This is a genomic window from Leyella lascolaii, from assembly GCF_900079775.1.
Classification (GTDB): Bacteria; Bacteroidota; Bacteroidia; order Bacteroidales; family Bacteroidaceae; genus Prevotella; species Prevotella lascolaii.
Map to the genome: position 1 here is coordinate 71,664 of NZ_LT556036.1, position 115,343 is coordinate 187,006.

The following is a 115,343-nucleotide window of genomic DNA, read 5'->3' on the forward strand; positions in this document are numbered from 1 at the left end:
GCCATTATTACGGATGGGACCGTATGCGCATGCAGGCGGTGATAGTCATACAGCCGTATATGAGGAAAAATCTTACACCGCGCACCCTTCTGCCGTTTCCATGGGATGCGGAGAGTACAGCTGCATACGGAGAGAAAGTCGAGTATATCAGCAGGGAATACGCCTTGCAGAGGTTTGAGCAGATGTTGGAAAAGTAGGCGAAGGCTAAAGCACGCCGTAATACCATGTGATTGTGTCCATTGTGTCTTCGGGGTCAATATCTGAAGATTTGGTTGATGAAAAGACCCATACGGCGGTGCTTATAACAAGAGTGTAGAATGAATATATATTCACATCCACAAGTGTGAAGAGTAACGCGGAAATGACAAAGGCAACAAAAGACCACATGGCAACTACCACCCAACGCTCACGGTGTTTGTCGTACTTCGTCGGTCCATTCTCACCCGTCACCTCAATGCTGATTTCTGCTGTGATTGCGTGTTCGGGCTTCTTTGCTTCATCACCGCCCGTCACTTCCAGGATGTTGCCCGTGTTCTGATAGTCCTTATCCATAGCGCATATCTTATAAAGAATGTATGTGCCTAAGGATACAAAAAAGTTTTGATTGCTTAGATACATGTAGATCGAAATTATGCAAAAGAAATAGGATATAATGCTAAATTGCGATTATCTGCATTACGTTTGGAGCTGTTATGATTTTTGAGTTTTAGCGGACACTAACGATACTTAACAACAAAAACATCGCCATACACTAAAATTGGGTAGGCGATGTTATGCAGATTCGATTTTGTAAGAAAATTGAGTGATGGTAAAATTTGACTGCTTATATCTGTTATTGTTTTCTTATGGTAAACTCCAATTTCTGGATACCGTTCTTATATACATTTGCAAGGATTAGAGCATAGCGTATTTCTTCGCCTGATTGCATTGATTGGGTAATATGTGAAAACTCATTTTCAGGTACAACATCTTTGAACATTGGTCCGGATGAACCGTTTCGTACCAAACGAATCTCATCGGTGAGCGGAGACAGTACAAACGAATATGTTGCCATGTAAGGCACTGACTCAAATTTCACCCAATTTGGATCTTCTTTGTCAAGGATGTCTTCCAGCCAGATACGGGCATTAGCATATGAAGGAAGAGATGAACCGTAATCGTCGTCATAGATTATTTTACCATTCTCATCTACAATATATCCATTGGCGGATGCATATTTATTAATAGGGCATAAATCATAGTATTTGATATCTTCTTCAGATGTTATCGGTGTTTCTGTTGGTATTTCATGCTCTGTGACGTATCTGTCATCAAGAATACGGATGAGTGAATATGTACGGTCAGAACCATCCGCAGATGGATTTGCAAGTTTTCTGCGCTTTACCGAAAGATAATATTCATGTCCTTTCTCGTATGTAAAACCCTCTATGCCATTTAATCTGAGAGGCTCCCATACTCCTGGATTATCTTCCGACATGACGAGCATGCACTCTACGAGCTGTTCACTGCCGTTAACATAACTGTATGTTGTTTCTGACGAAACGGACATCTTTATTTCCTTGATTGCGTCTTTAGGCTCATCATCACTACAAGCCGATGCCAGAATAACAGCTATGAGCGCAAATGCTGTGATAATTTTGTTCATATTCATATTTTCATATTCCAGATTGCCCCTATCAGGATTTTAACTATATATTGAAAGCGTGAGCCAACTATGCCATACTTTTAACTTGAATATAGCAGAAAATATAAGATTCAGAAGTAACAATAATACCCCACGCTGCATGCGTGAGAATCGTTATACTATCCTTGTAGCCGATTTTAAAATTTCCTGTGTTATTAAGTTATAAGACAAGCATTACGCTTTTTTTATTTTTATATTATACCATTGGAGGAAGTCTCCTCTGTTCGTTTTTTGACATTCTGTAAAGCATAAACTCCCGATTTCGCTTGGAAATCAGGAGTTTTGCTGCTATTTGATTTTCTTTAAAGTGGTGCCAACGGGAATCGAACCAGTGACACAAGGATTTTCAGTCCTTTGCTCTACCAACTGAGCTATGGCACCATCTTCAGTGCTTATTTGCGGTTGCAAAGGTACGGAAAATAATCCGTAATGCAAAATTTTTTATTGCATTTTTTATAAAACAGGCTGCGCTTGGCAATATGTGAGCAAGCTCCCATTGCGCTCACTGGCACTGTTTTTTTTTAAAAAGCAGTGCGAAAGAGTCGGAAATGCAATATAACACCGGTTGATGTATGATATTGTATCACGTTTTTTATTTTCCGGAAATATACCGTTATCAGACTCTTTTTGCTTGTATCTGACGTTGTATTTATGTTGCGTATGACGTTGTATTTGCGTTATGTTATACGCAATATGGTTATCTCAACGGATTCCATCCTTGTGCCTTCAGTTCAAATTCGTTGTTGTCGAATGTTACGAGCATCTGTCCGAGTTCCGGGCGCGTGATGTGTCCGATAAGTTTCACACCATCCATTGCCTCTATTTTCTCATGGTCGCCTATCGGAACGGTGAACAGCAATTCATAGTCTTCGCCTCCGTTCAGCGCACATGTCGTCACATTCATGTTCAGTTCTTCAGCCATTACAGCCGTCTGATAGTCTATCGGTATGTTTTTCTCGTATATTCTGCATCCGCAGTTACTTTGCTTGCATATATGCATAAGTTCACTGCTCAGTCCGTCGCTTATGTCCATCATGGCAGTAGGGCGTATATTGTTCTCGCGCAGTTTGGCAAGAACATCTCCCCGTGCTTCCGGTTGCAGCTGTCGTTGCAGCAAGTATTCCTTACCGGCGAAGTCAGGCTGGAAGTGCGCCAGTTCCTCCAGCGCGCGTTTGTCATCTTTTTTTCTTGCCTCATTCACCTGCTGGTAATACACCGATTTTTCCCGTTCCAGAAGCTGAAGTCCCATATAAGCCGCACCGAGATCGCCGCTTACGCATATCAGGTCAGTCTCTTTTGCACCGTTGCGGTATACTATCTTGTCCTTTTCAGCTTCGCCTATGCATGTTATGCTTATAGCCAGTCCGGTGTAGGATGATGTCGTGTCTCCGCCCACAACGTCGACTCCCCATTTGTCGCACGCCATCCGCAGTCCGCTGTAGAACTGTTCAACGTCCTCTATCGAGAATCGTTTGCTCAGTGCGAGACTCACTACCATCTGCCGCGGTGTGCCGTTCATGGCGAAGATGTCGCTTATGTTCACCATTGCCGATTTATATCCCAGATGCTGCATGTCGATATATGTCAGGTCGAAATGCACGCCCTCCATCAGCATGTCTGTTGTTATGAGCACTTCGGAATGCGGATAATGAAGTACGGCGCAGTCGTCTCCCACGCCGTACTTTGTAGATTCGTTTTTTATCTTTATGTCTTTAGTGAGATGCTCTATCAGTCCGAACTCACCCAGTCTTGAAATCTCAGTCATGTCTGTTATGCCCTGTTTATCATCTCCCTCATTATCTCTGTCATCAGCGGCTGCGCCTTATTTGCTGCCACCTGCACCTCTTCATGGCTCACTTCCACCGGTGTGTCCTCAAGTCCGAGGTCGGTTATGATGCTTATTCCGAACGTTCTTATTCCGCAATGATGCGCCACTATTACCTCGGGGACGGTGCTCATGCCTACAGCGTCGGCACCCATGCGATGATACATCTTATATTCTGCCGGTGTCTCGAATGTAGGTCCCTGCACGCCCATATACACACCGTGTACCAGACGTATGCCTTTCTCCACGGCTATAGCCTCTGCCTTTGCTATCAGTTCGCGGTCATATGTCTCGTGCATGTCCGGAAAACGTGGTCCGGTGGGGAAGTTCTTTCCTCTCAGAGGATGTTCGGGGAAGAAGTTTATGTGGTCTGTGATAATCATCAGATCGCCTATCTTGAACTCAGGGTTCATTCCTCCGGAAGCGTTCGATACGAAAAGAGTCTTGATGCCAAGCTCATACATCACTCTTATAGGGAATGTCACCTCCTTCATCGAGTATCCCTCATAATAATGGAATCGTCCTTCCATTGCCATGATGTCCTTGTCCCCGAGTTTTCCGAATATAAGTTTACCTGCGTGTCCTTCTACTGTAGAAACCGGGAAATTAGGTATATCCTGATAAGGAAATTCGTAACTGTCAGTTATTTCTGAAGCTAATTGTCCCAGACCTGTGCCCAGGATGATGGCTGTCTGCGGAGCTGTTGTCATTCTCTCTTTCAGCCATTGTGCTGTTTCTTGTATTTTTCCGTACATAGCTTATTATTTTATTGTTGAATGTCTTTTCTCCGTCCGACATGAATCTCACTCTTATCGGCAGGACGAAAATATTGTCTTTTGTCTCTTTTTCCAGTCCGTCGGCGTCTTCCAGTCTTGCTCCGTCCTTTTCCGTAGTCACAATCATACGCGGTTGCGGCAAGCTGTTGAATCTGCGGTTTATCTCCTTTATGTCTTCCGCTGTGAACTGATGGTGGTCGGCAAACGTCATCGGATGAATGTTCTTCGAATAAGGCTTGATGTCCATCACAATCTGCTGTGGAGAGGCTATTCCGGTCAGCAGCAGTATGTTTGTGTCCTTTCTTATTTCAGAAAGCGCCATTTCCCTGTTTCCGAAGAGAGCTTTCAGTCCGCAGTACTCTATCGACGTGAAGAACAGCTTCTGATAAGGATAAAGCCCCATAGCCCTTTGCAGTACACGGTATTCCATCGGTTTGAGGTCCTTGGGACACTTTGTCACTATTACGATGTCGGCTCTCGACTTGCCCGACTGAGGCTCTCGCAGGCGTCCGGCAGGCAGCAGTCTGTCGTATATTATCAGCCTGTGATAGTCCACGAGCAGTATGCTTATGCCTGCTTTTACATATCTGTGCTGGTAGGCGTCGTCGAGCAGAATCACCTCAGTGTCCTTTGTCTCCCTGTCTGATGTGAGCCGTTCTATGCCGTGCCGTCTGTCTTTGTCCACGGCTATGTGTATGTTTCCGAATTTCTTCTTCATCTGATACGGCTCGTCACCTATGTCGCGCATTGCCGTGTCTTCCTTCGCGAGCACATATCCGCGGCTCTTTCTCTTGTAGCCCCGGCTCAGCACAGCCACTTTCGCTCTTTTTTCAAGCAGCGAAATTAGATATTCCACGTGCGGAGTCTTGCCCGATCCGCCCACAGTTATGTTGCCTACAGATATTATGGGGATGTCATACCGTCTGCTTTTCAGAATACCGATGTCGAACATCATGTTTCTGAATCTCACTCCGATGCCGTAGAGCCAGCTCAGCGGCAGCAGCCATTCGTTTATTTTTATGAAATCCCCTTCTGTCCTCATTTTATGTTCAGTACAAACGGAATACGAGCCTGTAGCACCTCCCTCTCGTTCATGCTTCTCAGCATGACAAACGGTTCGTACAGGTCGCCCAGTGTCAGTCTGAGCTGTTCGTCAAGATAATTATTGCGTCCTGCTGACGCCATCAGCTGTTCGGTCCAGCTTGGCACGGCAGGATAGTTCTTCGTGTGATACTCTTTCAGTTTAGCGAGCGACGCCGCCTTTGCCACAGCCTGATTGAGTCCTCCGAGCTCGTCGACAAGCTTTATCTTCAATGCGTCGCTGCCGAGCCACACTCTTCCTTGCGCCACTTTCTCTATGTCGGCGGTCTTCTGGCGTCTGCCGTCAGCCACGCGCTGGCGGAACAGCTGGTAGCCACGGTTCACGTAAGCCTGCAGGTAGTCCAGTTCCTCATCGTTGAACGGACGTGCCATGACGTTGCCGAACGTACTGTTACGGTTTGTCTTCACCTCGTCGAACTTCACTCCCAGCTTCTGTGTTATCAGTCCGCTCATGTCCGGTATGGCTGCGAATATACCGATGCTTCCGGTGAGCGTGTTAGGCTGCGCCACAATCCAGTTTGCCGGACAGCTCATGTAGTAGGCTCCTGATGCGGCATAGTCGCCCATCGACACTACCACCGGTTTCTTCTTTTTCAGTTCCACCATCTGGTGCCACAGCTGTTCTGACGCATAAGCGTCTCCTCCGCCTGAATTTATGCGCACCACCACTGCCTTGACGTCATCGTCGTTCATCAGGTCCTCAAGGTCCTTGCACACCTCCGGACCCACGATGCTGTGCTCTTGTGAGAGCACCGATGCCGCCCCCGACTGCACGATGCTGCCATATGCGTAGTACACGGCAATCTCATCGCCCTTAGCTTTCTTGTCTTTGATGTTCGCCATTTCGGAAAGTCCTATCTGTTTTATCTTTTTGTCCTTTCCTATTTTGAGCATTTTCTTTATCTCATCCTTCACCTGGTCGGCATATATCAGTCCGTCCACCATCTTGTATTTCAGTATGTTCTCCGCCGGCTCGAACGTTATTAGTCTGTCAGCGTAGGCGTTGAGCGAGTCGGTGCTTATCTTTCTGCTTTCAGACACAGCCTTGCATATGTTGTTCCACGTGCCGTTGATGTATGCCGACACTTGCGTGCGGTTGGCGTCGCTCATCTTGTCTTCGGTGTAGGTCTCGGTGAAACTCTTGTATGTTCCCACCTTTACAACCTGATATCTCACCCCGAACTTAGCCATAAGGTCTTTATAGAACTGTGGCTGTGCGCCCAGTCCGTGCCAGTCTATCATACCTTTCGGATTAAGGTACACCTTGTCGGCTGCGCTGGCTATGTAGTAAGTGCCCTGAGTGTAAGTGTCTCCGTATGCTACAATCCACTTTCCTTTCTTCTTGAAGTCGAGCAGGGCGTTGCGTATCTCCTGCATTGTGGCGTATCCTGCCTGCAATATTCCCGCCTCTATGTATATGCCTTTTATCTTGTCGTTGTCTTTAGCCTTCTTTATGGCAGACAGCATATTGTCGAGCCCGAGGTTGCTCATCGTGTTTCCTGTGAGTGTTCCGAGGAAGTCCTCCTGTCCCTGCTCGTCTATCACGCCGGACAGATTGAGCACCATTACGGAGTTATTGCTCACTTCAGGAGTGCTGTCGCCTGAGGCAATCATTCCCACTATGCTTATTATTCCCATGAAGGTTACGATAGCTCCGAAGGCTATCAGTCCGACAACTGTCGCAAGGACTTGTTTAAAGAAATTTTTCATACGAATTCAGGATTATAGTATAAGTAAAATAATGCTTTTTCTTCAATAAAGCGCAAACGGACTGAAACAGAGCCTGCTCTTACATTGCCGGATGCTGCTATATCATGCAAAGATGATGAAAGGTGAGTGCAGGAACAAGTAAGGGAAACGGAGTTTTTACTTAACTTGGTACTGCCGAACCGCATCTTATCTTATGCAAAGATGATGAAAGGTGAGTGCAGAGACAAGTAAGGGAAACGTAGTTTTACTTAACTTGGTACTGCCGAACCGCATCTTATCTTATGCAAAGATAATGAAAGGTGAGCGCAGGAACAAGTAAGAGAAACGGAGTTTTACTTAACTTGGTACTGCCGAACCGCATCTTATCTTATGCAAAGATAGTGTATTTTAATTAAAATAGCCTTTCATTGACGTCATATTTTTCGAGTATTCAGTTTTTATCATTTATGTAATATCCATTCAATTCGTTTCATGACAGTTTTATGGAAGTATTGCCGTTATGACTGTCATGAAGGAAAAACACACAGAATGCCATTTTTGTGTGGTCATAATGGATGCTATTTGAAACATAAGGAGTACCTTTGCATAAGATAAGATGCGGTTCGGCAGTACCAAGCTAAGTAAAACTACGTTTTCCTTCCTTGTTTCTGCACTCACCTTTCATTATCTTTGTATAAGATAAGCTGCACTCGGGAAATTAAGAGCCAGCTCTCTTTCCGCTCGTTTGCGTTATCTTTGTATAAGATAAACTGCACTCGGGAAATTAAGAGCCAGCTCTCTTTCCGCTCGTTTGCATTATCTTTGTATAAGATAAGCTGCACTCGGGAATCAAAGAACTGACTCACGTCGCGTCAGCTTTCAATGCCTTGACGGTGATATTTCCTGAATCTGCGAATAAGATGGAACAACCCAAATTCATAATTACAGACAAAGGCTTCTTCCGTTTTGGAAGGGTGTGCCTGCACAAACATCTGTTGCAGCCGGGCGAGAAATGTCTGGGAGGCGGCTATTATGAGTTCGACTTAGTGTCTTTGAGGATAGTGCTCACAGGCAGGTCCTACGATTACGGACCGCCTTGCTGGCTTGCCCTCGACACCATTAAGATTCCGTCCTCATGCCGTGGCATGCGCATCATATACGTTCCGGAGAATCCGGCGGATGATGATTTTGTGGTGACAGACGAACTGAAAATAGAATACGTATGAACCGTAAAGAAGTATACAGACGGCAGAACGAGAGTTTCATGGCACGGATGGCAGACGGGGAAGGGGTGCGTGAGCTTGAAGGGGGAGTGCTGTATAAGGTCCTGGCTGAAGGCTCCGGCTCGGTCGTGGCAGGTCCCCGCAGCATTGTCACCGTGCACTACACCGGAACGCTTGTCTCCGGAACGGTGTTCGACGACTCGCGTGTGCGCTCCTGTCCGGAAGCGTTTCGTGTGGACACACTCATTGAGGGATTGCGCACCGCGTTGTGCCACATGCGCTCGGGAGACCGCTGGCAGGTGTTTGTCCCATGGCAGAAAGGGTACGGACGCAAGGCGTCGGGTGACATTCTGGGCTGCTCCGCGCTTGTCTTCGACATCGAGCTTATAAACGTGGAGTGAGACATGGTGTAAGGGAAAATACTGAACGCGAATTGTCATCAGACCAGCCAAAGTGCGCTTCTCACTTGATTTATATGCTCTTAATCCCTCTTCCTCACTGTTGGCACCATCCATCTTCCCGCTCCTGCTTGGTGTGGCACTCCGCATCTTCGGCAAAAGCGGAAGGCAACATGTCTGACAGTAGTACGGAAAAAGGATGAAGTCTGATAACAATCCGGGTTAAAATGAAAATAAACTGACATATGAATACACATCTATTATATATCCTCCTGACTTATCTTGCCGCCGTCAATCTGGCGGCTTTCATCGCTTTCGGAATAGACAAGTGGAATGCCGCGCACAGGCGCAGGCGCATTTCCGAGGCATCGCTGCTCATGTATGCCGCCGTGGGAGGAAGCGTCGGGGCGTGGGCGGGCATGAAGGTATGGCGTCATAAGACGCTCCACCGCAAGTTCAGATATGGCGTTCCTGCCATTCTTGTCACTCATGCAGTCCTTGCGTTCTATCTGTTTTATTTCATATAAACCATCATAATGCAAATAAGATATCAGCACATCACCTGTTTTCCACCATCTCTTTTCCGCACAACAGCCGGGAGTCCGCGTCACGCTTTTTATCTGTCTGTCAGCCCGCATCTCCGGCATGAGCCGAATATCTCATGTCCGTCAACTGCACAATATATAAATTATGAATAGCCTGATGTCGGATATTTCTTCGGCATACCGCATTTTTTGTTCGGTGTCATGACGTATGTGCGGTGTCTGTCTGTTTGCGTATTGTCATCCGGTGGGCTTCTGTTTATGCATAAAAATTCATTTCCGGAAGTAAAAAATATTTACATCCGTAATCTTCAAAACAGAATGCCGTAGGGCAGGAAAACACCTTCAGAAACACGTTGCGGGCATCTCCGCGAAGCGATTTCCGTCATTCCGGCATGCCAAACGGTGCTTTCCGTCTCACCGCAGACACTGTCTTGTCTCTCCGCAAAGCCTTTCCTGTATGACGGAACGGGCTTTTCCGTGTGTCGGAAAAGGCTTTTCCGCACCTCCGTTTTTTCTCTCTCATCGCGTGCTTTACGGCAAACAGTTGGTAGACAACGTGTTACGTGTAAGTCTTAAGAATCGCGTTTTCACGACAAAAACACATTGCCGCTGCGAATAATCGCGCCATGACGCGATATGACGGAATCTTTTCCGCAGTTTATGCATAAATATACAATCGTACTGAATATATATTCACCCGTTCCGAACAAGCATATCGTAAGACATCTTCATTATTCCGCGCTGCTGTCATGACAGGCGGTTCGCGCTTTTGCCGGAGATGTCGCAAGACATGTCTGCCGGAATCCGGGCGCGTTATGGGGTCTGCTCCGCGTCAGGGGAACAGATGTCTGACAGCGCGTCATACATTTGTCATTGGTGTCCTGACTGCCTCCTGCCGGTCAGGCTGGCATGTTTCAGAGGCTCCTCGGCAGCTGTCCGGCATGCCGTCAGAATGTGACAGAATTGTCAGTATGCTGATGACAAATCTGTCAGTCATCCTTTTTTGGCATGGTTTTGGCTGTTAGCAAGGTGAAAGCGTCCGAAGAGGGCGCGCCCGGAAAGTAAATTCAGATTAAACTTTAAACATATAACCATTATGAACATTAAACCGTTAGCAGACAGAGTGCTGGTACTTCCGGCACAAGCTGAAGAAAAAGTGGGAGGAATAATCATTCCTGATACAGCCAAAGAAAAGCCGCAGCACGGCAAGGTGGTAGCCGCCGGAAATGGTACAAAGGACGAACCTATGGTATTGAAAGAGGGCGACGAAGTGCTTTATGGCAAATATTCGGGAACCGAGCTCGAGTATGAGGGTGTGAAATATCTCATCATGCGCCAGAGCGATGTGCTCGCTGTCGTGGGCTGATCAACCGCATGCAAACATTTAAAAAACAACAGATAAAAAAATAAGACAATTATGGCTAAGGAAATAAAATATAACATAGAATCGCGCGATCTGCTCAAAAGAGGTGTGGATCAGCTCGCAAACGCTGTCAAGGTGACACTCGGTCCTAAAGGACGCAACGTTGTAATAGAGAAGAAGTTCGGCGCTCCGCAGATAACAAAGGACGGCGTTACCGTGGCAAAGGAGATTGAGCTTGAGGACCGCTTCGAGAACACCGGAGCACAGCTCGTGAAGAGCGTCGCAAGCAAGACAGGCGACGACGCCGGCGACGGTACCACTACCGCAACCATTCTGACACAGGCTATCGTTACCGAAGGTCTGAAGAACGTCACTGCCGGAGCTAATCCTATGGATCTGAAGCGCGGTATAGACAAGGCTGTAGACGCTGTCGTAGGTTTCATCAAGGACAACGCTGAGGTTGTGGGCGACAACTATGACAAGATAGAGCAGGTGGCTACAGTGTCTGCCAACAACGACCCCGAGATAGGCAAGCTGCTCGCCGACGCTATGCGCAAGGTTTCCAAAGACGGTGTCATCACCATCGAGGAAAGCAAGAGCCGCGACACAAGCATCGGTGTTGTTGAGGGTATGCAGTTCGACCGCGGCTATCTGAGCGGATATTTCGTTACAGACGCCGACAAGATGGAGTGTGTGATGGACAATCCGTATATTCTCATCTACGACAAGAAAATCAGCAACCTGAAGGACTTCCTGCCCATTCTCCAGCCGGCGGCAGAAAGCGGACGCCCGATGCTCGTCATCGCTGAGGACGTTGACTCTGAGGCTCTCACCACACTGGTTGTCAACCGTCTGCGTGGCGGACTGAAGATATGCGCTGTCAAGGCTCCCGGATTCGGCGACCGCCGCAAGGCTATGCTCGAGGACATCGCGGTTCTTACAGGCGGTGTTGTCGTGAGCGAGGAGAAGGGTCTGACACTCGACAAGGCTACTCTCGACATGTGCGGAACATGCGACAAGGTGACTGTCAACAAGGACACCACTACCATCGTGAACGGTGCAGGTGACAAACAGCTCATCGCAGACCGCATAGCACAGATAAAGAACGAGATTTCCAACACCACAAGCTCTTACGACAAGGAGAAGCTGCAGGAGCGTCTTGCCAAGCTCTCAGGCGGTGTCGCAGTGCTCTATGTGGGCGCCAACAGCGAGGTGGAGATGAAAGAAAAGAAGGACCGCGTGGACGACGCGCTCTGCGCTACACGTGCAGCCATAGAGGAAGGTGTGGTAGTCGGCGGCGGTACTACATACATCCGCGCACAGGAAGCTCTCAAAGACCTCAAGGGAGACAACGCTGACGAGCAGACCGGTATCAACATCGTGGCTCGCGCAATAGAGGAGCCGCTGCGCCAGATTGTGACAAACGCCGGAGGTGAGGGTGCTGTCGTAGTGCAGAAAGTGCGCGAGGGCGAAGGCGACTTCGGTTACAACGCACGCACAGACTGCTATGAGGATCTGCGCCATAAGGGTGTTATCGACCCGGCTAAGGTGGCACGTGTGGCTCTTGAGAACGCCGCTTCGATAGCTGGCATGTTCCTTACCACAGAGTGTCTCATTGTTGACAAGCCCGAGGAGAAGCCGGCAATGCCTATGGCACAGCCTGGAATGGGCGGCATGATGTAATACTGAAACATCAGAGACAAGTATATTCAGGGGGTGGCTTTTTATGAAGCCATCCCCTGTTTTTTGTTTTTCGGTATAAGTTTTTTGATACTGCCAGTCAGTTTTTTGGCAGTCTTTGTGTACTGTATGTCCGTTATCATCTTCTCTTTTTTGCATTGCATACATATTATTATTACATTTGTGCCATACAGAATGTCAAATGCCTGATACGCCGCAGTTGCAGACGGCGTGTCTCGCTTTTTTAAAGATCTAACCTATTTTTTATCATTATGATTGGAAGAAACTTATTATTTGTGTCGTTGCTCCTGATGTGTGCCAATGCGTACGGTGCGCTGGGGGTGACCGGACTGCGCGTGATGACGCAGAAGAATCCGCAGGGCATTGACGACACCGAACCTTGTTTCAGCTGGAAACTGGAGTCGGACGAAAGGTCTGTCTTGCAGACTTCCTACCGCATTGTCGTCACTGAAGGCGCGAGTGACGGCAGCGTCGTGTGGGATTCCGGTGTCATCGAGTCGTCTGAATCGTCCAACGTGCCGGCGGAGGGCATATCCCTGCAGCCGTCCACACGCTATTTCTGGAGCGTCACTGTGAGAGACAACAAAGGCAATGAGGCTCGTTCTGACGAACAGGCTTATTTCGACACCGGACTCATGGGGTCGGGATGGAGCGGCGCCAAATGGATAAAGGCGTCCGATGAGGCTTATGGCACGTCTGTCGGGAGTGTGAGCGACTATACTGTGGAGATGGATTTCGAGATTGAGCACACGGCTGCTGGCATATGCTTCGCAAAGACAGGAGAGGGCAATTTCTATATGTGGCAGTTCAACACTACCGATACGGGCAATCCCAAGTTCCGCCCGCATGTGTGGAACAACGGCAATCCGGCTTTGCTCGGAGAGAAAGAGCTCAACGGCATTGTCAGTCTGCGGAACGGTGAGACTTACCGTCTGCGCATAGAGGTGACTGACGGCGGACACCGTGCCACAACCTTCCTCAATGATGTCATGATAGATGAGCGCGACGGCGATTTCCCTTATGGTGATGTAGGTATACGTCAGGATTACGGCGACTACGACATGCAGCCGGAGACGGCATACTTCGACAACGTGAGGGTTTCCACGTCTTCAGACAACGTTCTGTTCTCGGAGGATTTCTCCAAGACAAACGGCTTCACGGCTGGTGAGGTTGTCGGCGGCAGGCTCTATGTGGTAGGCTCCACGCAGCAGAGCGTGTACGCATGGCAGAAGAAGGTTGTCCCGAATCTGAGATATAGGGTGGAGACCGACATGACCCTTATAAGAGACAATGCCGCAGTTGTGTTCGGAGCTACCGCCCGTAACACTTATTTCATGTGGCAGATAAACACTGCCGACAGTGATGTGCCGCTCGTGCGCCGACATATTTACAACAACAGTACGACGCCGTGGCACGAGGACGTCAGGATTACGGCTTTCTCGAAGGATGACCTTCTTGGTCATGAGCGTCACATCACCATAGATGTGGACGGCAACGTGATAAAGACTTTTATTGACGGAGAACTGGTCGATACGTATACCGACAATTCTGGTGTACTGGCGAAAGGCGATCTCGGACTCCGGGTAGACAATACTTCCGCTACAGTAAAGGAGGAAGCATACTTTGACAATCTGAAAATGACCGTATTTGACGGTGACGGAGAGCCGGAGGTGGTGTTCTTTGAAGATTTTGAAAGCGAAAACTCCGAATATTTCTACAGTCCGGACATCGTCGTGGTAGACGGCAACCGCAAGTGCCACATGCATGTCACCGGAACCGAAAACCGCATGATGCAGGATGCCACATACGGAGCTCCGATGTTCCGCAAGGACTTTACGGTGGAGAAGAAAGTAAGGTCAGCGAAACTCTACACGTCGGCTCTCGGTGTCTATGATGTGTTTGTCAACGGACGTAGGGTGGGACATCTTCAGCCTGACGGCACAACCGTATACGAGGAACTCAAGCCCGGCTGGACCGATTATCGCAAGCGTGTGTTCTATCAGTCGCACGATGTCACGTCACTGTTTGTGGAAGGCAGGAACACCATAGGGGCTGTCGTCACGCCGGGATGGTGGGCTGGAGCGATAGCCAAAGGCATATACGGCGCGCCTGAGACAGGGTTCATCGCCAAGCTGGTGATAACATATGACGACAACACTACTGGTGTCATCGTGACCGACGACACATGGGCGTCTTCAAGAAAAGGTGCCGTGAAGAGTGGTGATATATACGACGGAGAGGTGTATGACGCACGCATCGTGACCGACTGGAACGGAAGCGACATCAGTACATGGAATGCCGTGGCTGAGAATACTGGCTTCAACGGCGTGATAGAAGCGGAGAAAGGACCTTTCGTAAAGGTGCTTGACGACAACATACTGTCCGTAAAGACTGCCACGATATACGAGGGTACGACAGAAGGTTCGGGCGATTACGGCATGATAAATGTCGTGGACAAGGTGGACGGAGACGCTCCGGTGAAACTCAGGAAGGGGCAGTCTGTCATATTCGACTTCGGTCAGAACTTTGCAGGATGGGTCGAGTTCAAGGTCAACGGCAAGCGCAGCACTCGTCTGCATCTGCGTTTTGCGGAGATGCTGAACGACACCGGAGAGAAGAGCAGAGCCAACGACGGTCCCGGGGGAAGTCTCTATCTTGCCAATCTACGCACGGCTAAGGCGGAACTGTATTATACAATGTCGGGTGTGGAAAACGAGACTTACAGTCCTACAACGACATTCTACGGATTCCGTTATTGCGAGCTTACTCCGACTGAAGACGTGGAGGTGGTTTCAATAAAAGGCGTTCCCATAAGCTCGTCGCATGAGGATATAGGATATGTCACGACCGATAACGACATGGTGAACAGACTGTTCAGCAATATCATATGGGGGCAGCGCAGCAACCTTATCTCTGTTCCGACAGACTGTCCGCAGCGTGACGAGCGGTTGGGATGGACTGCCGACACGCAGGTTTTCACAAATACCGCGATGTATAATTCGAATGTCTCCGCATTCTATGAGAAGTGGATGACAGACGTACGCGACGGTCAGCGTGAGGACGGGGCTTACTATGACATCGCTCCTGTTAGCTGGACGGAATTCGGAAACGGCGCGTGGGCGGACGCAGGCATCATCGTGCCGTGGAACGTTTACCTCATGTCGGGAGACAAGAGCATAATAGAGGACAATTATGAGTCGATGGAGAGATACATGACATGGCTCTCGACGCAGCAGGGCGACGGCTATAAGTATCAGGGTGGAGGCACTGCTCACGGCGACTGGCTGTCGTTCGCAACGACAGATCCGCGCTATGTCAGTGTGGCATATTATGCTTATGACGCCCGCCTTATGGCTAAGATGTCAAGGGTGTTGAGCCAATCCGAGAACGACGAATACGCACGGAAGGCTGACATGTATGAGACTTTGTTCAATAATATAAAGGACGAGTTCCAGAGCCGTTTCTTCATTTCCTCGACAGGAGCATTGCGACGTCCTACACAGACAGCATGCCTTCTGGCTCTCAACTTCGGCTTGTACAAGGATCAGAACCAGTATGACTATCTCACGAAACGGCTTGAGAGCCTTATCACATCAAACGGTGAGAAACTTAATACTGGCTTTGTCGGTACGGCGGTCATCAATACCACACTGTCTGACAACGGACTTGCAGACAAGGCATACAACCTGTTGCAGCAGAGAGAATGTCCTTCATGGCTCTACAGCATAGACCAGGGAGCTACCACAATGTGGGAGAGATGGGATTCTTATACAAAGGAAAAAGGTTTCGGTGACGCTTCGATGAACTCGTTCAACCATTATGCTTATGGTGCGGTGGGCGAATGGATGTACCGCAATATGGCTGGTATCGCTGTAAGTGAGGATAATCCCGGATTCAGGCATATCATCCTTCGCCCGTGCATAGACAGCCGTTCCTCCATACCGGACGGACAGGAAAGGATAAACAAAGTGGACTGCGGCTACGACTGTAATTATGGAAAGATAGTCTCTTCATGGACTGCCGGTGATGGCGTATTGCATGATTATAAGGTCGTTGTTCCTGCAAATGCCACCGCAACGCTTTATCTTCCTGTGACAGGCGAGAACGCGGCGGTTTATGAAAACGGCGTGCCTGCATCGGAGGCGGAAGGAGTCGAGTTCGTGAAATATGAGGATGGAATGATGGTTTACAGCCTCGGCTCAGGCTCATACCATTTCACTGCAGAGGTCGCAGACAACATCTCGGAAGTGGAGAAAAACGGCAGAATGTCGGTATATCCTAATCCGGTGAAGGACAGACTCAATCTGTCATGTGACGGGAATGTGTCAAAAGTCAGTCTGTGCTCAGTGTCCGGCAGTGTTGCAAAGGTCTTGGACGGCAACTGTTCGAGCATTGACATGACGGATTTGACGGCTGGAGTATATCTCCTCAAGGCTTGGTGTGATGATAAGGTCTATACGGCGAAAATAATAAAACAGTGATTCCGCAGTCTTACTGACTGACGACTTTGACCGCACTTGCGCTTTTTAATGCTGCAAGTGCGGTTTTCTGATGTTTTTTTTTTAATTTCGCGATGTGATAGGACTGCGATGCCTGCACTACGGACGGTTCTTACAGACTGCGCATTTTAGAGACGGGTGATTTGGCGGAGGTATGTTTTTGTTTAAAAAAAACAGTGCCGGTGAGAGCAATGAGAGCTTGCTCACAGATTGCCGGGCGCAGCCTGTTCTCTTTAAAAAAACAGTGTCTGGCATCGTTTGTCAGTCCTTGTGTGTGAATAAAAAGTTTGACATAATATAATAGGAACGTTTTGGAGAAGTTGATAAACCTGTACAGACAATGGCGTGGAGAGTCTCCTGTACACATTGAGAAACTGCAGATGGCTGGAAGCAACCGTGAGTATTACCGTATGGCGGATGCTGACGGCGCGACTGTCATAGGTGTGATAGGAACCAGCCGCGATGAGAATCACGCATTCATTTATTTGTCCGGACATTTCACAAGACGCCGGTTGCCTGTGCCGCAGATTCTTGCCGCAAGCGAGGATGAGTTGTGTTATTTGCAGACTGACCTCGGTACGGTGTCTCTGTTCGACGCTTTGAGCGGCGGCAGACAGGCAGGCGGGAGGTATAATCAGCGTGAGAAGGCTCTGCTGACTGAGACAATCCGGCAGCTGCCAAACATTCAGATACGCGGCGCGCGCGGTCTGGAGTGGGAGAATTGTTACCCGCAGCCTGAGTTTGATGAGGCAAGTGTGCTGTTCGATCTCAATTATTTCAAATATTGTTTTCTCAAACCTTCGGAGCTCGATTTCCATGAGCTGAAGCTTGAGGCAAACTTCAGGCTGTTCGCAAAAGACCTCACCGCCGAGACTTCAGACTGTTTTCTTTACCGTGACTTTCAGGCGCGCAACGTGATGCTTGATGCCGGAGGGCATCCGTATTTCATAGACTTCCAGGGCGGACGCAAAGGTCCTTACTACTATGATCTTGCTTCTTTCCTTTGGCAGGCGTCCGCAAGGTATCCCCATAAACTGAGACGTGAGCTTGTGGCTGTATATTATAATTCGCTGAAAGACTATGTCGAAGTTCCTTCTGTGCGTTATTTCGTGGAGCGGTTGGGACTGTTCGTGCTCTTCCGTACGCTTCAGGTGTTGGGCGCGTATGGCTTCAGAGGTTATTTTGAACGTAAGAGACATTTCCTCGACTCCATACCTTTGGCTATGGAGAACCTGCGCGAGTTGCTCGCCATGCAGCGGTCTTTCCCTTATCCCTATATGATGGACATGTTGCGGAGGCTGACAGAACTGCCGCAGTATGCGAGGATAGAGCAGCCTGCGCTTAACCGTTCCGACGGATTTAAAACAACGGACGACAATGTGTTCAGTGCTCATCCGCAGGACGGACCTGCCACTTTCTCCAAGTATGACGGCAAGGGTCCGCTTGTGGTCCGCGTGTTCAGCTTCTCTTACAGAAAGGGAATACCAGCCGATGATTCTGGAAACGGCGGCGGATATGTGTTCGATTGCAGGTCGACTCATAATCCGGGACGTTATGAACCATACAAAAAGCTGACGGGACTTGACGAACCTGTCATCCGCTTTCTGGAGGATGACGGTGAGATTCTTACCTTTCTCGACAGCGTGTACTCACTTGCGGACAGGCACGTGGAGCGTTACATCCAGCGCGGCTTTACCGATCTGATGTTCTCGTTCGGCTGTACCGGCGGTCAGCATCGAAGCGTTTATTCAGCCCAGCATCTTGCCGAGCACCTCAATTCGAAGTATGGTATCGAGGTGAGAATCGTACATCGTGAGCAGAATATAGAGCAGGTATTGAAGGCGAGAGATTCAAACGCAGGGTGAAAACCTTTGCCGTTTAAAATAAAATAAGTAATTTTGCACGTGTAAAAAATCCTTTTTTACTTGAAGATGATGCAGGCAATGATATTTGCTGCCGGGCTCGGCACACGTTTGAAGCCAATCACCGACACCATTCCGAAAGCTCTGGTGGAAGTCGGAGGCGAGACTCTGCTGCATCGCGTGATAATGAATCTGAAAAACGCAGGTGCTTCCAGAATAGTCATAAATGTGCATCATTTCGCCGGGCAGATACTCGATTATCTTCGTGCGAACGACAATTTCGGCATCGATATAAAGGTGTCGGACGAGTCGGACAGGCTTCTTGATACCGGAGGTGGAATAAAGAAAGCCTCCCGTTTCTTCTCCGGCGACTCTCCGGTTCTTATCCATAATGTAGACATTATCAGCAATGTGAACCTCAGAAAATTCTATGACTGCGGCAGGACGGCGGACGCCACGCTTCTTGTGAGCAGCCGTGAGACAAACCGATATTTGCTTTTTGACGATGACATGCGTCTGAAAGGATGGACCAACCTTCAGACCGGCGAGGTGAAATCTCCGTATAAAGACATCGACGTTCAGACTTGTCGCATGCTTGCTTTTTCCGGAATACATGTCATATCTCCATCGTTGCTAAGGATGATGGACGCTTTCCCGGAGAAGTTCGGAATAATGGATTTCTATCTGAAAGAATGTGCCGGAGCTGACATCCGTGGATGGTGCAAGAGCGACTTGCGGCTTATGGATGTCGGAAAGCTGTCGGTTCTGCACGACGCGGATGCTTTTGTCAGAAATCTGAATAAAGAATGAACACACTAATAATTAATATATAATGCAACAGAAGATAATAATACTCGATTTCGGTTCGCAGACCACACAGCTCATTGGTCGCAGAGTACGCGAGCTGGATACCTTCTGTGAGATTCTTCCTTACAACAAGTTCCCTGATGATGAAGAGGGAATCATCGGCGTGATACTGAGTGGCTCGCCATATTCCGTGCACGACGAGCAGGCTTTCAAGGTTGATCTTTCCAGATTTGTCGGCAAATATCCGGTGCTGGGTATATGCTACGGAGCTCAGTTCATATCCTATGCAAACGGCGGAAAGGTGGAGCGCACCGAGACGCGGGAGTACGGACGTGCCCATCTTCAGTACATTGACACTGCCGACCCGCTGTTCCGTGGCTTCGAAGACAAGTCGCAGGTGTGGATGAGCCACGGCGACACAATCACCGCAATACCGTCAGACTGCCGTGTGATAGCGTCGACCGAAGATGTCAAGTTTGCGGCATATGCGTCTTCCGAAAAGCCTGTATGGGCTGTCCAGTTCCATCCTGAGGTGTTCCATACTCTTCAAGGCTCGCTTCTGTTAAAGAACTTCGTGGTCGGCATTTGCGGCAGCCGTCAGGAGTGGAGTGCCGCCTCTTTCGTCGAAAGTACGGTTGCGGAGCTAAAGGAACAGCTCGGAGACGACCGCGTGATTCTCGGACTTTCCGGAGGCGTCGACTCTTCGGTGTGTGCCGTCTTGCTGCATAAGGCGATAGGTAAGAACCTTACATGCATATTCGTAGACCACGGAATGTTGCGCAAGAACGAGTTCGCTCAGGTGATGAAGGATTATGAAGGTCTCGGACTTAATGTAATAGGAGTCGACGCGAGCAGCAAGTTCTTCAAGGATTTGGAAGGGATTGACGACCCGGAAAAGAAGCGCAAGATAATCGGACGCGATTTTGTGGAGGTGTTCAACGCCGAGGCAAAGAAGATAACAGACGCCAAATGGCTCGCTCAGGGCACCATATATCCTGACCGTATAGAAAGCCTCAACATCACCGGAAAGGTGATAAAAAGCCATCACAATGTGGGCGGACTGCCGGAAGAGATGCATCTGCAGCTTTGCGAACCGCTGAAATGGCTTTTCAAGGATGAGGTGCGCCGCATAGGATATCAGCTCGGCATGCCCGAACGTCTTATCAAACGCCACCCGTTCCCAGGTCCCGGACTCGCCGTGAGAATACTTGGTGACATCACACCGGAGAAGGTACGCATACTCCAGGATGCCGATGACATATATATAACGAACATGCAGAACTACATCTGCGAGGACGGAGAGCGTCTTTATGACAAAGTCTGGCAGGCGGGAACCGTGCTGCTGTCGACAGTCAGAAGCGTGGGAGTAATGGGCGACGAGCGCACATACGAGCATCCTGTCGCACTCAGAGCGGTGACGTCCACAGACGCCATGACAGCCGACTGGGCGCATCTTCCTTACGACTTCATGGCAAAGGTGTCGAATGAGATTATCAATAAGGTAAAGGGAGTAAACCGTGTATGCTATGACATTTCCTCAAAACCACCTTCGACAATAGAGTGGGAATGATGACAGCATCACTTCCGTATTCGGATAATGATAAAATGTAAGAAGGGTAGGAGGGACAATGAAACATTCCTCCTACCTTTATTTTATCCGTATGCGGTTCCGTTGCGACGGCTTGTTGTGTAGCGGAGCGTTTACTGATATGACGGGCGATTGAAGGCTGTATGGAGGAGTATTCAATCCGGAACCGATTCCCGTCACGTCTGCCTTTCGCGTTCCCGCTACGTATGATGATGGCTGACACAACTCAGACCGAAGACTTGCAGACGATTGAGCCGTCCGTTCCGGCTTTTTTCAGCTTTTGCAAGGTTTGTTTTTCCCATTTGTTCTACGGACGAAAAGAAAAACATTAGTTTTGCAATTACAACTGTTTTTTTACTTTATATTTATGGATGGAAATGTCGAATTGCTTGATTTTCCGATACCGGAAGATTTGTCCAAGAGAAAGATAATAAAGGTAGTGGGTGTAGGCGGAGGAGGATGCAACGCTGCCAGCAACATGTTCAGGGAGGGAATAGACGGCGTGAGCTTCTGCGTGTGCGACACAAACACATCCTCGCTCAATTCGTCGCCCGTGCCACACAAGGTGCTGTTGGGAAAGACCGGTCTTGGAGCCGGAGCCGACCCGGAGCGCGGACGTAAGGAGGCAGAGCTGAACACAGAGGAGCTGAAGAGGCTTTTCAGCGACGGGACACAGATGGCTTTCATAACCGCAGGCATGGGAAGCGGCACCGGAACAGGCGCCGCGCCTTTTGTGGCAGGTGTGGCAAGGCAGATGGGAATACTCACAATAGGAATCGTGACACTGCCTTTCTACTTCGAGAAACGCAGAAAGATACTGAAGGCTTTGAAAGGACTGGAGGAGATGCGCAAGAATGTGGACGCGCTGCTGATAATAAACAACCAGCAGATATGCAATGTGTACAACAGCGAGCACATACCGGTGACGGAAGCGTTCAGGCGTGCCGACCAGGTGTTGTGCAACGCCACAAGGAGCATCTCTGAGCTTATCACCATCACCGGAAACATCGACACCGACTTCCGCGATGTGGAGACCACCATGCGTAATGGCGGCGGAGCTATTATGGCAATGGGAAGGGCGTCAGGGCAACACCGCGTGGAAAAGGCGTTTGAGGACGCTCTCAACTCTCCGCTTCTTTACGGAAGCGACATTGACAAGGCACAGAGGATTCTGTTCAACATATATACCAGTTCGGAGGCGGAGCTGTATGTGGATGAGATGGATGAGATTGACGCGTTCACCGATTCGCTCAATCCAGACATCGACGTCATATGGGGAATAGCCCGGGACGACTCTCTCGGACAGGATGTGAAGCTCACCATTCTCGCGACAGGATTCGAGAACAGGCTTTGGGATGAGGAGAAGATGAAGGAACTCGACCTTACCGACGGGGAATATCTGAACATGATAATAGAGAAACTCTATGGCAAGGGACGCAGACAGACTAAGAGAAACACCGTAGAAACCACACCGGCGGACATCTGTGAGGCGGCGGCTGATATGGAAAACAGTGACGGGCAGGAATGCGGTGATGCACGTAATGACGAGGACAACGTAATGAAAGACGAACTTCCGTCGTCCAGACACATCGTGGAAAAGATGAAGGAATACTGGAGGAAATTCTCCACTACAATCTTTGAAGACCACGACGAGTAATTCATGACACACGTATGAGCAACGACGAAAAAGTGGAAATGCTTCGCAGAATATGCACGGAGCTTCAGGCTGAGGGACGCTACGACCTTATGCTGCAAGGCATAGGCGGTGTCAATCTTGAGCGGCTGTGCGTGGAGGCGGCGCGCGACAGCCTGAGTGTACTGCGTATTACGCCAGACTATCGTTTCATACTCGCCAAATGGAACAAGGAGGTTGAGCTGTCGCCTCTGCACAAGGCTCTATACATCCTTTTTCTCAATCATGTTGAGGGAATAGAGTTCAAGCGACTCCGTGACTATGCCGACGAGCTTGCGGAAATATATACTCCGATGTGCAACAGGGTGAGCCGGCAGGTGATAAGAGAGAGTGTCGGGCGGCTTACCAATCCGCTCAACAATGCCGTGAACGAGAAATGCTCGCGCATAAAAGCGGCTTTTGCCGAACATATGGACGCCTACGCCTTGCGTTATTACATCATATCGGGACACACCGTGAGGCATATCAGCGGCAGCAACAGACTCTGGTTTGAGCGCAAGAAGACCATTGAGCTGCCAAGAGAGCTGGTGGTGTTCGGATGAGCGGCGGTCGGGTGTGTGGTCATGATGAGGCTTCGGGACGTGTGAGAGGACCGGTATATGCAGGCAGAAAGGCGGAAACATGCTACGGTTTCCGCCTTTCTGCCTCTTTTCAGTTAATGTCTGTCCTATGTTCAGCGGACTGTATGCTGCCTCACACTGCCGTTTTCCACAATTTCCTTTGCCTTTGCCAGTGCGATGTCGATGTGGCTGCATATGTTCTCTTCGCCAATCATGTCGTAGAATCCGGCATGTCCGAGCACCTTGTGCACCTTCGGATTCACGCCCGAGAGCACAATCCTTATTCCTTCTTTCTGGCTCATCAGGCACATGTTCGACAGATTGTGTATGCCGGTGGAGTCTACAAACGGCACCTTTCTCATTCTTATTATGCGCACTTTCGGCCTCTCGCCCATATTAGCCATTATTTCCTCGAACCTGTTTCCGGCACCGAAGAAGTAAGGACCGTTTATCTCATACACCTCCACACCCTTGGGTATGGCGAGGTGTTCGTTGTTCTCGTGTTCGAGGTCGGTGTCCTCGTAGGGGTCAATCTCGTCGAGCACCACCTTCACGTCTGTCGTCTCCGCCATTCGTCTCATGAAGAGCAGGCATGCTATTATCAGTCCCACTTCTATCGCGATGGTCAGGTCGAAGATGATGGTCAGCAGGAATGTTATTACAAGTACGGTTATGTCGCTCTTCGGATTCTTCAGAAGCGTCACGAACGAACGCCATCCGCACATGCCGTATGCCACCACCACGAGCACTCCGGCAAGGCATGCCATCGGTATGTATCTTGCCAGCGGCATAAGGAAAAGGAATATGAGCAGCAGCACCACAGCGTGTACTATTCCGGCTACCGGCGTCTTTCCTCCGTTGTTGATGTTGGTCATGGTGCGTGCTATGGCTCCCGTTGCAGGTATGCCTCCGAAAAGTGGAGATACGAGGTTGGCTATTCCCTGACCCATAAGTTCGGTGTTGGAGTCGTGACGGTCGCCCGTCACACCGTCTGCTACCGTAGCCGAGAGCAGGCTCTCTATGGCTCCGAGTATGGCGATGGTGAATGCCGGAGACACGAGAGCCTTCACTGTCGCCCACGTCATTTCAGGCAGTTGCGCGTCGGGAAGCCCTGAGTTAATGGAGAAACGGTCGCCAATGGTCTCTACGGACATCACTCCGAACCGGTTTTTAAGTACTGCGGCAAACAGTGTCATCAGTATTATGGCGATGAGCGAACCGGGAATCTTCTTGCTGAATCTCGGTGTGGCGGATATTATGACGATGCTCATCACACCTATTAAAACACTCCACATGTCGGCGGTGTGGAAATTCCGGAAATAGGCTATCCACTTTTCGGTGAAGTCTGACGGCATGTCGCTTATTGTCATTCCGAACAGGTCCTTTATCTGTGTGGTGAAAATCGTGACGGCAATACCGCTGGTGAATCCCACAATTATGGGATAGGGAATGAACTTTATGATGGTGCCCAGCTGCAGAAGTCCGAAGAGCAGCAGGAACACTCCAGCCATGAGCGTGGCTATGGTGAGCCCTTGCATGCCGTATTGCTGTATTATACCATATATTATTACGATGAAAGCTCCGGTGGGTCCGCCTATCTGCACCTTGCTGCCTCCTGCCATTGAGATGATGAAGCCTGCCACTATGGCGGTGATGATGCCTTTCTCCGGTGTCACTCCCGAGGCTATGCCGAAGGCTATGGCAAGCGGCAGAGCCACGATGCCCACTATCACTCCTGCCATGACATCAGCCATGAAAGTCTTCCGGTTGTAGTTTCTGAGCGTTGAAATAAGTTTCGGTCTGAATGTCAGTACTCTCATTTTTCCTCTTGTCTTTAGTTTTCCTTGAATATCCTGAAAGATAAAACAACTGTAAATTTTTATTAATTTATATTGCAAAGGTAATACTTTTACGGATAGAAACAAAACCATTTGTCGTATTTTTACCGCAAATTGCAAACACGACATGACAAAATGCAGGGGAAGACAACCGCGAAGCCGGTGCTTGTGTCATTATGTTCCGGTGTTCGGGAGCGTCTTTATATATGTAAGGAGGATATACTGCATGGATGCGGAGGCCATTAGTCTGAGATATGCGAAATAAGACAATTAAAACCGGCAATCACCGGATGCGTATGTCCGCAATACTCGCGTATTTCCAGCCGGATTCTTTTTTGCCGCGTATGGCTCGGAAATGAGCGGTTTGCGCAATGCGTTGTCAGTCAGTAGATTGTGAAATAATGTGCTCCGGAAGTCTTATTGTTGTTGTGCGGAACGGTGCTTTCGGACTTGCGAAACAGGCTTTCCTGTAGTGCCAAACGTGCTGTCTGGTGTCGTCAGAGAGCCTTCCACGCATTGCGGAACGGGCTTTTCGGGAGTGAAGAACGCCTGCGTACTGTTGGCGGAATATATTTTTCATGACTTCCGGAAGGCTTTTCCTGCTGTTACGCATTCTGTAAGCAGGAAAATCGGAGTGTTAAAATAATCTCGGATTTAAGTTAATTCCATCTCTGTGCGGCAGGGGAGTCATTAAGGGAGAGCCATGCCGTGTCCTTCCGGTGCGTTATATATAAATGTGAAATGCCGCCTCATGCTGCACATACAGCCATTGCCCGCTGTCAGGACGTCTTTGCCCTTTCATGACGGTTTTCACATATGGCGCAATGCGCATTACGCCTCATTGCCGCCATCATTCCTGTCGTTCCGACATGCGTAGTGGAAGGAGTGTGGACATAATTGCTGTTCGGCTGTCGTGGAGGGGGACGGACGTGTGTTATATGCCATGACACCGGGAACGCGCCATGACGGTCTTGCGGAAAAGATTGTATGCTTGGATGTAAATGAAAAAGTCCGGTCCCGAAAGACCGGACTTAAACCCTAATCGGTCATTTTGTTCTATCAGCACTTCGTTCTGCCTACATGCTGTTTTTATCGCTCTTTTGTATGGATGTGATGGGCATCAACGTGCAAAAATCGGAAAACAGGATGGCGGCATCAGCGCGGAAAAAATAAAGAAAGTCGACAATAGATTATAAAACAGCCATAACTGTATTAAGACCGGGTCGGGCTGAATTGGCTGTACGCATCACGCGCGAGCCTTATTTCTTCTCTTTCAGGATGTCGCGTATCTCCGTAAGCAGAACCTCTTCCTTGGAAGGTGCCGGAGCTGCGGGCTTTTCCTTCTCCTCAGCTTTCTTTTTCATCATCTTGTTGATGAGCTTTATCATGAGGAAAACACAGAAAGCGATGATGGTGAAGTCGATGACAGTCTGTATGAAACTGCCGTAGTTGATTGTCGCCGGTGCCACGCCCTCTGCTGCATCATGGATGGACGGCAGGGTCACTTTCAGGTCGTTGAAGTTCACTCCACCTATCAGCCAGCCTATCGGAGGCATTATTATGTCATTCACTATGGACGACACAATCTTCCCGAAAGCGCCTCCGATGATTACACCCACAGCCATGTCGACAACGTTGCCCCTAATGGCGAAATCCTTAAACTCTTTAAAGAAACTTTTCATACTTGAATTTTATATTATTTAATACTGTAATTCTATGCAAATATAGAATTTATTTTGTAACTTTGCACACGTCAGACGAATAAAAGTGAATTTATTTGCGATATTCGCTGCGGGGCGTGCCGGCAACCCCGGATTCTGACTGTCGGCAGCCACCCCGTATTTAAGGATAATATATTTTAACCCTTTATAAAACATAAAGTAAAATGATAAAAATTGGTATTAACGGATTTGGTCGTATCGGCCGTTTCGTTTTTCGCGCTGCACAGAACCGCGATGACATTCAGGTAGTAGGTATCAACGATCTTTGCCCGGTTGACTACTTGGCATACATGCTCAAGTATGACACAATGCACGGTGCTTTCAACGGTACTATCGATGTAGACGTTGAGAACAGCAAGCTCATTGTCAACGGCAAGGAAATCCGCGTTACAGCAGAGCGCAACCCCGCTGACCTGAAGTGGAACGAAGTAGAGGCTGAATATGTAGTTGAATCTACAGGTCTGTTCCTTACAAAGGAGAAGGCTCAGGCTCACATCGAGGCTGGTGCTAAATATGTTGTTATGTCTGCTCCTTCAAAGGACGATACTCCAATGTTCGTTTGCGGTGTTAACTTCGACAAGTATGTAAAGGGCACACAGTTCGTATCAAACGCATCTTGCACAACAAACTGTCTGGCTCCTATAGCCAAGGTTCTGAACGACAAGTTCGGCATCACAGACGGTCTTATGACAACCGTACACTCTACAACAGCTACACAGAAGACTGTTGACGGTCCGTCTATGAAGGACTGGCGTGGCGGCCGCGCTGCTTCAGGCAACATCATCCCGTCTTCTACAGGTGCTGCAAAGGCTGTAGGTAAGGTTATTCCTGAACTGAACGGCAAGCTGACAGGTATGTCTATGCGTGTTCCTACTCTTGACGTTTCTGTAGTAGACCTGACTGTAAACCTCGCAAAACCGGCTACATATGCTGAGATATGCGCTGCTATGAAAGAGGCTTCTGAGGGCGAGCTCAAGGGTGTACTGGGATACACAGAGGACGCTGTGGTTTCTTCAGACTTCCTGGGCGACACACGCACTTCTATCTTCGACGCTAAAGCAGGTATCGCTCTGACAGACACATTCGTAAAGGTTGTTTCTTGGTATGACAATGAGATCGGTTACTCTAACAAGGTTCTCGAACTCATCGCTCACATGAAGAAGGTTAACGGATAAGTAACGCAAAGGAGCGGAGCTGTCTTTGACGGAGACCTATGGTTTCTGCCCTGAGATGGCAAAACTTCGCTTATACCGATAAAAACAGAGCCGTCCGGTATTGCCGGACGGCTTTTTTTTATTATTTTTGTCGGCGGATGTCAAAATTGATTACCATATTGGGACCGACGGCAAGCGGAAAGACCGCGCTTGCGGCAGCTCTGGCTTATGAGACCGGAGCGGAGATAATCAGTGCCGACTCGCGCCAGGTGTATCGCGGGATGACCATCGGTACAGGCAAGGATCTTGACGATTATGTGGTGAACGGGACACAGATAAAATACCATCTTATAGACATCGTTGACCCGGGATACAAATATAACATATACGAATACCAGCACGACTTCCATAAAATATATTCGGAGATAAGGCAAAGAGGCGTCATGCCGATACTCTGCGGAGGCTCCGGGCTTTACATAGAAAGTGTGCTGAAGGGATACTCGCTGTCCACCGTGCCGCAGAACGCGGAACTGCGGCGGAGCCTTTCGGGCAAGACGCTTGAGGAACTGACGGCTATTCTCACAGAGATGAAGGCGCGCAATCGTTCGTGTATGCACAACCGCTCTGATGTGGACACGGCTCAGAGAGCGGTGAGGGCAATAGAGATAGAGGAGTATAACCTGAGTCATCCGTCGTCGAACAGGGATTTTCCTCCGGTGGAGTCGGTTATAATAGGTGTGGACATCGACCGTGAAAGCCGGCGCGCGAGAATAACAGAGCGGCTCAGACAACGTCTTGGGCACGGTCTTGTGGAGGAGGTGGAAGGGCTGCTCGGCAGCGGCTTGTCTGCGGAGGACCTTATCTATTATGGTCTGGAATATAAATATGTGACGGAATACGTGACGGGCAGAATCACCCGCGACGAAATGTTCAGGAGTCTCGAGATAGCCATACACCAGTTCGCAAAGCGTCAGATGACGTGGTTCAGAGGCATGGAGCGGCGCGGATTCACCATAAACTGGATAGACTGGCACATGCCGCTGGCTGACAAGCTGGAACATATAAGGAAACTAATTGTTACACAATCATAGCATCGATATGGATAATGACAAGCGATGGGGCATTCTTTACTGTCCCAAACACGACGACAAAAGACACAAAAGCAAACGCTGGAACAAGATAGAGAAGTGTTTGCGGGACAACGGCATTGACTTCGATTACGTGCAGAGCGAGAGCATGGCGGGTGTGGAAAGGCTTGTCAGGATGATGATAAACAACGGCTATAAGACAATAGTCATTGTGGGCGGCGATTCCGCTCTCAACGATGCTGTGAACTGTCTTATGCAGATGGAGGCGAAAGTGCGCGACGGGATATCGCTCGGAGTGATACCAAACGGCATCATCAACGACTTCGCGCATTTCTGGGGACTGCGTGAAAGCGAGCCGGAGAAGGCTGTGGAGTCGCTGAAGAACCATCGTGTGAGGAAGATAGATCTCGGATGTGTGAGATACACAAACCGCAAGGGAGAGGCTTGCAGACGATATTTCCTCAACTGTGTAAATATAGGTTTCATAGCTTCGGTGATGAACATACGCCGCCGGACGCGCCGATTTTTCGGATCGCGCACGCTTTCATACGTCTCTTCTTTCATACTTATGATATTCCAGCGTATGGAATACAGAATGCATCTGAAGATAAATACGGATGTCGTGAAGCGCAATGTCATGACGGTTTGTGTGGGAAACGCATCGGGCTACGGACAGACTCCGAATGCCGTTCCGTATAATGGTTTGCTCGATGTCTCGGTGGTTTATCATCCGGAAATGACACAGCTGTTTGAAGGAATATACTTGTTTCTTAAAGGAAAGTTCCTCAATCATAAGAGCGTGCATCCTTACCGCACCCAGAAAGTGGAAGTGGTGGAGGCGCACAAGGCACCTGTCGGCATAGACGGACGGATGATGAACGCTCCCGTCGGACCGTTTAATATAACGGTGGAGCAGGAGGTCGTCAATTTCATAATACCGCAGTGATATCCGCGTGCGTGCATAAGGCTGTTCAGTTCAGGCTTCCGGCGTGCGCACTGTTTCCTCCTCCGCTATGCGGAAAAGCCTTTCCTGAACGGCTTCCCGCACATTATTCCGAAGCAAAACCATGACTTATACATATCTGTAACCTTTCCTTGACAGCCGTCTCCGTACATTGCACTGTGTCTCTTGTCATTATATGTCGCAATGATACGACATTTTGTTAATGTCATTTCATGATATACGAATTTACGGAAAATACTTTGGAGAAATGTAAAAATGTGCCTGTTATCAAAAATATGCATGTATTTTCTTTGCGATTATATTAAAAATTATTACCTTTGGAAGTGTTAATGTAGAATCTATAAAGATAGCTAACCATAATAATTACTTAATATAAAACCTTAAAACTATGGGTTATTTGCGATTTGAAAAAGCTCTGATGACAAATCTCGAAGAGTCTCTCTCAAGAGAATTGCTTAGGACCAATCGCTCGGGCGCTTATTCCTGTTCGACAATAGTTGACTGTAATACACGCAAGTATCATGGTCTGCTTGTCGTTCCTGTCCCTGAGCTGGATGATGAAAATCATGTGTTGTTGTCCTCTCTTGATACAACTGTTATACAGCATGGAGCAGAGTTTAATCTCGGACTTCATAAGTATAACGGGGAGAATTTCAATCCGAAAGGACACAAATACATTCGTGAGTTTGATTGTGACAAGGTTCCTACAACCTTATACCGTGTCGGAGGAGTGCTGCTGAAGAAAGAAGTGGTGTTCCAGCATTATGAGGACAGGATTCTCATACGCTACACACTGGTGGACGCGCATTCGGAGACAAAGCTGCGTTTCAAGCCGTTTCTGGCATTCCGGAGCGTAAGGCAGTTCACCCATGAGAATTCTGTGGCTTCACGTGATTACTCCAATGTGGAGAACGGAATATCCACATGCATGTATGCCGGATACCCGGATCTTTACATGCAGTTCAGTAAGGGCAACACGTTCGTGTTCCAGCCGGACTGGTATCGCAACGTGGAATATCCCAAAGAACAGGAACGCGGATATGCCTCAAACGAAGACCTGTATGTTCCGGGATATTTTGAGATGGATATAAAGAAGGGAGAGAGTGTCGTTTTTGCGGCGTCCACGTCTGCCAGCAACACCGGAGAGCTTCAGCAACTGTTTGACAAAGAGGTGAGCGAGCGCAGTCCGAGAGACAACTTCTTCCACTGTCTTGTGAACGCGGCTCACCAGTTCCATAACAGGGCAAGCAATGACGACCGGTATATTCTTGCCGGATATCCGTGGTTCAAGAGCCGTGCGCGCGATACGTTCATCGCTCTTCCGGGTCTTACTCTCTCTATAGAGGAGCAGGATTATTTCGAACTTGTGATGAAGACAGCGGAGCGCGGACTGCGCGAGTTTATGGAAGGCAAACCGCTGTCGGTGAAGATTTACGAGATTGAACAGCCTGACGTACTGCTATGGGCGGTATGGGCAATACAGCAGTATGAGAAGCATGTGGGAAGCGAGAAGTGCTTCCAGATGTATGGCGCATTGCTCAAGGATATCGTATATTATATCATTGACGGCAAGCATCCGAACCTTATATTGAAAGAAAACGGTCTTTTGTATAGCAACGGACGCGAAAAAGCCGTCACGTGGATGAACTCGACAGTGAACGGCAGACCTGTCGTTCCGAGAACAGGATATATTGTAGAGTTCAACGCATTGTGGTATAACGCGCTGTGTTTCTGCTCTTCGGTGGCGACAACCGGTGGAGACCTCGAGGCTGCGTCGCGTCTGGAGAAGATGTCGGAACTTTGTATGCACTCTTTTGTAAGCACGTTCTTCAATGAGCATGGCTATCTGTTTGATTATGTCGACGGCGACAATGTTGACTGGAGCGTACGCCCGAATATGATATTTGCCGTCGCTCTGGAATACTCTCCATTGGATAAGGCTCAGAAAAAGAGTGTTCTTGATATGTGCACAAGGGAACTTCTTACTCAGAAGGGACTCCGTTCGCTGTCACCGAAAAGCGGAGAATACAACCCGATGTATGTCGGTCCGCAGACTCAAAGAGACCATGCCTATCATCAGGGAACGGCATGGCCGTGGCTCGGCGGATTCTATATGGAGGCATGCCTCAGGCTTTACAAGCGCACAAGACTGAGCTTTATAGAGCGCCAGATGGTGGGATATGAAGACGAGATGACACGCCATTGTGTCGGAACAATCCCCGAGTTGTTTGACGGAAATCCGCCTTTCAACGGCAGAGGAGCCATTTCCTTTGCCATAAATGTGGCGGAAATACTGCGTACATTGGAGTTTCTTGAAAAGTATAAATATTAATGTAAAGGAGGATTTTAGTTATGAAAGTCTTGATGTTCGGATGGGAGTATCCTCCTCATGTATATGGTGGACTGGCTACTGCGAATTATGGTATATCGGAAGGACTGCATGCTCAGGGTGACGTCAGCATAACCTTATGTCTTCCGAAACCTTGGGGAGATGAGAGCAAGCACGCTGCCGACATTCTGGCAATGAACGCGGTGCCTATCGCGTGGCGCGATGTCAGTTATGATTATGTGCAGAGCAGGATAGGCAATATTATGTCTCCTGACTTGTATTACAAGCTTCGTGACCATATATATGCTGATTTCAACTATATGCATGTCAATGATCTCGGATGCATGGAGTTTGCCGGAGGATATCCGTCAAACCTGCATGAAGAAATCAACAATTATTCGATTATTGCCGGAGTTGTGGCGCGGCAGCAGGAGTTTGATATTATTCATGCCCACGACTGGCTCACTTTCCCGGCGGGAATAAATGCAAAATATGTAAGCGGAAAGCCTTTGTGCATACACGTTCATGCAACCGACTTTGACCGTTCTCGCGGAAAGGTCAATCCAACGGTGTATTCCATAGAGAAAGACGGAATGGACAACGCGGACTGTATAATGTGTGTTTCTGAGCTGACACGTCAGACTGTGATAAACCAGTACCATCAGGATCCGCGTAAATGTTTCACCGTTCATAATGCCGTTTATCCTTTGAGGCAGGAGCTTCAGGACATTCCACGCCCGGACCATACGGGAAAGGACAAGGTCGTGACGTTCCTCGGACGCATCACTATGCAGAAAGGTCCGGAGTATTTCGTTGAGGCTGCCAATATGGTATTGCACCGTACAAGGAACGTGCGCTTCTGTATGGCAGGCAGCGGAGACATGATGAACGCAATGATATACCTTGCCGCTGAACGCGGAATAGCAGACCGCTTCCATTTCCCGGGCTTCATGCGCGGTAAGGAAGTGTACGAATGTCTTAAAGACTCGGACGTTTACGTAATGCCGTCGGTGAGCGAGCCGTTCGGAATATCGCCTCTTGAGGCTATGCAATGCGGCACTCCTACCATAATATCCAAGCAGAGCGGATGCGCGGAGATACTCAATAATTGTATAAAAGTGGATTATTGGGACATCCACGCGCTTGCCGACGCTATCTATTCGATATGCAGTAACGACAGCCTTTTCAAGTATCTGCAGAGCGAAGGAAGGAAAGAGGTCGACCAGATTACATGGGAGAAGGTTGGCGCATGGATAAGAGAGCTATATGAACGTACAATAAACCATCAACTATAAACTATAAATCAGGGAATCTATGAAAACGATTTGCTTATATTTCGAGATACATCAGATGATACAATTGAAACGTTATCGTTTCTTTGACATCGGTACAGATCATTATTATTATGATGATTATGAGAATGAGTTCAGAATAAACAACATTGCGGAACGGTCTTACATGCCCGCCCTGAACACCTTGCTGGAAATGATAAAGGCGCACAACGGCTACTTCAAAGTGGCTTTCTCGCTTTCCGGCGTAGGCATGGAGCAGCTTGAAATACACGCGCCGCAGGTGATAGAAAAGCTTCAGGAACTTAACGAGACGGGCTGTGTGGAGTTTCTCGCAGAGCCATATTCACACGGACTTGCATCACTTGTCAACCATGAGAATTTCGCCGCTGAGGTGAAGAGACAGTGTGAGAAGATGAATGGATATTTCGGACAGACGCCCAAAGTGTTGCGTAATTCATCCCTTATATACAGCGATGACATCGGTCAGCAGGTAGCAGACATGGGCTTCAAGGGTATGCTTACCGAAGGTGCGAAGCATGTTCTCGGCTGGAAATCTCCTCATTATGTATATTCGTGTGCCACGGCTCCTAAGCTGAAACTGTTGCTTCGCGATGTCAATCTGAGTGATGACATATCTCTGCGCTTCAACAACAGCGAATGGGAAGAGTTCCCGTTGTTCGCAGACAGGTATGTGGACAAAATCGCAAACCTGAATGAAGACGAGAAGATAATAAACCTCTTCATGGAACTTTCGGCTCTTGGCATCGCACAGCCTTTGTCGAGCAACATCCTGGAATTCCTTAAAGCGATACCCGCATGTGCCAAAGAACGCAACATAGGATTTGCCACTCCGTCAGAGATATGTGAGACTGTGAACAGCGTGGGGACGCTTGATGTACCCGACACTTTGAGCTGGACTGATGAGGAGCGTGACGTAAGCAGCTGGCTCGGAAACCCCATGCAGCGTGAGGCTTTCGACAAACTTTATGGCGTGGCAGACCGTGTGCGCATCGCGAACGACCCGCGTATAAATCAGGACTGGGATTATCTGCAGGCATCAAACAATTTCCGTCTGATGACGACAAAGCCTTCCAACGTCGGGCTTGACCGCGGAATATACAGCAGTCCGTTTGACGCTTTCACCAACTACATGAACATCCTGGGCGACTTCATCAGCCGGGTGAACTCTCTTTATCCTGATGAGATAGACAACGATGAGCTCAGTTCGCTTCTTACGACAATAAAGAATCAGGACGAGGAGATTGAGATGAAGAACAAGGAGATAGTGCGTTTGCAGACCAAAATAGAGAAGATTGAGGCTGCCGAGACAAAGCTCCGTGCCGAGATGGAGGCTATGGCGGCTCCTGCCGCAAAACCTGCGCCTGCCAAACCTGCCGTTAAAAAGAAAACAGTTTCAGCGACAAAAAGCAAGAGCAAGACGTCTGACGCAACAGAGAAATAACCGTCAGAAAATGTAGTCCCGACCTTGTCGGGGACTCAAATATAATAATAAAGGTTCCGGAAAAAGCATGATGTTTTCCGGAACCTTTTTTGTTTCCAGTTGTTAATCTTTCATTCAGTTTGATGTCATGCGATGAATCGTCATATACGGAAAATGCTGTTGTGGAAGTGTAAACAAAAAACAGACAGCCGAAAGACACGGCTGTCTGTTTTTATTTGAAGTCAGTAAGTTTCTTATCTGTTGATATACTTCTTACCGTTCTTGATTACTATGCCTTTGTAAGAGTCGTTCACGCGCTGTCCGGAGAGGTTGTATACAGGAGCATTTGCGTCTTCTGTGTCTGTCTCAACCTTGTTGATGCCAGTTGCCAAGCCTGTTATTGAAATGTTTTTGATTTCCCATGTGCCGGCAGCCTCTTCTGTACTTGTATATTTGAAACCGATTTTGATTTTCTTGCCTGCATAAGGTGTGAGGTCAACAGTCTGTGTTTCAAAGTCCGACCAGTTGCCTGATTCCGGAAGAGTAGGATAGGTTATTGTAATCTGATTCCACTCACCGCCTTCTTCTTTTACCCAAAGTGTCGCTTCGTCCTCTACTGTTCCGAAGAATTTGTTTATGCACTGGTCAAAAGCGAGAGTAGCTTCTGCGATTTCTGTCATATTGATGGTGGGAGAAACAAGCCAGCTTTCAGCAGCCTTGTTTGAGCCTGCGTATGCCGATGCTTTCATGTAACCGTATTTGCTATCATGTTTCCACACGTATGTCAGATCAGACAGATTAACGTCTTCGATGACAAACGAGCCCTGGTCGTCCTTGAATGACTCTGAGTACGGAAGAGTTACTTCTGTGAGAACGGGGTTCTTAACCGTTATGGTGTATGATGCAGAACCAGATGCAAATTCGTCATTCTCTTCAGCCTGAGCGGTTATCTTGGCAGTTCCGACAGCAACGATTGTAACCGCACCTGTCTGAGCGTCAACAGTAGCTACTTCCTCATTGTCTGACGAATATGTCACGTCTGCGGTTGTCTCTTTTGTAAGAGTAGGAGCTGTGAAAGCCTCACCCATGGTTGCTGTTACTTCAGTCTCGCTGAACGCAAGCTGCGGATCCTTCTTTACAGGTACCTCAGAGCTTTGATATGTAACCTCGATGTCGTATATCGGAGTGTTCTTCTTTTCGATGGTGCACTGTATGTCAACACTTGTCGCATTGCCTGTCCATGTGCCGTCGCTGTATGTGCCGGATGTGGAGGAAAAGTTTGCCGGTGCACTTGCATTGAGCACAACCTTTGTTATAGTCTTTCCTGCGGGAACACTGATGGTCATGCTTGATTCTTTATAAAAACGCAGCTCGTTTCCTTTTGAGGCTGCCCACCAACGTGTACCACCGTTTAATGTAAGAGTCACTTCTCCTTCTTTGCACTCATATGGGTCAGGGTTATACTCATTTGTGGTTCCGCTCAGGAGTGTCATACCATAAGCCTCGTCGCCTGTAAAGACGAATTTTTCAGTCTCGGCAAACATTGTGCTTGACAGCATTGCCAGCAGACTGAATAGTGAAAAACGTAAAATTTTGTTCATAGTGATAATGTTTATTGGTTATTAAAATAAGTTTTACAAGAGCAAAGATAGGCAATATAACTCAAAGTTGCAACACATATAATATTAATTTTCGGTTAAATAAATTGCAGTTGCAGGCTTTCTGTGAGACTCTCATGCGTCATAATGTAGACAAAAAGCGTTATGCAGTGACGATAATGTTAAAAAAGATGCAATTATGTATGAAATATTTGGAATTGTCAAAGTAAAAGTTTATATTTGCGACATGATTTTTATGATTTCGAGATTTACGAAATCGTCCCTCGAGGTTGGTAGCATCCTGCGCCAACCTCTTTTTTGTTAAATAATTTGGTGTTTACGTTGAAAGTCTTTACCTTTGTAAACATTAAACCCCACTATTGTTCATCTTATATACGAACTAAAAAATATTTGCCTATCGATACAGTCTCTACTTAGGAATCAGAAAATATCAATAAAGATGAAAACAATTCACGATATGACCGACGAGGAGTTGGCGTTGTCATATATCGATGGGAACAACAGGGCGTTTGATTTGCTTCTGTCGCGCAATCAGTCGAAGCTTTTCTCGTATATTCTGTTTGTTGTGCGTGACCGCAACACTGCCGATGACATTTTTCAGGAGACTTTCGTGAAAGTCATATCCAAGCTTCAGCAGCGCAAATACACCACGAGCGGCAAGTTCGGGGCATGGATAATGCGCATTGCCCACAACGTGATAATGGACTGGTATCGTGAGCAGCGTCTTGGCAGGATAGTGGAGCCGACGCTCGACAACGACCTTTCCAACATGTGCGGCAACGAGTTCCTGGTGGGCAACATAGAGAACTACTTTGTCAACGAACAGGTGATGCGTGATGTGCGCAAGCTGCTCAACACCCTTCCTGCGCCTCAGCGCGAGGTTGTCTTCATGCGTTTCTATCAGCAGATGTCGTTCAAGGAGATAGCCGAGACAACCAACGTGAGCATCAACACAGCCTTGGGTCGCATGCGTTATGCCATACTCAATCTGCGCCGTCTTGCCAAAGACAACAACATAGCCTTGCAGCTTGCCTGACGTTGTCAGCCGTGCTGCAAGGTGTGTTTCAGAGAGCTGATTGTGGCTATGGGGTCGGCTGCCTTGAATATGTAGCTTCCGCTCACCAGCACGTCGGCTCCGGCTCTTACAAGCATGGGGGCTGTCTCAGCCTGAACACCTCCGTCCACCTCAATGAGAGCCTTGCTCTGCGACCTGTCTATGAGTGCGCGCAGTCTCTCCACTTTGTTTAAGGTGTTGGCTATGAACTTCTGTCCGCCGAAACCGGGATTGACGCTCATGAGCAGCACCATCTCCACATCGTTTATTATATCCTCCAGGACGCACACCGGTGTGGCTGGGTTCAGAGTCACGGCAGCCTTCATTCCGGCGGCGTGAATCTCCTGCACCGTGCGGTGGAGATGCGTGCATGCCTCGTAGTGCACGTTCATTATCATGGCTCCGGTGGCTGCCACCTGCCTGATGTAGTTTTCCGGATGCACTATCATGAGGTGCACGTCGAGCGGTTTGGTGCATGCTTTCGCCACGGCGTCTATTACCGGAAATCCGAACGAAATGTTGGGTACGAACACTCCGTCCATCACATCGAGGTGTAGCCAGTCCGCCTCGCTGCGGTTTATCATCTCAATCTCGTCTTTCAGATTGAGGAAATCTGCCGAAAGAAGTGACGGTGATATCAATGTTTCCATGTCAGTCCGCTCTTTTCAGTTAAGGCAGTACACCTCGTTGTGTCCGTTTATTTTCATCACTCTGTAGGTGTATGCAATCTGTCGGATGATGTTAAGAGTCATTTCCGACGGTTTCAGATCTTCAGGGGTAAAATGTTTCATAGGCAATTGTTAGTTCTTGTTTATATTCAGATAACGGCATATAACTGGGTTTATTACATACCGGCAGTATATTTTTAAATATTATTCCAACTTTAACCGTTTACACTTCATCATACCGCCCGAACCACTGTTATGTTTTGACGCAGGCTCCGCGTATGCATTCCGTGCTGCCTCCGTCATTTTGTCACATGCTTTTGTCAGGTGCAAACAATTGCGCATTATGCAATAGAGTAATAAAAACCGCTTTACGGCAGTGCGGAACACGGATGATGCATAATGCCTGATTCGCTTCTAAAGCCGTATGGTCCGGTATGCCGCAGGATGTCTTCGCATTTTGATTTTTTAAGTTAAATCGGGCAGACATATTATGCCCCGGCATTTCCCATTCCGGCTTCCGCATAGCGTCTTTTTGCGTTCTGCATGTGCGTTTCATGCCAACTGCGGTCTCTTCCGGATGTGCCGGAGTTGCAGGAAAGGCTCTTCCGGCGTTCCGGACGGTGTGTTTCGTGTGTCCGGAAAGCGTGTTTCGCATTGCCGGAAAGCCTCTTCCGTAAGGCGGAAAAGCCTTTTCCGCAATGATGTGGAAATGCTGTCGCAACGGTGTACCGGCATAATGCCCTGATATGCAATGCTATGCGCGTGCCCATGAAAATGCGCGTTTTCGGACGCCATTCAGATGTCTGTCGTAAACAACCGCCTCCTGCGGCGGCTGATTTAACATATGCCATTATCATGATGTCTGTATTTTACATTTTTATGTGTTGTCCGTTCCGTGTCATGGCTATGCTTCCGACACTGCCGTCCACCCGTAACCTCCTCACCGTATGCTTACTTATGACGATGTAAACAATGTATATATATTAATGTGTGACATGATTACATTTACAAGAAATTACAAAAAAAACATGCAAAAAGTTTGTCAGTTTGATAAAAATGTGTAGTTTTGCAACATCAGAGTCATTCAGGCTGTCCGCTAATGTCGGGAATACCGTTTCCTGAAAAAGCGTGATGGCGCATGTTATGACAAGTATTAAACGAGACAATATGAAGAATGTAATGTTCACATCATGGTGGTGGCGTTTCTCAAGATTGAAAAAGTCGTGAGCAACACTGCCGTGTGAAAACTTGTAAAGATATTCATAGGAGGCCTGTTCTTGCGACAGGTCTCCTTTTTGTTATATATACGGTTTAATCCCGAAAACTTAATGTAATGTCATTATGAAAGAATTATTGGAAAGAATACTCAATCATGAAAGCCTCACAAGGAAGGAGACTTGCGACATCCTTGTGGGCATAACGCGCGGCATGTATTCCAACGAGCAGCTCACGGCTCTGCTCACCGGCATACAGATGCGCGGCATAACAGTGGACGAGCTGCTCGGTTTCCGCGACGGCATACTTGCTACCGGTGTGCCTGCCGTCCTCGACTGCGACCGCTACATCGATGTGGTAGGTACGGGAGGCGACCGTAAGAACACGTTCAACATCTCCACCACGGCATGCTTTGTCATAGCTGGCGCTGGCTACAAGGTGGCAAAGCACGGCAATTATGCCGCCACGTCGACAAGCGGAGCGTCCAATGTGATAGAATGCCATGGCGTGAAGTTCACCAGCGACACGGCTCAGCTCAACCGCTCCATAAACGAGTGCGGCATAGCCTATCTGCATGCCCAGCTTTTCGCCAGGGCTATGAAGTGTGTCGGTCCTTTGCGTAAGGCTTTGCAGTTTCCCACATGTTTCAACCTGCTCGGACCGATAGTGAATCCGTCGCGCCCCTCTTGCCAGATGCTCGGAGTGGCAACGCTCGACCAGATGCGCCTTTATGACAGCGTGTATCGTGAGATAGGCATCGACTACGCCATAGTAAACAGCATCGACGGATATGACGAAATATCGCTCACCGGAGACTTCAAGGTCACGACAAACGACTACGAGCGTGTGTTCAGTCCGTCAGAGCTGGGACTTCTTACGGCAGGTCCCGAGGAACTGTCGGCAGGCGCGGACGAGACGCAGGCAGCCGAGATATTCGACAGTGTGCTTGAGAACAGGGCATTGCCTGCACAGAAAGACATTGTGATAGCCAACGCCGCTTTCGGCATACAGGTATATGAAAAAGGACGCAAGAGCATAGATGAATGCATAGACATCGCGCGCGAGTCGATAGACAGCGGCAAGGCTCTTGCCACATTCCGTAAATTCGCAGAGATAAATTCATGATGGGAGATATACTTCAGGATATAGTAGCCTGCAAGAAGGAGGAGGTGAGGCGGTTCAGGCAGACGCTTCCTGACCGTGAGATTCATGCCATGGCAGAGCGTGACATGGAGTGCGGTGACGGGGCGGAGCGTCCGTCCATGAGGAAAGCCGTTATGGACTCGGCGACGGGCATCATAGCCGAGTTCAAGCGCAAGTCGCCTTCGGCAGGATGGATAAACCGTGACGCGCGTGCTGACAAGGTGCCACACGACTACGAGCACAACGGAGCCGCGGCGTTGAGCATACTGACAGACAGCCGCTTTTTCGGCGGTTGCGACGGCAATGTGGGCGAGGCACTTGCTTCAGGCGTCACTTTGCCCGTGCTGTATAAGAATTTCATAGTTGACGAGTATCAGCTTTTTCAGGCGCGTCTTAGCGGGGCTTCGGCTGTGTTGCTCATCGCTTCGGTGCTCACTGTGGACACGTGCCGCTCGTTTGCGCGTGTGGCACACGGTCTCGGACTGGAGGTCCTGCTTGAGATGCACACCGCCCGCGAGCTGGAACATGCCGACTGCGACCCTGACATGTTCGGAGTGAACAACCGCAATCTCGGTACGTTTGTTACCGATGTGGCAAATTCCTTCCGCTTTGTCTCCGACCTTCCGCATGGCGCGTGCCTTGTGAGCGAGAGCGGACTTTCTGACCCTTCCGTGGTGAGTCTTCTGCGTGATGCCGGATACAGAGGTTTTCTTGTCGGCGGACATTTCATGAGCAGTCCCGACCCCGGCAAGGCTTTGGCTGACTTTATTTCAAAAATTAAAATATAATATTATGATAGTAAAAGTATGCGGCATGCGCGATGCCGGAAACATTCGCGCTGTGAAGGAGGCGGGAGCCGACATGGCGGGGCTCGTGTTCTGCAAGGAAAGCCCGCGCTATGTGAGTATGGTGAATTCGCGTTCGGGACTCATTCCCGATTTCCCGGACAGGCGTTTCGCCGCCGGAAACGGCTGCGGGCGCAAGCCGGCTGATGGCATCACGCTCGTGGGAGTGTTTGCTGACGACATGCCTCAGAACATCATCACGAGAGTATACAACTACGGACTCGACTGCGTGCAGCTGCATGGGAACGAGAGCACGGTGATGATAGACAACCTGCGCCGCACGATTGACCCTGACATCCGGTCAGGACTGAAAATCATCAAGGCAATCCATGTTTCGGGAAGAGACGATTTCGGGAAATGTGCGGAGTATGAGGGACATGTTGACATGTTTCTTTTCGATACTGCGTGTGAGGAACGTGGAGGCAGCGGCAGGCAGTTCGACTGGGATATGCTTGACTCTTATTCATGCCAGACGCCTTTCTTGCTGAGCGGAGGCATCGGTCCTGAAGACGCTGACAGAATCAGGATGATATCGCATCCCATGTTTGCGGGCGTGGACATAAACTCGCGTTTCGAGACGGCTCCGGCAGTCAAGGACGCGGCGAAGGTCGCCGATTTTATAGAAAGGCTGCGTAGTTAGCGCAAAGGCAGATACCAGGAAGCCTGTCATTTTCATGTCGTTGGAACAAAAAATATCTATTATGAACAGAATAAACAGAATGTTCGCAGAACGCGGTGAGCGCAAGCTGTTGTCAGTATATTTCTGCGCGGGATGTCCGGTAGCCGGAAACACAGGCGAAGTGCTGAAGGCACTGCAGGGCAGAGGCGTGGATATGGTGGAGGTGGGTGTGCCGTTCAGCGCGCCTCTTGCCGACGGACCGGTGATTCAGCACGCGGCGTCTGTGTCGCTTAAAAACGGCACCACTCTCAACGGTATACTCTCAGAGCTTTACGAGGTGAGGGCGGAGATAACCGTTCCGGTAGTCATCATGTGCTATCTCAACGTGATATTGCGCCACGGTTTGGAGCGGTTCTTCATGAGGTGTGTCGACTGCGGGGTGTCCGGAGTCATCATCCCTGATTTGCCTCTTGCCGATTATCTTGCAAGTGTAAAGCCTCTTGCGGACAAATACGGAGTGAGCGTGATAATGATGATTACCCCGGAGACGGACGATGAACGCATACGTCTTATAGACAATAACACCGAAAGCTTCATATACATGGTGAGCTGTGCGGGCACGACAGGGGCAAGAGACAGTTTTGACGGCAGTGCCACGGAGTACTTCAGGCATGTGGAAAGTCTCGGACTTAAGAATCCGTGCATGACCGGTTTCGGCATAAGCAACAGGCAGACTCTCGACAGTGCCCGGCAGTATTCGGCGGGAGCGATAATAGGAAGCAGGTTTGTGACGCTGCTCAATGAATGCGGGGATGCCGAGAAGGCAGCCGACGCCTTGTACCAGACTCTCGGATTGTGATATGCGGCGAGTCATAATGTAAACACGATTAAAACGAAAAAGAATATGAGTGGAAACTGTATTGCTGACAGAAACGGGTATTACGGACGTTTCGGAGGCGCTTATGTGCCGGAGATTCTCCACAAGTGTGTGACCGATCTGCAGGACGCTTACCGCAGCATAATAGACAGTGAGGCGTTCAGGAAGGAATATCATGAGTTGCTCAGAGACTATGTGGGCAGACCGTCTCCGTTGTATCATGCAAGACGCATGAGCGCAAAATACGGATGCAGGCTTTATCTTAAACGTGAGGATCTGAACCATACCGGAGCGCATAAGATAAACAACACGGTGGGGCAGATACTGATGGCACGCAGGATGGGAAAGACACGCATCATAGCGGAGACAGGTGCCGGACAGCACGGAGTTGCTACGGCAACCGTGTGCGCGCTCATGGGCATGAGATGCGAGATTTTCATGGGCAAGACCGATGTGGAGCGTCAGCATACGAATGTGGAACGTATGAGGATGCTCGGCGCGGAGGTCCATCCGGTGACGACCGGCAACATGACGCTGAGCGACGCCTGCTCGGAAGCCATACGCGACTGGTGCTCGCACCCGAAGGACACATTCTATATCGTCGGCAGCACCATGGGACCGCACCCGTATCCTGATATTGTGGCAAGAATGCAAAGTGTCATTTCAGAGGAAATAAGATGGCAGCTGAAGGAAAAGACAGGACGCGACTATCCGGATTATCTCATAGCCTGTGTCGGAGGAGGAAGCAACTCTGCCGGAACGATGTATCATTATGCCGATGACATGCGTGTGAGGATGATACTTGCCGAGGCGGGAGGATGCGGCATCGGCTCGGGACGGACGGCGGCTACGGTGCATTGCGGAACGGAAGGCATCCTGCACGGCGCGCGTACGCTCGTGATGCAGACGCCGGACGGACAGATAGAAGAGGCGTTCAGCATATCTGCCGGACTCGACTATCCCGGTATAGGACCAATGCATGCGCATATGGTAAGTGAGGGTAGGGTGAAGGTGATGGCTGTAAACGATGACGAGGCGGTGAGAGCAGGATATGAGCTGACACGCCTCGAGGGCATCATCCCTGCACTCGAGAGCGCGCATGCCCTTGCCGTACTGCCGAAAATGAAGTTCTCGCCTGACGATGTTGTGGTGCTTACGGTAAGCGGACGTGGAGACAAGGACGTGTGTACGTATCTTGCCAACAGAAGCATGGCTGGCGAATACGGCGACTTCTGAAATGCGGCGGAATAAGAAGAGATGTAGAAAACAATATGTATGAATGATTCAGTAGCTGTTCAAAATTAACCGATATTATAAAAATACTTATATGTTATATATATCTTTGTCGTCATCCTGTGCGCTCTTCAGGGCTTCATTCCAAAGTCTCATCGGTCGTGTAGCCCGCTACACTCCCTCTTCGTCTTTGAAATGTAGCTCCTGAACAGCACACAATATGATAGCAATTAATTTAGAACATCTACTTTAAAATTTACGTGATATGGATAAGACTGTGTATGCCTATCATACTGAGACGCGCACAATGCTCGCTGACATAAATACTCCGGTGGCTGTGTATATGCGGCTGCGCGACCTTTACCCGCAAAGCGTGTTGATGGAAAGTTCTGATTATCATGACTCGTCGAACAGCAGGTCGTACATCGGAATAAATCCGATTGCAAGCATATCCGTATGCGACGGACTGGTGGAAATGAAATTCCCTGACGGCTCATCGGAGACGCGCAGTATAAGTGAGGATTTCGGTTGCGACGACGCCATAAACAGTTTTCTTGGCAGGTTCAAGGTTTCCGGCGACGGTGCCTGCAGTTGCGGGGTGTTCGGATATATGGCGTTCGACGCCGTGAGATATTTTGAGAATATCCCTGTAAGGAAAACTCCGGCTGAGGAAGGGGGCATCCCCGACATATTATATATAATGTATAAGGACATAATCGTGTTCGAGCATTATACCAGCAGAATGACAGTCACCGTGATGTGTGAGGAAAACTGTGGCGGGCATGCGGAAGACTGCGCCAATGACGAGCTTGACATGCTGGAGCATGACATAAACAGGATGACTGTAAGGGAGTATGGTTTCAGGGCTGTCGGCGGATGTGTCTCCACTCTGACAGATGATGAGCACAAGGCAAACATACGCCGGGGCATTCAGCATTGTCTGAAAGGAGACGTCTTTCAGATGGTTCTCTCACGGCGGTTCAAGCAAAAATATAAAGGCGATGACTTCAAACTGTACCGTACGTTAAGAAGCATCAATCCGAGTCCGTATCTGTTTTATTTTGATTTCGGGGGATTCCGCATCTTCGGTTCATCGCCAGAGACACATTGCCGTATAGAGAACGGCAAGGCGTATATAGACCCGATTGCCGGAACGACGGGACGCACCGGCTGTGAGGCACAGGACATCAAGGCGGCTGAGTATCTGCGGAACGACGCTAAGGAGAATGCCGAACACGTGATGCTCGTGGATCTTGCCCGTAATGATCTGAGCCGTAACTGCCACGGAGTGAAGCTTGATTTCTTTAAAGACATGCAGTTCTATTCGCATGTCATACATCTGGTAAGCCGTGTGAGCGGAACGCTTGACAAGGACTCCAACCCTGTCAGGACATTCATCGACACGTTTCCTGCCGGTACGCTGTCTGGTGCTCCGAAAGTGAGGGCGATGCAGCTGATAAGCGAATATGAGCCGCACAGCCGTGGCGCGTACGGAGGATGTATAGGCTATATAGGACTGGACGGCAGTCTGAATCAGGCGATAACGATACGCACGTTTATAAGCAGGAACAATGAACTGTGCTTTCAGGCAGGCGGAGGCATTGTCGCCGCAAGCGATGAGGACTACGAACTGCAGGAGGTGAACAATAAGCTTGCGGCATTGCGCAAGGCTGTTGAACTGGCTGAAAATATATGATGTTATGAAAAAAATACTGATAGTAGACAATTATGACTCCTTTACATACAATCTGTCACATATGGTAAAGGAACTCGGTGCCGATGTGACCGTTCTGCGTAACGACAGTTTTGATTTGGGCGGTCTGGGAGTGTTCGACGGCATCATTCTCAGTCCCGGTCCGGGAGTCCCCTCGGAGGCTGGCATGCTGATGGACGTTGTAAGAACGTATGGCAGCTCAAAGCCGTTGCTTGGAGTGTGTCTCGGTCATCAGGCAATAGGCGAGGTGTTCGGCGCGAGGCTCATGAACATGAAGTCGGTGTGCCACGGAATGCAGACCGAATGCCGTAAGCTGGTGGACGACTGTATTTTCGACGGTCTGTCCGAACGCTTTTATGTCGGACGTTATCACAGTTGGGTTATTGACAGAAGCGGTTTCCCGGACAGTCTGGAGGTGACGGCTGTCGCTGATGACGGACAGATAATGGCGGTAAGGCATAGGGAGTATGACGTGCGCGGAATACAGTTTCATCCGGAAAGCGTGCTTACGCCTCAGGGCAAGACCATCGTAGGCAACTGGCTCGGGATGTGTGTGCCGTAGGATGCGAATGTGCGCCACGTAGGATGGAAAACAGAAAAGCAGTGTATGACTGTGTCGCGGCAGATGAGCGTGAGCCCGTCACCTACAGTCATGCACTGCATATGTGAAAAACTTGCTTTGTGTTGTCAGAACTCTGATGTGAAGTGGAACCTGATGTGCTTGAAGTCCTGCTGCGCCATGCTGAGCACGTAGCCGGAGTCGGCAAGGAACACATCGCGCCCTTCGCGGTCTTTTGCCATATACTGGAACTTGCGTTTCTTGAACGACTCGAACTCCGCCTCGTCGTCGCTTTCTATCCAGCATGCCTTGTAGAGATGTACCGGTTCCCAACGGCATTTCGCGTTGTATTCGTTCTCAAGCCTGTACTGAATGACCTCAAACTGCAGTTGTCCGACAGTTCCGATAATCTTGCGTCCGTTGAACTGGTTGACAAACAGCTGTGCCACACCCTCGTCCATGAGCTGGCTGATGCCTTTCTCAAGCTGCTTTGACTTCATGGGGTCGTCATTCTCTATGTACTTGAACATTTCCGGCGAGAACGACGGCAGTCCGCGGAAGTGAAGCTGCTCTCCGTCTGTCAGCGTGTCGCCAATCTTGAATATGCCGTTGTCGGGCAGTCCTACGATGTCGCCAGGATAGGCCTCATCAATGGTGCTCTTGCGCTGTGCCATGAATTGTGTTGGCGAAGAGAAGCGCACCGTCTTGCCAAGACGCACGTGCAGATAAGGATGGTTGCGCTCGAACTTTCCGCTGCACACCTTGCAGTAGGCGATGCATGAGCGGTGGTTGGGGTCGATGTTGGCTGTTATCTTGAATATGAATCCAGTGAATCTCGGCTCCTCTGGGTCGATGTCGCGCTCCTCAGCCTTTGTGGGCTTTGGCGACGGAGCTATTTCTACAAAACAGTTGAGCAACTCCTGCACACCGAAGTTGTTGAGTGCGGAGCCGAAGAACACCGGAGCCACCTTTGCGGCGCGATATGACTCCACATCGAACTCAGGGTAGACACCGTCTATCAGTTCGATGTCATCGCGCAGTTGTCTGGCATCCTGCTCTCCGATGTGGCTTTCCAGCTCCTCGCTGTTGACGTCAATCTCTACTTTTTCGGTAACGCGCTGCTTGTCGGGCTTGAACAGGTCGAGCTTGTTCTCGTATATGTTGTATACGCCTTTGAACTTCGCTCCTATGTTGATGGGCCACGAGAGAGGGCGCACGCTTATGCTCAGCTCTTCCTCAAGTTCGTCGAGCAGGTCGAACGGGTCGCGTCCTTCGCGGTCCATCTTGTTGATGAATATGATGACAGGCGTGTTGCGCATGCGGCACACTTCCATTAGTTTGCGTGTCTGTGTCTCCACACCTTTGGCACCGTCCACTACGATTATCGCAGAGTCGACGGCTGTCAGTGTGCGGTAGGTGTCCTCAGCGAAGTCCTGGTGACCTGGCGTGTCGAGTATGTTTATCTTATATCCGTTGTAGTCGAACTCCATCACTGAGGTCGAGACCGATATTCCGCGCTGCTTCTCTATCTCCATCCAGTCGGATGTGGCGGTCTTGCGTATCTTGTTGTTTTTTACGGCTCCCGCCACCTGTATCTGTCCGCCAAACAGCAGGAACTTCTCAGTGAGTGTTGTCTTTCCGGCATCCGGGTGTGATATGATGGCAAATGTCCTTCTTCTTGAAATCTCCTGATTCATCGTCTATTTGTTTAGTATGGTAATACATTCGGCAAGGCTGTCCTCCCAATAAGGTATCTCGATATTGTAAGTCTGCTTGAATTTTGTCTTGTCGAGCACCGAGTAGTGCGGCCGCGACGCCGGTGTGGGGTATTCGGATGTGTGTATCGGGCGTACGTGGCATGTGCTTATGCCGCTCAGACGGTGTATGGCTTTTGTGAAATCATACCAGCTTATGACACCTTCGTTTGAGAAATGGTAGATTCCCGGTACGATGCCCTGCTCAACGGCAGTCATTATTGCTATGGCAAGGTCGCGCGCATAAGTCGGCGTGCCTATCTGGTCGAATATGACGTTGAGCTGCTCCTTTTCTTTGCCGAGGCGCATCATTGTCTTCACGAAGTTGTTTCCGAAAGAGCTGTAGAGCCACGCCGTGCGTATTATCATGGCGTCGGGGCAAGCCTGCATGACTGCTTTTTCACCGTCGAGCTTGGTCTTTCCGTATACGCTGTCGGGGCACGGAGTGTCTGTCTCAACGTATGGCGTGTGTTTTGTTCCGTCGAACACGTAGTCGGTGGAAACCTGTATCATGCGTCCGTTTCTCTTGGCGACAGCCTCGGCAAGATATGCCGGAGCCTCCGCGTTGAGCATCCTGCACAGCCCGCTGTTGCTCTCTGCCTTGTCTACAGCCGTGTATGCCGCGCAGTTGATGATGACATCGATACTGTTGGACGATACAAATCTGCCGATGGCTTCAGCGTCGGTGATGTCGAGCTCATTCACATCGGTGTTGAAAAAAGTATGTTGCGGATAGTTTTTTTCAATTAAGCGGAGTTCGTTTCCCAGCTGTCCGTTACAGCCTGTAATCAAGATGTTCATATTGTCTCAGTATTTTTAGTCTTCGTCAAAAATCAAACCTTCCTTTTTGTCTTTCATATAATAATCGTTCAGCATTCCGATGAATGTCGATATCTCCTTTATCGCATGCTCTGTGTCGGGGCTTATCTGCCTGTTCTGAAGCCGCAGCATCATTGTGCCGTACAGGGCGTTCATGCATGTTTCTATCTCATTGAGGTTTTTGTCACCTTTGTTTCTCAGTTCCACGATGAACGGCAACACCTTGTAGTATTCCGCATTGTAGAACGGGAAGCGGCTGCTTTGCAGCAGGCTGTTGTGCAGTTCGTTAAGCTGCTGTATTATTATTGTGTTTATCTGAAGGTGCCCACCCTGGCGTTTCCCTTCAATGTTCATCATCCGTATAAGGTTGCCATACCAGTCGGTCACCTCCTCTTTCTGTTCATCGGTATATCCGAATCTGGAAATGTATTCCTTGCTTATGCGTGATAGAGAGCATCCGTAGGCGCGTATCAAATCCTCTATCTGCCACATGTAAAGAACGTATTCGGCTATATTCTTTTCGTGCAATTCCTGTGCTATATACATTGTATGTGAAAAATTTTATAATAGGTGGGCGACGTGTGACGGTGTCTTCTGCATTGCCGTCAAGGCAACAGCCGTCAGTAATGGAATGTATAGAGATTGAAGACTGTGCCGATAAGTATAATCAGTGAAATGATTATGACGAGACACCCGATAATCTTGTTTATTATGATTATGCCCTTGTTGTCGAACTGTCCGCGTATCTTGTCGATGAGCCAGGTAAGTCCGAACCACCATAGAATGGCTCCGCATATGATGCTGAGATAGCCTATGGACATCTCCAGCGGATGGTCGGGAATCACGAAAGAGAACTGGGCGAAGAGCACCATGAACAGGAATATTATCAGCGGGTTGAGGAATGTCACCCAGAAAGCGGTCACACCGTTGTATATGAGCGTCCCTTTCTTGTTGCCGCTGATGTGCATGTTTTTCGTGGGGTTGCTCATGAAGCAGTATATACCGAACAGAAGAAGCAGTGTGCTTCCTGTTATTTTCAGAATGAAAAGGTTTTGGGGATTTGTAATAAGATCCATTACAAAGCTCATTCCAAAGCCTGTGATAAGCGCGTATATGATGTCGCTTATCGCGGCACCGACACCTGTTACGAATCCGTACCAGCGGCCCTTGTTGAGTGTTCTCTGAACACACAGAATCCCGACCGGCCCCATCGGCGCAGATACAAATATTCCGATTAATATTCCTTTGAATATTAAATCGAGTATGTCTATGTGAAACGGAAACGGCATATCATGTGCAAAATTGCGAATTTTATATGATATGGACAAATTTTTTATTGCAAACTTTGTGCGTTGTGAGTATTTTTTAATACCTTTGCCTATGAAAGTCAGTGCACCTGACGGGGTGTAGTGCCCTTGTGTTGTGTGGCGTTATTCAGCCATGATGGGGGGCGTTGCGATGTAGGTTTATTACTATTAATTAACTATAAAATAATAAAGACATGAATGCAGAACCAATAATGAAACCGTATGTAATCGGTTTGGACTTAGGTGGAACAAACTCTGTTTTCGGTATCGTGGACAGCAGAGGGGACATAAAGGCCACAACAGCCATCAAGACACAGGGTTATAATAATGTGGACGACTATGTTAAGGCGTCTGTAGACGCGCTCAAGATTATCATTGACCAGGTGGGTGGAATAGATAAGATCAAGGCAATGGGAATTGGCGCGCCCAATGGTAACTATTATAACGGAACAATTGAGTTCGCACCGAATCTTGAATGGGGACACGACGGAGTAGTTCCGTTGGCGGATATGTTCTCAAAGGCTCTCGGCATACCTGTGGCTCTTACCAATGACGCCAACGCAGCTGCAATCGGAGAGATGACTTATGGTGTTGCGCGCGGAATGAAAAACTTCATTGTTATTACGCTTGGAACAGGTGTGGGCTCGGGTATTGTCGTTAACGGACAGCTTGTTTACGGATGTGATGGTTTCGCCGGTGAGCTCGGTCATGTCATCGTGAAGGAGAACGGACGCTCGTGCGGATGCGGCCGTAACGGCTGTCTTGAGGCTTATTGCTCGGCAACCGGTGTGGCACGTACGGCGCGTGAGATACTCAACACGACGGATGAGCCGTCTTTGCTTCGTGATTTGAATCCAGATGAAATCACATCTTATGATGTGTCGATGGCTGCTGAGAAGGGCGACAAACTCGCACTCGGAGTATATGAGTTTACCGGAAAACTACTTGGTGAGGCTTGCGCGAACTTCGCCGCATTCTCTTCACCGGAGGCATTTATATTCTTCGGTGGTCTGACAAAGGCTGGTGATCTGATTATGAATCCTATCAAGAAGGCTTACGATGAGCGCGTGCTGAACATATTCAAGGGTAAGGCGAAGTTCCTCATCAGCGGTCTGGAGGGCTCTTCAGCTGCCGTGCTTGGAGCATCAGCTGTAGGATGGGATGTGACAGAATCTGCCAAATAAACACTAAATAAAATGTCAACAATTAGTGCTCATTTATTTTAGACAGACATATCTACGGCTTGTTGATGAAGCCATTCTGGCTGACATGTCATGACAGATAGCCCGGAACACAAGATAATGATGCTGCATTCTAAAACAAATGTGTACTAATTGTTGACACTTTTTTTATAAAACAATGCCTTGACATAAAGAAAAGTGATGCACCGAGGCTTTTATGCGGTGACGCTGAAGATTTTTTACCAGTTTGTGACATTGCAACGTTTGTCCCGAATATGACATTAAACTGACAACTCACCATTTTTACTTCATTGCAGGCTTTCCAGCATTCTTACTCTCTTATGCTGCCATCTTGTTTCCCGTCTTTATCTTTTGTACTTTTCAGGAATATTATACAAATGCGAAAATGATCAGACTGACAGCAGTACGAAACAGGGACGAGGTATGATGATTGAGTATGTTTCAAAATTCACATTTTGTTTTCACACACATTCGGTCATAAGACTCCATTTCTCTTCCGTATCTCTTTGCTCGTTTGGTTTCTTGCTTTTTCCGATGCAGTCAGATTTAATCTCGGCATAAACGAAACACAAATGATATGATGACGATATGTAAGCGGGCTTGAACAGAATGACGTGACGGTAATAAAACAATCATGTTCCAATGAAGTGAGGAGAGAGTTCATTTGCATGAAAATTGCTCAGGCGTGCGTTGACAGCGCAGACCTGAGCAATTCCTTAGAATTTTATATGTAGAAGAATTTGTGAATCTTCTCTGACAAGTCAGGCTTGTCCGGTTCTACAAGTTCCACCAGTGTTTCTTTCTTTTGGAAGTCTTTTCGGAGAAAGATGTATTGTGGCGCTCGGCTATGATGTCTTCATAGCTTTTCTTTTCGTGTATCATACGGTAAATCTCTCCCCATTCCGGCAATCCTCCTACGTTACGGTCGTCAATAAACATGTCGGCTTTGATTTTTCTGGAAAAATGTTTGTTGTTTTCCATCTTCTCCTCAGGATAGTCCTTGTTTATGGCGTAGAATTCGATGCCACGCTCGCGGCACCATGCGACGGCATCCTCAAGATACTTGCCTTCACGTACTGTCCATAATATTATCCTGTTTCTTTCAGAAATCAGCATACGGATTGTTTCTGTGGCAAACGGTATTTCTTCGCCTATTTCAGGATAGCGGTTCTCAACTATTGTTCCGTCAAAGTCAACAGCAATTATCATTTCTTACAGTTTTATTTTCTGATTATAATTTTACGGAAGTGTCGTTTTTATCACCATACTGGCTATTGTAATTACCATAATATCCATATTTGTGATATCCGTAATAGTATCCGTATTTTCTCTTCGACATGTCTATTCCGTTTATGACGATGCACATCTTAGGCAGTTTCTTCTCTTTGTCGAGATCGTTTATGGTCTTGAAATCGCTCTTCTGAGTGAAGTCTGCTCTGCAGACATACACCGTGATGTCGGCTACGCGTCCGATGTGGAGCGTATCAGTAACCAGTCCGACAGGTGCAGTATCTATAATCACATAGTCATAATTCTTTCTGAGTATTGCAAAAATCTTGTTGAGTGAGTCGCGTGACACAAGCTCTGTAGGATTCGGCGGAATAGGACCAGCCATGAGCAAGTCAAGTTTGTTGTTTATGCCGGAGCTTATAATCTGTGATTTCACATCTTCTTCTGTCGGATCGTTTTTGACGAGCAATGGTGTTATTCCACGATGATGGTCGTTGATGTTGAAGAGATCTGCGAGACGAGGCTTGCGTATGTCAAGACCGACAAAAATTACTTTTTTGTCAAGCAGAGCGAAACTCATCGCCAGATTGGCAGCGTTGAATGTCTTTCCTTCGCCTGAGTTGCACGATGTGAACATGATTGTCTTCTTTCCTTCTCCAAGCATGAACTGCAGGTTCGTACGCATAGAGCGGAATATCTCGACCATCTGGCTGTTCTGGTTCTCATGTACCACGATGCCTTCTTTGGTCTTTGTGCTGTCGCTTGCGATTGCCACATCAGCGATGATTGGCAGTGATGTGAGATTCTCTACATCATCGTGACCCTCAATCTTGTAGCGGAACAGTCTGATAAGGAACAGAATGAGCGAAGGTATGGCAAGTGCAAGGACAATGGCAGACAGGATTATCTCAGTTGATTTCGGGCTTACCTTACCTATGACAATCGGGTCGTCTATGAGCTTACCCTTATCTGCTGTCGCCGCGAGTGATATGGAGTTCTCCTCGCGTTTCTGTAGAAGTGTCAGATAAAGACCCGACTTTACATCCTGCTGACGTCCTATCTGTGTAAGGATGCGCTCCTGTTCGGGAGTTGCCGCAATCTGACTTGCGTATTTGCCATACTGTTGTGCTACGCTGTTGCGCTGAATCTCCATGCTTCTGCGAGCCTGGTTCATGGCGCGCCGTATGCTGTTTGACAGGTCGTCAAGCTGTGCTGTAAGTGGTGTGACAATAGGACTGTTCTCACTGGCACTGCGCAACAGCTCGTTACGTTTGAGCACAATGTCATTATATTTGTTTATAAGATCGGTCGCAGACTCATCTGTAAGTCCTACATTAGACGGCAGAGTCTGATATTTGTTTTCAGGCTCATTCATGTATTCGCTGATGCTTTGAAGAAGCGCAACCTGTGTGTTTGCCTCTGCAAGACGCTGACTGTATGCGTCCTGATTCATCACAGCCTGCTGCGCGTTTATTTTCAGCTCGACCATGTTGTTGCGCTTTTTGTAATCCTCAAGCGAGCCTTCAGTGTCTCCAAGCTCGGCGTTTATTTTCTCAAGACGTCCGTTTATGAATTCTTCTGTACGTATGGCAATCTCGTTTTTGTCTTCATTCGACTGACGATTGTAGCATATTGTGAGCTGTTTCAGGTAGTCCATCGCTCTGAGCGGGAGCTCATCGTTGAGGCTAAGCTGGGTGATTGTGGTGGTTTTTGAAATCTGTGATACAGACAGCTCTCCAATGTATTTGTATGCCGCAGCCTCCGGTGACATAATCTGCACTTTCAATGTCGTTCCGTCAGCCATGGGTGTCATGCTGTTGGATGTGACGGTGATGATTCCGCTGCGTGTGTTGATGCTTGTTGGAAGCTGGCTGAAACTTTTGTCAATATTGTATTGTTTGTTTTTTGACGGGTCTGTCTGTGATATGTAAAAATATGTACCCGTGATATGATAGTTGCTGCCCTCACGTGTTATTTCGAGCGAAATCGGTGCTTTAAGTTTTTCAAGACTGCCCGGGTCAAGGTCAACATTGATGGGCTGCGTCTTATACATCGGTGTGTCCTTAACCTTGCCTACATTCATGTAAGATACATACAACTTCAGTTCTCTTACTACTTGCTGGGCGATGGATCTTGATTTCAATATTTCAATCTCATTGTCAATTCCCATTGAGTTTGTAAGCGTACCGAGGTTTGCCGTTGCCATTATAGAGTTGCGGCTGCTCCTATGGTTGTTGTCATTGTCCATTATGAGGAACTTGGCATAAGCCTGATATTTCGGCGTTGTGTATCTTAGATATATGGCAGCTGCCGCAACACATATTATAATAGACAACACGAACCATTTCCAGTTTAATAAAAAAACTGTATATAACGTTTTGAAATCGAAAGAAGATTTTTCTTCCTGCTCTTGCTGGACGTTGTATAATCCGATGTTCTTGCTTTCTTCCATGTTTATAAGTAATACGGTATTTATTGTTAGTCTTTAATTAAATTCAGCAGATATTGCCCGTATGAATTTTTCGCCATGGGCTGTGCTGTGGCGTAGAGCGATTCTTTGCTTATCCACCCTTTCTTGAAAGCAATCTCTTCAAGGCATGCTATTTTCAGCCCCTGACGTTTTTCGATTACCTCAATGAAGGTGCTGGCTTCAGACAGGCTGTCGTGTGTGCCTGTGTCAAGCCACGCGAATCCTCTTTGCAGTGTCTGAACCATAAGGCGGTCCTGACTGAGATATTCCTGATTGACTGTAGTTATCTCAAGCTCGCCTCGTTTACTGGGCTTTATTCTCTTTGCGACGTCTACGACATCATTAGGATAAAAATAAAGTCCCACTACGGCGTAGTTGCTTTTGGGATGCTCCGGCTTCTCCTCGATGCTGAGGCATTTTCCGTTTGTGTCAAATTCCGCGACACCATATCTCTCGGGATCATTCACATAATATCCGAATACTGTCGCCATGTTTTTCTTTTCCGCGTTGTTAACGCTGTCATGCAATAGCGTGGTGAAACCTGCGCCATGAAAGATGTTGTCACCAAGGACAAGGCACACATCGTCTTTGCCGATGAATTCGTCTCCAATAATGAAAGCTTGCGCCAGTCCCCCCGGATACGGCTGCTCGGCATATTCAAAGTGTACTCCAATTTCGCTGCCGTCGCCAAGCAATCGCTTGAACAGAGGCAAGTCAGTAGGTGTTGATATAATCAGAATATCCCTTATGTCAGCCAGCATGAGTACTGATATGGGATAGTAAATCATCGGTTTGTCAAAAATCGGGATTAATTGCTTGCTTATCCCCTTTGTGATAGGATAAAGTCTTGTGCCGGACCCCCCGGCAAGAATAATTCCTTTCATAATATGATTACAAAAATTAGTTGCGTTTGCTATTTTTCCATAAAACAGTTATTTCATTATAATAATTGCATACGTATTCCGTTTTGTAGGATAATCAGTTGTTATCCTTTTGTATTATGATGAATATGTTTATAAATCCGGCACAAAGTTACAAATAAAAGTCGATAAAACCACAGTAATTGTAATGAAAATATTATTATTATTAATGTAATTCATATCGGTGTGATTTGTAATGAAATATTTGTATTATTAAAGATATTGTTGTAATTTTGCGAAATTATAAGTTTGTGTTTATATTTATTTCTTGTTATTAACAAATAATGAAATGTCAAAATGGGTTTCCTATCTAAATTTATAAAGAAAAAAAGTGAAGGCTCCAATACGGGAGGAATGGAAGATTACATGAACCTTATAAGGGTTTATTTCCAGTCGTCAATAGCTGCGAATGTCGGTATAACAAATCTTGCAATGTTGCCGGACTTGCGTGTGTTCAAATCAACATTGCATGTGCCTACGGTCAACAACAAACTGGGGGTAGGAGAGAAGAAGCATTGCATGAAGATGCTTATGGATCTTTACGGAGTGAACGATGATTTCTTTAAGGAAATAGATGCGAGCATAAAGAAAAATTGCCGCAAGATTCAGGACGTTCAGCCTTATCTTATTCAGTTTCAGGGCTTTTCTCAGGACTTGATGATGCTTATGGGCAACTTGATGAAGTTCAAGCTCCGTCTCCCTTCTTTCATGAAAAAGGTGATTTACAGCATGACAGAGAAAACAGTCTCTGATATTTTTGATAAAAATGACTATAAGGATGCCGGAGTCATAAAAACAGTCGTGGCTATCAGACAGTATGACAAGCGTCTCGGTTTTTCAAGAAAATGGATAACCGATTTTGTCTATCAGATTGTCATGTTGGCAAAAAAAGAGCCTAAGGCAAACGTTGACGACGGGAAGAAGAAGTGACACTGAGTGACATCATGTATCATTGGGAACTTCTATAACAAATACAACTGTTTTCAATATTATATATAAATATCAATAAAATAAGCTAACTGTAAATTTGGTTTTATCAATTTATTCTGTTAATTTTGTCACCAAAATAGTTATTTATGAACGCTGATGAGAAAACTATAGCGCTCTTTACAACCCGCGTAAGACAGCTTATTCTTGAATACAACAAAATAAAGAACGAGAATGACAGGCTGAGGGCAATGATTGACGAGCGTGACTCTGCATTGGAAAAGATGGAGGGACAGTTGGCTCAGGTGAGAAATGATTATGAAAGCCTTAAGATGGCAAGGATGGTTGAAATAACCAATGGCGATTTGGAGTCGGCGCAAAAGAAAATATCAAAGCTTATCCGCGATGTGAACAAATGCATCACATTGGTAAGTGAAAGATAAACATAGCGATGGCAGAAACTGATAATAAGGAGAAAATACATATAAGATTGCATGTCTATGATACGGAGATGCCGGTAATGGTTCCAAAAGAAGAGGAACCGTTATATAGAGATGCAGCTGTGCTTATAACAAATACGGTAAATGCGTACGCATCTGTTTTTAAAGGCCATAAAAGCGACAAGGAACTGCTTTACATGGCTCTTATTGACATTGCTTTAAGATATGAGAAGGAGGCTGCACGCAATGATACCGTTCCTTATAGTGATGTTCTCAAGAAGCTGACTTCGGAGATAGAAGAGGTTATTGAAAGCCAAGTTTGATAAGGGAATATTACTAAAACAAACATAAAACAAATTATATGACAGGTATAGGTATAATAATTACAGCAGCCGTGGCTCTTATTATAGGCGGAGTCGCGGGCTATGCGATTTTCCGATATGTTATAAAGGGCAAATACAACGAGATGATAGATGCTGCCAACAAAGAGGCTGAGGTCATCAAGGAAAAGAAATTGCTTGAGGTAAAGGAAAAGTTCCTGAACAAGAAATCTGAGCTTGAGAAGGAGGTCCAGGTCAGAAATCAGAAAATACAGCAGAACGAGAACCGTCTGAAGCAGCGTGAGATATCTCTTAACCAGCGTCAGGAAGAACTGGGACGGCGCAAACAGGAGATTGAGCAGATGCAGTTGCGTCTGGACAATGAGAACAAGCTCCTCGGCATTAAGCAGGAAGAACTGGAGAAAATGCAGATTAAGGAGCGTGAGAAATTGGAGGAGCTGTCCGGTCTCAGTGCGGAAGAAGCCAAGAACAGACTTGTGGAGAGCCTTAAAGATGAGGCGAGAATGGATGCGGCAAGCTACGTTAACGAGATTATGGACGAGGCGAAGCTTAATGCAAACACCCAAGCCAAGAAGATTGTAATACAGACAATCCAGCGTGTGGCTACCGAAACCGCAATAGAGAATTCCGTCAGTGTGTTCCACATCGACAACGATGAGGTGAAGGGACGAATCATCGGACGTGAGGGCAGAAACATACGTGCGCTTGAGGCTGCGACCGGAGTCGAGATCGTGGTTGACGATACTCCGGAAGCCATTGTCATCTCGGCGTTCGACCCTGTAAGAAGAGAGATATGCCGTCTTGCCTTACATCAGCTTGTGGCAGACGGACGTATACATCCGGCACGCATTGAGGAAGTTGTCGCTAAGGTGAAGAAGCAGTTGGATAACGAGATAATCGAGACCGGCAAGCGTACTGCAATTGATTTGGGAATACACGGATTGCATCCCGAGCTTATAAGAATAGTGGGAAAGATGAAATACAGATCCTCATACGGGCAGAACCTATTGCAGCATGCACGCGAGACGGCGAATCTTTGCGCTGTGATGGCATCTGAATTGGGACTCAACCCCAAAAAGGCAAAGCGTGCCGGTCTTCTGCACGATATAGGAAAGGTGCCCGACGAGGAGAGTGAGTTGCCACATGCTTTATATGGAGCGAAGATAGCAGAGAAGTATAAGGAAAAACCGGACATATGTAATGCAATCGGAGCCCATCATGACGAGATGGAGATGAACACTCTTCTTGCTCCCATAGTTCAGGTTTGCGATGCCATCTCAGGTGCACGTCCCGGAGCACGCAGAGAGATAGTGGAAGCCTACATCAAACGCCTTAATGACCTTGAGGCGATTGCGATGAGCTATCCCGGCGTAACGAAGACTTACGCCATACAGGCAGGACGCGAGCTGCGTGTCATTGTGGGGGCTGACAAGATGAGCGATAAGGAAACGGAAAACCTGTCTTCTGAAATCGCAACCAAGATTCAGAGCGAGATGACCTATCCTGGACAGGTTAAGATCACCGTGATACGCGAGACCCGTTCTGTGGCTTACGCCAAATAATTATGGTATAAGCGTGTATCATATGAAGGAAAAATATCTGAAGTAAACATCTGAAGATATTGTTTGATATGTCCGCAATTCCGGCTTTTCGGGATTGCGGACATGTTTTTTATCACTAATCGGTTGTTGTGCATCGTCTGCACTTCATACAGCCGACATGTTTTATTCCGCCTTTCCCCGGCATGTTAAGCCACATTTTTATCATGAGCTGAAAACTGTCTGCCTGTCATCGTCACAAGACGCGGATGAAGTAATGCTGTCGGTCCGCGATGAAAGGCGGAAAACCGGTGTGCCGTTCAAATGTTATGGACGTTTTTGCGTGTCCTTGTCCCCGGTACCCACGTTCCTGATTAATGAATGGTTTCCGGTGAACGGACAGTAAAAAATCTTTACATTGTTTTTTCACGAAATAGAAATCGTGAAAGCATGATGCCGCTGTCTTGCGCCCGTTTTCTGTCAAATTTATAACTGCATGCATCTAATGATATTCCGCAATATTTATACTTTATTCCTTGTTTTTACATTTTGACATTGATACAGCATCTCTTTTCTTTTCTCCAAGACGTTTTGTCATACTCCGGAAAAGCCTGTTTGAGGTTCTCATACATGCCGTTCCGCATGCCCATACGGGCTTTTCCGCATGCCCGAAAAGCCTTTTTCGTGCAACTAAAAAAGGCATATATATTGATGATATGTGCAATCCGCTAATATCCAACGGGTTGTGAATGTGGCGAAAATAGCGCATATAGCTGTGCTGATTGGTTCAGGTTTGATTATTCGCGATTCTCAGCGACTTTACATTGTCTGCATTTTCACATTTTTTCCACTTGTCTTCTCTGACAGGTCTCAGATGTTTATGTCCGACTGTCCGGCAGATTATGTCCGTATTCCGTCTTATTCCACGCGGCGCACCTTGCCTTTATGCATGCATATGTTTCTCTGGTAAAACGGTCAGATGGGATGCGGCAGTGGGCGCGGAAACAGTCTGAAGCCGAATGACAGGCTAAGTTTAAACCCGAATCGGTCATTAGACTTCCATTCTTATTTCGTGCTGCTGTCAGCCGGATCGTATCCTGCTTTATCGAAGATGTAGCGGGCTACACCGGGAAAAAGCAGTATACAAGATGACGGCAGCAGTGCGGAAGAATGCTGAAGAGCTGACAATAAACCTTAAATGTACAATCGGCGTTCTAATGACCGATTCGGGTTAAAGAAAAACAATGAAATATTTTGCCGATTGGCTGAAATGTGGTAACTTTGCACTCGCTTATCATAAAATAGTTGGATGAAGAATGACAAAATGAAGAATCAGTACCGCGTGAATGAGCAAATTCGCGTTAGGGAAGTACGAGTTGTTGGAGAAGACGGTTCGACAGTTATGCCGACACGTCAGGCATTGGATATGGCCCGCGATCAAGGTGTCGACCTTGTGGAGATATCTCCCAATGCGCAACCTCCTGTTTGTCGTCTCATCGACTACAGCAAATTCTTATATCAGCAGAAGAAGCATGCCAAAGAGATGAAAGCCAAGCAGGCTAAGGTTGATATAAAGGAGATACGTTTCGGACCTCAGACCGACGAGCATGACTATAATTTCAAGCTCAAGCATGCGAAAGAATTCCTGAGCTCAGGAAATAAGGTGCGTGCCTACGTGTTCTTTAGAGGACGCTCTATTCTTTTCAAGGAACAGGGAGAAGTCCTGCTTCTGCGCTTTGCCAACGACTTGGAGGAGTTTGCCAAGGTGGAGCAGCTGCCGAAGCTTGACGGCAAAAAGATGTTTCTCTATCTTGCGCCGAAGAAAGCCGGTGTGGCTAAGAAAAGCCAGCAGAAGCTCGACCGTGAGCGTCGTGAGGCTGAACAGAAAAGTCAGGCTGACGCGAATACGGCTGAGACCGGCACCGACACACCTGCGAACGGCGGTCTGCTTGCAAACGCGAAAATCAGCGAAGAGGCTCTGAAAAAACTCAACATGGAATAAGATAAAGTGCGTAACGCCGGGTATATGCGTTGCCACTGCATAAACAATAATTTAAAACATAAAACAATGCCAAAACAGAAGACAAAGTCCGGTGCCAAGAAAAGATTCACTTTCACCGGTACGGGTAAGATTAAAAGACATCATGCTTACCACAGTCACATCTTGACTAAGAAGACAAAGAAGCAGAAGAGAAACCTCGTTCACCAGACAATGGTAGACGGTAGCAACCTGAAAGCGGTGCGTGATATGCTCTGCCTCCGTTAATTTAAATTAGTCAAAACATTAAAAGGAAAACAAAACTATGCCAAGATCAGTAAATCACGTTGCTTCGAAAGCAAGAAGAACAAGAATTCTTAAGCTCACCAAGGGTTACTATGGTGCAAGAAAGAATGTCTGGACGGTTGCTAAAAATACATGGGAGAAGGGTCTCACATACGCTTATCGCGACCGTCGTAACAAGAAACGCAACTTCCGCTCATTGTGGATCCAGCGTATAAATGCTGCGGCACGCCTTGAAAACATGAGCTACTCTACGCTTATGGGTGCGCTTCACAAGGCTGGCATCGAGATCAACCGTAAGGTTCTTGCCGACCTCGCTGTAAACAATCCGGAAGCGTTCAAGGCTATTGTAGACAAAGTGAAATAAAGACGCACAGTCTTTCTTTAGACATAGAGGAGTCACACGTGCAACCGCATGGTGTGGCTCTTTTGTTTTATATGGCTGCGGTTGCATGTAGAGTGGTGGTGACATCCGCGCCTGTTTCAGCCACAACGGTTTCTTTGTTGTGTTAATGATAATAAGCTACAGGCATGTCCCTATGACATAAATCTTCTGTTATCGGTGTGTATGCCATACAGGCATACACATTGCCTTCCAGCAGTTCATCCTTCTTCCGCGCTTCCTCAGGCATCTTGTTTCCTGCCTTTACGTTGAGTATACCGCTGCATCTCCACGAAAAATGGAAAGCAATCAGGCAGGCAGAGGCGCGGAGTAAGAATGAAGTCTTACGCGGACTGTACTGAAGAATGCTATGTTGTATGTTCCATTTCAGTCATTGTTGTCATTTTCGAATATTTTTTCAATCACTTTCTCTACGTCCTTCAAGCCCTGAGTACCTGAGTCCATGCTCACTATCACACCGTCCGGATCTATCAATACGGATGTGGGATAGCTTTCTATCATATACTTTTTTATTATTGGACCTTCAAGAGTCAAGCCTCCATGAATGTTGGTCCATTCCATTTTATGTTTCTTGATTACAGACTTAAGGGTTGGTATGGCGTGTGATACTGAGTGTCCGCTGTCGAGGTCGGTTGCTATACTGACGATTTTTATCTTCTTGCCATATTTCTCATATATTTCTCTCAGTGTGGGCAATGCTGCTATGCACGGATTGCACCAAGTGCCCCAAAAGTCGATGAGGACATATTTTCCTCTCTCTTTTTCTAACGAGAACGGTTTGCCTTTAATATCTTTACATTCGAAAACAGGAGCCTTGAATCCTTCGTTAGGTACCGTAGGCAGGTCTTCCGTTCCGTTTATTGTCCTTATATTTATGGTGCATGCCTGCTGTGATTCGTCAATGTCTGTCACATTGAGGCATACGTTTCCTATTCTTGCAGGTGTGCCCACATACTTGCTTTCTTTCTGAGTCTTGTTTATTTTGTATTGGTAACGTTTGCTTCCGAAAGGATAGATATCGATGTGATAGTCCTTTCCGCTGACGTTGATGTCGCATCCATAAGCGTATCCGAAGTTTATCAGGCATTCCAAATTACTTATGTCGTCTCTTTCAATTCCGTCTTTCCATATGAATATGGGAGCTATCCACAGTGCGGCTTTCTTTCCGTTGCTGGTGTCATAGACAAGAGGTTGCTTGCTGAATTCATCAATAGTGTCATCTTCGCTTAGTCTGAACCTGTAACAGTAGTCGTCAGAAAAGTCCCGGTTGTTGTTCATGTCAAGAACACAAAAGCACCTTCCGTTGCTTTGGATACCTGTCACAAGATTCAGTACTTTCCTTGCTTTCGTGAGATTGCATGTCATTATTTTATTGGCGGTGTTGTCAGGGATACCTTTATATCCGTCCTCTTTCTCTACCTCATGTGCAGGCATGCACATCTGCATTCCTTTTGTATTAAGGTGCATGTCTGCTACGATTACACTGTCTTTATTGCCATTGGCGTATGCGAGTTGTGCTGCGAATAGTGATATGATAGTAAGGAATCTTATGTTCATAGTCTGGCTGTTGTTTTGAGGTTTGTATTTGTTATTGTTGTTATTCGGTCATATTGGCGGTATTTTTCTGTTTTTCCTTCCAGTCATGGCAGGGATTGTGTCACGTCAGCATAAGTATGTATTTTCCGGCATCTTACATGTTTGTCGTGAACATTTAGTTTTAGTTTAGGCATGATTTCAAATTCTTTATTTATGTAAATTGCACCATACAGTATTCCAATCGGCTTATGTGTGTATATAATAAGGTTTTTCCTTATTCTTCTCGATTATGGAATTTCATCGTGGTGTGTTAATAAACCAATGTTCGACAAATGTAATAATATATTTGATACGCATTGTGTGTGATTGTTGCATTTTAACTTAGTTTGTCGGATTAATAAGCTTTTTAACGCGTCTTTTGTATATGTCGACGATTCGTACGCCTGTTTCGCGTAAAACATCACTGCATCGCAATCCTACGGAAGATAATGCACCGATTGTGAAATATATTTGTTACATTTGCATATAAATTACGACAATGGTCATGACACTGCCCGAAGAATTCGTAAAATATACAAAAGAGCTGATGGGAGATGAACGCTTTGAGACACTCATGGAGGGTCTGAAAGCCGAGCCGCCTGTCAGTATAAGGCTCAATCCGATGAAGTGTGACATTGCCAACACTGCAATAAGCGGAAAGAGAAAGGATGTGGCGTGGTGTCCTACGGGGATGTATCTCGACGGGAGACCAAACTTCACGTTCGACCCCTTGCTGCATGCGGGAACATACTATGTGCAGGAGGCTGCGTCCATGTTCGTGGCTCATGTGCTGCGGCAGACGGTGAGCCACGGTGTGACGATGCTCGACCTGTGCGCCGCACCGGGCGGGAAATCCACGGTGTGCCGTACGTTTCTTCCGGAAGGCAGCCTGCTCATAGCCAACGAACCGATAAGGACAAGAGCTAATGTCCTTAGTGAGAATATGCAGAAATTCGGTCATCCTGATGTCATTGTGACCAACAACTATCCGCGTGATTTCAGGAAGTCAGGGCTTATGTTTGACGTTATACTTGCCGATGTACCCTGTTCCGGGGAGGGCATGTTCCGCAAAGACGTGGACGCGATAGCCGGATGGAACGTTCAGAATGTGGAGAACTGCCGCCGTCTGCAACGTGAGATAGTCGGCGACATATGGTCTTGCCTGAAACCTGGAGGACTCATGATATATTCCACATGCACGTTCAACGCTCATGAGAACGAGGAGAACGCGGCGTGGATAGCCGGAGAACTGGGGGCGGACTTTGTGGAGATAGCCGTCAGTCCGGAATGGCATGTCACGGGAGCACTGGCAGGCAGTAACCCGTCTTACCGTTTCCTGCCCGGGACAAGTGAGGGTGAGGGACTCTTCATGACCGTTTTGAGGAAACATGGGGATGCCTCCACACCGTTAAGGACTGCTGGCGTCAGGAAGCGGAACAGGAAGTCTGCCATGCCCGTAAGCCTGCCTCTCGTCGGAAGCGACGGTTTTGAGACAAGGGAAAAGGGCGACACCGTGGTGGCTGTCCCGAAAAGATGGGCTGATGTCTATGACTCTATTGTGGGTTGCCTCAATGTCATGCACGCCGGAGTGACCATCGGTACACGCAAGGGAAAGGACATTGTTCCTGACCAGTCGCTGGCTTTATCGGCGCTGCTCGACCGCAGCCGCTTCGCCTGTGTGGACTTAGACTATGCACAGGCAATCGGATATCTGCGCAAGGAGACGGTGGCAGTGCCTGACGGTACTCCCAAGGGTTTTGTGCTCTTCACATACAAAGACACTCCTATAGGGTTCGGCAAGAACATCGGCAACCGCGTCAACAATCTGTATCCGCAGGAATGGAAGATTAAAAGCCGGCACATTCCTGAACAAAAAGAGTTTATTCACAAGAAAAATGAAACAATATCTTGACTTGCTCAACCGTATAATGACGGAGGGCATAAAAAAGGCTGACCGCACGGGAACGGGAACGCTTAGCGTGTTCGGTCACCAGATGAGATTCAATATGGAAGACGGTTTCCCGCTGCTCACGACAAAGAAACTGCATCTGAAGTCGATAATATACGAACTTCTGTGGTTTCTCAAAGGCGACACAAACGTGAGGTATCTTCAGGAGCATGGGGTGAGAATCTGGAACGAATGGGCTGATGAGAACGGTGACCTCGGACCGGTGTACGGACATCAGTGGCGTTCGTGGCCCGACTACGACGGAGGTACGATAGATCAGATAGGCAACGTGATAGACCTGATAAAGCATCATCCTGACTCGCGGCGTATGATTGTCAGCGCGTGGAATCCGGCTGAGGTCGACAGCATGGCGTTGCCACCGTGCCATTGTCTGTTCCAGTTTTATGTGGCAGACGGACGGCTTTCACTGCAACTGTACCAGCGTTCTGCCGACACATTCCTCGGTGTGCCGTTCAACATTGCCTCATATGCACTTCTGCTTATGATGATGGCACAGGTTACCGGACTGAAAGCTGGTGACTTCATACACACTACCGGAGACACACATCTGTATCTGAACCATCTCGAGCAGGCGCGTCTGCAGCTCACGCGCACGCCACGACAGCTGCCGAGAATGATTCTTAACAAGGATGTGAAAAACCTGTTCGACTTCAGATATGAGGACTTCTCCCTGGAAGGATATGACCCGTGGGAGCATATAAGCGCAAAGGTGAGCGTGTGATATAAACTAATGTATATACCGGACAATGAGCATAAACATAATCGCTGCCGTGGCGCGCAACCGTGCCATAGGCTATAACAACAAACTGCTTTACTGGTTGCCTGACGACCTTAAACGTTTCAAGGCTCTCACTACAGGACATACCATAATCATGGGACGCCGCACATTCGAGTCTTTGCCGAAAGGCGCGCTGCCTCACAGACGCAATGTGGTGTTGAGCCGCAGTACAGGTGATTTTCCAGGATGCGAGCGGTTTGCTTCGCTGGAGGATGCTTTGCGACACTGCAATGAGGATGAGGACGTCTTCATAATAGGGGGCGCGAGTGTCTACGCACAGGCTATGAAATATGCCGACAGGCTTCTTCTCACTGAGATAGAGGACACACCGCAGGAAGCAGATGTGTTTTTCCCAGACTATTCAGACTGGACTCTCGTAAACAGAGAGAGTCATTCAAAAGACGCGAAACATCAGTTTGAATTTTCTTTTTCCGATTACGAGAGAATATAAGAAAACAATCCGGCAACGGGTAGTATAGATAATGAATACCACCTGTCACCGGACTGTTTATGAAAATATCAAACAATATTGTACTGAATCATGCTTTCTCGTCGTCCTTTGACACGAGAATGTCGGATATGGGTACCTGTCGGCTGATTGCGGCATTGAATGATATCAGTGTCTCGCTGCGTGCCAGACCGAGAGGTTGGAGCTTGTCGTGGATTATGTCAAGCAGATGATGGTTGTTGAAAGCGTATATCTTTATGAACATGTCGAAGGCTCCCGTGGTGTAATGACACTCCACTACTTCGGGTATTTTCCTCAGTTCGTCAACCACTTCACTGAATCTTTCGGGATTTTTAAGACACAATCCGATGTAGGCACAAGTGTCGTAACCTATCATTTCCGGGTCTATGATGAACTGTGAGCCTTTCAGGATGCCAATGCTTGTCAGTTTCTGAATGCGCTGATGTATTGCCGCACCGCTGACGTTGCATACTCTTGCTACTTCAAGAAACGGTATGCGGGCGTCTTCGGCAATTAGTTTCAGAATCTTCTTATCCAATAAATCTAAACTGTGATATGCCATTATAATTTATGTTTTACGCAAAGGTATGATAAAATGATGAATAAAACAACAGATTCACATCATTTTTGTATTAATTTATCATTAACGCCTGTCGCCGACAGACTTATTCTGCGCACTCCCGCCTGACGCAGTGCCTGACGCACATCGCTTATAATACGCATGTGCGTTGAGCGGTCTGCCTTTATCGATACCATAACGCGGTCGCGCTCGGAAGGTATCATTGAAGCCATCTCAAATGTCATATAGTCCGTGATGTCCGTAGGGGTCACATACTTGTTGTTGAGCTGTATGAGGGTTTTGTGTTCTTGTCGCGGGACGTTGGCGGGCTGTGTCGGCACACCTATATATATATAGTAGATTATGTTTTTCTTTGAGAGGCGTGTCAGTTCTTTTCCCTCCGGAACGTGATATTGCACCTTTGGCGTGACGTTACGCATGTGTGTGACCATCATGAAGAAGAAAAGGACGGTGAATATGAGGTCGGGCAGCGACGCGGTGTTGAGCGTCGGTACCTCGGGTCTGCGGTGCCGTCTAATCTGCATGTTGCATTCCTCCTTCCTGGTCATATATCTCGACAATGCGTTCCCGGCACTTGTTCCTCACATACTCGCGCTCGTCTTCATCGCATTGCCTGTAACTGCGGCTGAAATTCCTGCGTGCCACGTCGTCGCGCACCATTCCATAGGCTGCGGCTATCTCGTTCTGAAGTCTGAAGTATGTCTCATATGATGAGGAGGGGGCAGCGTCGATGGCAATCGAATGTTTGTCACCGCGCGCCTTTATGAACTCGCTTATGTCATTACGGAGGTTTGTTGTCGACACCACGGTGTCGTTAAGCAGTATCTGGTCGGACGATGTTATCTTGAACATCATCAGATTCTCTCTTGCCACAGTGGGCGTCTCTGTATTTTCCTTGGTGTCTGCGGGAGGAAGCTGACGTATGAGTCCTTTGTCCGAATCCATTGAAGTGGTGACAAGAAAGAACGTCAGCAGCATGAAGGATATATCGGCTGTTGAGGTGGCATCAAGCGTCGGGACAGTATGTTTCTTTCTCTTTATCAGCATTTATTGTCCTTTTTTCTGAAATAACGGGTTGTACCGTAAACGACAGCTGCCACCGCCAGAGATAGCATTATTATGATAGAGCTGACAAACATGTCGGCTGTTTTGAGCCAGAAAGCATCCTGATATTTCTCTCCGTTGATGTATATGGAGGCGTCAGAACCTAAAACAAATGTAATGATAAGAAGCAGTGCGGTGAACGCCACAATCGCTGAAGTGATGCGAGCCGTGTGTATTCCGTTCACAACATCGCCCGCTCTGCCGTTCTTGCGTATGCTTACAGCCAGTGCTACAAACCCTGTCAGGACAGAAGCAGCCACGAAGAAAACGATGAAACCGATGAGTAATCCGGTGAACTTAGGCGCATTGTATTCAGGGTTGTCGTAGAACGGGTGGTCGAAGTCAACGAAGTAGAAAAGACAGAACACAACCGCTGTCACGGCTGTGAGGGCATAGAGAACCCTGTGGGATATTTTTTCCGTGGAATAGTGTCGCAGGTTTGGATGTTTCATTTCCTCAATTTGTATTTGGCGATGGCATCAAGAAGGGTTATGGCACTCTCTTCCATCTGGGACACGATATGGTCTATTTTTGAAATGACATAGGTATAGAAAAGTTGCAGAATCAATGCGACGATTATACCGAAGATGGTTGTTATGAGCGCAACCTTCATTCCGGCGGCAACTGCTGTGGCACTTATGTCACCTGCCTGCTGTATGTCTCCGAAAGCCATTACGATGCCTATGACCGTACCGAGAAACCCGAGCGACGGAGCCATTACAATGAACATGGTTATCCATGAGCATCCTTTCTCGAGATTTGCCGACTGCACCGAACCGTATGAAGCTACCGAACGTTCCACGTTTTCAATGGATTCGTCAATGCGCAACAGACCTTGATAGCAGATGGAAGCCACCGGACCGCGCGTCTCGCGACACTGGTTTTTCGCTCCGTCGATATCGCCTGCCTCTACCTTGTCGCTCAAATCTGCCATGAATTTCTTTGCGTTTATCTCCGACAGACTTAGATATATGATCCGCTCTATGCAGAAAGCAAGACCGATGACAAGTACAAGTGCCACAAGCGACATGAAGGCGGCGTCACCCTCGATGAACTTCGTCTTCAGGACTTTTTGTAAACTCTGTTTCCCGGCAGACCCTATTGTGGATGCGAGAAACGCGCTGTCTGACTCGTCTTGCAACTCGTCTGACATGTCTGGACTGATGACGTCTGATGCCGCAGGAATGTTTTTTACGGAAACACTGTCGGGTGATGATGCGGAACAAACGGCATTGAAAAAGAATACGGATATAAAAGCTATTGCAAAACGTGCAATCATTGTTCTCATACAAGGGTATATTTTTGATGCGGAAAGAGGGGGATTCGAACCCCCGGTACGCTTTTGACGCACACACGCTTTCCAGGCGTGCCTCTTCAGCCACTCGAGCACCTTTCCTTCGTAATCGCCTGCAAAAGTATTGTTTTTTTGATTATTACGGTTGTTTTGCGTTATAATTTAAAGTTCTTTAACGTAATCCGCCGCCAGGACGGATTCCATAAGCAAGTACAAAATCACATCATTCTTTTCTTGATAATATCTTTAGACTTTGTAAACAGATTCTTTTTCCTTGGTCTGTTATTTGGTTTCTCTATAATATGTTTAACCATCACCTTGGATATTCTCTTGAAACCGGTTTCTTTGATATATATTGTCTGATAAGTCCATTCACGTTTTCTATAGCTCTCTTTTCCCGTGAAGAGTATGGATGCGCAAAATAAACGGTTGTCCCCAACTCTCTTGCAATAATCTCATTTATGCTGTCTGTGAAGCAAGCTGTAGCTTGACAATAAATAAGAAAAGTGTCATTTATGGACTATAAAAACGGTACCGGTGATGGCAATAAGATATTTCTATTTTATTATAGGGGACAGTCCGCTTTATATGTGCACCATAATAATAATTTAAAAAAGATATATTGGTCTGTCTGTTCTTTTAGATAAACAGTGCCAGCGAGTGCGATGAAAGCTTTCTTTCAGATTTCCGGACGCAGCCTGTTTAATGAAAAAACCTCGACAAAGACAATGCTTGTCGAGGTATAAACTGTTTTCTTTCGGATTTAATGTCACTTATTCCCGTGTTGTGTTTGCGGAAACATATTATCCGAGATATTTCATCAATATTTTCGCATTGCCGCTGTCGCGCAGCTTTGCGATACTTTTCTCTCTTATTTGCCTTACGCGTTCGCGAGTAAGACCAAGCTGGTCACCTATCTCTTCGAGACCTTTTTCATGACATCCGATACCGAAGCATTCGCGTATGATTGTAATCTCGCGGTCTTTCAATACCTTGTTGAGTACGGAGTTCAGCTCGAGTGCCATTGACTCGTGATCCACCTGTCTGTCTGTCCGGCTGTCGTCACCGCTTGCCATTACGTCAAGCATGCAGTTGTCCTCACCGTCCTGAAACGGCGCGTCAATACTTACGTGGTGTCCGTCAGCCATAAGACTTTGTCCGATCTTTTCCTCGTCAATGTTTGTTGCGTCTGAAAGCTCCGACACGGACGGATGTCTTTGGTTTTCCTGCTCGAATTTGTTTATCTCATGGTTTATTTTGTTGAGTGAACCAACCTGATTCAACGGCAGTCTTACAATGCGGCTCTGTTCGGCTATTGCCTGTAAGATGCTCTGTCTTATCCACCATACAGCGTATGAAATAAATTTGAATCCTCTTGTCTCATCGAATTTTTGAGCAGCTTTAATCAATCCGATATTCCCCTCATCGATAAGGTCTGTCAGTGTAAGTCCTTGATGCTGGTACTGTTTGGCAACGGATACGACAAAGCGCAGGTTTGCCGTGACAAGCTTGTCTTTGGCTTTCTCGCCTTCCGGACCACCTTTCTTGATCTTTTGTGCGAGCTCAATTTCTTCGTCGATAGAGATTAGAGGAGCGCGTCCGATTTCCACAAGATATTTGTCCAATGCTTCACTCGAACGGTTTGTGATACTTTTCTGAATCTTTAGTTGTCTCATCCTGAATACATTAATTCTAACTGCCTGATATTCAGCTTACTAATAAAAGATGCCTTTAAAACCTTGCAAAGGTACAAAAATAATCCGGATTTGACGGTGTTTTGCATGACTTTTTGTGGTTAAATAAGGTTAATGTTCTGCTGCGTTGATTTCTGAACACTCATTCCGTCATAACGCCGGAATGTCGCTCCGGCGATACGGCGGTGAGTCTGTCGGGTATTTATTCTTCTTTAAGCTTTATCTGGCAGTTGTCCAGCGACTCTATTATGGCGAGCGATTCCACATGTATTCCTTTCTCTCTGAGATATCTGCCGCCGTCCTGGAATGCTTTTTCAATTATGAAACCCATTCCGACGAGTTCCGCGCCCGACTGCTCGACGAGTTCCATGATGCCTTTGGCAGCATTGCCGTAGGCGAGGAAATCGTCGATGAAAAGCACCCTGTCGTTTTCGTTCAGATATTCCCTGCTTATGATGACGTTGTATTGTCTTTGTTTGGTGAACGACGACACAGTTGTCGACAGCATGTTCTCCATCGTGTTGGGTTTCTTCTTTTTTGCAAAGACAACGGGAAGATTGAGTAGAAAACCCATCATTATTGCCGGTGCGATGCCCGATGCCTCTATCGTAAGTATCTTGTTGACATTGCTTGACGCAAAGCGTCTTATAAACTCCACGGCAATATCCTTCATCAGGTTTGGGTCCATCTGATGGTTTATGAACTTGTCAACCTTCAGTATCCCGCCGGGATAACATCTTCCTTCTTTCAGGATTCTTTCTTTTAAAACTTTCATTATGATTTGCTTATTGTTTATTTGTCATTGTAGCACCATGACAGGAATCTGTTGATGTATGGTACCGGCAGCCTGAACCATCTGTATTTAGAGACCGGCTTTCCTCCGAAACTCAGTATGAATTCTCTGAACGGATTGTTGCGGAAAGGGAGTCCGGCGTCAAGAAAATAAATGTGTTCATACCCGTGTGTGTAAGCATATTTTATGGCAGCCCATACCGTTATGCTTGCCGGAGAGAGGTGAATGTAAGTCTTGCGTTTTGATGCCAGATACCACATATATGAGTTTTTGCCGGAATAAAGACACACGCATCCTCCTATTATCTTGTTTTTGTATATTGTCACGAATGTCTTGCTGTCGCCTTCGGAGTTCAGCATGCTGAACATCTTCCTGTGGGGAATAGAGCGTCTTGTCTTGAATCTGAAGTAGCTACGCAGCAGTTTGTAGAATGCGCCCAGCTCTTCCTCGCTTTCCGCTTCTCTTGTGTATACACCGTGTTTTTCCGCAGTCTCTATTTTGGACAAGGCTTTCTCGCTTATGCGTTTTTCCGGAGGAAGGCTGTGAAGAGAGTTGTGTATTTCCTGCCATGGTATCGGGAAGTATCCGTTTTGTCTGAAATGCCTGTACGCGAACATCTTGTTGCTAATGTCGCTGAACTCGATATACAGGCACAGTTTGTGGTTGAATTTCTGCGTTACAGCCTTGAGCATCATGCTGAAAAGCAGTTCTCTGTCCTCGCCGGGAGCATATTCGCCCTCTCCGTAAACCCTTCCGTGTGTGTAGAGATATGGCGGAAACAGTCTTCCGTGCCGGCATATGAGAGCCAGGAGGTGTGCGTGCACTTCTCCGTTCCTGTCTTCTGCAACAGCCATGAGCGGAGCATAGCCGGGCGTTTTTTCCGCTATAAGGAAAAAATCGGTACTGTGGAAAAAGTTGTCGCAAACCATTTCCGGCAGCTCTTCGCTCTTTTGTATAAGCCGTATGCTTATTCCGTTCATATGGCAAAAATAACAAATCTTTTCTAAAAAGCATAATTTCAGAATCTATTATTGGGCAAGAATGATTAAATTTGCCACTTAAATGCGAGTCGGCATCATCCTTCATCCATCTTCCGGACTGATGTTGTCGGGATGAGTCTCTGCTTTTATAGAAGACGCGGACGGCTTCACCGGCAAAGTCATGAGGCGGAATGACGGCTGCGGAGCGTAACAGGGGTGGGGAACCTGCGGGCAGGTAAGCAAGCCGTTCCGGCTGTATGATTGATGCGATTCGTTTTAAAATACAAACATACATAATAATCAGAATATGAGAATAACACTTATCGGCGCCGGAAATCTGGCTACTCATTTGGGCAAGGCTCTGGCTGATGCTGGCAATACAATAGAGCAGGTGTACAGCCGCACCATGCAGTCTGCCACCCGGCTTGCCGCATTGCTCGGATGCGAGGCGCAGACAGAGATAGGCAATATCAACACTGACTCCGACGTGTATGTGCTTTCTGTCAGCGATTCAGCCTTGCCGCAGATTGTCCCGCAACTGTGCGCCGGACGAGACGGAGGCATCTTCGTGCATACGGCGGGCAGCATTCCGGCAGACATCTTCCGCGGGCACGCGCGCCATTACGGTGTTGTCTATCCCATGCAGACGTTTTCCAAGGACGCGAGACTCGATTTCAGAAAGATTCCGTGCTTCATCGAGGCGTCAGACGACGGGACGCGCGGCGTGCTTCAGACGATGTGCCGGGAGATAAGCGACAGCGTCGTTCCGCTGGGCAGCGATGACCGCAAGTATCTGCATCTTGCCGCTGTGTTTGCGTCCAATTTCGTGAATCACTGTTACAATGTCGCCTCCCACATCATGCGGAGCCACGGCATTCCTTTCGAATATATGTATCCGCTTATAGACGAGGTGGCTTCAAAAATACACTCCATGACGCCGTCCGACGCGCAGACCGGTCCTGCCGTGCGCAACGACAGGAACGTTATTGACCGCCATCTGAGTCTGCTCTCGGATGAGCCTGAGTTCAGGGAGATTTACGGGATAATGTCTGATGGGATACACAAAATAAGAAACAAGTCATGATTGATTACGATCTTTGTAAAATAAAAGCTGTCATTTTTGATGTCGATGGAGTGCTGTCTGCTGAGACTGTCGTGCTCGCGCCCGACGGAGAGCCGTTGCGTACGGTGAACATAAAGGACGGCTATGCCATACAGCTGGCATGCAAGATGGGACTGCGTATAGTCATAATGACAGGCGGCAACACCGAGGCGGTAAGGTTGAGGTATGAGCGTCTCGGCGTGAGAGACATCTTCATGGGATGTGCGGTGAAGATCCGCGATTACGAAAGGTTCAGAGACGGCAGCGGACTTACGGACGAGGAGGTGATATATGTGGGCGACGATGTGCCCGACTATGAGGTCATGAGCACAGTGGGATGTGCCTGCTGTCCTTCCGACGCATGCCCCGACATAAAGTCTGTGAGCCGCTATGTGAGCGGTAGAGCGGGAGGGTGTGGCTGCGCGCGCGACATTATCGAGCAGGTGCTTCGTGCCCAAGGCAAATGGATGGCTGACGAAAAGGCTTTCGGATGGTGACGTGATGTGCGCGCGTACGTGTCCGGATGTATGTCAATAAAAAAGAAAACAGAATGAAGACGAATAAATATAAAGTAATACTGTCGAGCAACTCACCGCGGAGAAAGGAACTTTTCGCAGGTTTGGGAATCGGTTTTGAGGTAAGGGTCATCAGCGGGATAGACGAGTCGTATCCTCCAGAACTGCCTTTGAGCGAGGTGCCGCTGTACATTGCGAAAGAGAAGGCTGCGGCTTACGACATAGCCGACGGCGAGCTTGTGATAACCGCCGATACGGTTGTCATTGTCGGTAATGAGATTCTCGGAAAGTCTTCCGGTGAGGACGAGGCGAGGAGCATGCTGCGCAAGCTGGGCGGACGCACCCATGAGGTTACTACGGGAGTGTGTCTCACCACATATGACCTGCAGCGCAGCTTTGCCGTCACGAGTGAGGTGACGTTCAAGAGTCTCAGCGATGAAGAGATAGACTACTATGTCAGAAACTACCGTCCGTTTGATAAGGCTGGAGCTTATGGCATTCAGGAATGGATAGGATATATAGGTGTCACATCGCTGCGCGGCAGCTATTTCAATGTTATGGGATTGCCCGTGCAGCGCATTTATGAGGAACTGAGAAACACGTTCGGTTTCGGGCTTGGTGCTGAATGACTCGTCCTGTCATTCTTGCATGATTATGCGGAAAGGTGAATAGTTATGCGTTACAGGCATGGCGTCAACTCTCAGATACTCGTCTGTAGGCGATGTAGATGATGTGCTGCGACAAATACGCGAGTTTTGGAGATGTGAGATAAGACGCTGTCATACAGGCATATACATTTCCACGTGTGCTCAGGAGCCTTATTCTGAGCCGCGGAAAAGGCTGTTTGGATGTCCCGAACAGCCTTTTCCGTGTCGTGGAACAGCCTTTGCGGAGCCATGAAACGGTCGTTTCAGTTATGCGGGAGAGCCTTTTCCGCTCTTTCCGTATGCTTCTATGCGACGGCTGTCGTATATATATGCGTGTTATATACGTATTTTCCCGTCTTTGCGTTTCTGTTTTGCGAATTTCCCGTGTCAATATTTTTTACCGTCATTACCGTATAAATATTCATTCCTTCCTTGCTGTCCTGCTTTTTTGTCCCGCATCCGCGTTTGGCATGCAACGGCTGTTTGCTGACGCGCTGAAGTGAATGCCGGACATAAGACCGCGTGATGTCCGGCGGCATTACGCTCACTTGTATCGGCGAACGGGCATTCTTCAGCCGTAAGCTTACTTATGTGAGGATATTTAATTGTGTGTTGTTCATTTTGCGACATAATGTTTACTGAAAGTGACATTATGCTTATAATAATTGTTAAAACGTTGCATTCGGCTTGTTTTTTACAGTCTTGATGATGCGTCGAATGTATATAAATGCTAACTTTGTGACAACATATCAGCGTTAGCCGGCTTGTATTCAGACTGTAGAAAAATATTTTCCGGCATGATTCAAGATATGTAAAACACATGACGCCAGACCGAAATACGATTCCGTTACTGTGCGTCATAAGCGGTTATCCAACTTAATGTACAACCCCGGCAAGTGACTGTCAGACGTGCGTTCACTTGCTTTAAAACAATCACAACATGAAAAAAACTTTACTTGGTCTCGGTATTCTGGCTGTGTCGCTGTCGGCTTCAGCCCAGAACAGGAAGTCTGCCATCGAATGGCCCTCTTACTCGACAATCATCAGCGAGCAGCCGGAGGGAGAGAACATTACCGATGTCATCGGCAAGAACTTCGCCTACACTTATGAGCAGAACCAGATGATGAGGCAGCAGACCTACAACGGTGTGGCGTCATATGTAAAGGGAACAGACGGAAACATCTACATCTACAATCCTGTTCCCGGATACCGTGCAGGCTCATATCTCAAGCTTGAGCCCACGTCAGACGGTCGCTACGTTGCGCATACGCCTCAGGCAATCGGCTATGACGAGTATTATGGAGAGACAATATACATCATGCGTCTCGTCGCAAAAGAGGAGAACGGCAAGGTGAAATGGGTGCTGGACGAGCGTGAGAACGGCGAGATAGACGGTGACGTGTATTTCACATACACTGACGGGGTGCTTCGCCAGCAGCGCATTGAGGGAGAGGTGTTCGGCGACCCTAAGGCTCTGCTCGCCACAGTCTACCGTGGAGGATCCCTTGAAGGCTCTGCAGTGGGAGAGCTTACCATAATGCCGAACCCGTATGAGGCAGTGAAGCTTCCGGAGGGTGTGACTCCCGTGCCTTACAACATGAGCTTCAGCACAAACTATAATGAGAGTCTCACCGCCAAGGCAAGCGTGGCGTTCGACGGGGAAGACGTGTATCTGAGCGACCCGGAGAATCCTTCTAATGGCTATTGGATAAAAGGAAGCTACAGCAACGGAGTGATTACTGTCAAGCCTCAATATGTCGGAGCGGACAACGTGTGGAACGTCCACTACTTCCTTCTGCCCGGCAAGATTGTGGAGACTGACGCAGGCAAGACGCTCGGACTGGTGGAGACAATGGTGCTGAAGGTCGACGAGCAGAAAAACACCATCACGTCTGAGCCCGACTATGTGTATATCATTGCGGCTGACATGAAGGGCGGGCGGCTTCTGGAGAGCTACATCATGCCGTCTTACTCTAAGATAGAAGTGAAGCCGGCAGTCCCTGCGGCACCTGAGTTCAATGATGTCAGCGGCTATGACCCGTATTATGGCAGAGAGGTAAGGTTCTATCTGCACAGTAAGGATGTTGACGGCAATCCTATCGATGCTGATGGTTTGTCTTACCGTGTGTATGTAGGTGCGGACTCGGTATACACCTTCACGCCCGACAAATATACACGTCTTGAAGCTCCGATGTCTCTTGTCGCCTATTCGTTCTCCGACCAATACGACTTCCCGGCTGCCGCCAACGACTACCACCGTTTCTATTTCTATGAGGACGAGCTTGATGCTCTTGGTCTGCAAAGCGTGTATACAGCCGGTGGTGTGACCAATGTCTCTGAGATAACCTGGTGGAAGGAGCCGGTGGGGACGTCTGTGTCGGGACTTGATGCGGATGTCAAGCCTGTGCGTACCGACTGGTTCGACATGCAGGGACGTCGTGTCGACTCTCCGTCTAAGGGCGTTTATGTTGTGAGAAAGACAATGCCTGACGGCAGTGTGATAACATCAAAGCATGTGAAGAGATAATAGGACACCGGTTTATCAGGCACATCATGACGTCCGGTTGCTATTCGATGTGATTATGATTGATGACATGTCATGACGCACGAATGTGTTCCGGTGGACCTGACCTGATAAAAACGGTCTCGCGAGATTGGTAATGAGGGCTGTCCGTATGGCTTTTGTCCGGCGGACAGCCCTTGTTGTTTGTCTGTCTGTAGCAGAGCGGAAAATGATGCGTATGCCGCATTTCATATGGTCGGATGATGCCTGTCGGTTTGCTGGTTGCCGTCTGGTTGCCGGTGTATATGAATATTCCGTGAAACGGAGCGCGGCGTATATGTCATGAGAATTATAAAAGACGGGCTTTTAGAGAATGGCTGTCACCGCGTCAGCCCGTCTGTCTCCGTATCCGGACATCCTGTCTCGATGTCGTATATATATTCGAACGGTATTGTTTCCCCGTCGGGTAGAACTAATGTTTTGTTTACTGTATCTATTTCATTTATTACCGAACGTATCGTCCGGTAGCTGCCTCCGGCTTTTCTCTTGTCAGGTTTGAAGTAGGTTATGGCAGTGGTCGTGTGTCTGTACTGCCCTTCAAGAAGCGTGTGTATCTTCCGGTCAAGCATCTCGGCATGGTTGTCGTCATACTCAATGAAGCGTGATGTCTGACGTGCCGTCTCGCGTATGGCGGCACCGTGACCCGACAATGCGGAGAACGGAGCGAACTGTGCGGCGCGGCTCTGCATCGACATCTGTGGATGCTTTTCAGAAACATGGTGCGGCAGGTTTATTATGTCGTCATACTTATGTGTCATGCGTTGTGCCCTCCTATCTGATTGTTGCGCATTCGTGCCGTGGCTCCGTCCTCAAAGTTCAGTCCTTTCAGTATGGTGTTCTTTCCGTATTTCTTCTTTATTTTCAGCAGTGTCTTCTGCATTCTCCGTTCTTTCTCCAGCCTTTCGTCTTCTTTCCGCTTTTCCTTTTCAAGCTGTTCATAGTCAGTGAAAAGGTCAAGCTCCACCGGAGCGGCTTTCCTGTCAGTACGGTTCTCGTCCATAACGTGATTCGTAGTGAGGTTGATCCGGCGTATGAGCAGTTGGGGGTTGACAATTCTGTCATACAGTCTTGTGGCTGTTTCGGATATCAGGGAGGCTGATGATGTGAAGCGTCCTATGTTGGCAGTACCGTGTGCGTGCTTGGGCACTTTGCGTCCGTAGCGGTCGGTCACTATCTCTCCGTGATACGAATCCCTGATGTCCGGATCGGTGATGCTTGCCGTGTCGTATCCTATGGTAAGGACAATCTGGTCGGTGACAAGGTGCTTGTCGAGAAGGTCGAGCGATGCCGCGTCAGCCATTTCCATCAGTACTATGCGTGCCTTTTTATAATCGTATGCGTACTGAAGCACCTGTCCGGTGCACAGAGAGTTGCTTTCCGACCTGTAGCTCTTTACCATATCCATTGTGCACGGTTCCCATCCCCAGGCATGGTCTATGAGAAGCTCGGCATTTACTCCGAACAGTCTGTAGAACAGTTCCTCCCTGTCTATTGAGTATCTGGCAATCTGTCCCATGGTGCGTATGCCGTATTTTTCGAGCTTGTTGGCTATTCCACGTCCCACTCTCCAGAAGTCTGTGAGCGGTTCATGGTCCCACAGGGTGCGCCGGTATGTCATTTCGTCGAGCTCGGCTATTCTCACTCCGTCCTTGTCGGCAGGAATGTGTTTCGCCACTATGTCCATCGCTATTTTGCAGAGATAAAGGTTTGTGCCTATTCCTGCGGTTGCCGTGATGCCTGTCTGGCTCAGTACGTCACGTATTATGGTCATTGCGAGCTCGTGGGCGGACATCTTGTAGTATCCGAGATAATCGGTCACGTCCATGAAAACCTCGTCGATGGAGTATACATGTATGTCGTTTTCTGATATATATTTCAGGTATATATCGTATATCCGTGTACTGTATTTGACGTAAAGAGCCATCCGTGGCGTTGCGGCAATATAGTCTGCTTCGAGTTCGGGATGCGAGTTGAGCTCGTCCTCCGATACTGATTTCCCTGCAAATTGCCTGCCTGCAAGTTGTCTTCTGCGTCCGTTGTTCAGCTGGGTCACACGCTCTATCACCTCGAAAAGTCTTGCGCGTCCGCTTATACCGTACTTTTTCAGTGACGGTGAGACGGCAAGGCATATTGTCTTTTCTGTGCGCGAGACGTCCGCCACGACAAGATTTGTCGTGAGCGGATTAAGCCCGCGTTCCACACATTCTACTGAAGCGTAGAACGATTTCAGGTCGATTGCTATGTATTTGCGTTCCTGTGACATGCTTTTTATGAAATACAAATATGTGCAAATCAATGATAATGATGCCAGCCTTTGTATTGCCGAGTGCAGCTTATCTTCTACAAAGATAACGCAATCGAGTGCAATGAGAACTTGTTCTTACATTGCCGAGTGCAGCTTATCTTCTACAAAGATAACGCAATCGAGTGCAATGAGAACTTGTTCTTGTATTGCCGAGTGCAGCTTATCTTCTACAAAGATACGTAAAAAAGTAGAATTTTATAAGAAATAATGATGGCGTCTGCCCTGTAGAGACGCAAAATCTTGCGTCTCCCGAGTAAAAATCGCAGCAATGACAGGTCTTCTTCAACTCAGCGTATTGTGCATTCTTGCGTCTCCCGAGCAAAAACCGCAGCAACGACAGGGATTTTCTCACATCTTTTCATTGCGCATCCTTGCTTGTGAGACGCAAGATTTTGCGTCTCTACTTGGATAGTCCGCGTATAATACAGCGTTGTTTGGGTGCATGAGACAGTGCCGGTGAGCGCAATGAAAGCTTGCTTTCTAATTGCCAAATGCTGCCTGTTTTAAAACAAAATCAGCCACCGGTGTTCTTTCATGACGACGGGATGCGGGTATCGCGATGCACCTCTCCATATATAATGATGCCATTCTCCACGTATAATGATGCCATTCTCCATGTATAATGGTGTCCTTTTATATATATAATAATGTGGACTTCTTAATGCAGCTTTCCTTTGCTTATGCAGGCGTCGGGTATTCTATCTGGTGCAGACCAAAACCAGTCTTATGTCGGGAATGACATTCTGTATGGATATCAGCTTGCGTTTCTGTTTATGTAAGAGCCGATTTGAGCATGAAATATATTTCCTCCTGCATGCGGAACAGGCACCATGAATATTTGAAAGGCATGTATCCGAACTTGTATTTCAATGAAAGCGGAAGAGCCTTTGTGTCTATATCTCTCCATATGCGGTGCATTTCCGCAAGTCCGTATGAGCGTTCCTCTGCCGTAAGCCTGGCTCTGTTGGTGAAATAAAACATGTAGGTGTCTACAAGAACAAGCCATCTTGTTTTCTCATAAAGATTCAGAATGTCTTTCCCTACATTGAGTCTTAGCAATTGTCTCCTCATGCTTTCGTTTGCTCTGATGTGGTCGAAGCGTCTCACGGATACCGCATGAGTCGTTGAGAGCGGGTTCTGGAAATAATAGTATTTGCCTTTGCAGCACCTCACTTTGCGGCTGTTGAGATAATGGATGCGTGTGGTGTTGTCATCGCTATATGCCCTGCATGTCTCGTCATAGGGAAAAGCCTTATGTATCTCAGCCCTCACCATGTACCAGCCGTGTATGTCCCATGTGAGGCTTGCGATGAAAGCGTCGTTTCCAGACATCTCATTGAAGGGACGCATGGGGAATAGCTTTTCTTCATCGGTGCCTTCATTGCGCGTCACCACGTCGAATAGCACGCAGTCGGTTTCAGAATACTCTGTAAAGACATCGACACTTTTACGCAGCGCATCAGGCTCCAGCCAGTCGTCGCTGTCGACAAATGTTATGTATTTCCCGCCCGCCAGACTGAGTCCTTCATTGCGTGCGTGTGCCTGTCCACGGTTTTCTTTCAGTGATATTACGTCAATCCGAGGGTCGGTATCGGCGTATTTGTTGAGTATTTCCAGCGATTCGTCGGTGGAGCAATCGTCAATACATATTATCTGTATGTCTTTCAGCGTCTGTGCAAGAAGCGAGTCCATACAGCGACATATATATTTCGCCGAGTTATATACAGCGACAAGAACGGATACCTGACACATTTCTCAGTTATAGGATTTGAATTTTGACATTAGCTTGTTCCACAATGATGTCTTTCCTTGAAGTATCTTTAAGGAAATGAAAGTGCTTGTGCAAATAAGAATTATTCCGATAATCCAGTATGCTGCGGTATTGTCTATGAACATTGTAAGCATGGCGGCAATGCCTATGGGGAACTGGATAAGGAAGTATTTTATAACCGGTATGGAGATGACATATCTGTATTTGTAATATGTGAACAGCAGGATGATGCACACGTCTATGATACATGTAAGCGTTATTGCGTATCCGGCTCCGACAAGACCGAATGCCGTGAAGCCGACGACAGTAAGGATTATGACGATTACATCGTATGTAGCCTCAAGAAACAGATAGGCTTTTGAGTTGCCTCTCGCCAATGTCAGATAGGCAATGGGGAGCTTTATGGTTCTGAGGTACATCGCTATGATGGTTATGCGTATCATGTCTGTCACCGGAATGAACTTGTTGCTGTACAGCAATGGCAGCAGAAGCGGCAGGCTGACCATGAATGCCACGAGCATGGGTGAGAGCAGAAGGAGCGACACTTCTATCTGTCTGTTGATGATGATGTTACGTTTCTTTACATCCTGGTTTACCGCCGACAGCCTCGGGAAATAATCGGTCTCCATTGCGGTGAACACCATTCCGGCGTACACCATTGTCATCATATATCCTGCGTTGTAGAGTCCCACCGTGTCAAGAGAGGACGTTGTGTTGAGGAAGGAGCGTATTACAAAGTCAGCACCGCTGCCGAATATGCCTGCAATGACAAATGCCGAGCCGAGCTTCACCATGTAGAATCCTTGTCTCAACGAGTCTTTCCGCATCGATATGCTTAGCGGGAACAGTCTGTATGATGTGTGTATGGTGAGCAGCATCTGGCACAGTGATATTATGATAAGGGACGGTATGATGCCTGCCTCACCGAAAAGATAGTATATAGGGACGGATGTCAGAAGTGCTATTATGACGTTTATTATTGATATTCCGGCAAGGGCGTTGAGATGTCCGGTGCCTTTGAGGATGGCTGTCTCGCCTCCCGTGACAGCCATCAGCGCTACGATGGGGGAGAGACATATGAAGTGTAAGGTGTGGTCTCCCCACGTGAAGGTGAACGCATTGAGCAAAGGACTGGCGATGATGCATAGCAATGTGCCCGCAACGGCGGTGATAAGACTCCACGATCGAATCATGCTTATTGTTCCGGAGATGTGCTCCGCATCCCTGTTCTCGTATGACTCGGCTATGTTCTTGACCGCGCTCATAGATATGCCGAGGTTTGTCGTGTTGGAGACAAGGTTTATCGTGGAATTGAAAAGAGATATCAGTCCCATTCCCAAGGGACCTAATATCAGTGCGACAAACTTATTTCTGACGATTGATATGAGAAGATTGAGAAACTGAATGCCTCCAAACAATCCTGTGTATTTCAGGATGTGTGAATAGCTGTTCTTGCTGTTTCTGCCCATTTATATAGTTTATCTGTATTATAAAAATATAATGACAACATACGTATTCCGTTGCATTGCCGTCCGGCGCAGGGTGTCTGTATGTTGTCATTATCGTGTTTATGTGTTTATATACGTTCCAGAACAGTTCTTATCAGGTCGTCTATCTTGTTCTTGTAGCCTGTGTTCGCCTCTTTGGCATACCTGTTGGCAATTACCATGCATACTGTTGTGGCTTTGTGCCCCATGAGACGTGCGAGACCCGCAAGGGCTGAGCTTTCCATCTCGAAGTTGGTTATGCACATGCCTTCATATCTGAAGCTCTCTATCTTTTCATTCTGGTGCGGGTCAGCCAGAGGCAGGCGCAGCTGTCTGCCCTGCGGTCCGAAAAAGCCTCCGCACGCCACTGTGATGCCCTTCACCATGTCATCACCGGAAATGCGGTCGGCAAGTTCCTTGTCCGAACTTATGACATAAGGTGCCGGCGCGCACATGTTTCCGCTCCATCCGAGATGGTTAAGCAGCGCGCGCTCCAGTTGCAGGTCACACACGGTGTTGCGTCCGGCATAGAAATTAAGAAGTCCGTCGAAGCCGACAGATTTCTCCGAACAGATGTATGTCCCTATGGGAGTGTGCGGCTGGAGTCCTCCGCATGTGCCGATGCGCACTATCTCAAGTTGTGTGAGATGTTCTTTTTCCTGTCTGGTGTTGAAATCGATGTTGGCAAGGGCGTCAATCTCGTTCATCACAATGTCGATGTTGTCGCATCCGATACCTGTTGATATCACGGTGATGCGTTTGCCTTTGTAGTATCCTGTGACTGAATGGAACTCCCGGCTTTCTGTCTCGCATTCTGTCTCTGTGAAGTGTGAGGCTACCGTGGCAACCCGTCCGGGGTCGCCTACCAGTATTATTTTGCCGGCGAGCTGTTCCGGTCTGATATGTAGGTGGAAAATGCTTCCGTCTGCATTTATTATTAGTTCGGATTCTTCAAAATACTTCTTTACCATAATAAATAGGTTTTAGAGGGTTATTTTTTCATTTGCTCATATTCGCTCTTTCTAAGAGCGTTCATGTCGTTTATGATTGATTGTCTGAGCGTTTCGCCTGATTTCTCGGCATTCAGAATCTTGGTTGCCAGACTGCTTCGCTCCGAGCCCGTTGCCGAGCGGTATCTGGCACGCAGTTGTTCTGTCTGTTCGGACTCTTCGTCCAGCTGTTTCTGCCGTTTCCTGATGCTCAGATAAAGAGACCTGTTCTTGTCGGAAGAGAAGTCGGACAAATCTGTATATTCCACCTCGTCGTTGATGACAAAGCTGACGGATGTGCCGGACTCCACCGCCTTATTGTCACGCGCGACGGCTTTCTGAAGCCGTGCCATGGCTTTCTGTCTTGATTCCTCCGACTCCCATGTGTCTTTAATGCTTGTTATGGCAGCGTAGTTGCGGAGCGTGTTCTCATCAATCTCACCGTTGTAATTATGCCTTGTGGACGACAGCGAAACAGTGTAGACGCATACTTTTCCTTCCGGTTGCCTTCTTGTGGTGGCAAACCAGGCTATGCCGTCTGTATCGTCTTCGACATACATCATGTCGTCTTTGTCTGAGTTGAACGGCAGACCCACATTCTCTGCTTTGAGGAATCTGCCTGACTCGGAGTCGTAGGTAGTGACATAAATGTCGTATCCGCCGAGCCCTTCTTCAGACTTTGCCGCAAAGTAAAGCGTGGTTCCGTCAGACGTCATGTACGGATAGTTTATCTCAGTAAAGGGAATGTCGAAGCCTTCAAGCAGTTGCGGCTGGCTCCATTCGCCGTCGTTCAGCCGGTCTCTGGTCATGAGCCTGAATGTGCTGTCGGCTGACATCTCAGAATAAAAGCACTTGTTGCCGAATCCGTTCACATACACGTATGTGTCAGTTCCCTTTTTAGTGTTGAAAAACTTGTCGTATGGCAATATCTGTCCATAGTCCTTTGGGAGGGGGATGGCGTCTGACAGGCGGTTGCGGTCAACAACGGTGCTGTCTATTATGAACAGCTTCTGTGTGTTGGGCAACATGCTCTCATAAAGCATGCTTGCCATATCCGTCTCCTCTGTCTCAGTGTTCTGGACCCTTGGCTTATTGTGGTGCTTTTGTCTGCGCACTTGCGACAGGACGCAGGAAGCTACAAACGATGCGATAATAAGTAAATATATTCTTTGTCTCATTGGTTAATCGTAATTTAATACCGAACAAAGATAAATAAAAAATAATAAAGAATGGACGGTTTTAACGTAATTTTTTATATTGCAGCCAATCGGTACTCAATGCGTGTCTGTGTGACACCTGGCTCTCATAAGGAGGCATGCAGCCGCAGACATACGTCTTTTGCATGTATGCCTGAACCGCTGTACGCACGTCAGCGGACATGAAAGATGATTCTGTTTTTCATTATAATCATCCATGACTTGAATATTACGATTGCTTCACGTGTGCAGTCCGCACATGCGTCACCGTTCATCCGGAATGGATATTTATTCAGAATGGAAAGTAAAAAATCTTTACATTGATTTTCTGGAAAACAGAACCGCGATGAACGCCCGGGCACTGTCTTGTGCGTGTTATGGCTTATCCGTATATTGCCCGGATTCAGATGCTCTCCCCCAAAATTCTTCTTTATTTCCTTATATATGCTCTCCCGCAGTGCTTTTTCATACTGTCCGGGTTTGTATGGCAGGCATGCCGTGTAGCGGAAAAGGCAATGTCATGTCCCCATACGGGCTTTTCCATATGCCCGAAGAGCCTCTTCAGCATGGCGGAAAAGCCTTTTTCGTACGCTGTTTAAAGGCATTTTTCATGACTGTTTGCGTATTGTGCTGATATTGAACGGATTGTGAAAACGTGTCATAAATCGCGTATACGGCGGTAAAACGTTCCTGCTTTGCCTCTGCGCGATTCTCGCGGACTTTACATTGTTTGATTATTCGTACAGCCTCTACTGTATTGCTGAATATGCGCATCGTCCCAGCCGACATGTCTCATCATATCCGCCCGTGCGGCTTTTTCTTTTTTCCGTCGTATTTTTGCTTCCCGCATGTCTCGTCAAACGCATTTACCGGTGAGTCTGTGGTCAGGGCGCCAAAGGTTTTCATTGCCTCTCACTGATTATCTTATAATATAGAGACTCGTATTGCCGTGCCACCTTTATATAGTCATGATGCTTGCCGATGTATTCAATGCTTTGTCTTTTCAATGACGGAATCATCTCGGGATGCAGTACAAGACGTTCAAGACTGTCATACACGCTGCCGTATTCTGGGAGGACATTGACTACGGGTCTCAGTCTGTCTTCATTCAATATGTCATAGTTCTCGGGCTCTCCGCCGCCGACGCATATTATTCCTTTTGCCATGGCTTGCAGCGCGTTCATGGCAGGCGTGTAGCTGTAGAGCTGGTCAAGCAGGACGTCTGAATTGTTCATCAGCCTGACATATTCCCCGAAAGGTACAGACTCTACTTTTATAAGTTCCACCTTTTCCTTATATTTCCGTTGTATGTCCTCCGCCGCTTCAAGCATTATGTCAGTGCCTTTATATTCGTTGCGTGTCTTGTTGATGCCTATGAATATTCTTAAGGGCATGTTTCCCGGACGGCTGTCGCAAGGGAGTGCGTTCCTCTCCGGTTTTATGGGGAACGGGATGTAAGCCGTCTTTTCGGCGAAAGCCTGCCTGTAGCACACGAAATACTCGTAAAGTCCAGCCACTATCATGTCGCAGTCGTCAGCGATATATTTGTTAAGCCGCTCTTTTGATGTGCCTATCCAGTCTTTCCGTTCTTTTATGGCATCGGTGTTGTTGCGGAGACTGTCGCCAATGTTAAAGTCGCTGTATCTTAGCGGTTTGGAGTCGCAGCATGTCTTGACCCAGTAGTAATCCATGCCGAAAGCGCAGAGTACCAGTCCGTTATTATGCTTTCTGATATATCTGTATATCGGAAAGATCAGGTCAGCCTTTATCTCCAGAAATATAGGGTTGATAATCTGCACGATGTCATATCCGCGCATTAGGGGGAGAGTCTTTATGAGTTTCGTAATGTATCTCAGACCTCCTGCTTTTGAATAGCTTCTTGTCAGGGATATGTCGCGGTTGTAGTTCTTCCAGTAATCACCGTTTGATATGACCGTCACCGTGTGTCCTAATTGCCTGAGACCTTCGGCAAGAGTCCAGTGCACGTTACTGTATTCACCGATTAAAAGTATCTTCATTTTGTTGTCATTGTGAATAACAGGTTGCGTAATAGTCTGTTATTTACTACTTTTCTGAAACAGACGTATTTCTTCGAGTAGTTTTTCTCAGGCAAAGGAAACAGCATGTGCTCTTTCATCTGTCTTATCGCGTTGTCGAGATATTCCCTGTCGTGCGTGAGACGGATGATGTTGTATATGTAGTCCATTGTCAGTTGGGCTATCCGCCGTTGCAGTGCCGGTCTGTCGGTCTCGGGTATCGTCTCGATTATCGATTGCAGATGAAGTATCACGTTCTTGAAATCAGACAGCCGGTTGTATATGTGTGACTTGTCTTTATTGTTGGTTATGGAGTTGTTTCTTTTTCTGTAATAGTAGGCGGATGCGTTTGTCGAGATGACATTTTCAGCCCTTAAAAGCAGCTGTGGCGTGAAGTCCTCATCCTCATGGACTATGCCCGGGCGGAAGCGCAAGTCTCCGAGGATGTTCCTTCTGAACAAGAATCCGCATACTGAAGCTACGAGATTGTTGTTTTTCATGTAGTTGCTGCCGCTTACAGGCTCACTGTATGAGAACGGTACACTTACGTCTGTAGTGCCTGTAATTTTAAACATTATCATGTCCGGCGTCTGGTATCTTGCTATGTCAAGGCAGTGCTCGTAAGGTGCGGGAATTATGAAGTCGTCGCCGTCGACGAATTGTATGTATCTGCCAGAGGCATACATGAGTCCGGTGTTGCGTGCTACGGAGAGTCCCTTGTTCCTTTGCCGTACGTAGACCAACTCGTCTCTTAGTTCGGTTATCTCGTTAATTACGGATATGTCGGAGCCGTCGTCAACCAGTATTATCTCACGCTCTTCGTTGCTGAGCGATAATTTCAGAAGACTGCCGATACACTCCTTTATCATGTGTGACGGAATGTTGTATGATGTTATGATAAAGCTGACCAGTGGCTCTGTGTTGTGAGATGAATACAATTCATTCATTGCGGTGGTGTCCTTTTCTTTGTTTTGTTTTTTATAAAAATGTTTCTTGCGGGATTTTTACGGTGCAAATATAAATAAAATATATTATTCGCATGCCGTTTCTGTTATTAAAACGTGTGGGGATGCTTGTTTCTTTAACCCGGAAAGGCTGTCATACCACATGCCTGTTATGTGTCGCTTCAGGGCGTGCAGGCTTCCGTTTTTATCAGAGACCCGGCGTGACGCGAGGGCAAAAGGCACATTGCCGGATGGCGACAGCTGCGGGTAGGACTGATGAAGGGCTGGCAGGCAACAGTGAATGTGTGCATGGCGGCGTGATAATAGGGCAGTGTTTAATTTTTAATGTACTGTTAAACGTATTAAATTTGTTTGACTCCGCTTTGCCGTTCTGATATATTTGTGTATCTTTGCACATATATGTTCAGCTTTATGACAATTGTTATTGTTGCTATATTGTTTGTGGGTTTTTTCCTTATCTCGACGGAAAGGCTTACGAATATAAATAAAACTGCGGTGGCTATTTTTATAGGCACGTTGGCTTGGATGCTGTATATAAGTAACGGTAGCGATTATGTCCTGAAGCAGCACTTGGATGAATACCTGATATTTTCCGGCGGTGAGGAGCCTTCCGGCAGTCTTGTCAAGCAGTTCATCGCCCAGAATGTGTTCCTGAAATATGTCGGTAAGGCATCTGAGATAGTCCTGTTTATTCTGGCGACAATGACAATCGTCGAGATAATGCAGAATAACGGGTGCTTTGATTTTATATCCCAGTATATGCGGACACGCAACAGCAGGAAGATGCTGTGGATATTGTCTGCTTTCACTTTTGTGCTTTCGGCAAATCTTGACAATCTCACATCGACAGTGATGGTGCTGACAATGATGCACGGCGTGGTGAAAAACCGCAGGCAGAGAATGCTCCTCGGATGCGCTGTCGCCATATCCGCGAATTGCGGCGGAGCGTTGACTGTCATCGGCGACCCTACGGGACTGGTATTGTGGAACAGCGGTCTTGTGACGGCTACAAATTATTCGCTGTCGCTTGCCTTGCCATGTCTGGCGGCATGGTGCATACCGGTGTGGTGGATTGGGCGTTCCTTGCCGGAACGTCTCGACACGGAATGGATTACGATGCCTTACCGTGGCGATGACGCCAACCTGAGCCTGTGGCAGAAGATGCTCATGTTTGTGATTGGCATAGGAGGCTTGTGGTTCGTGCCTACATTCCATAACATAACCAAGCTAAGCCCTTTCATCGGAGCGTTATGCGTATTGGGCGTATTGTGGGTTTTCAATGAGGTGGTAAACAGAAAGTCCATGTATGTGTCTGATGTCGTGCAAAGGCGTGTGCCTCGCGCTCTCCAATACGGTGTCATACAGATGATATTGTTCGTGATGGGCATAATGCTGGTTGTGGGAGTGGTGCGCGAGACTGGTGTCATGTCTGAATGCGCGGCGTTCTTGGATGAAAGGATGAGCAACGTCTGGCTGATGGGTGTCTTCACGGGTGCGGTAAGCTCTGTCCTTGACAATTTCGCTACCGCGATGACGATGATTTCCCTTCGTGAGGCTGATGCTGCTGCGGTTCTTCCAGGTATGGTCCAGGATGTCTCTCCGTATGTGCAGAACGGACTCTATTGGAAAGTCATAGCATACGCGTCGGCAGTAGGCGGGAACATCCTGTGTTCGGGTTCCATGAGCGGGCTTGCGCTTATGCAGATGGAACGTCTGCACGTAGGCTGGTATATGAGAAACATTGGATGGAAGTGTCTGGTCGGCGGTCTGGCAGGGTTTCTTATTATGATTGTTTTATTTATATGATATATTAAGGTTGATTATGGCAAAGATTAATACTATCGGTGTTTTGACTTCCGGCGGTGACGCGCCCGGTATGAATGCAGCAATACGTGCGGTGACGCGCGCGGGAATATGCAACGGTTACAAGATTAAAGGTATATACCGCGGGTATGCCGGACTGATAAACGGCGAGATAGAGGATTTCACCACGGAGAATGTAAGCGGCATAATAATGTCCGGCGGTACGATTCTGAAGACGGCGCGATCAAAGGAATTCCTTACACCGGAAGGCAGGCAGAAGGCTTATGAAAACCTGAAGGCGAACGAGATAGACGCATTGGTTGTGATAGGAGGTAACGGTTCGCTGACTGGAGCCATGCTTTTCGCCCAGGATTATGACTTGTGCTGTATCGGACTGCCGGGTACTATAGATAACGATTTGTACGGTACGGATTCCACAATAGGATATGACACTACGTTGAATACGATAGTTGAGTGTGTCGACAGAATACGGGATACTGCCCAGAGTCATGAGCGCATATTCTTTGTAGAGGTAATGGGACGCGATGCGGGATTCCTTGCGCAGAACAGCGCGATAGCAAGCGGTGCCGAGGCTGCTATCATTCCGGAAGATTCTACGGATGTCGACCAGTTGTCAAGGTTTATGGAACGCGGAATAAGAAAGTCGAAGAAAAGCTGTATCGTGATTGTTTCGGAAAGTCCGAAATGCGGTGCCCTTTACTATGCGGACCGTGTTAGAAAGGAGTTCCCGCAATATGATGTGCGCGTATCCATATTGGGTCATTTGCAGCGTGGCGGCCGTCCGAGTGCTCACGACAGGATTCTTGCCTCACGAACAGGTGTCGGAGCCATAGAGGCAATTATGCAGGGACAAAGAAATGTGATGATTGGAGTGAGAAACAATGAGGTTGTCTACGTACCTCTCAGTGAAGCTATACGAAGTGACAAACCATTTGACCGTAAACTGATAAAGGTTCTTGACGAATTGAGTATATAAGCTTTTACATTTGTCGGATAAACAGCTTTATTAATGTCCCTTAGGTAAGATTTAAGCGATATGATAGGGCAAATGAGGAAATATTTTTTATCTTTGCATACGAAAAAATATTAATAAAAAAATAACTTATATGGCACAGATCATTGGACATATTTCTCAGATAATAGGACCTGTTATTGATGTCTATTTTGACACAAAAGGACAGGACTCGGAGAAAGTATTGCCGAAAATATATGATGCGTTAAAGATTGACCGCGGTGACGGTCGCGAGCTCATCGTGGAGGTTCAGCAGCACATAGGAGAGGATACGGTACGCTGTGTGGCAATGGACAACACCGATGGCTTGAAGCGTGGTATGGAGGCAGTTCCGCAGGGGTCTCCTATAAGGATGCCTGCCGGTGACCAGATAAAGGGAAGGATGCTGAATGTGATAGGACAGCCTATCGACGGAATGAAAGAGCTCGATATGGAAGGCTCTTATCCTATTCATCGTGATGCTCCGCAGTTTGAAGAACTGTCTACAAGGAAAGAAATGCTCGCAACCGGAATCAAGGTCATTGACCTTCTTGAACCTTATCTTAAAGGAGGAAAAATCGGTCTGTTCGGTGGAGCGGGCGTTGGAAAGACGGTGCTGATTATGGAGCTTATCAACAATATTGCCAAGGGACATAACGGATATTCTGTTTTTGCCGGAGTGGGAGAAAGAACCCGTGAGGGAAACGACCTCATCCGGGAGATGATAGAGTCCGGAGTCGTCAGGTATGGCGAGAAGTTCAAAAAGGCGATGGAGGAAGGAAAGTGGGATCTTTCGTTGGTTGATCCGGAGGAACTGAAGAAGAGCCAGGCTACCCTTGTGTATGGTCAGATGAATGAACCGCCCGGAGCACGTGCCTCAGTAGCGCTTTCCGGTCTGACGGTCGCCGAGGAGTTCCGTGATAATGGAGGACAGAATGGCGGCGCTGCCGACATATTGTTCTTTATAGATAATATCTTCCGTTTCACCCAGGCAGGCTCTGAGGTGTCCGCACTTTTGGGTCGAATGCCTTCAGCCGTGGGTTACCAGCCGACACTTGCCAGCGAAATGGGTGCGATGCAGGAACGAATAACTTCAACGAAAAAAGGTTCAATCACGTCAGTACAGGCGGTTTACGTTCCGGCAGACGACCTTACTGACCCGGCACCGGCAACCACATTCACACACCTTGATGCCACAACGGAACTCTCGCGTAAGATAACCGAGCTTGGTATTTATCCTGCCGTGGATCCGTTAGGCAGCACATCGCGTATATTGGATCCTCTGATTGTGGGTAAGGAACATTATGAATGCGCGCAAAGGGTAAAGGAGATATTACAACGCTATAAGGAACTTCAGGACATTATCGCCATATTGGGAATGGATGAACTTTCAGACGAGGACAAGCTGACTGTAAACCGTGCACGCCGTGTACAGAGATTCCTGTCGCAGCCGTTTACCGTAGCAGAGCAGTTCACCGGAGTTCCTGGAGTCATGGTTTCGATAGAGGATACTATTAAGGGATTTAACGCAATTCTTGATGGAGAGGTTGATGACCTGCCTGAACAGGCTTTCTTGAATGTCGGTACCATAGAGGACGTGAAAGAAAAGGCGAAAAGGCTTTTGGAGGCAGCTAACGCAAAGTAATGGCAACGTGAGTATATGAGTCTGAAATTAAAGATAGTATCACCGGAAAAAATTGAATATTTGGGATTTGCGGACAGGGTTCTCGTACCGGGAACAGCCGGAAAGTTCGAAATACTCATCAACCATGCACCTATCATTTCTTCATTGGAACAAGGTGACGTTGAATTCTCTTATCAAGGTGAAGTGAAAAAATTGCACATACAGGGCGGATTCGTTGAAGTTCAGAAAAATGAAGTGTGCCTGTGTGTTGAAATGCAATAACAGTGTGAAAACCATATGGCAGATGTAAAAAAGTTAAGCAAATGCTATCTGAGGCAGGGTATAATGCTTGTTGCTGGAATGTTCTTCATTTCATTAATAATAATGAGAGTCTGGAATCTTTATGATATTTTAAATCCGCTGATTATAAGTATTATATTCTCGCTTATGATAGTTTTTGCTGAGGCTGTAATCTGGAGGAGAATCGCTGAAAAGAACCCTGAGGGATTGACCGGCTTTTATACTGCTGTCTCGGGATTCAGAATGTTGCTTGCTTTGGGCACCATGCTGGTGTATTACATAATAATGGGAGGTGAGACGATGATGACTTTTTTCCTGGTATTTGTGGCTTTTTATTTCGTGTTGCTTGTTCATCACGCAATATATTTTGCCAAGGTATCCGGTAAATCCTGATTGTTCAGAATATGTTTATGGATAAATTAAAGATGAGACATATTAAATATATATTATTATTGTTGTTGGTTTTTATGCCGGCACTTGCTTCTTCTGCCAATGAAAAAGCAGATGAGGAGGGCGGACTCAATATTCCGGAGATAGTGCTGGAGCATCTCTCTGATTCATATGAGTGGCATATAGCGACATATGGGGATAATCATATCAGTATTCCCTTACCCATAATAATAAGAAGCGACGCGACAGGCGAGTGGCATTTCTGTACAAGTCACAGTCTTCCGGATAATTTCTATTTTAACAAGGAAATGCATGGGAAGATATACGAGAAGCTGCCTGACGGAAGTTCGGTAAGACCGCTTGATCTGAGTATAACCAAAACAGTTGCCCAGATTTGGATAGTTGTTATTGTGCTGATTTGCATATTCACGTATTGCTCCCGTTGGTATAAGAAGCATGACGAAAGAAGTCAGGCTCCTTCAGGATTCGTAGGTATGATGGAGATGCTGATAACAACAATAAATGACGATGTGATAAAATCATCGATAGGGGAGAAACATTACAGAAAGTATTCACCCTATTTGCTGACGGTATTCTTCTTTATACTGACCGCAAACATAATGGGTCTGATTCCGTTCTTTCCTGGAGGGGCAAATGTCACAGGAAATATAAATGTCACTTTCTTCCTTGCTTTGTGTACGATGATAGCCATAAACCTTTTCGGAAACAAGCATTACTGGAAAGATATATTCTGGCCTGATGTTCCTCTCTTTCTTAAAGCATATCCGGTTGCCGTCATGCCGGTAATAGAGTTATTCGGTGTTTTCACAAAGCCGTTCGCATTGATGATACGTCTTTTTGCAAACATAATGGCAGGACATGCCGTGATACTGAGTTTCACTTGTGTTATATTTCTTGGCTGGTCTATGGGTGTAGGCTATGGTCTTGGACTTAACACTCTGAGCATAGTAATGCTTTTGTTCATGAACTGTCTGGAATTACTGGTGGCGTTCATACAAGCTTATGTATTTACATTGCTTAGTGCGGTATTCATTGGGCTCGCACATGTGGAGCACGCCACAGAATAATGATTTATGATAAAGACAATTTAAAATAATAATTATATATAAATAATAAACAATTTTAGAGCTATGATTATTTCGACTTTATTGGCTGCTGAAGGTCTGGCACAGCTGGGCTGCGGTCTCGGTGCAGGTATTGCAACTATTGGTGCAGGTTTGGGTATTGGCAAAATCGGAGGAAGTGCAATGGACGCCATAGCACGTCAGCCTGAGGCAACCGGCAAGATTCAGGGTAACATGATTCTTACAGCTGCCTTCGTTGAGGGTTGTGCTCTTTTTGCTATCGCAGCGTGTGCATTCCTTATTAAGTAAAAGAAAAAAACAGTTAAATTATACAGCAGATGGATTTTAGTCAATTGCCATCAATATTGACGCCTGATCTGGGATTGATTTTCTGGATGACGCTCGCTTTTCTGGTGGTATTTTTTGTCGTCGCTAAAATGGGATTTTCGACAATTGTCAAAGCAGTGGATGAAAGAAAACGCTATGTTGACGAAAGTCTTGAGAAAGCCCACAAGGCATCTGAGCGGCTGGAAAATATAAAGCAGGAGGGTGAGGGCATACTTCGTGAAGCCCGTATCAGGCAGGCAGAATTGCTTAAAGAAGCTGCTGCAACTCGTGACCAAATCTTGCAGGATGCCCGTGAAAAGGCACGTAAGGAAAGTGAGCGCATGATAAATGAGGCGAAAGCCGAAATTGAAAATGAGAAAGTGGCCGCGATAAGCAGTATCCGTAAGCAAGTCGCGTTGCTCAGTGTGGGTATAGCAGAAAAGGTTCTGCGCAACAACTTGACTGATGATAAGGCGCAGATGATTCTGATTGACCGCATGCTGGATGAAGTTTCTGTATCAGATAATAAGAATTTCCAATAATAATGGACATCGGAGTTATATCTGTAAGATACGCACGGGCTCTTTTGAAAGCAGGTCTTGATGCCGGGGTGGAGGACAGAGTGTATGCAGAGATGCAGGTTCTCGCGCAGAACTATATCACTTTGTCTGAACTCAGTACAGCGGTAGACAATCCCATGCTTTCAAAAGAGCTTAAAGAACAATTGCTTGTTGCTGCAACAGGCAATAATCCGTGTGACATTACACGTTCGTTTCTTAGTCTTGTATTGAAGGAGAACAGGGAAAGTATTCTGCAATTCATGGCTAACTCGTATGTAACTCTCTACAGGAAACAGAAAAATATTATTAGCGCAAAACTCGTCACTGCCGCCCCTGTAACAAAGTCTGTTGAAGACAGAATGCGGCATCTGGTAGAGAGTAAGACTAATGGAACTGTGCAGTTTGAGACAGCCACCGATCCTGAGCTGATCGGAGGGTTCGTCCTCGAATATGATACATATCGTATGGATGCAAGTTTGAAAGCCAAACTCAATGCTATCTTGGCACAGTTGAGTAACTAATTATTAAGCATTAATAAAATGTCAGATAAAATTAAACCAAGTGAAGTATCACAGGTTCTTATAGAGCAGCTGAAGGGCATCAGTGACACTTCCAGATTTGACGAAGTCGGTACGGTGCTTCAGGTCAGTGACGGTGTCGCACGTATCTATGGTCTCCGTAATGCGGAAGCCAACGAACTTCTCGAATTTGAGAATGGCACGATGGCTATTGTGATGAATCTTGAGGAAGATAATGTCGGATGTGTGCTTTTAGGTTCCACATCAGGAATCAAAGAGGGCATGATTGTCAAGCGTACAAAGCGAATCGCCAGCATCAGGGTGAATGACAACCTTTTGGGACGTGTCATAAATCCTTTAGGAGAGGCTATTGACGGAAAGGGTGACATTGATCTTTCAGATGCGTTTGAGATGCCTCTTGACAGAAAGGCGCCCGGAGTCATTTACCGTCAGCCGGTCAAGGAGCCTCTTCAGACCGGATTGAAGGCTGTCGACTCAATGATTCCTATCGGACGTGGACAACGAGAGCTGATTATCGGTGACAGACAAACAGGAAAAACCGCAATCGCACTTGATACGATAATCAATCAGAAGAGCTTTTATGAGGCAGGCAATCCTGTATATTGCATATATGTGGCAATAGGGCAGAAGGCTTCAACTGTAGCAACACTTGTCTCAACGTTAAAGGAACATGGCGCAATGCCTTATACCATAGTTGTTTCGGCTACGGCTGCCGATCCTGCCGCAATGCAGTATTACGCGCCGTTTGCAGGAGCCGCCATAGGTGAGTATTTCAGAGACCGCGGTCTTTCGGCACTGGTCGTATACGATGACCTTTCAAAGCAGGCGGTCGCCTATCGTGAGGTTTCCCTGATCTTGCGTCGTCCGTCAGGACGTGAGGCATATCCCGGTGACGTGTTCTATCTGCACAGTCGTCTTCTGGAGCGTGCGGCACGTATAAACGACCAGCAGGAGATTGCGGAACAGATGAACGACCTCCCGGAGTGTCTGACAGGGCATGTCAAAGGCGGCGGTTCGCTCACAGCCCTTCCTATAATTGAGACACAGGCGGGTGACGTTTCAGCATATATACCAACCAATGTGATATCAATTACAGACGGACAGATATATCTTGAGACAGACCTCTTCAATCAGGGATTCCGGCCTGCAGTAAATGTGGGTATCTCTGTGAGCCGTGTAGGTGGTTCAGCGCAGATAAAGAGTATGAAGAAGGTAGCCGGAACACTAAAGATAGACATGGCGCAATATCGAGAGCTGGAGGCGTTCTCGCAGTTCTCAAGCGATATGGATGCCGTTACGGCGATGACGCTCGACCGTGGAAGAAAGAACAACCAGCTCCTTATACAGCGTCAGTATTCACCTATGCCTGTGGGCGAGCAGGTCGCCATACTGTATTGTGGTACGCACGGACTTATGCATGATGTCCCGGTTGACAAAGTGCGCGAGTGCCAGGACGCGTTCCTCGACAAGCTTCGCTCGTCACACTCAAAGGATGTGATTGATGTGCTTGCAGCAGGTAATATCAATGATGAGGTGACATCAATCATAGAGAAAGTAATGGCAGAGATTGCCGGTCAGTATAAAAATTAATTGCGCATGCCCTCACTGAAAGAAATAAAAAACCGGATTGTTTCGGTAAATAGTACCCGAAAAATAACGAGTGCTATGAAGATGGTGGCTTCATCAAAACTTCATCATGCTCAGCAGATGATAGAGAACATGCTTCCCTATGAGAATATGCTCGAGCGAATCCTGAAGACTTTTCTTGCATCTGAAGTTGACGCCCACACTATATTCAGTGAAGTTAGGGATGTGAAGAAAGTCGCTTTAGTCGTGTATTCATCAAACAGCAGCCTATGCGGCGGATACAACGCAAATGTCATAAAGATGATGTTCAGTGTTGCGGATGAGTACAGAAAGACCATAGGCAAGGATAATGTAATAATCTATCCTGTCGGCAGGAAAGTGGCGGAACAGGCAAAAAAGAATGGTTTCCTGTGTGCGGGAGATTATACGGAATTGGCTGAAAAACCTTCAATAGGGCAGTGCATAGATATTGCTACCGAACTGTGTGAGAAATATGCGGCAGGCGAGATAGATAAGGTTGAACTGATATACCATCATTTTAAAAGCGCAGGCTCTCAGATATTGCAGCGCAGGACGTTCCTTCCAATTGATTTGGATTATGATATCGGTGCTGACAATGACAGGGATTTGCGGCTTAAGTCGGTAACACCTGCCATGATGGAGTATTTGCGTAAAAAGGTAAAGGAGGATGCGGAGAAGAAGGAAAAATCAGTCCCGCTTAATGACAATTTTATCGTAGAGCCGGACATGAAAACAGTTTTGCATGCTTTGATACCCCGGTATGCCAACCTCATGATTTATACTGCGCTTTTGGACAGCAACGCTTCAGAGCACGCTGCAAGAATGGTTGCTATGCAGACTGCAACAGACAACGCTGATGAACTGTTGCGTGAGTTGAACTTGCAGTTCAACAAGAGCAGACAGCAAGCCATCACCAATGAATTGCTTGATATTGTCGGCGGAAGCGTGAACAATTGATCGTCTGTGAGAACAAGACTCATATAACGTCAGCCCCGGAAGACATTAAAAGAACTTCCGGGGTTTGTTTTGTTTGTGTTTCTATAATGCTTGATGTCGCTATAAAACCTGTTCAGTTATCATATCTCCCGAACCACTTTTCATTCGGCTTATCGTCTCTTAATTCCTCTCCCACACTGTTGCCATTATCTTGTCTCTCGCTTTCGCCCGATGTAGGCAGTCATATCTTCGAAATAATAGGAAGTCAATATGCCAGACAACAGTTCGGAACACTTAGAATGTATGAAGCTTGGCTCAGGTCTAAAGCATCACATTGTGCCTTCCGTGCGGATGAAGGAACATGGAGTTGTGGCATGGCTGTTAAAGGGGCAAAATGAGGATCAGAGGTTATGTGTGGAACAATATCAGGCAACATCATGCAACGCCGTCATCTGATATGTCCTTGATAGCCTTGAGGCGATAAACATAGTGTGACGACAGCTCTGTCTGAAGTAAAAAATATTGACAAAATATTTTCATAAAACAGATGAGCTGGAGCAATGCATGCTCACTCTTCATGTAGTATTGTTTTTCTGTAATTTCAACGCAGGTTATATATTCCGCTGTTTTTATCGTCCCAATGTCTTGAATTATGCTCTTTTTGCGAACAGAATGATTCAGCTATCTCTGTAAGCGTACGATATGATTCCTCAGAATAGCCTTTATCATCGTTCAATACAGGCTTTTTCGAGAGCCAGAACAGGCTTTCCTGTGCGATGAAAAAGCCTTTTCCGTAATATAGGAAAACCTTTTTACAGACTTTGTATCTGCAATATGCTTATGTCCAATGGATTACGTTTTTGCTTCATTAGTCTGTGTACATGCCGGTGTTCGGTTGTCCGTTGTCTTTTGCACGATTCTCAGTCACTTGACGTTATCCGCATATTCCTCCTTATTCCACCATATTGCGCATGTTTGCGATTTGATTCCGGTACATGGGATTTATCATCTCTTTATATCCGATTTTGAAATTCGCTTCCTCTTGTTTTGTGTTTGTGCCGTCGCAGTTTGAATCAAGAACATTACCTGCGCTAATGCGCATTTATTACAGTCCGCCAAAAACTCTTTAATTCTTAATTTGTCATCATACCGCAAAAGTTGTCTTCTCACTTGTCTGCCGGTTCTCCACTTCTCTTCCGATATGCTGCCGCCATCTTTCCTTCCGCTCCTGTACGATGGTGTCCGCCATATCCATCGACAAAGACGCAAATCTATATGTATGATTGCGGCACGAAATACTAATGAAGTATGATGTCGTGATTTGGGTTAAATATAATTATGATTCAAGTTGAAAAACAAGTTTTGTGTCAGTCCGTGTCAATATAATGGCTTTGTGAAAAAGACAATAAAAAAACACTGAGCAGCTTGTTATCCTTGCTCAGTGTTTTGTGTAGTGGATAGGGGAATCGAACCCCTATGCCAAGATTGAGAATCTTGTATCCTAACCATTAGATGAATCCACCATGTGCGTGCATTATTAAGAATAATGCGGAAGCTGGGGGATTCGAACCCCCGGTACGTTAAACACGTACGGCAGTTTAGCAAACTGCTGGTTTCAGCCACTCACCCAAACTTCCATACCGGTTAATTTCGAATCACCGAAGCACTAACTCTTTAATGCGGTGCAAAGGTACGCATTTTTTTTAAACCTACAAATTTTTAGCTCACTTTTTTCATCCTGTACGTAAAAAATCACTCATTTTACAGGTTCTGTCTTCAAATTCTACTCATTTGCTTGTATATATTCCTATATATGTGTGTTTGCTTTCCAATCATCAATGTCAATATATTAATATGTATGTTCACCATTATTTGCATCAGAATGAATATTTATTATGTCTTGTTGTCATACAAACCGGTTTTCGTTTTTGTGAAAATTGTGGCGTACACCATCTATCAGAAGCGGAAAACAAGCCTACGTCAGCGACACGAGATGTCGGCGAAGAGTCAACAGGTATGTGAAAAAGAGACTTTGGCAGTGTGTTGACAGATTCGGATTTTAGTATGGATTTGGTATAATCAACAGAAAACACGTGTCTCGTGCGGTGTATTTAAGATATGTGGTTCATGTTTTGTTGTTGTGAGAATCGGATATATGGATTCTACCGCTTTTAAAAAGTTGTGCCTTTTCTTGAATACTACACCATATAAGTAGCTGTTCAAAATTAACCGATATTATACATCTTCTAAGATGTATATATCTCTTTGCCATCATATTGTACGTTCTTTGGATAAGGCAAGCTGCACTCAGCAAAGCAAGTGCAAGCTCGCTTTGCTCTCGATTGCATAGCCTTTAGGGCTTCATCCCAAAGTCTCATCGGTCGTGTAGCCCGCTACACTCAGTCTTCGGACTTTGAAATGCAGCTCCTGAATAACACACAATATGATTGCAATTAATTTAGAACATCTACTTATAAATAAGGGAATATTATAATTGTTGTTGATGTCTGTGAGGGGTCAGTTACGTTCATGCATCTTTCTCGGACATTTGCGTTCTTTTCACGATTTGGTTGTTTTAAACACATTATGATTAATCAGTATAGTTGCATATATGTAACTATAAGTTCCTTAGTAAGTTAATTATGTTAAAACAGATATAATATATTAACTTTAAATTGTTAATGGATTAAGGATTGATATATCTTTGCGAATATGAAAAAGAGTACGATTTGGATTATTGCAATCATAATGGGCTTCTCTTTTCTTGCGCTACTGTACATGCAGCTGAATTATATTCAGGAAATGGTGGACATGAAGAAAGAACAGTTTGACGAGTCTGTCAACAGAGCCCTATATCAGGCTTCAAGAAATCTGGAGCTCAATGAAACTCTCAGATACCTTGAAAAAGACGTGAACGAAACAGAACGACGTGCTTTCAGACGCGATTCTGTAGGAACACGTTCGTTGCGCCCCGATGGAACCATACAGCAGTCACATCAATATTATGTTACAGGAAAGGACGGTACAATATACTCTTCATTTGAGCTGAAGACCATAACCGTAAAACCGTCGCATATGCCTAAAGGCATGATACTGAACAGTGATAAAAGCACTCTCTCTGAAGCGACAAAATCGCTGCAGGAGATAGTAAAAAACAGGTATATATATCAAAAGGCACTGTTGGATGAGGTGGTTTATTCCATACTATATTCAGCATCGGAAAAGCCGCTCAACGAGCGCATCAATTTCAAACTGCTTGATCAGGATTTGAAGGCGGAACTGATGAATAACGGAATAAATATTCCATATCATTTCACTGTCTCCACGCAAGACGGAAGAGAGGTGTACCGTTGTCCTGATTATACTGACGAAGGTGAGGAATATTCTTATTCACAGCTATTGTTCAGAAATGACCCACAAGCCAAAATGGGCGTGGTGAAGATACATTTCCCTGATATGGATTCATATATATTCTCTTCTGTGAGATTCATGATTCCGTCAATTGCATTCACGATGGTGCTTATAATCACATTTATTTTCACCATAGTCATTATCTTCCGTCAGAAGAGATACACAGAGATAAAGAACGACTTCATAAACAACATGACGCATGAACTGAAGACTCCTATAGCCAGTATCTCTCTTGCCGCACAGATGCTTAACGACGAGTCTGTGACAAAGAGTCCTACAATGATGCAACATCTGGGAGGTGTGATAAACGATGAGTCAAAGCGTCTCAGGTTTCTTGTAGAGAAAGTGTTGCAGATGTCAATGTTCGACAGAAAGAAGGCGGTGTTCAAGAAAAAGAAACTCAATCTGAATGAAATGGTGGAGAACATTACGCATTCGTTCACGTTGAGAGTGGAACATACAGGCGGCAAGATATATACGGACATAAAGGCAGACCGCCCCGCAATATATGTTGATGAGGTGCACTTCCAGAATGTCATAAACAATCTGCTGGACAATGCGGTGAAATACCGCAAGCCTGACCAGCCGATAAACATATACATAAAAACATGGAACGATGATGAGCATCTGTATCTTTCAATAAAGGATACCGGCTTGGGACTGAAAAAGGAGAATCTGAAAAAGATATTCGATAAGTTCTACAGGGTTCACACAGGAAATGTGCACGATGTAAAGGGATTCGGCTTGGGTCTTGCCTATGTCAAGAAAATAGTGATGCTGCATAACGGTGACATCTCTGTAGACAGCGAATTTGGAAAAGGAACAAAATTCACAATTAAATTACCAATTATAAAAAGCTAAATATTATGGACGAGAAACTTAAAATCTTATTGTGCGAAGACGACGAAAATTTGGGTATGCTTCTTCGTGAGTACCTGCAGGCTAAAGGATATATGGCAGAGTTGTGCCCCGACGGTGAGGCAGGATATAAGGCCTTCATGAAAACAAAGTTTGATATATGTGTCCTTGACGTTATGATGCCTAAAAAAGACGGTTTCACCCTTGCGCAGGAGATTCGTCAGGCAAACGCTGAGATTCCAATCATCTTCCTTACAGCCAAAACACTTAAAGAAGACATCTTGGAAGGTTTCAAAATCGGTGCTGATGACTATATCTCAAAACCTTTCTCTATGGAGGAACTCGTATTCAGAATTGAGGCAATATTGCGCCGTGTGCGTGGAAAGAAAAACAAGGAAAGTACGATTTACCATATCGGACAGTTTACTTTCGACACACAAAAACAGTTGCTGACAATAGGAGAAAAGCAGACAAAGCTGACAACAAAGGAGAATGAGCTGCTTGCTTTGCTGTGCAGCCATGCAAATGAAATACTCCAGCGTGATTTCGCGTTAAAGACAATATGGATTGATGACAATTATTTCAATGCGCGGTCCATGGATGTCTATATAACAAAGTTGCGCAAGCATCTTAAGGATGATGACCAGATCGAGATTATAAACATTCACGGAAAAGGATATAAGCTTATCACTCCGGAAGAATAAAACCGGCAGCGCGGTGATTTACCGGGCATGTCATGCAGACTTCATCTGTATTCCGTGCTGCTGTCACACACAGATTGTTCCGATGTTTTATTGGAGATGGTAGCGTGTTGCATCATGATAAAGCTGGAAACATAATGGCGACAGTAGTGCGGAACAGGGATGAAGAGACGGTAGTCTGGTCAAAATACAGTTTTGGCAGTCTGATGTGATTGGCTTTTATTATTCTTTCTTCCAAACTGACATTTATCAGGTCTGCCGTAAGACTGTATATAAATATATAATGTTATTATTGGTGTCTGCTAAAACTGTCAGACCCAAAAAAAATTAAGGCTGAATTCCGGACAAGGAATTCAGCCTGTTTAGTTGCCTTTGTTTCTGTATAAATATAAATACATAAACTATAGCTTAGGCGCATTCAGATAATCGACTCTATAAAGATACCGCTGTTTTTTGTTTTAGCGGACACCAATAATCATTTATTTCTTATGTTTTCTTTTATCAGTCCGTGCCTGTATGCGTATAGTAGTTTTTCAAGGTCACGTATCTGTTTGTTCAGTTCTACACCAATATCGGTATCCGCAACCAACATCCTATGTGATGACATCTCTACAATCTGAGTTGTACCTTTTATGTCAGTACACTGTTGTATTGCATCAGTAGTGCTTGTAAATGGCTCGTGCTGCACCAGTTGGAAGCCACGGCTGTGATATATAAGTGTGTATCCGGCAATACCGGTTTCTTTGTGGTAAGCCTGTGCGAAGCCTCCGTCAATCACCATCAGCTTTCCATTGGCTTTTATCGGGGTCTCTCCGCTTCTGACGTGTACAGGCACATGTCCGTTTATTATATGACGGTTGTCTCCTTTTATGTTGAACGCATCCATAATCCGATCGACAACTTCTTCGTTGTCTCTGAATTTGAAATAATTGCCTTTTTCCTCATGGTGGGTTTCCTTGTCTTCAATAAAGTACCTTTCGAATGTCGCCATTTTCGACTTGTCGAAGAGTGGGCTTTCCGGACCGCACCAAAGATAAAGGAAGTAGTCTATGGCATATGCCTTATCGTCAGGAATGGAGTCTTCCTGAAATGCAGTTCTGATCATCATTCCTATATTATAGAACAGATCGCGTCCGGAAAATCTATATCCAGGTTTTATTTCCACTTCCTTTAGCGTTCCATTTTTATCAAGAGGAATGGAAGCATGAAATAATAAGTTGTTGTTGTAGACAGAATACATGCATCCGTGCTGCAACATAAGTCGTATGTGCTTGTGGAGTTTCTCACTGACCTGGAATGAATGGCATATCTTTTCCATCAGTGAAGCCTCTTCCTCTGTAAGCCTGTAAGGACACGACGGGTCTATTGTAGGGAAATGGTTGCTTTTCAGATTATATTCTTTGCCGTCTATAGTCACGGTTCCTTTCTCATAATTGATTTTTGAGAGAAGGATTCTATCCGACATGTTCCATTCCGGATGACGATTATATATGGCAGCCTCCTCTTTAAACTGGATTATTGTAATGGCTTTATGCATAAGAGCTGCAAGACGACGTGATTTGTCATCCATGCCTTTGGTGGTTCCATACAGCTTTGGTATAAATTCATCACATGGGTCGTCCTGATATGTGTCCATGGCAAATGTTGCTAACGGAAGCAGGTTTATGCCATATCCGTCTTCAAGGGTTGTCATGTTGGCATACCGTAACGAGAGTCTGATGACATTGCATATGCATGCCTTATTCCCGGCAAGTGCTCCCATCCAAAGGATGTCATGATTGCCCCACTGTATGTCCCAACTGTGATAAACTGAAAGATTGTCCATTATGATATGAGCTCCGGGACCGCGGTCGTAGATGTCTCCAAGGATATGCAGCTGGTCAATGGCAAGTCTTTGTATGACATTGGAGATTGCTATAATAAAGTCGTCGGCTCTGCCTGTGGATATGATTGTATCAATAATGACATTCACATATGCTGCTTTATCCACATCGTCTGTACGCTCGTGCAACAATTCTTGTATAATATAGCTGAAATCCGCAGGCAACGCCTTGCGAACTTTAGAACGTGTATATTTGCTGGACACAAGTCTGCATATGGACACAAGCTGGTGTATAGTTATGTGATACCAGTCGTTTATATCTCTTTCTGATGCTTTTATTAACTCTAATTTCTGGTCGGGATAGTAGATTAAAGTACACAGTTCCCGTTTGTCAGACTCTCGCATTGTGTTTCCGAATATCTCATTGACTTTGCGTTGGATATTTCCGGATGCGTTCTTTAATACGTGAAGAAATGCCTCGTGCTCACCGTGTATGTCTGCCATAAAGTGTTCGGTGCCTTTGGGTAAATGAAGTATAGCCTGCAGGTTTATTATCTCAGTGCTTGCCTCAGAAATATTAGGGAATGACTGTGATAGCAGTTGCAGATACTTCATGTCATATGAATGCATATATTGTTCGGTTTCCATAATATTATTCAACTTTGTATTATTCTATTTAATATTGTTTCTGATAATCTGTTGTTTGCACTTTGTATCGGCATAAAGCCTTCCGTGAGACTCGCTTTCTCGTGCATGACGTACAATAATGAAGAAACAAAATCATATATCTCAAGCTTTTTTATCAGTTTCTCCATTTCGTCTTCGTCGTATTGCTGTGTTGTCATCATGGATGCGGTGTCCTTAAGAGTCTCTATCGGTATATATCCTTTGTTTAAAAGGTATCTTATATATAGAAACCTTGAGCATATTGCGGATATATTATCTTCTTTTGAATACAGTACCTTTATTTTGTTTTTTATTCTCTCCTTTTTCCATGTATCATGATTACTTATAACGCTATTGTACATTTCTGTCATTTGCAATATCATTTTATTTATGTCAGTCGTTGTGGAGACAGAAGGGTTTGAGATAAAATATATTTTATTGTGAGGGCATAAGGACTGCGTCATTTCCTTTTCCAGCGGACCGAATACATGGACGGCAGATACATATCGGACAATCTTTTTTATCATTATCTTCTGATGTTGTCGTGTTTTGCTTGAAAAGAAACTGAGTCCTGCATGTGACGTGAAGATTACAGGAGTTTCGCTATGAATGATCTTTTTTATCTGTCTTATTGTATGGATATCCCAATCTCCGCATATATGAACAAGATCAGGTGCTTTGTCTACCATCTCTATATTGTCATATTTACATATGTGTTCTTCCAATAATGTCATGAAGCGGACATTGACATCATTTGTATCATACCGGCATGAAACGATGTATTGTATTCTCATATCTTATGAGTTGTGAAATCATTTTTGTCTGACCTTAAATATTTAAATCGGAAAATAAGATCATTAATGAATGTTGAAAGTTCATATGGTATAACCTTTATCCATGCGATATTCTCCCCATATTGCCTGAATGCTTTCCTGGCAATAATTGTGCGTAGTGTCAGAGTCAGTATTAATGCGAATATTGAGGTTGACAGTAGAATGTAATTAATATGAGTCGCAGAATATATCATCATTGTTATTATTGCAATATAATTGATATACATCGTGAATACATCTACATCATATAAAAGTTTATGCGGTATTGTCCGACGAAGTACTTTATTCATATAATATAATGATATGTTGTCTTTGTTCCATTCTTTTTTTGTCGGTTCTTTTTCTCGAATGAAAGAATCTGGCGATATTTCTACTTCTGTATTGCCATTTACTGCATATTTATTTATAATGAAGTCGAACTCTCCATGTACAAGTTGTAGATTCCCACGGTACCCATCTCCGTCTATAAATGTAGATTTACGGAATGCTATGTTCGAACTGCCTGAACGGTAGGCGGTATTATGTATAGCCGTATGTAATAAATACGATAATGTTCGAAGTCTTATAAAACGGTAATACGGTTTTGTATTTTGCTCATAGTTAGCGTATCCTATTATGAGCGATGTCTCTTTTTTGAAATGTCTTGACAGTGCTGACAACCAGTTTTCGGAGGCAGGGATGTCGTTGGATTTTATTATTGTTATCCATTCGTTGTGGGCAGCCTTTACTCCTAATGATATTGCAAGTTTCTGTCTGCTCATAAATAATGGTTTTGACGGAACAAATGTTACATATATGCGTTTGTCTTTTAGATAAGGGCTCAGTGTGTTTTCCGCAATAATATCTCCTTTTTCTATAATTACAATTATTTCAAAGTCTTGATTGTATTTTTGATTAAGAACTGCAGAAATACAATTCTGCAGTTCTTGGGTATCATCGTATGCCAGCAGGAGTACAGACACCTTGGGCTTTGTTTCATTGTCGTCGTTATCGTTTATTTTACTTTTATTACGAAAATCGTTTCTTATTCTGAAGAAAGGATTCAGGATAGGTGTGACTAATGATAATAAAACAAGCAATGCTCCGACTGTTATAGAAAAAGTATCAAATATCATAATTCTTCTGTTATGTATCCTTTGGGAAGTTCTCTACAATTGTATTGGCTTGCCATAACCTCACCATAAGCTCCGGCAGAACGTATAGCTATGATATCTCCGCGATGACATTTGTTAATCTCAATGGATTTGGCAAATACGTCGCTGGATTCACATATCGGTCCGACAATATCGTATGTTTCAACTTCTTCATTACTGCTGATATTTTCTATCTTATGATACGCATGATATAGTGCGGGGCGAATGAGATCTGTCATTCCTGCATCTACTATTGCAAATTTTTTATAAGAGCCGTTCTTAACATAAAGTAGGCGTGTGATAAGTGTTCCGCATTGCCCTACGACAGAGCGTCCCAATTCAAAGTGAACTTTTTGATCCGGGAGTATCCGCAGATGTTTCGCATACGTGGAGAAATAACCGGCGAAATCCGGGATGGGTTCTATGTCCGGATGTTCATAATTAATCCCAAGACCGCCTCCCACATTTATATTAGGCAGTACAATTCCATGCTGCTTCAGTCTGCTTTGGAGATCGTTTATTCTATTGCTTAAAGCTTTAAAATCATCCATATCCAGGATTTGTGATCCAATGTGAAAATGCAGTCCGATAACGGAAATGTTTTTTAATCTTGTTGATATTTCTATTGTCTTTTCAAGATCGTCCATTGCTATACCAAACTTGTTTTCTGCAAGTCCGGTCGTTATGTTGGCGTGAGTGTGGGCTCCGATATTCGGATTTATGCGGAAAGCGACATTTGCGACTTTATTGCGTTGTGACGCGAGAGTATTGATAACTTCAAGTTCGGCGGTGCTTTCAACATTAAAGCAAAAAATGTTGTTGTCCAATCCAAGATTTATTTCCCAATCGCTTTTACCGACACCGGCATACACAATTTTTGAGGGAGGAAATCCCGCATCAATCGCTGCTTGTATCTCTCCACCGCTTACACAGTCAGCCCCAAAGCCATATTGGCTGATTATCTTTAATATCTTTGGATTGGAATTTGCTTTTATCGCATAATGTATACAATAGTTTTTATATTTTGTTGTCTCTTTATAAATTATATTCAGTGTATCACGCAATAATCCGCTGTCATAATAATAAAATGGTGTTTTTATATTATGAAATTTATTTATAGGAAAATTGGTTTTCATTTTTAATTTATTTATTAAACAATACGTCACTCAAGCTTTGCAGTGCCCGTTTTTTATCAGAAGCCTTGATTAAGAACGAAATATTATAATTGGAGCCTCCGTATGATATCATGCGGATTGGAATGTCTTTCATTGCGTCAAGAACTAATGTCTCAAAACCAATATTGCTCCACTCCAAATCTCCGACAACGCATACAATGCACATGTCTGTGTCAACTGTAACCGTGCCATATTTTTTCAGTTCATCGACAATCTCATTTAAGTGTGTGCAATTATCTATGCTCATGGATACTCCAACTTCACTTGTAGTAATCATGTCGATAGGTGTTTGATAGCTCTCGAAAATCTCAAATATTTTGCGCAAGAAGCCAGTCGCGAATAGCATTCTGCTGGACTTTATCTTGATTGCAGTGATTTTATCTTTTGCCGCTACCGCCTTGATTTTGCCTTTTATGAGCACATTATCTATAATGGTTCCTTCTGCGGCAGGATCCATGGTGTTTTTCAGCCTTACAGGTATTCCCGCATATTTTGCCGGTTGTACGCATGTGGGATGAAGTATTTTAGCACCAAAATAGGCTAATTCCGCAGCTTCTTCAAAATTCAGCTGGTGTATGGCGTCTGTTTTCTCAACAAATCTTGGATCGTTATTGTGCATACCATCAATATCAGTCCATATTTGTATTTCATCTGCGGGAAGGGCCGCTCCGATTAATGAAGCGGTAAAGTCGCTTCCTCCTCTCTGTAGATTATCAACTTCACCGTATGCGTTTCTGCAAATGAACCCTTGGGTAATATAAACATCATACCCCTGGTTTTCTTTCATGACAACGGACAGTTTTTCCTTAAGATAATGCAAGTCCGGTTCTGCATTCTTGTCTGTCCGCATGAAATCCAGTGCGGATAAAAGTGTTGCCTTTATTCCGTTTTCCAATAAATAATAAGTCATCATGTTGGTGCTTATTATCTCACCTTGGGCTATAATGTTTTTCTCCTCAAAACTTGTAAACAAATCTTTTGTGAAAGAACGTAAGTAGTTGAATTCATTGCGTATGAACTCATGTGCTTTTGTTTTATATTCATCAGTAGAGTACAGTTCCTCTACGTGTTGTTTATATTTCCTTTCAAGATTGTTTATAACCTCATTTGCTCCGTCTGTATTTTTCTTATATAAGTAATTTGATATTTCTATAAGTGAATTAGTCGTTCCTGACATAGCAGACAATACTATAAATACAGGATGTTCCGTGTCAGACGCAACCATTGAAGCAACGGCCTTCATTCTTTCCGGGGAACCAACAGATGTCCCGCCAAATTTCATTACCTTCATATTCGTATCTTTTTATATTTAATTTCTATTATTGTGTGAATGTATTGGATATTATACTTTCTGAGCGTTATAATACTCATTTGTTATGTTAGTCAAAGAACCATCCTCGCATTTATAAATAATACCAGGATATTTTTTCAGCATGGATATGTTGTGTGTCGACATAATGACAGATGTTCCTGATTCTGTAATCTTTCTCAATAATTCGACAATGTTATTTGCTGTCTCCGGATCAAGATTACCAGTCGGTTCATCTGCAATTATTATTTTCGGTGTATTAAGTACTGCTCTTGCAATTGCAATACGTTGCTGTTCGCCTCCGGAAAGTTCATGCGGATATTTGTCTTTTTTATCTGACATACCGACGTCAGAAAGAACTTGTTCTATTCTATTATTAATATCTTTATTCGATTTCCATCCTGTCGAATGTAGGATGAACTGTAGGTTTTTGAATACACTTCTGTCATGCAGCAGTTGGAAGTCCTGGAATATAATCCCCATTTCCTTTCTTAGAGCAGGGATATCACGGCGTTTCAATGTTAATAAATCACGCCCAAGAACTTCTGCTTTCTGAGCTTCTTGTTTCGGTATGTCCAGTTCACAATACATTGTTTTCAGTAATGAACTTTTTCCTGAGCCTACTTTACCTATAATATATATAAATTGGTCGGTGTCGACAGAAAACTCCACATCTTTCAGTATCGGTTCACCGCCTTGATATATATTTACTTTTTGATAATCAACTAACATAATCAATTATATATTAATGTTTATGCCATGATGGGCTGTGTCTTGTTTCCAACTCTCTGATTACATCGTTTATACTAAGTCCTTTGCTTGTTAAAAGAACTATCATATGATATATTAAATCAGAGCATTCATAAACTAAACGTTCATTTGTACCGTTTGTTGCTTCTATGACGGCTTCTACAGCCTCTTCTCCCACTTTCTGTGCCATACGGTTGACGCCTTCCTTGAATAAGGATGTTGTGTAGGAGCCTTCCGGCATTTCCTTGTATCTTGTCGATATAAAGTCTTGTAGTTCAGACAAGAACGAAGTACCGTTGTCTTTGTTTGATTCTTTCCAACACGTGTCGCTTCCTGTATGGCATACCGGTCCTGTAGGATGTGCTTTTACCAATAAAGTATCATTATCACAATCTATATTTATGCTGACAAGTTCCAGAGTATTGCCTGAAGTCTCTCCTTTGGTCCACAGACAATTTCTTGACCTGCTCCAAAATGTGACCTTCTTTGTCTCTATAGTCTTATTATATGCTGCATCGTTCATGTAACCTAACATGAGTACATTTTTTGTCTTGGCATCTTGTATGATTGCAGGAACGAGACCTCCCATTTTTTCAAAGTCTATTTTCATATATTTTCTATTTGTATTTTATATCCTTACCTTTATGTGATTGTCAGAAAGATATTGTTTCAATTCTTTAATTTTGATTTCTCCAAAGTGAAAGACGCTGGCTGCGAGCGCTGCGTCAGCCTTCCCTATATTGAATACATCAACGAAGTCTTCTTTTTTACCCGCTCCACCGCTTGCAATTATCGGTATCTTGAGGTGTTCAGCCAGTTCTGCCAAGGTCTCGTTTGCATATCCGTTTTTTACTCCGTCATGATTCATACTTGTAAATAGAATTTCTCCCGCTCCACGGCTTTCTGCTTCTTTAGCCCAGTCCAACAACTTAAATGCCGTTTTCTCCCGTCCTCCTTTGATATAGCAAAACCAGTCTGTGCCGTCGAACTGTGCGTCAATGGCACATATGCAAACTTGAGAGCCGAATGCATTGGTTATTCTGTCTATGATTTCTGGGTTTTTGATAGCAGCCGAATTGATGCTTACTTTATCGGCTCCGGCTCCTAACAGTCTTTCTATATCCTCGAATGAATCGATGCCTCCGCCCACGGCGAAAGGGATGTTTATTTCAGATGCTATCTTAGAGACAAGTTTTGTAAAAGTCTTCCGTCCCTCTACTGTTGCTGTTATATCCAAGAACACCAGTTCGTCAGCACCTTCCTCATTGTATCGTTTTGCAAGCTGCACAGGGTCTCCGGCTTGCTGCAGATTCTGAAAGTTAACACCTTTTACGGTGTTGCCGTCCTTTATGTCAAGACACGGTATGATTCTTTTTGCCAGTCCGTTACACATGCTCCATCAATGTATTTATGTTTATTCTGTGCTCGTAATATGCTTTCCCGAACACTACAGCACTTACACCTAATCTGTCAAGTTGCATGATATCCTCATTAGAGGATACTCCGCCGCTTGCAATCAAATTTATTCCCGGAAATCTCTTTAATATTTCTCCGTATAGATCATATGCTGGACCGGACAATGTCCCGTCTTTTGTTATGTCCGTACATAGTATGTTCCTTACTCCATGATTGATATACAGTCTTAAAAAGGAATATATATTTTCATTTGTCTCCTCTTTCCATCCGTTCACCGCAATATTATCGTTTTTGATGTCAGCTCCTAAGATAATTCTTTCTGCGCCATATTCCTGTAACCATTTATAAAAAAGAGACGGCTCTTTTACGGCAACGCTTCCGATTGTCGCCATGTTTGCCCCGTTCTCAAAAACAGCTTTTATGTCATCATCCGATTTTATGCCTCCGCCGAAATCAATGCACAATTTTGTTTTTGCGCTTATTTCTCTCAATACGTGAATGTTTGTCACGTGACTTGATTTTGCACCGTCAAGATCAACCAGATGGAGGTGTGTCAGTCCCATCTGTTCGAATTCTTTTGCGGCATCAACCGGATTCTCGCGGTATATTGTTTTCTCGTTATAATCGCCTTTTGTAAGGCGCACGCATTTGCCGTCTATAATATCAATCGCAGGAATTAATCTTATCATAGGCTAAGAAAATTATTAAGAATTTTTTCTCCGACATCTCCGCTCTTTTCGGGATGGAACTGCACGGCATAAAAATTTTTGTAATTTAATGCCGCGGAGTACGGTAATATATAGTCTGTATCTGCAATTGTATAGGCAGATAGCGGAGCATAGTAGCTGTGTATGAAGTAGACGAATTCTTTCCTGACAATATCTTTGAATAGCGGTGATTTTAAATTTGATATTTCGTTCCACCCTACAGCAGGTATCTTATCCTGATTTGACCGCGCGATAAAGCGTTTTATGTCTACGTGGAATATATCAAGACAATTGGTGTCTCCTTCCTCTGAATGACGGCACATCAACTGCATTCCTATGCATATGCCAAGTACCGGCTGACGCAGATTGCATATTACTTCATTCAAATTATGGGAATAAAGATACTGCATGACAGATTTTGCCTCGCCTTGCCCCGGAAGTATCACCTTGTCTGCGGTCATCACTTCATTCACGTCATCCGTTACCACAGGTTCTACTCCTAATCTTTTCAGTGAATTGATAACGGAATAAATGTTGCCGGCTTTATATTTTAAAATTGCAATTTTCATTAATTAACTGGATTATCTGTTGCTGGACAAAATCATGCCTTATTGTATAGCGTTTTTTTACTTCACGCAACCAACAAGAGATCCTATTTTTGCAAAATTACAAATTTTCTTTTATAAAGCTTACGTCTGACTATAAAATTATATAAATTATGGATGTCTAGTTATAATATCAAACTTATTCAGATTCTTCTTCCGGCGTGTGCAGGATTATGCTTGTGGCACCTATGGTGAACAGCGAGCCGTTTCCGATTATTCTGCATTCCCTGTTTCGCAGGATGTCATTGTCCACGAATGTCCCTGTGTTGCTCGGTCCGTCCTTCAATATGTATTTCAGTGTTCCATTATTGTTTTTCTTCACGGTAATCGAGCAGTGGGTCATGTCTATGCTGGGGTCGTTTGTCTCTATGGGGCAGTTTATGTCATTCCCTTTCATGTGACGCCCGATGACGTTCTCGCCTAAACTTAACGGTATGATTTGTTTGTAGTGGAAAACATTCTCAATTACTACAATATATCCGTATTCATTGTTTTCTTCCTTTTCGGACAGGTCTTCTTTGCGCTGTATGTTGTTCAATTTTGATACACCCATTCTGATGCTAAACTGCTTTCCGCAGTCAGGACATTCAAATACAAGATTCTGACCATTATTATATCTGGTCTCATCAAAAATGATATATC

The 115,343-nt window shown here is 46.3% G+C and carries 101 protein-coding genes, 4 tRNA genes and 1 pseudogene (1 of these 106 only partly in view); 54 read left to right on the plus strand and 52 right to left on the minus strand.

Annotated elements, in window-relative coordinates:
• Nucleotides 1-59: 59 nt before the first annotated feature.
• Nucleotides 60-197 carry a hypothetical protein gene (locus BN4609_RS16405; RefSeq protein ID WP_164071564.1) on the plus strand — a complete coding sequence of 46 codons (138 nt, stop codon included), beginning with the start codon at nt 60-62 and terminating at the stop codon, nt 195-197.
• Between the two features lie 7 nt (nt 198-204).
• On the opposite strand, the gene BN4609_RS03420 is transcribed toward BN4609_RS16405, so the two are convergent.
• The 7 genes from BN4609_RS03420 to sppA form a co-directional block, all read right to left on the minus strand.
• The gene (locus BN4609_RS03420; RefSeq protein WP_068855298.1) at nt 205-552 is read right to left on the minus strand and encodes a hypothetical protein; all 348 of its coding nucleotides are present in this window, start codon (nt 550-552) and stop codon (nt 205-207) included.
• Nucleotides 553-832: 280 nt separating this feature from the next.
• Nucleotides 833-1,645, minus strand: a complete 813-nt coding sequence (locus BN4609_RS03425; RefSeq protein WP_068855625.1) for a DUF4377 domain-containing protein — start codon at nt 1,643-1,645, stop codon at nt 833-835.
• Nucleotides 1,646-1,992: 347 nt separating this feature from the next.
• Nucleotides 1,993-2,065 (minus strand) — tRNA-Phe (locus BN4609_RS03430).
• 316 nt (nt 2,066-2,381) lie between these two features.
• Entirely contained in the window at nt 2,382-3,449 is a 1,068-nt protein-coding gene (gene thiL, locus BN4609_RS03435) for a thiamine-phosphate kinase (RefSeq protein ID WP_068855299.1), read from the minus strand.
• A 5-nt stretch (nt 3,450-3,454) separates the two neighbouring features.
• Entirely contained in the window at nt 3,455-4,264 is an 810-nt protein-coding gene (locus BN4609_RS03440) for a purine-nucleoside phosphorylase (protein WP_084791340.1), read from the minus strand.
• Complete coding sequence (gene lpxK / locus BN4609_RS03445; RefSeq protein WP_068855301.1) at nt 4,149-5,327, minus strand: tetraacyldisaccharide 4'-kinase; 1,179 nt, start codon at nt 5,325-5,327, stop codon at nt 4,149-4,151. The genes BN4609_RS03440 and lpxK overlap by 116 nt, the downstream gene beginning before the upstream one ends.
• Entirely contained in the window at nt 5,324-7,096 is a 1,773-nt protein-coding gene (sppA, locus tag BN4609_RS03450; RefSeq protein ID WP_068855302.1) for a signal peptide peptidase SppA, read from the minus strand. Before sppA ends, lpxK begins: the two co-directional genes overlap by 4 nt.
• Nucleotides 7,097-7,995: 899 nt before the next feature.
• Between sppA and BN4609_RS03460 the strand changes: the two genes are divergently transcribed.
• The 11 genes from BN4609_RS03460 (at nt 7,996) to BN4609_RS03510 (ending at nt 23,296) form a co-directional block, all read left to right on the plus strand.
• Complete coding sequence (locus BN4609_RS03460) at nt 7,996-8,301, plus strand: hypothetical protein (RefSeq protein ID WP_068855304.1); 306 nt, start codon at nt 7,996-7,998, stop codon at nt 8,299-8,301.
• Nucleotides 8,298-8,699 carry a BamJ family beta-barrel-assembly machinery protein gene (bamJ, locus tag BN4609_RS03465; RefSeq protein WP_068855305.1) on the plus strand — a complete coding sequence of 134 codons (402 nt, stop codon included), beginning with the start codon at nt 8,298-8,300 and terminating at the stop codon, nt 8,697-8,699. The genes BN4609_RS03460 and bamJ overlap by 4 nt, the downstream gene beginning before the upstream one ends.
• 242 nt (nt 8,700-8,941) lie before the next feature.
• Nucleotides 8,942-9,223: a DUF1294 domain-containing protein gene (locus tag BN4609_RS15600; protein ID WP_084791341.1), complete on the plus strand. Its 282-nt coding sequence runs from the start codon at nt 8,942-8,944 to the stop codon at nt 9,221-9,223.
• A gap of 1,114 nt (nt 9,224-10,337) precedes the next feature.
• Complete coding sequence (locus BN4609_RS03475; RefSeq protein WP_068855307.1) at nt 10,338-10,607, plus strand: co-chaperone GroES; 270 nt, start codon at nt 10,338-10,340, stop codon at nt 10,605-10,607.
• Between the two features lie 51 nt (nt 10,608-10,658).
• Nucleotides 10,659-12,287, plus strand: a complete 1,629-nt coding sequence (gene groL / locus BN4609_RS03480) for a chaperonin GroEL (protein WP_068855308.1) — start codon at nt 10,659-10,661, stop codon at nt 12,285-12,287.
• Nucleotides 12,288-12,556: 269 nt separating this feature from the next.
• Nucleotides 12,557-16,786, plus strand: a complete 4,230-nt coding sequence (locus tag BN4609_RS03485; protein ID WP_084791342.1) for a family 78 glycoside hydrolase catalytic domain — start codon at nt 12,557-12,559, stop codon at nt 16,784-16,786.
• Between the two features lie 329 nt (nt 16,787-17,115).
• Nucleotides 17,116-18,669: a RapZ C-terminal domain-containing protein gene (locus tag BN4609_RS03490; protein ID WP_068855309.1), complete on the plus strand. Its 1,554-nt coding sequence runs from the start codon at nt 17,116-17,118 to the stop codon at nt 18,667-18,669.
• Nucleotides 18,670-18,735: 66 nt separating this feature from the next.
• Entirely contained in the window at nt 18,736-19,476 is a 741-nt protein-coding gene (locus BN4609_RS03495; protein ID WP_068855310.1) for a sugar phosphate nucleotidyltransferase, read from the plus strand.
• A 22-nt stretch (nt 19,477-19,498) separates the two neighbouring features.
• A complete protein-coding gene (gene guaA, locus BN4609_RS03500; RefSeq protein WP_068855311.1) occupies nt 19,499-21,043 on the plus strand; it encodes a glutamine-hydrolyzing GMP synthase in 1,545 nt (514 codons plus the stop codon).
• 385 nt (nt 21,044-21,428) lie between these two features.
• The gene (gene ftsZ, locus BN4609_RS03505) at nt 21,429-22,718 is read left to right on the plus strand and encodes a cell division protein FtsZ (RefSeq protein WP_068855312.1); all 1,290 of its coding nucleotides are present in this window, start codon (nt 21,429-21,431) and stop codon (nt 22,716-22,718) included.
• A gap of 14 nt (nt 22,719-22,732) precedes the next feature.
• Nucleotides 22,733-23,296, plus strand: a complete 564-nt coding sequence (locus tag BN4609_RS03510) for a hypothetical protein (protein WP_068855313.1) — start codon at nt 22,733-22,735, stop codon at nt 23,294-23,296.
• A gap of 131 nt (nt 23,297-23,427) precedes the next feature.
• On the opposite strand, the gene BN4609_RS03515 is transcribed toward BN4609_RS03510, so the two are convergent.
• Both BN4609_RS03515 and mscL read right to left on the minus strand, forming a co-directional pair.
• Nucleotides 23,428-25,134, minus strand: a complete 1,707-nt coding sequence (locus tag BN4609_RS03515; RefSeq protein WP_068855314.1) for a SulP family inorganic anion transporter — start codon at nt 25,132-25,134, stop codon at nt 23,428-23,430.
• A gap of 1,277 nt (nt 25,135-26,411) precedes the next feature.
• Nucleotides 26,412-26,834, minus strand: coding sequence for a large-conductance mechanosensitive channel protein MscL (mscL, locus tag BN4609_RS03520; protein WP_021994396.1), 423 nt, complete (start codon nt 26,832-26,834; stop codon nt 26,412-26,414).
• A gap of 203 nt (nt 26,835-27,037) precedes the next feature.
• Here mscL and gap point away from each other — a divergent pair, with 203 nt between their 5' ends.
• The 6 genes from gap (at nt 27,038) to BN4609_RS03550 (ending at nt 35,162) form a co-directional block, all read left to right on the plus strand.
• Nucleotides 27,038-28,048: a type I glyceraldehyde-3-phosphate dehydrogenase gene (gap, locus tag BN4609_RS03525; protein WP_021994397.1), complete on the plus strand. Its 1,011-nt coding sequence runs from the start codon at nt 27,038-27,040 to the stop codon at nt 28,046-28,048.
• 137 nt (nt 28,049-28,185) lie between these two features.
• Complete coding sequence (gene miaA, locus BN4609_RS03530; protein ID WP_068855315.1) at nt 28,186-29,118, plus strand: tRNA (adenosine(37)-N6)-dimethylallyltransferase MiaA; 933 nt, start codon at nt 28,186-28,188, stop codon at nt 29,116-29,118.
• 7 nt (nt 29,119-29,125) lie between these two features.
• Nucleotides 29,126-30,061, plus strand: coding sequence for a diacylglycerol/lipid kinase family protein (locus tag BN4609_RS03535; protein ID WP_021994399.1), 936 nt, complete (start codon nt 29,126-29,128; stop codon nt 30,059-30,061).
• Between the two features lie 406 nt (nt 30,062-30,467).
• Entirely contained in the window at nt 30,468-32,411 is a 1,944-nt protein-coding gene (locus tag BN4609_RS03540; RefSeq protein WP_068855316.1) for a glycogen debranching enzyme N-terminal domain-containing protein, read from the plus strand.
• Between the two features lie 20 nt (nt 32,412-32,431).
• The gene (locus BN4609_RS03545; protein WP_068855317.1) at nt 32,432-33,703 is read left to right on the plus strand and encodes a glycosyltransferase family 4 protein; all 1,272 of its coding nucleotides are present in this window, start codon (nt 32,432-32,434) and stop codon (nt 33,701-33,703) included.
• Nucleotides 33,704-33,722: 19 nt separating this feature from the next.
• A complete protein-coding gene (locus tag BN4609_RS03550; RefSeq protein WP_068855318.1) occupies nt 33,723-35,162 on the plus strand; it encodes a glycoside hydrolase family 57 protein in 1,440 nt (479 codons plus the stop codon).
• 233 nt (nt 35,163-35,395) lie between these two features.
• On the opposite strand, the gene BN4609_RS03555 is transcribed toward BN4609_RS03550, so the two are convergent.
• Complete coding sequence (locus BN4609_RS03555; protein WP_084791343.1) at nt 35,396-36,742, minus strand: choice-of-anchor J domain-containing protein; 1,347 nt, start codon at nt 36,740-36,742, stop codon at nt 35,396-35,398.
• A gap of 457 nt (nt 36,743-37,199) precedes the next feature.
• Here BN4609_RS03555 and BN4609_RS03560 point away from each other — a divergent pair, with 457 nt between their 5' ends.
• Entirely contained in the window at nt 37,200-37,796 is a 597-nt protein-coding gene (locus tag BN4609_RS03560; RefSeq protein WP_068855320.1) for an RNA polymerase sigma factor, read from the plus strand.
• Between the two features lie 5 nt (nt 37,797-37,801).
• Here the strand turns inward: BN4609_RS03560 and rpe are convergent, their stop codons facing one another.
• Both rpe and BN4609_RS17060 read right to left on the minus strand, forming a co-directional pair.
• The gene (rpe, locus tag BN4609_RS03565; RefSeq protein ID WP_021994406.1) at nt 37,802-38,464 is read right to left on the minus strand and encodes a ribulose-phosphate 3-epimerase; all 663 of its coding nucleotides are present in this window, start codon (nt 38,462-38,464) and stop codon (nt 37,802-37,804) included.
• 15 nt (nt 38,465-38,479) lie between these two features.
• The gene (locus tag BN4609_RS17060) at nt 38,480-38,605 is read right to left on the minus strand and encodes a hypothetical protein (RefSeq protein WP_021994407.1); all 126 of its coding nucleotides are present in this window, start codon (nt 38,603-38,605) and stop codon (nt 38,480-38,482) included.
• Nucleotides 38,606-39,823: 1,218 nt separating this feature from the next.
• On the opposite strand from BN4609_RS17060, the gene trpD reads away from it, so the two are divergent.
• From trpD to BN4609_RS03605, 7 genes are all read left to right on the plus strand, one after another.
• Nucleotides 39,824-40,822, plus strand: a complete 999-nt coding sequence (gene trpD, locus BN4609_RS03575) for an anthranilate phosphoribosyltransferase (protein WP_068855322.1) — start codon at nt 39,824-39,826, stop codon at nt 40,820-40,822.
• Complete coding sequence (locus BN4609_RS03580) at nt 40,822-41,628, plus strand: indole-3-glycerol phosphate synthase TrpC (protein WP_068855627.1); 807 nt, start codon at nt 40,822-40,824, stop codon at nt 41,626-41,628. Before trpD ends, BN4609_RS03580 begins: the two co-directional genes overlap by 1 nt.
• A gap of 4 nt (nt 41,629-41,632) precedes the next feature.
• On the plus strand, nt 41,633-42,325 hold the full coding sequence (locus BN4609_RS03585; protein WP_068855323.1) for a phosphoribosylanthranilate isomerase: 693 nt from the start codon (nt 41,633-41,635) through the stop codon (nt 42,323-42,325).
• 61 nt (nt 42,326-42,386) lie between these two features.
• Nucleotides 42,387-43,163, plus strand: a complete 777-nt coding sequence (gene trpA / locus BN4609_RS03590) for a tryptophan synthase subunit alpha (RefSeq protein WP_068855324.1) — start codon at nt 42,387-42,389, stop codon at nt 43,161-43,163.
• Nucleotides 43,164-43,208: 45 nt separating this feature from the next.
• On the plus strand, nt 43,209-44,417 hold the full coding sequence (gene trpB / locus BN4609_RS03595) for a tryptophan synthase subunit beta (protein ID WP_068855325.1): 1,209 nt from the start codon (nt 43,209-43,211) through the stop codon (nt 44,415-44,417).
• Between the two features lie 262 nt (nt 44,418-44,679).
• Nucleotides 44,680-46,110, plus strand: coding sequence for an anthranilate synthase component I family protein (locus BN4609_RS03600; RefSeq protein WP_068855326.1), 1,431 nt, complete (start codon nt 44,680-44,682; stop codon nt 46,108-46,110).
• A 4-nt stretch (nt 46,111-46,114) separates the two neighbouring features.
• Nucleotides 46,115-46,690 carry an anthranilate synthase component II gene (locus BN4609_RS03605; protein WP_068855327.1) on the plus strand — a complete coding sequence of 192 codons (576 nt, stop codon included), beginning with the start codon at nt 46,115-46,117 and terminating at the stop codon, nt 46,688-46,690.
• Nucleotides 46,691-46,815: 125 nt separating this feature from the next.
• On the opposite strand, the gene BN4609_RS03610 is transcribed toward BN4609_RS03605, so the two are convergent.
• From BN4609_RS03610 to BN4609_RS03625, 4 genes are all read right to left on the minus strand, one after another.
• A complete protein-coding gene (locus tag BN4609_RS03610; protein WP_068855328.1) occupies nt 46,816-48,384 on the minus strand; it encodes a peptide chain release factor 3 in 1,569 nt (522 codons plus the stop codon).
• 3 nt (nt 48,385-48,387) lie between these two features.
• Nucleotides 48,388-49,242, minus strand: a complete 855-nt coding sequence (rfbD, locus tag BN4609_RS03615; RefSeq protein ID WP_068855329.1) for a dTDP-4-dehydrorhamnose reductase — start codon at nt 49,240-49,242, stop codon at nt 48,388-48,390.
• Nucleotides 49,243-49,257: 15 nt separating this feature from the next.
• A complete protein-coding gene (locus BN4609_RS03620) occupies nt 49,258-49,806 on the minus strand; it encodes a DUF4924 family protein (protein ID WP_021994422.1) in 549 nt (182 codons plus the stop codon).
• A 74-nt stretch (nt 49,807-49,880) separates the two neighbouring features.
• Nucleotides 49,881-50,549 (minus strand): LysE family translocator, encoded by a 669-nt coding sequence (locus BN4609_RS03625; RefSeq protein ID WP_068855330.1) that lies wholly within the window; start codon nt 50,547-50,549, stop codon nt 49,881-49,883.
• Nucleotides 50,550-50,761: 212 nt separating this feature from the next.
• Between BN4609_RS03625 and BN4609_RS03630 the strand changes: the two genes are divergently transcribed.
• Nucleotides 50,762-51,751, plus strand: coding sequence for an ROK family protein (locus tag BN4609_RS03630; protein WP_068855331.1), 990 nt, complete (start codon nt 50,762-50,764; stop codon nt 51,749-51,751).
• A 795-nt stretch (nt 51,752-52,546) separates the two neighbouring features.
• Here BN4609_RS03630 and BN4609_RS03635 read toward each other — a convergent pair.
• Genes BN4609_RS03635 through rfbA form a run of 3 tightly spaced genes read right to left on the minus strand, consistent with a single transcriptional unit; the run spans nt 52,547 to nt 56,353 of the window.
• A complete protein-coding gene (locus tag BN4609_RS03635) occupies nt 52,547-52,978 on the minus strand; it encodes a BT0820 family HAD-type phosphatase (RefSeq protein WP_068855332.1) in 432 nt (143 codons plus the stop codon).
• Nucleotides 52,979-53,000: 22 nt separating this feature from the next.
• Nucleotides 53,001-55,451 carry a GumC family protein gene (locus BN4609_RS03640; RefSeq protein WP_068855333.1) on the minus strand — a complete coding sequence of 817 codons (2,451 nt, stop codon included), beginning with the start codon at nt 55,449-55,451 and terminating at the stop codon, nt 53,001-53,003.
• Nucleotides 55,452-55,477: 26 nt separating this feature from the next.
• Nucleotides 55,478-56,353, minus strand: coding sequence for a glucose-1-phosphate thymidylyltransferase RfbA (rfbA, locus tag BN4609_RS03645; protein WP_021994428.1), 876 nt, complete (start codon nt 56,351-56,353; stop codon nt 55,478-55,480).
• 333 nt (nt 56,354-56,686) lie between these two features.
• Here rfbA and BN4609_RS03650 point away from each other — a divergent pair, with 333 nt between their 5' ends.
• The 7 genes from BN4609_RS03650 to rplT all read left to right on the plus strand — a co-directional run bounded on the left by BN4609_RS03650 (nt 56,687) and on the right by rplT (nt 62,283).
• Nucleotides 56,687-57,319, plus strand: a complete 633-nt coding sequence (locus BN4609_RS03650) for a DUF8491 family protein (protein ID WP_021994429.1) — start codon at nt 56,687-56,689, stop codon at nt 57,317-57,319.
• 146 nt (nt 57,320-57,465) lie between these two features.
• Complete coding sequence (locus BN4609_RS03655) at nt 57,466-57,759, plus strand: coiled-coil domain-containing protein (protein WP_021994430.1); 294 nt, start codon at nt 57,466-57,468, stop codon at nt 57,757-57,759.
• Nucleotides 57,760-57,767: 8 nt separating this feature from the next.
• Nucleotides 57,768-58,079 (plus strand): cell division protein ZapA, encoded by a 312-nt coding sequence (locus BN4609_RS03660; protein WP_021994431.1) that lies wholly within the window; start codon nt 57,768-57,770, stop codon nt 58,077-58,079.
• Between the two features lie 38 nt (nt 58,080-58,117).
• Nucleotides 58,118-59,659, plus strand: a complete 1,542-nt coding sequence (rny, locus tag BN4609_RS03665; RefSeq protein ID WP_021994432.1) for a ribonuclease Y — start codon at nt 58,118-58,120, stop codon at nt 59,657-59,659.
• 1,285 nt (nt 59,660-60,944) lie between these two features.
• The gene (gene infC, locus BN4609_RS03670; protein ID WP_068855334.1) at nt 60,945-61,637 is read left to right on the plus strand and encodes a translation initiation factor IF-3; all 693 of its coding nucleotides are present in this window, start codon (nt 60,945-60,947) and stop codon (nt 61,635-61,637) included.
• A gap of 66 nt (nt 61,638-61,703) precedes the next feature.
• Complete coding sequence (gene rpmI / locus BN4609_RS03675; protein WP_021994434.1) at nt 61,704-61,901, plus strand: 50S ribosomal protein L35; 198 nt, start codon at nt 61,704-61,706, stop codon at nt 61,899-61,901.
• Between the two features lie 37 nt (nt 61,902-61,938).
• Entirely contained in the window at nt 61,939-62,283 is a 345-nt protein-coding gene (gene rplT / locus BN4609_RS03680) for a 50S ribosomal protein L20 (protein ID WP_021994435.1), read from the plus strand.
• Nucleotides 62,284-62,685: 402 nt separating this feature from the next.
• Here the strand turns inward: rplT and BN4609_RS03685 are convergent, their stop codons facing one another.
• The gene (locus BN4609_RS03685; RefSeq protein ID WP_068855335.1) at nt 62,686-63,876 is read right to left on the minus strand and encodes a TlpA family protein disulfide reductase; all 1,191 of its coding nucleotides are present in this window, start codon (nt 63,874-63,876) and stop codon (nt 62,686-62,688) included.
• Between the two features lie 523 nt (nt 63,877-64,399).
• On the opposite strand from BN4609_RS03685, the gene BN4609_RS03690 reads away from it, so the two are divergent.
• The 3 genes from BN4609_RS03690 to BN4609_RS03700 are packed head-to-tail and all read left to right on the plus strand — an operon-like array spanning nt 64,400 to nt 67,092.
• A complete protein-coding gene (locus BN4609_RS03690) occupies nt 64,400-65,806 on the plus strand; it encodes a methyltransferase RsmF C-terminal domain-like protein (protein WP_068855628.1) in 1,407 nt (468 codons plus the stop codon).
• A complete protein-coding gene (locus tag BN4609_RS03695) occupies nt 65,790-66,584 on the plus strand; it encodes a thymidylate synthase (RefSeq protein WP_068855336.1) in 795 nt (264 codons plus the stop codon). The genes BN4609_RS03690 and BN4609_RS03695 overlap by 17 nt, the downstream gene beginning before the upstream one ends.
• A gap of 25 nt (nt 66,585-66,609) precedes the next feature.
• Nucleotides 66,610-67,092: a dihydrofolate reductase gene (locus BN4609_RS03700; RefSeq protein WP_068855337.1), complete on the plus strand. Its 483-nt coding sequence runs from the start codon at nt 66,610-66,612 to the stop codon at nt 67,090-67,092.
• Between the two features lie 88 nt (nt 67,093-67,180).
• Here BN4609_RS03700 and BN4609_RS03705 read toward each other — a convergent pair whose 3' ends face one another.
• From BN4609_RS03705 to BN4609_RS03745, 10 genes and pseudogenes are all read right to left on the minus strand, one after another.
• On the minus strand, nt 67,181-67,672 hold the full coding sequence (locus BN4609_RS03705) for an Lrp/AsnC family transcriptional regulator (RefSeq protein WP_068855338.1): 492 nt from the start codon (nt 67,670-67,672) through the stop codon (nt 67,181-67,183).
• A 59-nt stretch (nt 67,673-67,731) separates the two neighbouring features.
• Entirely contained in the window at nt 67,732-68,214 is a 483-nt protein-coding gene (locus BN4609_RS03710) for an ExbD/TolR family protein (protein ID WP_068855339.1), read from the minus strand.
• On the minus strand, nt 68,204-68,737 hold the full coding sequence (locus tag BN4609_RS03715; protein WP_068855340.1) for an ExbD/TolR family protein: 534 nt from the start codon (nt 68,735-68,737) through the stop codon (nt 68,204-68,206). The genes BN4609_RS03710 and BN4609_RS03715 overlap by 11 nt, the downstream gene beginning before the upstream one ends.
• Nucleotides 68,731-69,246, minus strand: coding sequence for a hypothetical protein (locus BN4609_RS03720; protein WP_068855341.1), 516 nt, complete (start codon nt 69,244-69,246; stop codon nt 68,731-68,733). The genes BN4609_RS03715 and BN4609_RS03720 overlap by 7 nt, the downstream gene beginning before the upstream one ends.
• Complete coding sequence (locus BN4609_RS03725; protein ID WP_021994445.1) at nt 69,243-70,082, minus strand: MotA/TolQ/ExbB proton channel family protein; 840 nt, start codon at nt 70,080-70,082, stop codon at nt 69,243-69,245. The genes BN4609_RS03720 and BN4609_RS03725 overlap by 4 nt, the downstream gene beginning before the upstream one ends.
• A 20-nt stretch (nt 70,083-70,102) precedes the next feature.
• A tRNA-Ser gene (locus tag BN4609_RS03730) sits at nt 70,103-70,190 on the minus strand.
• A 116-nt stretch (nt 70,191-70,306) separates the two neighbouring features.
• Nucleotides 70,307-70,548, minus strand: a pseudogene (locus BN4609_RS17295) (IS30 family transposase); the annotation flags it as partial.
• A 343-nt stretch (nt 70,549-70,891) separates the two neighbouring features.
• Nucleotides 70,892-71,764, minus strand: a complete 873-nt coding sequence (locus tag BN4609_RS03735) for a sigma-70 family RNA polymerase sigma factor (protein ID WP_021994447.1) — start codon at nt 71,762-71,764, stop codon at nt 70,892-70,894.
• A 220-nt stretch (nt 71,765-71,984) separates the two neighbouring features.
• Nucleotides 71,985-72,557, minus strand: a complete 573-nt coding sequence (gene xpt, locus BN4609_RS03740; RefSeq protein WP_021994448.1) for a xanthine phosphoribosyltransferase — start codon at nt 72,555-72,557, stop codon at nt 71,985-71,987.
• Nucleotides 72,558-72,574: 17 nt separating this feature from the next.
• Nucleotides 72,575-73,555, minus strand: coding sequence for a GNAT family N-acetyltransferase (locus tag BN4609_RS03745; RefSeq protein ID WP_068855342.1), 981 nt, complete (start codon nt 73,553-73,555; stop codon nt 72,575-72,577).
• A gap of 307 nt (nt 73,556-73,862) precedes the next feature.
• On the opposite strand from BN4609_RS03745, the gene BN4609_RS03750 reads away from it, so the two are divergent.
• Genes BN4609_RS03750 through BN4609_RS03760 form a run of 3 tightly spaced genes read left to right on the plus strand, consistent with a single transcriptional unit; the run spans nt 73,863 to nt 75,801 of the window.
• Entirely contained in the window at nt 73,863-74,639 is a 777-nt protein-coding gene (locus BN4609_RS03750; protein WP_068855343.1) for a Rossmann-like and DUF2520 domain-containing protein, read from the plus strand.
• Nucleotides 74,636-75,154 carry a KdsC family phosphatase gene (locus BN4609_RS03755; protein ID WP_068855344.1) on the plus strand — a complete coding sequence of 173 codons (519 nt, stop codon included), beginning with the start codon at nt 74,636-74,638 and terminating at the stop codon, nt 75,152-75,154. Before BN4609_RS03750 ends, BN4609_RS03755 begins: the two co-directional genes overlap by 4 nt.
• A 53-nt stretch (nt 75,155-75,207) precedes the next feature.
• The gene (locus BN4609_RS03760) at nt 75,208-75,801 is read left to right on the plus strand and encodes a Maf-like protein (protein WP_068855345.1); all 594 of its coding nucleotides are present in this window, start codon (nt 75,208-75,210) and stop codon (nt 75,799-75,801) included.
• A 405-nt stretch (nt 75,802-76,206) separates the two neighbouring features.
• Here BN4609_RS03760 and BN4609_RS16410 read toward each other — a convergent pair whose 3' ends face one another.
• On the minus strand, nt 76,207-76,449 hold the full coding sequence (locus BN4609_RS16410) for a hypothetical protein (RefSeq protein ID WP_164071565.1): 243 nt from the start codon (nt 76,447-76,449) through the stop codon (nt 76,207-76,209).
• A 310-nt stretch (nt 76,450-76,759) separates the two neighbouring features.
• Here BN4609_RS16410 and BN4609_RS03770 point away from each other — a divergent pair, with 310 nt between their 5' ends.
• Nucleotides 76,760-78,346 (plus strand): hypothetical protein, encoded by a 1,587-nt coding sequence (locus BN4609_RS03770; protein WP_068855347.1) that lies wholly within the window; start codon nt 76,760-76,762, stop codon nt 78,344-78,346.
• A 356-nt stretch (nt 78,347-78,702) separates the two neighbouring features.
• On the opposite strand, the gene BN4609_RS03775 is transcribed toward BN4609_RS03770, so the two are convergent.
• The 8 genes from BN4609_RS03775 to BN4609_RS03815 all read right to left on the minus strand — a co-directional run bounded on the left by BN4609_RS03775 (nt 78,703) and on the right by BN4609_RS03815 (nt 89,113).
• Nucleotides 78,703-79,140 (minus strand): hypothetical protein, encoded by a 438-nt coding sequence (locus BN4609_RS03775; protein WP_068855348.1) that lies wholly within the window; start codon nt 79,138-79,140, stop codon nt 78,703-78,705.
• A complete protein-coding gene (locus tag BN4609_RS03780) occupies nt 79,137-80,645 on the minus strand; it encodes a Y-family DNA polymerase (RefSeq protein WP_068855629.1) in 1,509 nt (502 codons plus the stop codon). The genes BN4609_RS03775 and BN4609_RS03780 overlap by 4 nt, the downstream gene beginning before the upstream one ends.
• 813 nt (nt 80,646-81,458) lie before the next feature.
• Nucleotides 81,459-82,439: a glycosyltransferase family 2 protein gene (locus BN4609_RS03785; protein ID WP_068855349.1), complete on the minus strand. Its 981-nt coding sequence runs from the start codon at nt 82,437-82,439 to the stop codon at nt 81,459-81,461.
• A gap of 3 nt (nt 82,440-82,442) precedes the next feature.
• The gene (locus tag BN4609_RS03790; protein WP_068855350.1) at nt 82,443-83,927 is read right to left on the minus strand and encodes an oligosaccharide flippase family protein; all 1,485 of its coding nucleotides are present in this window, start codon (nt 83,925-83,927) and stop codon (nt 82,443-82,445) included.
• A 107-nt stretch (nt 83,928-84,034) separates the two neighbouring features.
• Nucleotides 84,035-84,916 (minus strand): nucleoside phosphorylase, encoded by an 882-nt coding sequence (locus tag BN4609_RS03795; RefSeq protein WP_068855351.1) that lies wholly within the window; start codon nt 84,914-84,916, stop codon nt 84,035-84,037.
• A gap of 20 nt (nt 84,917-84,936) precedes the next feature.
• Complete coding sequence (locus BN4609_RS03800; protein ID WP_206196535.1) at nt 84,937-86,112, minus strand: hypothetical protein; 1,176 nt, start codon at nt 86,110-86,112, stop codon at nt 84,937-84,939.
• 920 nt (nt 86,113-87,032) lie between these two features.
• Nucleotides 87,033-88,148, minus strand: coding sequence for a glycosyltransferase family protein (locus tag BN4609_RS03810; RefSeq protein WP_068855354.1), 1,116 nt, complete (start codon nt 88,146-88,148; stop codon nt 87,033-87,035).
• Nucleotides 88,145-89,113 carry a glycosyltransferase gene (locus tag BN4609_RS03815; protein ID WP_068855355.1) on the minus strand — a complete coding sequence of 323 codons (969 nt, stop codon included), beginning with the start codon at nt 89,111-89,113 and terminating at the stop codon, nt 88,145-88,147. The genes BN4609_RS03810 and BN4609_RS03815 overlap by 4 nt, the downstream gene beginning before the upstream one ends.
• A gap of 429 nt (nt 89,114-89,542) precedes the next feature.
• On the opposite strand from BN4609_RS03815, the gene BN4609_RS03820 reads away from it, so the two are divergent.
• The 11 genes from BN4609_RS03820 (at nt 89,543) to BN4609_RS03870 (ending at nt 99,336) form a co-directional block, all read left to right on the plus strand.
• On the plus strand, nt 89,543-90,937 hold the full coding sequence (locus BN4609_RS03820) for an SLC13 family permease (protein WP_021994468.1): 1,395 nt from the start codon (nt 89,543-89,545) through the stop codon (nt 90,935-90,937).
• Between the two features lie 16 nt (nt 90,938-90,953).
• Nucleotides 90,954-91,931: a 6-phosphofructokinase gene (gene pfkA, locus BN4609_RS03825; protein ID WP_021994469.1), complete on the plus strand. Its 978-nt coding sequence runs from the start codon at nt 90,954-90,956 to the stop codon at nt 91,929-91,931.
• 130 nt (nt 91,932-92,061) lie between these two features.
• On the plus strand, nt 92,062-93,591 hold the full coding sequence (gene atpD, locus BN4609_RS03830; RefSeq protein ID WP_021994470.1) for a F0F1 ATP synthase subunit beta: 1,530 nt from the start codon (nt 92,062-92,064) through the stop codon (nt 93,589-93,591).
• A 15-nt stretch (nt 93,592-93,606) separates the two neighbouring features.
• Nucleotides 93,607-93,852: an ATP synthase F1 sector epsilon subunit gene (locus BN4609_RS03835; protein ID WP_021994471.1), complete on the plus strand. Its 246-nt coding sequence runs from the start codon at nt 93,607-93,609 to the stop codon at nt 93,850-93,852.
• Between the two features lie 15 nt (nt 93,853-93,867).
• Nucleotides 93,868-94,263, plus strand: a complete 396-nt coding sequence (locus tag BN4609_RS03840) for a hypothetical protein (RefSeq protein ID WP_068855356.1) — start codon at nt 93,868-93,870, stop codon at nt 94,261-94,263.
• Nucleotides 94,264-94,295: 32 nt separating this feature from the next.
• Complete coding sequence (gene atpB / locus BN4609_RS03845; RefSeq protein ID WP_068855357.1) at nt 94,296-95,348, plus strand: F0F1 ATP synthase subunit A; 1,053 nt, start codon at nt 94,296-94,298, stop codon at nt 95,346-95,348.
• A 63-nt stretch (nt 95,349-95,411) separates the two neighbouring features.
• On the plus strand, nt 95,412-95,654 hold the full coding sequence (atpE, locus tag BN4609_RS03850) for an ATP synthase F0 subunit C (RefSeq protein WP_021994474.1): 243 nt from the start codon (nt 95,412-95,414) through the stop codon (nt 95,652-95,654).
• Nucleotides 95,655-95,683: 29 nt separating this feature from the next.
• Nucleotides 95,684-96,214 (plus strand): F0F1 ATP synthase subunit B, encoded by a 531-nt coding sequence (gene atpF / locus BN4609_RS03855; protein WP_068855358.1) that lies wholly within the window; start codon nt 95,684-95,686, stop codon nt 96,212-96,214.
• A 2-nt stretch (nt 96,215-96,216) separates the two neighbouring features.
• Nucleotides 96,217-96,753, plus strand: coding sequence for a F0F1 ATP synthase subunit delta (locus tag BN4609_RS03860; protein ID WP_068855359.1), 537 nt, complete (start codon nt 96,217-96,219; stop codon nt 96,751-96,753).
• A gap of 18 nt (nt 96,754-96,771) precedes the next feature.
• The gene (gene atpA, locus BN4609_RS03865; RefSeq protein ID WP_068855360.1) at nt 96,772-98,361 is read left to right on the plus strand and encodes a F0F1 ATP synthase subunit alpha; all 1,590 of its coding nucleotides are present in this window, start codon (nt 96,772-96,774) and stop codon (nt 98,359-98,361) included.
• A gap of 6 nt (nt 98,362-98,367) precedes the next feature.
• Complete coding sequence (locus BN4609_RS03870; protein WP_021994478.1) at nt 98,368-99,336, plus strand: F0F1 ATP synthase subunit gamma; 969 nt, start codon at nt 98,368-98,370, stop codon at nt 99,334-99,336.
• A gap of 1,430 nt (nt 99,337-100,766) precedes the next feature.
• Here BN4609_RS03870 and BN4609_RS03875 read toward each other — a convergent pair.
• Together BN4609_RS03875 and BN4609_RS03880 are read right to left on the minus strand one after the other, a co-directional pair.
• A tRNA-Glu gene (locus BN4609_RS03875) sits at nt 100,767-100,838 on the minus strand.
• Nucleotides 100,839-100,864: 26 nt separating this feature from the next.
• Nucleotides 100,865-100,952: transfer RNA gene (locus BN4609_RS03880), tRNA-Ser, on the minus strand.
• A 1,075-nt stretch (nt 100,953-102,027) separates the two neighbouring features.
• Between BN4609_RS03880 and BN4609_RS03885 the strand changes: the two genes are divergently transcribed.
• The gene (locus BN4609_RS03885) at nt 102,028-103,587 is read left to right on the plus strand and encodes a sensor histidine kinase (protein WP_021994482.1); all 1,560 of its coding nucleotides are present in this window, start codon (nt 102,028-102,030) and stop codon (nt 103,585-103,587) included.
• A gap of 5 nt (nt 103,588-103,592) precedes the next feature.
• Nucleotides 103,593-104,288: a response regulator transcription factor RprY gene (gene rprY / locus BN4609_RS03890; protein ID WP_021994483.1), complete on the plus strand. Its 696-nt coding sequence runs from the start codon at nt 103,593-103,595 to the stop codon at nt 104,286-104,288.
• 472 nt (nt 104,289-104,760) lie between these two features.
• Here rprY and BN4609_RS03895 read toward each other — a convergent pair whose 3' ends face one another.
• The 11 genes from BN4609_RS03895 to BN4609_RS03945 form a co-directional block, all read right to left on the minus strand.
• Nucleotides 104,761-106,755 (minus strand): fructose-bisphosphatase class III, encoded by a 1,995-nt coding sequence (locus BN4609_RS03895; RefSeq protein ID WP_068855361.1) that lies wholly within the window; start codon nt 106,753-106,755, stop codon nt 104,761-104,763.
• A gap of 8 nt (nt 106,756-106,763) precedes the next feature.
• Nucleotides 106,764-107,567: a hypothetical protein gene (locus BN4609_RS03900; protein WP_068855362.1), complete on the minus strand. Its 804-nt coding sequence runs from the start codon at nt 107,565-107,567 to the stop codon at nt 106,764-106,766.
• Complete coding sequence (locus tag BN4609_RS03905) at nt 107,564-108,721, minus strand: glycosyltransferase (protein WP_068855363.1); 1,158 nt, start codon at nt 108,719-108,721, stop codon at nt 107,564-107,566. The genes BN4609_RS03900 and BN4609_RS03905 overlap by 4 nt, the downstream gene beginning before the upstream one ends.
• Entirely contained in the window at nt 108,718-109,875 is a 1,158-nt protein-coding gene (lysA, locus tag BN4609_RS03910; RefSeq protein ID WP_068855364.1) for a diaminopimelate decarboxylase, read from the minus strand. Before lysA ends, BN4609_RS03905 begins: the two co-directional genes overlap by 4 nt.
• A gap of 7 nt (nt 109,876-109,882) precedes the next feature.
• Nucleotides 109,883-111,205, minus strand: coding sequence for an aspartate kinase (locus BN4609_RS03915; RefSeq protein WP_068855365.1), 1,323 nt, complete (start codon nt 111,203-111,205; stop codon nt 109,883-109,885).
• Between the two features lie 51 nt (nt 111,206-111,256).
• The gene (locus BN4609_RS03920; RefSeq protein WP_068855366.1) at nt 111,257-111,955 is read right to left on the minus strand and encodes a cell division ATP-binding protein FtsE; all 699 of its coding nucleotides are present in this window, start codon (nt 111,953-111,955) and stop codon (nt 111,257-111,259) included.
• 13 nt (nt 111,956-111,968) lie between these two features.
• Nucleotides 111,969-112,583 (minus strand): bifunctional phosphoribosyl-AMP cyclohydrolase/phosphoribosyl-ATP diphosphatase HisIE, encoded by a 615-nt coding sequence (hisIE, locus tag BN4609_RS03925; protein ID WP_068855367.1) that lies wholly within the window; start codon nt 112,581-112,583, stop codon nt 111,969-111,971.
• A gap of 18 nt (nt 112,584-112,601) precedes the next feature.
• Entirely contained in the window at nt 112,602-113,366 is a 765-nt protein-coding gene (gene hisF / locus BN4609_RS03930; RefSeq protein ID WP_068855368.1) for an imidazole glycerol phosphate synthase subunit HisF, read from the minus strand.
• The gene (hisA, locus tag BN4609_RS03935; RefSeq protein WP_068855369.1) at nt 113,359-114,078 is read right to left on the minus strand and encodes a 1-(5-phosphoribosyl)-5-[(5-phosphoribosylamino)methylideneamino]imidazole-4-carboxamide isomerase; all 720 of its coding nucleotides are present in this window, start codon (nt 114,076-114,078) and stop codon (nt 113,359-113,361) included. The genes hisF and hisA overlap by 8 nt, the downstream gene beginning before the upstream one ends.
• Nucleotides 114,075-114,665 carry an imidazole glycerol phosphate synthase subunit HisH gene (gene hisH / locus BN4609_RS03940; RefSeq protein ID WP_068855370.1) on the minus strand — a complete coding sequence of 197 codons (591 nt, stop codon included), beginning with the start codon at nt 114,663-114,665 and terminating at the stop codon, nt 114,075-114,077. The genes hisA and hisH overlap by 4 nt, the downstream gene beginning before the upstream one ends.
• Before the next feature lie 175 nt (nt 114,666-114,840).
• On the minus strand, nt 114,841-115,343 hold the 3' portion of the coding sequence (locus BN4609_RS03945) for an FHA domain-containing protein (RefSeq protein ID WP_021994494.1). The gene runs 31 nt beyond the window's last position; only the last 503 of its 534 coding nucleotides appear in the window; its start codon lies beyond the right edge, outside the window — the gene reads right to left on this strand; it ends in the stop codon at nt 114,841-114,843.

Coding starts and splice junctions, on each gene's coding strand:
- BN4609_RS03820 (WP_021994468.1), top strand. CDS start 89,543: ATGACAATTGTTATTGTTGCTATATTGTTTGTGGGTTTTTTCCTTATC.
- hisF (WP_068855368.1), bottom strand. CDS start 113,366: ATGTGTAACGGACTGGCAAAAAGAATCATACCGTGTCTTGACATAAAG.
- BN4609_RS03620 (WP_021994422.1), bottom strand. CDS start 49,806: ATGTATATAGCACAGGAATTGCACGAAAAGAATATAGCCGAATACGTT.
- BN4609_RS03920 (WP_068855366.1), bottom strand. CDS start 111,955: ATGTTAGTTGATTATCAAAAAGTAAATATATATCAAGGCGGTGAACCG.
- hisH (WP_068855370.1), bottom strand. CDS start 114,665: ATGAAAATTGCAATTTTAAAATATAAAGCCGGCAACATTTATTCCGTT.
- BN4609_RS03915 (WP_068855365.1), bottom strand. CDS start 111,205: ATGAAGGTAATGAAATTTGGCGGGACATCTGTTGGTTCCCCGGAAAGA.
- BN4609_RS03515 (WP_068855314.1), bottom strand. CDS start 25,134: ATGAGAGTACTGACATTCAGACCGAAACTTATTTCAACGCTCAGAAAC.
- BN4609_RS15600 (WP_084791341.1), top strand. CDS start 8,942: ATGAATACACATCTATTATATATCCTCCTGACTTATCTTGCCGCCGTC.
- pfkA (WP_021994469.1), top strand. CDS start 90,954: ATGGCAAAGATTAATACTATCGGTGTTTTGACTTCCGGCGGTGACGCG.
- BN4609_RS03545 (WP_068855317.1), top strand. CDS start 32,432: ATGAAAGTCTTGATGTTCGGATGGGAGTATCCTCCTCATGTATATGGT.
- atpE (WP_021994474.1), top strand. CDS start 95,412: ATGATTATTTCGACTTTATTGGCTGCTGAAGGTCTGGCACAGCTGGGC.
- lysA (WP_068855364.1), bottom strand. CDS start 109,875: ATGAAAACCAATTTTCCTATAAATAAATTTCATAATATAAAAACACCA.
- BN4609_RS03580 (WP_068855627.1), top strand. CDS start 40,822: ATGGGAGATATACTTCAGGATATAGTAGCCTGCAAGAAGGAGGAGGTG.
- infC (WP_068855334.1), top strand. CDS start 60,945: ATGAAGAATGACAAAATGAAGAATCAGTACCGCGTGAATGAGCAAATT.
- rfbA (WP_021994428.1), bottom strand. CDS start 56,353: ATGAAAGGAATTATTCTTGCCGGGGGGTCCGGCACAAGACTTTATCCT.
- BN4609_RS03610 (WP_068855328.1), bottom strand. CDS start 48,384: ATGAATCAGGAGATTTCAAGAAGAAGGACATTTGCCATCATATCACAC.
- thiL (WP_068855299.1), bottom strand. CDS start 3,449: ATGACTGAGATTTCAAGACTGGGTGAGTTCGGACTGATAGAGCATCTC.
- BN4609_RS03860 (WP_068855359.1), top strand. CDS start 96,217: ATGGACATCGGAGTTATATCTGTAAGATACGCACGGGCTCTTTTGAAA.
- BN4609_RS03790 (WP_068855350.1), bottom strand. CDS start 83,927: ATGGGCAGAAACAGCAAGAACAGCTATTCACACATCCTGAAATACACA.
- BN4609_RS03605 (WP_068855327.1), top strand. CDS start 46,115: ATGAAAAAAATACTGATAGTAGACAATTATGACTCCTTTACATACAAT.
- lpxK (WP_068855301.1), bottom strand. CDS start 5,327: ATGAGGACAGAAGGGGATTTCATAAAAATAAACGAATGGCTGCTGCCG.
- BN4609_RS03585 (WP_068855323.1), top strand. CDS start 41,633: ATGATAGTAAAAGTATGCGGCATGCGCGATGCCGGAAACATTCGCGCT.
- hisIE (WP_068855367.1), bottom strand. CDS start 112,583: ATGAAAATAGACTTTGAAAAAATGGGAGGTCTCGTTCCTGCAATCATA.
- BN4609_RS03655 (WP_021994430.1), top strand. CDS start 57,466: ATGAACGCTGATGAGAAAACTATAGCGCTCTTTACAACCCGCGTAAGA.
- BN4609_RS03775 (WP_068855348.1), bottom strand. CDS start 79,140: ATGACACATAAGTATGACGACATAATAAACCTGCCGCACCATGTTTCT.
- BN4609_RS03840 (WP_068855356.1), top strand. CDS start 93,868: ATGGCAGATGTAAAAAAGTTAAGCAAATGCTATCTGAGGCAGGGTATA.
- atpB (WP_068855357.1), top strand. CDS start 94,296: ATGAGACATATTAAATATATATTATTATTGTTGTTGGTTTTTATGCCG.
- BN4609_RS03460 (WP_068855304.1), top strand. CDS start 7,996: ATGGAACAACCCAAATTCATAATTACAGACAAAGGCTTCTTCCGTTTT.
- sppA (WP_068855302.1), bottom strand. CDS start 7,096: ATGAAAAATTTCTTTAAACAAGTCCTTGCGACAGTTGTCGGACTGATA.
- BN4609_RS03785 (WP_068855349.1), bottom strand. CDS start 82,439: ATGTGTCAGGTATCCGTTCTTGTCGCTGTATATAACTCGGCGAAATAT.
- hisA (WP_068855369.1), bottom strand. CDS start 114,078: ATGATAAGATTAATTCCTGCGATTGATATTATAGACGGCAAATGCGTG.
- BN4609_RS03895 (WP_068855361.1), bottom strand. CDS start 106,755: ATGGAAACCGAACAATATATGCATTCATATGACATGAAGTATCTGCAA.
- BN4609_RS03560 (WP_068855320.1), top strand. CDS start 37,200: ATGAAAACAATTCACGATATGACCGACGAGGAGTTGGCGTTGTCATAT.
- BN4609_RS17060 (WP_021994407.1), bottom strand. CDS start 38,605: ATGAAACATTTTACCCCTGAAGATCTGAAACCGTCGGAAATGACTCTT.
- trpB (WP_068855325.1), top strand. CDS start 43,209: ATGAGTGGAAACTGTATTGCTGACAGAAACGGGTATTACGGACGTTTC.
- BN4609_RS03695 (WP_068855336.1), top strand. CDS start 65,790: ATGAAACAATATCTTGACTTGCTCAACCGTATAATGACGGAGGGCATA.
- BN4609_RS03660 (WP_021994431.1), top strand. CDS start 57,768: ATGGCAGAAACTGATAATAAGGAGAAAATACATATAAGATTGCATGTC.
- BN4609_RS03425 (WP_068855625.1), bottom strand. CDS start 1,645: ATGAACAAAATTATCACAGCATTTGCGCTCATAGCTGTTATTCTGGCA.
- BN4609_RS03600 (WP_068855326.1), top strand. CDS start 44,680: ATGGATAAGACTGTGTATGCCTATCATACTGAGACGCGCACAATGCTC.
- BN4609_RS03625 (WP_068855330.1), bottom strand. CDS start 50,549: ATGCCGTTTCCGTTTCACATAGACATACTCGATTTAATATTCAAAGGA.
- gap (WP_021994397.1), top strand. CDS start 27,038: ATGATAAAAATTGGTATTAACGGATTTGGTCGTATCGGCCGTTTCGTT.
- BN4609_RS03815 (WP_068855355.1), bottom strand. CDS start 89,113: ATGAATGAATTGTATTCATCTCACAACACAGAGCCACTGGTCAGCTTT.
- guaA (WP_068855311.1), top strand. CDS start 19,499: ATGCAACAGAAGATAATAATACTCGATTTCGGTTCGCAGACCACACAG.
- rprY (WP_021994483.1), top strand. CDS start 103,593: ATGGACGAGAAACTTAAAATCTTATTGTGCGAAGACGACGAAAATTTG.
- BN4609_RS03510 (WP_068855313.1), top strand. CDS start 22,733: ATGAGCAACGACGAAAAAGTGGAAATGCTTCGCAGAATATGCACGGAG.
- BN4609_RS03710 (WP_068855339.1), bottom strand. CDS start 68,214: ATGCAGATTAGACGGCACCGCAGACCCGAGGTACCGACGCTCAACACC.
- xpt (WP_021994448.1), bottom strand. CDS start 72,557: ATGAAAGTTTTAAAAGAAAGAATCCTGAAAGAAGGAAGATGTTATCCC.
- rplT (WP_021994435.1), top strand. CDS start 61,939: ATGCCAAGATCAGTAAATCACGTTGCTTCGAAAGCAAGAAGAACAAGA.
- BN4609_RS03755 (WP_068855344.1), top strand. CDS start 74,636: ATGATTGATTACGATCTTTGTAAAATAAAAGCTGTCATTTTTGATGTC.
- BN4609_RS03495 (WP_068855310.1), top strand. CDS start 18,736: ATGATGCAGGCAATGATATTTGCTGCCGGGCTCGGCACACGTTTGAAG.
- BN4609_RS03760 (WP_068855345.1), top strand. CDS start 75,208: ATGAAGACGAATAAATATAAAGTAATACTGTCGAGCAACTCACCGCGG.
- atpF (WP_068855358.1), top strand. CDS start 95,684: ATGGATTTTAGTCAATTGCCATCAATATTGACGCCTGATCTGGGATTG.
- ftsZ (WP_068855312.1), top strand. CDS start 21,429: ATGGATGGAAATGTCGAATTGCTTGATTTTCCGATACCGGAAGATTTG.
- BN4609_RS03810 (WP_068855354.1), bottom strand. CDS start 88,148: ATGAAGATACTTTTAATCGGTGAATACAGTAACGTGCACTGGACTCTT.
- groL (WP_068855308.1), top strand. CDS start 10,659: ATGGCTAAGGAAATAAAATATAACATAGAATCGCGCGATCTGCTCAAA.
- BN4609_RS03800 (WP_206196535.1), bottom strand. CDS start 86,112: ATGAGACAAAGAATATATTTACTTATTATCGCATCGTTTGTAGCTTCC.
- BN4609_RS03745 (WP_068855342.1), bottom strand. CDS start 73,555: ATGAACGGAATAAGCATACGGCTTATACAAAAGAGCGAAGAGCTGCCG.
- BN4609_RS03770 (WP_068855347.1), top strand. CDS start 76,760: ATGAAAAAAACTTTACTTGGTCTCGGTATTCTGGCTGTGTCGCTGTCG.
- rpmI (WP_021994434.1), top strand. CDS start 61,704: ATGCCAAAACAGAAGACAAAGTCCGGTGCCAAGAAAAGATTCACTTTC.
- BN4609_RS03885 (WP_021994482.1), top strand. CDS start 102,028: ATGAAAAAGAGTACGATTTGGATTATTGCAATCATAATGGGCTTCTCT.
- BN4609_RS03725 (WP_021994445.1), bottom strand. CDS start 70,082: ATGAGAACAATGATTGCACGTTTTGCAATAGCTTTTATATCCGTATTC.
- BN4609_RS03735 (WP_021994447.1), bottom strand. CDS start 71,764: ATGAGACAACTAAAGATTCAGAAAAGTATCACAAACCGTTCGAGTGAA.
- miaA (WP_068855315.1), top strand. CDS start 28,186: ATGTCAAAATTGATTACCATATTGGGACCGACGGCAAGCGGAAAGACC.
- BN4609_RS03640 (WP_068855333.1), bottom strand. CDS start 55,451: ATGGAAGAAAGCAAGAACATCGGATTATACAACGTCCAGCAAGAGCAG.
- bamJ (WP_068855305.1), top strand. CDS start 8,298: ATGAACCGTAAAGAAGTATACAGACGGCAGAACGAGAGTTTCATGGCA.
- BN4609_RS03715 (WP_068855340.1), bottom strand. CDS start 68,737: ATGCTGATAAAGAGAAAGAAACATACTGTCCCGACGCTTGATGCCACC.
- BN4609_RS03750 (WP_068855343.1), top strand. CDS start 73,863: ATGAGAATAACACTTATCGGCGCCGGAAATCTGGCTACTCATTTGGGC.
- BN4609_RS16410 (WP_164071565.1), bottom strand. CDS start 76,449: ATGTCGCAAAATGAACAACACACAATTAAATATCCTCACATAAGTAAG.
- BN4609_RS03635 (WP_068855332.1), bottom strand. CDS start 52,978: ATGATAATTGCTGTTGACTTTGACGGAACAATAGTTGAGAACCGCTAT.
- BN4609_RS03700 (WP_068855337.1), top strand. CDS start 66,610: ATGAGCATAAACATAATCGCTGCCGTGGCGCGCAACCGTGCCATAGGC.
- atpA (WP_068855360.1), top strand. CDS start 96,772: ATGTCAGATAAAATTAAACCAAGTGAAGTATCACAGGTTCTTATAGAG.
- BN4609_RS03630 (WP_068855331.1), top strand. CDS start 50,762: ATGAATGCAGAACCAATAATGAAACCGTATGTAATCGGTTTGGACTTA.
- BN4609_RS16405 (WP_164071564.1), top strand. CDS start 60: ATGAGGAAAAATCTTACACCGCGCACCCTTCTGCCGTTTCCATGGGAT.
- BN4609_RS03780 (WP_068855629.1), bottom strand. CDS start 80,645: ATGTCACAGGAACGCAAATACATAGCAATCGACCTGAAATCGTTCTAC.
- rfbD (WP_068855329.1), bottom strand. CDS start 49,242: ATGAACATCTTGATTACAGGCTGTAACGGACAGCTGGGAAACGAACTC.
- BN4609_RS03720 (WP_068855341.1), bottom strand. CDS start 69,246: ATGAAACATCCAAACCTGCGACACTATTCCACGGAAAAAATATCCCAC.
- BN4609_RS03795 (WP_068855351.1), bottom strand. CDS start 84,916: ATGGTAAAGAAGTATTTTGAAGAATCCGAACTAATAATAAATGCAGAC.
- BN4609_RS03905 (WP_068855363.1), bottom strand. CDS start 108,721: ATGATATTTGATACTTTTTCTATAACAGTCGGAGCATTGCTTGTTTTA.
- trpA (WP_068855324.1), top strand. CDS start 42,387: ATGAACAGAATAAACAGAATGTTCGCAGAACGCGGTGAGCGCAAGCTG.
- atpD (WP_021994470.1), top strand. CDS start 92,062: ATGGCACAGATCATTGGACATATTTCTCAGATAATAGGACCTGTTATT.
- BN4609_RS03685 (WP_068855335.1), bottom strand. CDS start 63,876: ATGAACATAAGATTCCTTACTATCATATCACTATTCGCAGCACAACTC.
- BN4609_RS03555 (WP_084791343.1), bottom strand. CDS start 36,742: ATGAACAAAATTTTACGTTTTTCACTATTCAGTCTGCTGGCAATGCTG.
- rpe (WP_021994406.1), bottom strand. CDS start 38,464: ATGGAAACATTGATATCACCGTCACTTCTTTCGGCAGATTTCCTCAAT.
- BN4609_RS03540 (WP_068855316.1), top strand. CDS start 30,468: ATGGGTTATTTGCGATTTGAAAAAGCTCTGATGACAAATCTCGAAGAG.
- BN4609_RS03650 (WP_021994429.1), top strand. CDS start 56,687: ATGGGTTTCCTATCTAAATTTATAAAGAAAAAAAGTGAAGGCTCCAAT.
- BN4609_RS03550 (WP_068855318.1), top strand. CDS start 33,723: ATGAAAACGATTTGCTTATATTTCGAGATACATCAGATGATACAATTG.
- BN4609_RS03420 (WP_068855298.1), bottom strand. CDS start 552: ATGGATAAGGACTATCAGAACACGGGCAACATCCTGGAAGTGACGGGC.
- BN4609_RS03690 (WP_068855628.1), top strand. CDS start 64,400: ATGACACTGCCCGAAGAATTCGTAAAATATACAAAAGAGCTGATGGGA.
- mscL (WP_021994396.1), bottom strand. CDS start 26,834: ATGAAAAGTTTCTTTAAAGAGTTTAAGGATTTCGCCATTAGGGGCAAC.
- BN4609_RS03440 (WP_084791340.1), bottom strand. CDS start 4,264: ATGTACGGAAAAATACAAGAAACAGCACAATGGCTGAAAGAGAGAATG.
- rny (WP_021994432.1), top strand. CDS start 58,118: ATGACAGGTATAGGTATAATAATTACAGCAGCCGTGGCTCTTATTATA.
- BN4609_RS03705 (WP_068855338.1), bottom strand. CDS start 67,672: ATGGCATATCACAGTTTAGATTTATTGGATAAGAAGATTCTGAAACTA.
- BN4609_RS03870 (WP_021994478.1), top strand. CDS start 98,368: ATGCCCTCACTGAAAGAAATAAAAAACCGGATTGTTTCGGTAAATAGT.
- BN4609_RS03535 (WP_021994399.1), top strand. CDS start 29,126: ATGGATAATGACAAGCGATGGGGCATTCTTTACTGTCCCAAACACGAC.
- BN4609_RS03485 (WP_084791342.1), top strand. CDS start 12,557: ATGATTGGAAGAAACTTATTATTTGTGTCGTTGCTCCTGATGTGTGCC.
- BN4609_RS03835 (WP_021994471.1), top strand. CDS start 93,607: ATGAGTCTGAAATTAAAGATAGTATCACCGGAAAAAATTGAATATTTG.
- trpD (WP_068855322.1), top strand. CDS start 39,824: ATGAAAGAATTATTGGAAAGAATACTCAATCATGAAAGCCTCACAAGG.
- BN4609_RS03900 (WP_068855362.1), bottom strand. CDS start 107,567: ATGAGAATACAATACATCGTTTCATGCCGGTATGATACAAATGATGTC.
- BN4609_RS03475 (WP_068855307.1), top strand. CDS start 10,338: ATGAACATTAAACCGTTAGCAGACAGAGTGCTGGTACTTCCGGCACAA.